The 114,605-nt window shown below is 71.1% G+C and carries 102 protein-coding genes and 3 rRNA genes (1 of these 105 cut by a window edge); 58 read left to right on the forward strand and 47 right to left on the reverse strand.

What is annotated here, in order from left to right:
• A protein-coding gene (locus OG371_RS28245) for a metallophosphoesterase (protein WP_442875995.1) crosses the window boundary here: on the forward strand, positions 1–561 show its 3' portion. 216 nt of this gene lie to the left of the window's left edge; 561 of the gene's 777 nt are visible here — the last part of the coding sequence; its start codon lies off the left edge, out of view; it ends in the stop codon at positions 559–561.
• On the opposite strand, the gene OG371_RS28250 is transcribed toward OG371_RS28245, so the two are convergent.
• The 4 genes from OG371_RS28250 to OG371_RS28265 form a co-directional block, all read right to left on the reverse strand.
• Complete coding sequence (locus OG371_RS28250) at positions 551–2,176, reverse strand: CocE/NonD family hydrolase (RefSeq protein ID WP_329058253.1); 1,626 nt, start codon at positions 2,174–2,176, stop codon at positions 551–553. The genes OG371_RS28245 and OG371_RS28250 overlap by 11 nt on opposite strands.
• A gap of 85 nt (positions 2,177–2,261) precedes the next feature.
• Entirely contained in the window at positions 2,262–3,194 is a 933-nt protein-coding gene (locus OG371_RS28255) for an asparaginase (RefSeq protein ID WP_329058254.1), read from the reverse strand.
• Positions 3,191–4,627 carry an amino acid permease gene (locus tag OG371_RS28260; protein ID WP_329058255.1) on the reverse strand — a complete coding sequence of 479 codons (1,437 nt, stop codon included), beginning with the start codon at positions 4,625–4,627 and terminating at the stop codon, positions 3,191–3,193. The genes OG371_RS28255 and OG371_RS28260 overlap by 4 nt, the downstream gene beginning before the upstream one ends.
• A 4-nt stretch (positions 4,628–4,631) precedes the next feature.
• The gene (locus OG371_RS28265; RefSeq protein WP_329058257.1) at positions 4,632–5,303 is read right to left on the reverse strand and encodes a FadR/GntR family transcriptional regulator; all 672 of its coding nucleotides are present in this window, start codon (positions 5,301–5,303) and stop codon (positions 4,632–4,634) included.
• A gap of 449 nt (positions 5,304–5,752) precedes the next feature.
• Here OG371_RS28265 and OG371_RS28270 point away from each other — a divergent pair, with 449 nt between their 5' ends.
• The 5 genes from OG371_RS28270 (at position 5,753) to rrf (ending at position 14,530) form a co-directional block, all read left to right on the forward strand.
• Entirely contained in the window at positions 5,753–7,228 is a 1,476-nt protein-coding gene (locus OG371_RS28270) for an MFS transporter (RefSeq protein WP_329058258.1), read from the forward strand.
• A gap of 535 nt (positions 7,229–7,763) precedes the next feature.
• Positions 7,764–8,954 carry a low temperature requirement protein A gene (locus OG371_RS28275; protein WP_329058260.1) on the forward strand — a complete coding sequence of 397 codons (1,191 nt, stop codon included), beginning with the start codon at positions 7,764–7,766 and terminating at the stop codon, positions 8,952–8,954.
• A gap of 426 nt (positions 8,955–9,380) precedes the next feature.
• Positions 9,381–10,899, forward strand: a 16S ribosomal RNA gene (locus OG371_RS28280).
• 304 nt (positions 10,900–11,203) lie between these two features.
• Positions 11,204–14,327, forward strand: a 23S ribosomal RNA gene (locus OG371_RS28285).
• An 86-nt stretch (positions 14,328–14,413) separates the two neighbouring features.
• Positions 14,414–14,530: ribosomal RNA gene (rrf, locus tag OG371_RS28290) — 5S ribosomal RNA — on the forward strand.
• Together the 16S, 23S and 5S rRNA genes form the textbook arrangement of a ribosomal RNA operon.
• Before the next feature lie 1,137 nt (positions 14,531–15,667).
• On the opposite strand, the gene OG371_RS28295 is transcribed toward rrf, so the two are convergent.
• The 6 genes from OG371_RS28295 to OG371_RS28320 all read right to left on the reverse strand — a co-directional run bounded on the left by OG371_RS28295 (position 15,668) and on the right by OG371_RS28320 (position 21,237).
• Entirely contained in the window at positions 15,668–16,720 is a 1,053-nt protein-coding gene (locus tag OG371_RS28295; protein WP_442875996.1) for a L,D-transpeptidase, read from the reverse strand.
• A gap of 261 nt (positions 16,721–16,981) precedes the next feature.
• Positions 16,982–17,851: a patatin-like phospholipase family protein gene (locus OG371_RS28300; RefSeq protein WP_329058263.1), complete on the reverse strand. Its 870-nt coding sequence runs from the start codon at positions 17,849–17,851 to the stop codon at positions 16,982–16,984.
• Between the two features lie 53 nt (positions 17,852–17,904).
• Positions 17,905–18,549, reverse strand: a complete 645-nt coding sequence (locus OG371_RS28305) for a DedA family protein (protein WP_329058264.1) — start codon at positions 18,547–18,549, stop codon at positions 17,905–17,907.
• A gap of 148 nt (positions 18,550–18,697) precedes the next feature.
• Positions 18,698–19,699 carry a lipoyl synthase gene (gene lipA / locus OG371_RS28310; protein WP_329058266.1) on the reverse strand — a complete coding sequence of 334 codons (1,002 nt, stop codon included), beginning with the start codon at positions 19,697–19,699 and terminating at the stop codon, positions 18,698–18,700.
• 37 nt (positions 19,700–19,736) lie between these two features.
• Entirely contained in the window at positions 19,737–20,687 is a 951-nt protein-coding gene (locus tag OG371_RS28315; RefSeq protein WP_329058267.1) for an oxidoreductase, read from the reverse strand.
• 19 nt (positions 20,688–20,706) lie between these two features.
• Positions 20,707–21,237 carry a hypothetical protein gene (locus OG371_RS28320; protein ID WP_329058268.1) on the reverse strand — a complete coding sequence of 177 codons (531 nt, stop codon included), beginning with the start codon at positions 21,235–21,237 and terminating at the stop codon, positions 20,707–20,709.
• A 131-nt stretch (positions 21,238–21,368) separates the two neighbouring features.
• Between OG371_RS28320 and OG371_RS28325 the strand changes: the two genes are divergently transcribed.
• Both OG371_RS28325 and OG371_RS28330 read left to right on the forward strand, forming a co-directional pair.
• Positions 21,369–21,989 carry a TetR/AcrR family transcriptional regulator gene (locus tag OG371_RS28325; RefSeq protein ID WP_329058269.1) on the forward strand — a complete coding sequence of 207 codons (621 nt, stop codon included), beginning with the start codon at positions 21,369–21,371 and terminating at the stop codon, positions 21,987–21,989.
• A gap of 14 nt (positions 21,990–22,003) precedes the next feature.
• Positions 22,004–22,936 carry an LLM class F420-dependent oxidoreductase gene (locus tag OG371_RS28330; RefSeq protein WP_329058270.1) on the forward strand — a complete coding sequence of 311 codons (933 nt, stop codon included), beginning with the start codon at positions 22,004–22,006 and terminating at the stop codon, positions 22,934–22,936.
• Positions 22,937–22,985: 49 nt separating this feature from the next.
• Here OG371_RS28330 and lipB read toward each other — a convergent pair whose 3' ends face one another.
• The 7 genes from lipB to lpdA form a co-directional block, all read right to left on the reverse strand.
• Positions 22,986–23,729: a lipoyl(octanoyl) transferase LipB gene (gene lipB / locus OG371_RS28335; RefSeq protein ID WP_329058271.1), complete on the reverse strand. Its 744-nt coding sequence runs from the start codon at positions 23,727–23,729 to the stop codon at positions 22,986–22,988.
• Positions 23,726–24,355, reverse strand: a complete 630-nt coding sequence (locus OG371_RS28340) for a phosphatase PAP2 family protein (protein WP_329058272.1) — start codon at positions 24,353–24,355, stop codon at positions 23,726–23,728. The genes lipB and OG371_RS28340 overlap by 4 nt, the downstream gene beginning before the upstream one ends.
• Before the next feature lie 355 nt (positions 24,356–24,710).
• Positions 24,711–25,595 (reverse strand): TIGR01777 family oxidoreductase, encoded by an 885-nt coding sequence (locus tag OG371_RS28345; RefSeq protein ID WP_329058273.1) that lies wholly within the window; start codon positions 25,593–25,595, stop codon positions 24,711–24,713.
• 15 nt (positions 25,596–25,610) lie between these two features.
• On the reverse strand, positions 25,611–26,105 hold the full coding sequence (locus OG371_RS28350; RefSeq protein WP_329058274.1) for an ArsR/SmtB family transcription factor: 495 nt from the start codon (positions 26,103–26,105) through the stop codon (positions 25,611–25,613).
• Positions 26,102–27,214 carry a serine hydrolase gene (locus OG371_RS28355; protein WP_329058275.1) on the reverse strand — a complete coding sequence of 371 codons (1,113 nt, stop codon included), beginning with the start codon at positions 27,212–27,214 and terminating at the stop codon, positions 26,102–26,104. Before OG371_RS28355 ends, OG371_RS28350 begins: the two co-directional genes overlap by 4 nt.
• 113 nt (positions 27,215–27,327) lie before the next feature.
• Positions 27,328–29,106 carry a 2-oxoglutarate dehydrogenase, E2 component, dihydrolipoamide succinyltransferase gene (sucB, locus tag OG371_RS28360; protein WP_329058276.1) on the reverse strand — a complete coding sequence of 593 codons (1,779 nt, stop codon included), beginning with the start codon at positions 29,104–29,106 and terminating at the stop codon, positions 27,328–27,330.
• 55 nt (positions 29,107–29,161) lie between these two features.
• Positions 29,162–30,535 carry a dihydrolipoyl dehydrogenase gene (gene lpdA, locus OG371_RS28365; protein WP_329058277.1) on the reverse strand — a complete coding sequence of 458 codons (1,374 nt, stop codon included), beginning with the start codon at positions 30,533–30,535 and terminating at the stop codon, positions 29,162–29,164.
• Positions 30,536–30,727: 192 nt separating this feature from the next.
• Here lpdA and OG371_RS28370 point away from each other — a divergent pair, with 192 nt between their 5' ends.
• Complete coding sequence (locus tag OG371_RS28370) at positions 30,728–31,075, forward strand: oxidoreductase (protein WP_091629370.1); 348 nt, start codon at positions 30,728–30,730, stop codon at positions 31,073–31,075.
• A 25-nt stretch (positions 31,076–31,100) separates the two neighbouring features.
• On the opposite strand, the gene OG371_RS28375 is transcribed toward OG371_RS28370, so the two are convergent.
• Together OG371_RS28375 and OG371_RS28380 are read right to left on the reverse strand one after the other, a co-directional pair.
• A complete protein-coding gene (locus OG371_RS28375; protein WP_329058279.1) occupies positions 31,101–32,084 on the reverse strand; it encodes an SMI1/KNR4 family protein in 984 nt (327 codons plus the stop codon).
• 91 nt (positions 32,085–32,175) lie between these two features.
• A complete protein-coding gene (locus OG371_RS28380; protein ID WP_329058280.1) occupies positions 32,176–33,678 on the reverse strand; it encodes a leucyl aminopeptidase in 1,503 nt (500 codons plus the stop codon).
• Between the two features lie 102 nt (positions 33,679–33,780).
• On the opposite strand from OG371_RS28380, the gene OG371_RS28385 reads away from it, so the two are divergent.
• Together OG371_RS28385 and OG371_RS28390 are read left to right on the forward strand one after the other, a co-directional pair.
• Positions 33,781–34,638: a sulfatase gene (locus OG371_RS28385; RefSeq protein WP_329058281.1), complete on the forward strand. Its 858-nt coding sequence runs from the start codon at positions 33,781–33,783 to the stop codon at positions 34,636–34,638.
• On the forward strand, positions 34,631–35,257 hold the full coding sequence (locus OG371_RS28390) for a DUF402 domain-containing protein (protein ID WP_329058282.1): 627 nt from the start codon (positions 34,631–34,633) through the stop codon (positions 35,255–35,257). Before OG371_RS28385 ends, OG371_RS28390 begins: the two co-directional genes overlap by 8 nt.
• Positions 35,258–35,278: 21 nt before the next feature.
• Here OG371_RS28390 and OG371_RS28395 read toward each other — a convergent pair whose 3' ends face one another.
• On the reverse strand, positions 35,279–35,572 hold the full coding sequence (locus OG371_RS28395; protein WP_329058283.1) for a hypothetical protein: 294 nt from the start codon (positions 35,570–35,572) through the stop codon (positions 35,279–35,281).
• A gap of 114 nt (positions 35,573–35,686) precedes the next feature.
• On the opposite strand from OG371_RS28395, the gene OG371_RS28400 reads away from it, so the two are divergent.
• Positions 35,687–36,790 (forward strand): branched-chain amino acid aminotransferase, encoded by a 1,104-nt coding sequence (locus OG371_RS28400; RefSeq protein ID WP_329058284.1) that lies wholly within the window; start codon positions 35,687–35,689, stop codon positions 36,788–36,790.
• Positions 36,791–36,969: 179 nt separating this feature from the next.
• On the opposite strand, the gene cobT is transcribed toward OG371_RS28400, so the two are convergent.
• Positions 36,970–38,049, reverse strand: coding sequence for a nicotinate-nucleotide--dimethylbenzimidazole phosphoribosyltransferase (gene cobT / locus OG371_RS28405; protein WP_329058285.1), 1,080 nt, complete (start codon positions 38,047–38,049; stop codon positions 36,970–36,972).
• Positions 38,050–38,210: 161 nt separating this feature from the next.
• Here cobT and OG371_RS28410 point away from each other — a divergent pair, with 161 nt between their 5' ends.
• Entirely contained in the window at positions 38,211–38,879 is a 669-nt protein-coding gene (locus tag OG371_RS28410) for an IspD/TarI family cytidylyltransferase (protein WP_329073284.1), read from the forward strand.
• Here OG371_RS28410 and OG371_RS28415 read toward each other — a convergent pair whose 3' ends face one another.
• Positions 38,880–39,869: an aldo/keto reductase family protein gene (locus OG371_RS28415; protein ID WP_091629381.1), complete on the reverse strand. Its 990-nt coding sequence runs from the start codon at positions 39,867–39,869 to the stop codon at positions 38,880–38,882.
• A 54-nt stretch (positions 39,870–39,923) separates the two neighbouring features.
• The gene (locus OG371_RS28420; protein WP_329058287.1) at positions 39,924–40,577 is read right to left on the reverse strand and encodes a DUF3043 domain-containing protein; all 654 of its coding nucleotides are present in this window, start codon (positions 40,575–40,577) and stop codon (positions 39,924–39,926) included.
• Positions 40,578–40,722: 145 nt separating this feature from the next.
• Between OG371_RS28420 and OG371_RS28425 the strand changes: the two genes are divergently transcribed.
• The gene (locus tag OG371_RS28425; protein WP_091629386.1) at positions 40,723–41,100 is read left to right on the forward strand and encodes a HesB/IscA family protein; all 378 of its coding nucleotides are present in this window, start codon (positions 40,723–40,725) and stop codon (positions 41,098–41,100) included.
• 103 nt (positions 41,101–41,203) lie between these two features.
• Here OG371_RS28425 and OG371_RS28430 read toward each other — a convergent pair whose 3' ends face one another.
• A complete protein-coding gene (locus tag OG371_RS28430; RefSeq protein WP_329058288.1) occupies positions 41,204–41,389 on the reverse strand; it encodes a hypothetical protein in 186 nt (61 codons plus the stop codon).
• Positions 41,390–41,554: 165 nt separating this feature from the next.
• Here OG371_RS28430 and OG371_RS28435 point away from each other — a divergent pair, with 165 nt between their 5' ends.
• Positions 41,555–42,544 carry a carbohydrate kinase family protein gene (locus OG371_RS28435; protein WP_329058289.1) on the forward strand — a complete coding sequence of 330 codons (990 nt, stop codon included), beginning with the start codon at positions 41,555–41,557 and terminating at the stop codon, positions 42,542–42,544.
• Between the two features lie 85 nt (positions 42,545–42,629).
• Here OG371_RS28435 and asnB read toward each other — a convergent pair whose 3' ends face one another.
• A complete protein-coding gene (asnB, locus tag OG371_RS28440) occupies positions 42,630–44,564 on the reverse strand; it encodes an asparagine synthase (glutamine-hydrolyzing) (RefSeq protein WP_329058290.1) in 1,935 nt (644 codons plus the stop codon).
• A gap of 194 nt (positions 44,565–44,758) precedes the next feature.
• On the opposite strand from asnB, the gene ctaC reads away from it, so the two are divergent.
• Together ctaC and OG371_RS28450 are read left to right on the forward strand one after the other, a co-directional pair.
• Complete coding sequence (gene ctaC, locus OG371_RS28445) at positions 44,759–45,706, forward strand: aa3-type cytochrome oxidase subunit II (RefSeq protein WP_329058292.1); 948 nt, start codon at positions 44,759–44,761, stop codon at positions 45,704–45,706.
• A gap of 39 nt (positions 45,707–45,745) precedes the next feature.
• A complete protein-coding gene (locus OG371_RS28450; RefSeq protein WP_329058293.1) occupies positions 45,746–46,168 on the forward strand; it encodes a cytochrome c oxidase subunit 4 in 423 nt (140 codons plus the stop codon).
• Here the strand turns inward: OG371_RS28450 and OG371_RS28455 are convergent.
• Entirely contained in the window at positions 46,116–47,051 is a 936-nt protein-coding gene (locus OG371_RS28455) for a DMT family transporter (RefSeq protein ID WP_329058294.1), read from the reverse strand. The two genes, OG371_RS28450 and OG371_RS28455, sit on opposite strands and share 53 nt — an antisense overlap.
• 83 nt (positions 47,052–47,134) lie before the next feature.
• Here OG371_RS28455 and OG371_RS28460 point away from each other — a divergent pair, with 83 nt between their 5' ends.
• Entirely contained in the window at positions 47,135–48,097 is a 963-nt protein-coding gene (locus OG371_RS28460; protein WP_329058295.1) for a GlxA family transcriptional regulator, read from the forward strand.
• Between the two features lie 152 nt (positions 48,098–48,249).
• Here OG371_RS28460 and trpD read toward each other — a convergent pair whose 3' ends face one another.
• From trpD to OG371_RS28475, 3 genes are all read right to left on the reverse strand, one after another.
• Positions 48,250–49,293 (reverse strand): anthranilate phosphoribosyltransferase, encoded by a 1,044-nt coding sequence (gene trpD, locus OG371_RS28465; RefSeq protein ID WP_329058296.1) that lies wholly within the window; start codon positions 49,291–49,293, stop codon positions 48,250–48,252.
• Positions 49,294–49,300: 7 nt separating this feature from the next.
• Complete coding sequence (locus OG371_RS28470; RefSeq protein WP_091629400.1) at positions 49,301–49,711, reverse strand: hypothetical protein; 411 nt, start codon at positions 49,709–49,711, stop codon at positions 49,301–49,303.
• Between the two features lie 61 nt (positions 49,712–49,772).
• Positions 49,773–50,198, reverse strand: coding sequence for a hypothetical protein (locus OG371_RS28475; RefSeq protein WP_329058297.1), 426 nt, complete (start codon positions 50,196–50,198; stop codon positions 49,773–49,775).
• Between the two features lie 95 nt (positions 50,199–50,293).
• On the opposite strand from OG371_RS28475, the gene ctaE reads away from it, so the two are divergent.
• From ctaE to qcrB, 4 genes are read left to right on the forward strand one after another with little or no spacing between them, the layout of a single operon-like run.
• On the forward strand, positions 50,294–50,920 hold the full coding sequence (gene ctaE / locus OG371_RS28480) for an aa3-type cytochrome oxidase subunit III (RefSeq protein ID WP_091629404.1): 627 nt from the start codon (positions 50,294–50,296) through the stop codon (positions 50,918–50,920).
• A gap of 57 nt (positions 50,921–50,977) precedes the next feature.
• Positions 50,978–51,796, forward strand: a complete 819-nt coding sequence (qcrC, locus tag OG371_RS28485) for a cytochrome bc1 complex diheme cytochrome c subunit (protein WP_329058299.1) — start codon at positions 50,978–50,980, stop codon at positions 51,794–51,796.
• Positions 51,793–52,944, forward strand: a complete 1,152-nt coding sequence (gene qcrA, locus OG371_RS28490) for a cytochrome bc1 complex Rieske iron-sulfur subunit (RefSeq protein ID WP_329058300.1) — start codon at positions 51,793–51,795, stop codon at positions 52,942–52,944. The genes qcrC and qcrA overlap by 4 nt, the downstream gene beginning before the upstream one ends.
• Positions 52,941–54,635 carry a cytochrome bc1 complex cytochrome b subunit gene (gene qcrB, locus OG371_RS28495; RefSeq protein WP_329058302.1) on the forward strand — a complete coding sequence of 565 codons (1,695 nt, stop codon included), beginning with the start codon at positions 52,941–52,943 and terminating at the stop codon, positions 54,633–54,635. The genes qcrA and qcrB overlap by 4 nt, the downstream gene beginning before the upstream one ends.
• Before the next feature lie 80 nt (positions 54,636–54,715).
• Here qcrB and OG371_RS28500 read toward each other — a convergent pair whose 3' ends face one another.
• Complete coding sequence (locus OG371_RS28500; RefSeq protein WP_329058303.1) at positions 54,716–55,000, reverse strand: Lrp/AsnC family transcriptional regulator; 285 nt, start codon at positions 54,998–55,000, stop codon at positions 54,716–54,718.
• Between the two features lie 50 nt (positions 55,001–55,050).
• Entirely contained in the window at positions 55,051–56,769 is a 1,719-nt protein-coding gene (locus tag OG371_RS28505) for a DEDD exonuclease domain-containing protein (protein ID WP_329058305.1), read from the reverse strand.
• A gap of 96 nt (positions 56,770–56,865) precedes the next feature.
• Between OG371_RS28505 and OG371_RS28510 the strand changes: the two genes are divergently transcribed.
• From OG371_RS28510 to OG371_RS28525, 4 genes are all read left to right on the forward strand, one after another.
• Positions 56,866–58,311: an NYN domain-containing protein gene (locus OG371_RS28510; protein ID WP_329058306.1), complete on the forward strand. Its 1,446-nt coding sequence runs from the start codon at positions 56,866–56,868 to the stop codon at positions 58,309–58,311.
• An 87-nt stretch (positions 58,312–58,398) separates the two neighbouring features.
• The gene (locus OG371_RS28515) at positions 58,399–58,656 is read left to right on the forward strand and encodes a hypothetical protein (RefSeq protein WP_329058308.1); all 258 of its coding nucleotides are present in this window, start codon (positions 58,399–58,401) and stop codon (positions 58,654–58,656) included.
• A 423-nt stretch (positions 58,657–59,079) separates the two neighbouring features.
• Positions 59,080–60,144, forward strand: coding sequence for a C40 family peptidase (locus OG371_RS28520; RefSeq protein WP_329058310.1), 1,065 nt, complete (start codon positions 59,080–59,082; stop codon positions 60,142–60,144).
• Positions 60,145–60,225: 81 nt separating this feature from the next.
• A complete protein-coding gene (locus OG371_RS28525) occupies positions 60,226–61,383 on the forward strand; it encodes a glycosyltransferase family 4 protein (RefSeq protein WP_329058312.1) in 1,158 nt (385 codons plus the stop codon).
• Positions 61,384–61,514: 131 nt separating this feature from the next.
• Here the strand turns inward: OG371_RS28525 and OG371_RS28530 are convergent, their stop codons facing one another.
• Positions 61,515–62,150 carry a uridine kinase gene (locus tag OG371_RS28530; RefSeq protein ID WP_329058314.1) on the reverse strand — a complete coding sequence of 212 codons (636 nt, stop codon included), beginning with the start codon at positions 62,148–62,150 and terminating at the stop codon, positions 61,515–61,517.
• Between the two features lie 64 nt (positions 62,151–62,214).
• Here OG371_RS28530 and OG371_RS28535 point away from each other — a divergent pair, with 64 nt between their 5' ends.
• From OG371_RS28535 to OG371_RS28575, 9 genes are all read left to right on the forward strand, one after another.
• A complete protein-coding gene (locus tag OG371_RS28535) occupies positions 62,215–62,628 on the forward strand; it encodes an SRPBCC domain-containing protein (protein ID WP_329058315.1) in 414 nt (137 codons plus the stop codon).
• A gap of 43 nt (positions 62,629–62,671) precedes the next feature.
• A complete protein-coding gene (locus OG371_RS28540) occupies positions 62,672–63,874 on the forward strand; it encodes a cytochrome P450 family protein (protein WP_442875997.1) in 1,203 nt (400 codons plus the stop codon).
• A 25-nt stretch (positions 63,875–63,899) separates the two neighbouring features.
• Positions 63,900–65,186, forward strand: a complete 1,287-nt coding sequence (locus OG371_RS28545; RefSeq protein ID WP_329058317.1) for an adenosylmethionine--8-amino-7-oxononanoate transaminase — start codon at positions 63,900–63,902, stop codon at positions 65,184–65,186.
• Positions 65,187–65,415: 229 nt separating this feature from the next.
• A complete protein-coding gene (locus OG371_RS28550) occupies positions 65,416–67,662 on the forward strand; it encodes a bifunctional SulP family inorganic anion transporter/carbonic anhydrase (RefSeq protein ID WP_329058319.1) in 2,247 nt (748 codons plus the stop codon).
• A 295-nt stretch (positions 67,663–67,957) separates the two neighbouring features.
• Positions 67,958–70,144, forward strand: coding sequence for a bifunctional SulP family inorganic anion transporter/carbonic anhydrase (locus OG371_RS28555; RefSeq protein ID WP_329058321.1), 2,187 nt, complete (start codon positions 67,958–67,960; stop codon positions 70,142–70,144).
• A 92-nt stretch (positions 70,145–70,236) separates the two neighbouring features.
• Positions 70,237–70,956 (forward strand): dethiobiotin synthase, encoded by a 720-nt coding sequence (gene bioD, locus OG371_RS28560; RefSeq protein WP_329073286.1) that lies wholly within the window; start codon positions 70,237–70,239, stop codon positions 70,954–70,956.
• Positions 70,957–71,031: 75 nt separating this feature from the next.
• Positions 71,032–72,057, forward strand: a complete 1,026-nt coding sequence (gene bioB / locus OG371_RS28565; RefSeq protein ID WP_329058323.1) for a biotin synthase BioB — start codon at positions 71,032–71,034, stop codon at positions 72,055–72,057.
• The gene (bsaP, locus tag OG371_RS28570; protein ID WP_329058325.1) at positions 72,044–72,250 is read left to right on the forward strand and encodes a biotin synthase auxiliary protein BsaP; all 207 of its coding nucleotides are present in this window, start codon (positions 72,044–72,046) and stop codon (positions 72,248–72,250) included. The genes bioB and bsaP overlap by 14 nt, the downstream gene beginning before the upstream one ends.
• A 69-nt stretch (positions 72,251–72,319) precedes the next feature.
• A complete protein-coding gene (locus tag OG371_RS28575) occupies positions 72,320–72,925 on the forward strand; it encodes a DUF2567 domain-containing protein (RefSeq protein WP_329058327.1) in 606 nt (201 codons plus the stop codon).
• Positions 72,926–72,985: 60 nt separating this feature from the next.
• Here OG371_RS28575 and OG371_RS28580 read toward each other — a convergent pair whose 3' ends face one another.
• Together OG371_RS28580 and OG371_RS28585 are read right to left on the reverse strand one after the other, a co-directional pair.
• Positions 72,986–73,702 (reverse strand): LON peptidase substrate-binding domain-containing protein, encoded by a 717-nt coding sequence (locus OG371_RS28580; protein ID WP_329058328.1) that lies wholly within the window; start codon positions 73,700–73,702, stop codon positions 72,986–72,988.
• A 39-nt stretch (positions 73,703–73,741) separates the two neighbouring features.
• Positions 73,742–74,377 (reverse strand): NUDIX hydrolase, encoded by a 636-nt coding sequence (locus OG371_RS28585; protein ID WP_329058330.1) that lies wholly within the window; start codon positions 74,375–74,377, stop codon positions 73,742–73,744.
• Between the two features lie 115 nt (positions 74,378–74,492).
• On the opposite strand from OG371_RS28585, the gene nadA reads away from it, so the two are divergent.
• The 5 genes from nadA (at position 74,493) to OG371_RS28610 (ending at position 79,716) form a co-directional block, all read left to right on the forward strand.
• Positions 74,493–75,503, forward strand: coding sequence for a quinolinate synthase NadA (nadA, locus tag OG371_RS28590; protein ID WP_329058331.1), 1,011 nt, complete (start codon positions 74,493–74,495; stop codon positions 75,501–75,503).
• Positions 75,500–77,143, forward strand: a complete 1,644-nt coding sequence (locus OG371_RS28595; RefSeq protein ID WP_329058332.1) for an L-aspartate oxidase — start codon at positions 75,500–75,502, stop codon at positions 77,141–77,143. The genes nadA and OG371_RS28595 overlap by 4 nt, the downstream gene beginning before the upstream one ends.
• Positions 77,140–78,039, forward strand: coding sequence for a carboxylating nicotinate-nucleotide diphosphorylase (nadC, locus tag OG371_RS28600; protein ID WP_329058334.1), 900 nt, complete (start codon positions 77,140–77,142; stop codon positions 78,037–78,039). Before OG371_RS28595 ends, nadC begins: the two co-directional genes overlap by 4 nt.
• A 74-nt stretch (positions 78,040–78,113) precedes the next feature.
• On the forward strand, positions 78,114–79,289 hold the full coding sequence (locus tag OG371_RS28605) for a S8 family serine peptidase (RefSeq protein WP_329058336.1): 1,176 nt from the start codon (positions 78,114–78,116) through the stop codon (positions 79,287–79,289).
• A gap of 64 nt (positions 79,290–79,353) precedes the next feature.
• Positions 79,354–79,716: a hypothetical protein gene (locus OG371_RS28610; RefSeq protein ID WP_329058337.1), complete on the forward strand. Its 363-nt coding sequence runs from the start codon at positions 79,354–79,356 to the stop codon at positions 79,714–79,716.
• 13 nt (positions 79,717–79,729) lie between these two features.
• On the opposite strand, the gene OG371_RS28615 is transcribed toward OG371_RS28610, so the two are convergent.
• From OG371_RS28615 to OG371_RS28640, 6 genes are all read right to left on the reverse strand, one after another.
• On the reverse strand, positions 79,730–80,101 hold the full coding sequence (locus OG371_RS28615) for a hypothetical protein (RefSeq protein ID WP_329058339.1): 372 nt from the start codon (positions 80,099–80,101) through the stop codon (positions 79,730–79,732).
• The gene (locus OG371_RS28620) at positions 80,098–81,420 is read right to left on the reverse strand and encodes an alpha/beta hydrolase (RefSeq protein ID WP_329058340.1); all 1,323 of its coding nucleotides are present in this window, start codon (positions 81,418–81,420) and stop codon (positions 80,098–80,100) included. The genes OG371_RS28615 and OG371_RS28620 overlap by 4 nt, the downstream gene beginning before the upstream one ends.
• 16 nt (positions 81,421–81,436) lie before the next feature.
• Positions 81,437–82,738: a WXG100 family type VII secretion target gene (locus OG371_RS28625; protein ID WP_329058341.1), complete on the reverse strand. Its 1,302-nt coding sequence runs from the start codon at positions 82,736–82,738 to the stop codon at positions 81,437–81,439.
• The gene (locus OG371_RS28630; RefSeq protein WP_329058342.1) at positions 82,735–83,133 is read right to left on the reverse strand and encodes a hypothetical protein; all 399 of its coding nucleotides are present in this window, start codon (positions 83,131–83,133) and stop codon (positions 82,735–82,737) included. Before OG371_RS28630 ends, OG371_RS28625 begins: the two co-directional genes overlap by 4 nt.
• 112 nt (positions 83,134–83,245) lie before the next feature.
• Positions 83,246–83,548: a hypothetical protein gene (locus OG371_RS28635; RefSeq protein ID WP_091617569.1), complete on the reverse strand. Its 303-nt coding sequence runs from the start codon at positions 83,546–83,548 to the stop codon at positions 83,246–83,248.
• A gap of 19 nt (positions 83,549–83,567) precedes the next feature.
• Complete coding sequence (locus OG371_RS28640) at positions 83,568–83,909, reverse strand: WXG100 family type VII secretion target (protein WP_329058343.1); 342 nt, start codon at positions 83,907–83,909, stop codon at positions 83,568–83,570.
• A 232-nt stretch (positions 83,910–84,141) separates the two neighbouring features.
• On the opposite strand from OG371_RS28640, the gene OG371_RS28645 reads away from it, so the two are divergent.
• Together OG371_RS28645 and OG371_RS28650 are read left to right on the forward strand one after the other, a co-directional pair.
• Positions 84,142–85,110 carry a hypothetical protein gene (locus OG371_RS28645; RefSeq protein WP_329058345.1) on the forward strand — a complete coding sequence of 323 codons (969 nt, stop codon included), beginning with the start codon at positions 84,142–84,144 and terminating at the stop codon, positions 85,108–85,110.
• 24 nt (positions 85,111–85,134) lie between these two features.
• Positions 85,135–86,568 (forward strand): class I adenylate-forming enzyme family protein, encoded by a 1,434-nt coding sequence (locus OG371_RS28650; RefSeq protein WP_329058347.1) that lies wholly within the window; start codon positions 85,135–85,137, stop codon positions 86,566–86,568.
• A gap of 1 nt (position 86,569) precedes the next feature.
• On the opposite strand, the gene OG371_RS28655 is transcribed toward OG371_RS28650, so the two are convergent.
• Both OG371_RS28655 and OG371_RS28660 read right to left on the reverse strand, forming a co-directional pair.
• Entirely contained in the window at positions 86,570–87,061 is a 492-nt protein-coding gene (locus OG371_RS28655) for a nucleotidyltransferase domain-containing protein (protein WP_329058349.1), read from the reverse strand.
• 62 nt (positions 87,062–87,123) lie between these two features.
• The gene (locus OG371_RS28660; protein ID WP_329058351.1) at positions 87,124–87,837 is read right to left on the reverse strand and encodes a S1 family peptidase; all 714 of its coding nucleotides are present in this window, start codon (positions 87,835–87,837) and stop codon (positions 87,124–87,126) included.
• Between the two features lie 232 nt (positions 87,838–88,069).
• Here OG371_RS28660 and OG371_RS28665 point away from each other — a divergent pair, with 232 nt between their 5' ends.
• Positions 88,070–88,795 carry a polysaccharide lyase family 7 protein gene (locus tag OG371_RS28665; protein WP_329058353.1) on the forward strand — a complete coding sequence of 242 codons (726 nt, stop codon included), beginning with the start codon at positions 88,070–88,072 and terminating at the stop codon, positions 88,793–88,795.
• A gap of 68 nt (positions 88,796–88,863) precedes the next feature.
• A complete protein-coding gene (locus tag OG371_RS28670; RefSeq protein ID WP_329058355.1) occupies positions 88,864–89,220 on the forward strand; it encodes a hypothetical protein in 357 nt (118 codons plus the stop codon).
• 10 nt (positions 89,221–89,230) lie between these two features.
• On the opposite strand, the gene eccCa is transcribed toward OG371_RS28670, so the two are convergent.
• Complete coding sequence (gene eccCa, locus OG371_RS28675; protein WP_329058356.1) at positions 89,231–93,178, reverse strand: type VII secretion protein EccCa; 3,948 nt, start codon at positions 93,176–93,178, stop codon at positions 89,231–89,233.
• 133 nt (positions 93,179–93,311) lie between these two features.
• Here eccCa and OG371_RS28680 point away from each other — a divergent pair, with 133 nt between their 5' ends.
• The 8 genes from OG371_RS28680 (at position 93,312) to OG371_RS28715 (ending at position 104,310) form a co-directional block, all read left to right on the forward strand.
• Entirely contained in the window at positions 93,312–94,100 is a 789-nt protein-coding gene (locus OG371_RS28680; protein ID WP_329058358.1) for a WXG100 family type VII secretion target, read from the forward strand.
• Positions 94,101–94,129: 29 nt separating this feature from the next.
• On the forward strand, positions 94,130–95,209 hold the full coding sequence (locus OG371_RS28685) for a WXG100 family type VII secretion target (RefSeq protein WP_329058360.1): 1,080 nt from the start codon (positions 94,130–94,132) through the stop codon (positions 95,207–95,209).
• Between the two features lie 3 nt (positions 95,210–95,212).
• Positions 95,213–96,568 (forward strand): WXG100 family type VII secretion target, encoded by a 1,356-nt coding sequence (locus tag OG371_RS28690; protein ID WP_329058362.1) that lies wholly within the window; start codon positions 95,213–95,215, stop codon positions 96,566–96,568.
• Positions 96,569–96,573: 5 nt separating this feature from the next.
• Positions 96,574–97,083, forward strand: a complete 510-nt coding sequence (locus OG371_RS28695) for a hypothetical protein (RefSeq protein ID WP_329058364.1) — start codon at positions 96,574–96,576, stop codon at positions 97,081–97,083.
• A complete protein-coding gene (locus OG371_RS28700) occupies positions 97,080–97,403 on the forward strand; it encodes a YbaB/EbfC family nucleoid-associated protein (protein ID WP_329058365.1) in 324 nt (107 codons plus the stop codon). The genes OG371_RS28695 and OG371_RS28700 overlap by 4 nt, the downstream gene beginning before the upstream one ends.
• Positions 97,400–98,782, forward strand: a complete 1,383-nt coding sequence (gene eccD, locus OG371_RS28705) for a type VII secretion integral membrane protein EccD (protein WP_329058368.1) — start codon at positions 97,400–97,402, stop codon at positions 98,780–98,782. The genes OG371_RS28700 and eccD overlap by 4 nt, the downstream gene beginning before the upstream one ends.
• A 159-nt stretch (positions 98,783–98,941) precedes the next feature.
• On the forward strand, positions 98,942–103,726 hold the full coding sequence (locus tag OG371_RS28710) for an RHS repeat-associated core domain-containing protein (RefSeq protein WP_329058370.1): 4,785 nt from the start codon (positions 98,942–98,944) through the stop codon (positions 103,724–103,726).
• Positions 103,727–103,758: 32 nt separating this feature from the next.
• Entirely contained in the window at positions 103,759–104,310 is a 552-nt protein-coding gene (locus OG371_RS28715) for a type VII secretion system-associated protein (RefSeq protein WP_329058372.1), read from the forward strand.
• A gap of 4 nt (positions 104,311–104,314) precedes the next feature.
• On the opposite strand, the gene OG371_RS28720 is transcribed toward OG371_RS28715, so the two are convergent.
• Together OG371_RS28720 and OG371_RS28725 are read right to left on the reverse strand one after the other, a co-directional pair.
• Positions 104,315–105,046, reverse strand: a complete 732-nt coding sequence (locus tag OG371_RS28720; RefSeq protein ID WP_329058373.1) for a GNAT family N-acetyltransferase — start codon at positions 105,044–105,046, stop codon at positions 104,315–104,317.
• A gap of 78 nt (positions 105,047–105,124) precedes the next feature.
• The gene (locus tag OG371_RS28725; RefSeq protein ID WP_442875998.1) at positions 105,125–106,207 is read right to left on the reverse strand and encodes a type VII secretion protein EccE; all 1,083 of its coding nucleotides are present in this window, start codon (positions 106,205–106,207) and stop codon (positions 105,125–105,127) included.
• A gap of 261 nt (positions 106,208–106,468) precedes the next feature.
• Between OG371_RS28725 and eccB the strand changes: the two genes are divergently transcribed.
• The 3 genes from eccB to OG371_RS28740 are packed head-to-tail and all read left to right on the forward strand — an operon-like array spanning position 106,469 to position 109,243.
• Positions 106,469–107,890: a type VII secretion protein EccB gene (gene eccB, locus OG371_RS28730; RefSeq protein ID WP_329058378.1), complete on the forward strand. Its 1,422-nt coding sequence runs from the start codon at positions 106,469–106,471 to the stop codon at positions 107,888–107,890.
• 14 nt (positions 107,891–107,904) lie between these two features.
• Positions 107,905–108,588, forward strand: a complete 684-nt coding sequence (locus tag OG371_RS28735) for a response regulator transcription factor (protein ID WP_329058380.1) — start codon at positions 107,905–107,907, stop codon at positions 108,586–108,588.
• Between the two features lies 1 nt (position 108,589).
• Positions 108,590–109,243, forward strand: a complete 654-nt coding sequence (locus tag OG371_RS28740; protein ID WP_329058383.1) for a response regulator transcription factor — start codon at positions 108,590–108,592, stop codon at positions 109,241–109,243.
• A gap of 42 nt (positions 109,244–109,285) precedes the next feature.
• On the opposite strand, the gene OG371_RS28745 is transcribed toward OG371_RS28740, so the two are convergent.
• A complete protein-coding gene (locus OG371_RS28745) occupies positions 109,286–110,272 on the reverse strand; it encodes a helix-turn-helix transcriptional regulator (protein WP_329058384.1) in 987 nt (328 codons plus the stop codon).
• Positions 110,273–110,334: 62 nt separating this feature from the next.
• Between OG371_RS28745 and OG371_RS28750 the strand changes: the two genes are divergently transcribed.
• The gene (locus OG371_RS28750) at positions 110,335–111,099 is read left to right on the forward strand and encodes an SDR family NAD(P)-dependent oxidoreductase (protein WP_329058386.1); all 765 of its coding nucleotides are present in this window, start codon (positions 110,335–110,337) and stop codon (positions 111,097–111,099) included.
• Positions 111,100–111,239: 140 nt separating this feature from the next.
• Here the strand turns inward: OG371_RS28750 and OG371_RS28755 are convergent, their stop codons facing one another.
• The gene (locus OG371_RS28755; protein WP_329058389.1) at positions 111,240–112,034 is read right to left on the reverse strand and encodes a carbon-nitrogen hydrolase family protein; all 795 of its coding nucleotides are present in this window, start codon (positions 112,032–112,034) and stop codon (positions 111,240–111,242) included.
• Between the two features lie 85 nt (positions 112,035–112,119).
• Here OG371_RS28755 and hisD point away from each other — a divergent pair, with 85 nt between their 5' ends.
• Together hisD and OG371_RS28765 are read left to right on the forward strand one after the other, a co-directional pair.
• Complete coding sequence (hisD, locus tag OG371_RS28760; protein WP_329058391.1) at positions 112,120–113,445, forward strand: histidinol dehydrogenase; 1,326 nt, start codon at positions 112,120–112,122, stop codon at positions 113,443–113,445.
• Positions 113,442–114,578, forward strand: a complete 1,137-nt coding sequence (locus OG371_RS28765) for a histidinol-phosphate transaminase (RefSeq protein ID WP_329058393.1) — start codon at positions 113,442–113,444, stop codon at positions 114,576–114,578. The genes hisD and OG371_RS28765 overlap by 4 nt, the downstream gene beginning before the upstream one ends.
• The last annotated feature ends 27 nt before the right edge of the window (positions 114,579–114,605 follow it).

A 114,605-nucleotide genomic window follows, 5' to 3' on the forward strand; every position in this document is an offset into this window, starting at 1 on the left:
TGCCCGGGTAACCACGACGTCCGCGCGCCGTTCCGCGAGATCCTGCTGGAGCTGCCGCCGGGCGACGGGCCGGTGAACGTGGCCGCGGACGTCGGGGGAGTCCTGGTCGCGATGTGCGACTCGACTATCCCCGGCCGGGGCGCCGGCTACCTCGCCGACGAGACGCTGGCCTGGCTCGACGAGGTGCTCACCGGCCACAATGGACCGTCGCTGGTCGCGTTCCACCACCCGCCGGTGGAGGTCGGCGTCCCGCTCGTGGACGCCATCCGCCAGACCGGCGAGGACCGGCTGGCCGAGGTCGTCCGGCGGCACCCGGGCATCGCCGGGCTGCTCTGCGGCCACGTCCACACCGGCGCGGGCACGACGTTCGCGGGACTGCCCGTGCGGATCGCGCCCGGTGTCGTGTCCGGCTCGCTGCTGCCGGTCGAGCCCGGCGCCGACCGCGGCTGGGACGAGGGCGGCCCGCTTGAATTCGAGCGGCCGCCGTCACTGCTGCTGCACGTGCTGCACGACGACGGCCGGCTCACCAGTCACCAGCGGGTGGTGCCGTTCACGGGGTGAACACGGGCAGCGTGATCCGCGACGGGTGCGCCGCGTCGTGGAACACCTCGAACCGGTTCGGCTTGCCGCCGACGGCGGCGGCCACCGGTTCGCCGGTGCCGTGGTTGCGGGCGAAGCGCGGGAACGCGCCGCCCGCGACCTGCACGCGCAGCCGGTGCCCGCGGCGGAAGCGGTAGGCCGTCGGGTCCAGCGGGACCTCGGCCGTCACCACGCCGTCGGCGTCGGCTTCCGGCTGGCCTGGCCGAAGCCGCAGGATGCCTTCGGTGACGTTGCGGGACAGCCCGCCCTGGTCGACGTCGCAGACCCGCACGTACACGTCCGCGTGGCCGAGCTCGGTGCGCACGAACACGGTGGCGCTCACGTCGCCGATCACGTCGAGGTCGTGCACCAGCGGCTCACCGGTGAACACCAGCACGTCGTCGCGCGCCTCGACGTCCTTGTTGTCCTGCTGCTTGTTGTCGCCGGAGAGCAGCGGGCCGCCGACGGCGGGCGTCGGGTCCGCCGGGTCGTAGGTGAACGGCGTCGGCCGGGCTTCGCCGTCGAAGGCCTCGCCCAGCCCGCCGACCGGGCGCAGGTGCGAGGGCGTGGCCGTCGACGCGGGCGGCCACTGCTCGAAGTCGAGCCAGGTCGAGGCCTGCTGCAGGTAGATCCGCACGGGGGAGCGCTGCAGCTGGGTGCGGTCGTCGGCCAGGTGCGCGCGCAGGAAGCCGAGCTGGTCCTGGATCATCACGCGCAGGCTGGCCGGCTCGCCGTGCGACCACGGGCCGATGGTGATCCGCGGCGCGCGCCCGGCCTCCTGCAGCGTGACGAAGTCCTGCAACTGCGCGCGGACGAACAGGTCGTACCAGCCGCTCACCATGGTCACCGGCACCGTCAGGCCCGCGACCTCTGCGCTGTGGTCGGACATGGCCCAGTAACCGTCGCCGGGCTCAGCGTGCTCGGTGACGTCCTTGAGGAACAGCACCGGCTTGCCGATGGCGGCGACGTCGGCCGCGCTCACCGGCAGGTGCGCCATGGCCGCGCGCGTCTTGCGCGTCTGGAACGGGTTCGGCAGCGCGGCGAACCGCTGCTCCTGCCGCCCGATCATCGAGGACCACGACACCATGTCGTCCGCCGCGAGCACCCCGCCCGGGTAGAAGTTGGTGATGAACTGCGAGGCCGTGATGCCGAGGCACATCGCCTCGAGCGGCGGGTCGAGGTACGGCCCGACCGCCCACTGCGTGTGCCCGAGGTAGCTCGCGCCCGCCATGGCCAGCCGCCCGTCGCACCACGGCTGCGCGCGCAGCCACTCGGCGGTCGCAATGCCGTCCTCGCGTTCGAGGTGGAACGGCCGGAACTCGCCCTCCGAGCCGAAGCTGCCGCGGGTGCTCTGGATGACCGTCTGCAGCCCGTGGCGCGCGAACGTGTCGCCGAACAGCTTCGACAGCATGCCGCTGCGGCCGTATGGGGTGCGGATCAGCACCACCGGCGCGGAGTGCGTGCCGGCCGGGGCGTAGCGGTCGGTCAGCAGGTGGACGCCGTCGGACATCGGCACCCGCAGGTCCTTCGTGACCACCGGCGCCGGGCCCTCGGCCTTCGGCAGGCCCAGCAGCCGGTCGACGAGACGGTTCAGCACAGAGGTCCCCTTTCACGCGGCGTGGCTCAACTGCGAAGCTACCCGGTTCCGGGCGATCCGGAGCGGTCGTTCACGTCCGGGGGAATCAGGCCGCGCGCAGGTGTTCGGTGACTCGCAGGACGTCGCTGGTGAGCGGTTGGAGCAGCTCCGCGTCCACCCCGCACCGCGCGAGCGCGGCGGCGAGCACCGGCGGCCGGGCGCGATCCCCGCCGTCGGCGATCTTCAGCGCGACGGCCGTACCGTCCGGCAGCGCGGCCAGCTGCACCGCCTCGAAGCCGTCCTTCGCGATCAGACCCGGCACGGCGCGCATCAGCGCCGTGACGTCACGACGGGAACCGGCCACGAGGTCGGGGTGCTGCCGGATTCCTTGGGCAACAAGGAAGTCTGGCGTTCCCGGGGTGGCGGTCGCGATCTGCGACGCGGCCTTCGCGAGGCCTCGCAGCGAGAGCGCGAACAGTGGCGCGCCGCAACCGTCGACGGCTACACGCGACACCGGCTGTCCGGTCAATTCCTCGATCGTCGCGCGGATCGCCTGCTGCAGGGGGTGGCCCGGGCCGAGGTACCCGTCGGCGGGCCAGCCGTTCTCCCGGCAGGTGGCCAGCATCGCGGCGTGCTTGCCGGAGCAGTTGTGCGCCAGCCGGCTCGGCTTGCGGCCGTCGGCGACCCAGGCGTCACGCTCGACGGGGTCGAACGGGTAGTCCTCGGGGTTGCGCAGCTCGTCCGGCGAGATGCCGTGCCCGGCCAGCACGGCGGCCGCGGCCTGCAGGTGCCGGGCCTCGCCGGAGTGGCTGGCCGAGGCGATCGCGAAACCGGCCGCGTCGAGCCGCAGCCCGAGCCGTGCCATCGCGACGGCCTGCAGCGGTTTCGCGGTGGAGCGCGGGTACATCGGGGAATCCGGGTCGCCCGCCTCGAACAACGTCGAGCCATCCGGCGCGAGCGCCACCACGGAGCCGTGGTGGACGCCCTCGACCATGCCGTCGCGCAGCAGGTGGACCAGCGGCACGTGCGCGGGCGTCACGACTCGGCCTTTTCGAACGCGCTCATGTCGATCCGCTTGCGCACGCAGAACCAGCCGGCGACCAGCGCGGCGGCGATCACCGGCAGCGCCAGCAGCGTGATCCGCCCGGTGTGGTCGAAGCCCATCAGCACCACCACGACCACCAGGAACAGCAGCGTCACGATCTCGGTGTACGGCGAGAAGGGCAGCCGGTACGACGGCCGCGTCACCTCGCCGCGCTTGGCCTTCCGGACGAACAGCAGGTGGCTGAGCACGATGATGGCCCAGGTGCCGAGGATGCCGATCGCGGCGAAGTTCAGCACGATCTCGAACGCGTCCTTCGGCACCAGGTAGTTCAGCGCCACGCCGAGCACGCAGACCGACGCGGTGAGCAGGATGCCGCCGTAGGGCACCTGGTTGCGGTTCATCACGCCGGTGAACTTCGGTGCCGAGCCGGCCATCGACATCGAGCGCAGGATGCGGCCGGTCGAGTACAGCCCGGAGTTCAGGCTCGACATCGCCGCGGTCAGCACCACCAGGTTCATCACGCTGTCCGCCGCCGGCACGCCGAGGTGCGAGAGCACCGTGACGAACGGGCTCTGATCGGCGGAGTAGGAGCTCCACGGCATCAGCATCGCCAGCAGCACCACCGAGCCGACGTAGAACACCAGGATCCGCCACATGATCGAGTTGATCGCCTTGGGCATGATCTTCCGCGGGTTCTCCGTCTCGCCCGCCGCGACGCCGACCAGCTCGACCGAGGCGTACGCGAACACCACGCCCTGCACGATCAGGACCATCGGCAGCACGCCGGCCGGGAAGATCCCGCCGTGGGAGGCGATCAGCTGGGGGCCGGGCGCGAGGCCGTCGACCGGGTGCTGGGTCACCAGTAGCACGATGCCGATGACCATGAAGAGCACCAGCGCGGCCACCTTGACGATGGCGAACCAGAACTCCATCTCGCCGAACAGCCTCACCGAGACCAGGTTCAGCGTCAGCACCACGGCGAGCGCGATCAGCGCCAGCACCCACTGCGGCACGGGCGTGAAAAACGACCAGAAGTGCGCGTACAGCGCGATTGCGGTGATGTCCGCGATGCCGGTGGTCGACCAGTTCAGGAAGTGCATCCAGCCGGCGACGTACGCGCCCTTTTCGCCCATGAACTCCCGCGCGTACGAGACGAACGCGCCCGAGGAGGGCCGGTGCAGGATCAGCTCGCCGAGCGCGCGCACCACGAAAAACGCGAACAGCCCGCACACGGCGTAGACGATGGCCAGCGCCGGGCCGGCCTGCGCCAGCCGCCCGCCCGCGCCGAGGAACAGGCCGGTCCCGATCGCGCCGCCGATGGCGATCATGTTGATGTGCCGGGACTTCAGGGCCTTGTTGTAGCCCGCGTCGCCCGCGTCTCGGTGCCCGCTTCCGCCCTCGGTGGGCTGCAGGGTCTGTTCGCTCACGGTGTCAGTCGTTCCCGTTCTGCTCCGGCGCGCGGACCGGCCGCACGATGGTGGTCAAGGTCTTCTCGACGTGCTCGAGGTGCGCGGTCATCGCGGCCACGGCGTCGGTTTCGGAGCCCTCGGCGATCGCCGTGACGATCCGCCGGTGCTCGACGTTGGACTCGGCCCGCCGGTCGCCGAGCTGGTTGAGGAACGCCGACTGGCGGGCCAGCGCGTCGCGGATCTCCTCGATCACCTTGGCGAACACGGGGTTGTCCGAGGCCTGGGCGATGCTGATGTGGAAGAGCGAGTCGAGCGCGACCCAGGCCGTGTTGTCGGTCTCGGCGTCCATGCGCTCGACCAGGTGCCCGAGCAGGTCGAGGTGGTCGGGCGTGCGCCGGAGCGCGGCATACCCGGCGACGGGGATCTCGACGTGGCGGCGCACCTCGAACAGGTCGCGCGCGGAGTAGTTGCCGAAGGTCGGGTTCTCGGCCGGCCCGGTGGCCGTGACGAACGTGCCCTTGCCGGTGCGGGAGACGGTGAGCCCGAGCGCCTGCAACCCGCGCAGCGCCTCGCGAATCACCGACCGGCTGACCTCGAACTCCCGGCTGAGCGCCGCTTCGGACGGCAGCTTGTCGCCGACCGCGTAGTCCCCACGCTCGATCGCGCGCCGCAGGTAGGCCAGCACGGCCTCCATGGCACTGACGCGACGGGGGCCTTGTCCGGCTGTCTGGTTGTCGGACAGGTTCATGGAACGAGATCGTGAAGATCGGCCGAACTGATGTCAAGTGATGGCGGATGTGGGCCGGGTCGGTGGCACGCGGACCACAGGTGGACTGGGGAAATCACCGGATGTTGTGGCCGGTTTCACGCCCTGAGCTGCCACTTGCGTTGGGTCAAAGTCCGTCAAGGCCTCCTTGCCTGCGTCGGACGCGGGTAAGGAGGCCTTGACGGACGCCGCGGAGATCGCCACCGAGCCTCGAAGAGCAGGGCGGGCTAGGCTGAAGATCCAGGGCCGCGCCGTTGCCGGGACCGGGAAGCCGTCTGCTTCAGGGGAGGTTTTTCGCTGGTGTCAAACGATTCCATCGCCAACCTGCCCGTCCCTGCCGAGCACCGTGGCCGTCACGGAATCCCCTTCGGCGCCTGATGTCCGACTACCAGCCCGATCCGAAGCGCTGGCGCGCCCTCGCCGTCACGCTGACGGCCGGGTTCATGAGCCTGCTCGACGTCAGCATCGTCAACACCGCGCTGCCGTCGATCGAGCGGGACCTGAACACCGGCAGCGGCGTGATCCAGTGGGTGGTCTCGGGGTACGCGCTGTCGTTCGGCCTGGTGCTGGTGGCCGGCGGGCGGCTCGGCGACGCGCTGGGCCGCAGGCGGATGTTCCTCATCGTGCTGGCCGCGTTCGTCGCCACCAGCGCGCTGGCCGGCGCGGCCCAGGACCCGACCACGCTGGTGATCGCGCGGCTCGCGCAGGGCGTCGCGGCGGGCATGCTGACACCGCAGAACAGCGGGCTGATCCAGGACCTGTTCCGCGGCGCCGAGCGCGGCCGCGCGTTCGGCATGTTCGGCGCGGTGGTCGGCATCTCGACGGCTGTGGGCCCGGTGCTCGGCGGCGTCATCCTGGCCGTGTTCGGCGATCCGAACGGCTGGCGGTGGGTGTTCTACGTGAACGTGCCCATCGGCGTCGTCGCGTTCGCGCTGGCGCTGCGGCTGGTGCCGAAGTCGGAACCGCGGGCGGTGCGGCTGCGCACGGAAATCGACTTCGTCGGCATGCTGCTGCTCGCGGCCGCGGTGCTCGGGGTCCTGCTGCCGCTCGTCGAATCGGAGCAGGGCGGGCTCGAAAAGCTCTGGTGGTTGTTCCCGGTCGCGGTGGTGTTCGGCGCGGCGTTCGTCCGCTGGGAGCACCGGCGGGCGCGCAACGGCCGGTCGCCGCTGCTGGACACCCGCCTGTTCACCACCACCCCTGGTTACGCGAGCGGCGCCGCCGTCGGGGCGCTCTACTTCTGCGGGTTCGCCGGGATCTGGCTGGTTTTCGCGCTGTTCTTCCAGCAGGGGCTGGGCTACACGCCGCTGCAGTCCGGGCTGTCGGTCACGCCGTTCGCGCTCGGCTCGGCGGTGGCCGCGGCGGTCGCGGGCCGGCTCGTGCCGCGCTGGGGACGGCGGCTCACCGTCACCGGGCTCAGCCTGGTCGCGTTCGGGCTGCTGACGGTCGCGCTCGTGGTGGAGCTGGTGCCGCCGTCCGCGGCCGGCCTCGCTGTGGCCGTGCCGCTGCTGGTCGGCGGGGTGGGCGGCGGCATGGTGATCTCCCCGAACACCACGCTGACCCTGGAGTGCGTGCCCACGACCATGGCCGGCGTCGCCGGGGGAGCGCTGCAGACCGGCCAGCGGATCGGGACCGCGATCGGCACGGCGGTGCTCGCGTCGGTGTTCCAGTCGGTGGTGGTGGCCTCGGGCGGGCACTACCCGGTGGCCTTGTCCGTCGCGATGTGCTGCGCGGCGGCGCTGACCTGCGTCGCCCTGGTGGTCGCGATCCTCGAGCTGCGCGCGCGGCGGGTCCGGTCCGGGCTCACCGAGGCTCAGCGCGCGGCCCAAGCGGCGGCTGACGTGCAGCGTGGGTGAACCGGCGCCGTGAACTGATCACGATCACAAATCACCACCGGTGAACTACTGTCCGCCGATCCTTGCTGCTCCATCCGAGTGATGGGCCACTTCCGGCCCTGGTGCTACTCAGAGCAACCGGGTAGACCTTATGGAGCCTTCAGCTCGCTACTTTGGCTACCTACAGTGGCAATTCGTTCGGTCGACCGGGGATGGGTCGACCGGCCGGGCGGCCGGGAGTCCGACGTTCCTGTGGAACGGACACTCCAGGTCACCTCCCAGGCAATGGATCGTCGGCGTCCGCGGGGGACCGTACGGCGACCGCCGGGAGCACTGCCCTGGGTGGCCACGAGTGCGGCGAAGGCATTTGGGCGGGCCCGGGGGAGGGGGATCCGGGCCCGCCCGTCTTCCGTTTTCGGCCGGGCCACTCGCTTTTCGTGCCGTCACCGACTCCGTTTCCGATGGATCTCACCCGGTTGAGAGCGTCGCGCTCGCCTGCCGACCTCGATCATGCTGGGATGACGGCGTTGCGTGCAGGTGAGTGCGGGGAGCGTTGATGACCCAGGAATCGTTGCCGGGCAACCGGATCCGGGTGTGGCACCGGCCGATGCGGCCGCGGGACAGCGCGGAGCGCCACCGCGTGGCCACCCCGCTCGAACTGCTCTTCGACCTGTGTTTCGTGGTCGCCGTCGGCCAGGCCGCGGCGAACCTGCACCACGATCTGGCCGAGGGCCACGTCGGCCACGGTGTGGCCGGTTTCGCGCTGGTCTTCTTCGCGGTCTGGTGGGGCTGGTTGAACTTCAGCTGGTTCGCCTCGGCCTTCGACACCGACGACGTGCCGTACCGGCTGGCCACCCTGGTGCAGATCGCCGGCGGCCTGACCGTCGCCGCGGGGGTGACCAAGGCGTTCGACGGGGACTTTCGCGTCATGGTGATCGGCTACGTGCTGATGCGCCTGGCGATGGTCACCCAGTGGCTGCGCGCCGCGCGGTCCGTGCCCGAATGCCGGCCGACGGCGCTGCGGTACGCCGCGGGCATCACGATCTGCCAGGTCCTGTGGATCGCATGGCTCACGCTGTCGGGAACGTCGGAGTACGTGGTCTTCGGTGTGCTTGCGGTCTGCGAGCTGGCCGTCCCGCTGGTGGCCGAGTACCGGTCCGGGACCCCGTGGCACCCGCACCACATCGCCGAGCGGTACGGCCTGTTCACCCTGATCGTGCTCGGCGAGACGGTGCTCAGCGCGACGACCGCGGTGCAGGAGAGCGTGACCGAGGGCGAGCACATCGGCGAACTCGTGGGCCTCGCCGCGGCGGGCCTGGTGCTGGTGTTCGCCATGTGGTGGCTGTACTTCGACCAGCCGGGCCACGCGCGGCTGGTGGGCCGCCCGTCCCAGTTCACCACGATGAGCTGGGGTTACGGGCACTACCTGATCTTCGCCTCGGCCGCGGCGGTCGGCGCCGGCCTCGAGCTGGCGGTCGACTTCGACACGCACCACAGCGCGCTGAGCGGCACGGTCACGGCCCTGTTCGTGACGGTCCCCGTCGCGCTGTTCCTGCTGAGCGTCTGGCTGCTGCACATCGGGCCGACCAACGAGTGCCGGCCGATCGCCATCGGCTTCCCGGCCGCGGCGGTGCTCGTGCTCGCCGCGTCGTTCGGCCCCGCACCCATCCACGTGACGGCGGTGCTCGCCGCCGCGCTCGTGGCCGTCACGGTGATCGCGACGCACGGCGAGCCCCGTCCCGCCTGAGCCGCGCTATCGACGCAGGTCAGGACCCTGGCGCGATCAATGGGCACCCCCCTGTTCGGGGCCGGATCGGGGCATGTAAAGTTCTCCAAGTCGCCAGGGAAACCGGGCGGCCACCGGGACCACGAACCAAGCTCCCACCTCAGGTGGTAGAGTGGGTGGTTCCAAAGCAGGAGATCAAGCCGGACCCCCCGCTGAAGCGCAAGTTTCACAGGGTGTATGGTGTGTCTTCTGAATACAGTGTCTTCGGACAAAAAAGGCTTGAAACAATGCCTCGGAAAAGGCCGCGTGAAGCGGTTTTCTCCGATGTGTGTTGCTTGAGAACTCAACAGTGTGCTAGTGAACTAAGCCAGTAGAGCTTATATGAAACCCCCTCGTCGGGGTTTCCTTTGAGAATGATTGAGAAAATGGTCTCGATCGAACTGTTCATTGTTGGAGAGTTTGATCCTGGCTCAGGACGAACGCTGGCGGCGTGCTTAACACATGCAAGTCGAACGCTGATCCGGTTTCGGCCGGGGATGAGTGGCGAACGGGTGAGTAACACGTGGGTAATCTGCCCTGTACTCTGGGATAAGCCTTGGAAACGGGGTCTAATACCGGATATCACATCTCCTCGCATGGGGGGTTGTTGAAAGTTCTGGCGGTACAGGATGAACCCGCGGCCTATCAGCTTGTTGGTGGGGTAATGGCCTACCAAGGCGACGACGGGTAGCCGGCCTGAGAGGGTGACCGGCCACACTGGGACTGAGACACGGCCCAGACTCCTACGGGAGGCAGCAGTGGGGAATATTGCACAATGGGCGAAAGCCTGATGCAGCGACGCCGCGTGAGGGATGACGGCCTTCGGGTTGTAAACCTCTTTCGCCAGGGACGAAGCGCAAGTGACGGTACCTGGATAAGAAGCACCGGCTAACTACGTGCCAGCAGCCGCGGTAATACGTAGGGTGCAAGCGTTGTCCGGAATTATTGGGCGTAAAGAGCTCGTAGGCGGTTTGTCGCGTCGGCTGTGAAATCTGGAGGCTTAACCTTCAGCGTGCAGTCGATACGGGCAGACTTGAGTTCGGTAGGGGAGACTGGAATTCCTGGTGTAGCGGTGAAATGCGCAGATATCAGGAGGAACACCGGTGGCGAAGGCGGGTCTCTGGGCCGATACTGACGCTGAGGAGCGAAAGCGTGGGGAGCGAACAGGATTAGATACCCTGGTAGTCCACGCTGTAAACGTTGGGCGCTAGGTGTGGGCGACATCCACGTTGTCCGTGCCGTAGCTAACGCATTAAGCGCCCCGCCTGGGGAGTACGGCCGCAAGGCTAAAACTCACAGGAATTGACGGGGGCCCGCACAAGCGGCGGAGCATGTGGATTAATTCGATGCAACGCGAAGAACCTTACCTGGGCTTGACATGCGCCAGACATCCCCAGAGATGGGGCTTCCCTTGTGGTTGGTGTACAGGTGGTGCATGGCTGTCGTCAGCTCGTGTCGTGAGATGTTGGGTTAAGTCCCGCAACGAGCGCAACCCTTATCCTACGTTGCCAGCGCGTTATGGCGGGGACTCGTGGGAGACTGCCGGGGTCAACTCGGAGGAAGGTGGGGATGACGTCAAGTCATCATGCCCCTTATGTCCAGGGCTTCACACATGCTACAATGGCTGGTACAGAGGGCTGCGATACCGCGAGGTGGAGCGAATCCCTTAAAGCCGGTCTCAGTTCGGATCGCAGTCTGCAACTCGACTGCGTGAAGTCGGAGTCGCTAGTAATCGCAGATCAGCAACGCTGCGGTGAATACGTTCCCGGGCCTTGTACACACCGCCCGTCACGTCATGAAAGTCGGTAACACCCGAAGCCCATGGCCCAACCCGTAAGGGAGGGAGTGGTCGAAGGTGGGACTGGCGATTGGGACGAAGTCGTAACAAGGTAGCCGTACCGGAAGGTGCGGCTGGATCACCTCCTTTCTAAGGAGCACAACACATCCACACTCCCGGGATACCCGGAACCGAGTGTGGAGTGGGCACGGTTTAACACCCGCCTGTGGTGTTGCCGAGCTTGCTCAAGGAATTGTGGAACTACTGGTTATCGCCGGCGATGGTGAGTGAGGTTCAAGCAAGTACTGCAGCATCTTCGGGTGTCGCGTGGAAAGTTTGTTTCGTTAGCTCGGGTTGTCGGGTGTTCATTGGCACGCTGTTGGGTCCTGAGGCAACACACTGTTGTTTCTGGTGTGGTGTTTGAGAACTGTAGAGTGGATGCGAGCATCTTTGTGGTCAAGTTGTTAAGGGCACATGGTGGATGTCTTGGCTTCAGGAGCCGATGAAGGACGTAGGAGGCTGCGATAAGCCTCGGGGAGCTGTCAACCGAGCTGTGATCCGAGGATTTCCGAATGGGGAAACCCAGCACCAGTGATGTGGTGTTACCCGCCGGTGAATATATAGCCGGTGTGGAGGGAACGCGGGGAAGTGAAACATCTCAGTACCCGTAGGAAGAGAAAACAACCGTGATTCCGTGAGTAGTGGCGAGCGAAAGCGGAAGAGGCTAAACCGATTGCATGTGATACCTGTCAGGGGTTGTGTAGTCGGTGTTGTGGGACCCACCTTGAAGAAACTGACATTTTTTCGAAGTCACGCATGAGTTAGTGGAACCGCTTGGGATGGCGGGCCGGAGTGGGTGAGAGCCCCGTACGCGAAAGCTTGTGTTGTGGTTTTTGGTGGTGTTCCCGAGTAGCAGCGAGCTCGTGGAATTTGCTGTGAATCTGCCGGGACCACCCGGTAAGCCTAAATACTTCCTGAAGACCGATAGCGGACTAGTACCGTGAGGGAAAGATGAAAAGTACCCCGGGAGGGGAGTGAAAGAGTACCTGAAACCGTGTGCCTACAAGCCGTCAGAGCCGTAATAAGGTGATGGCGTGCCTTTTGAAGAATGAGCCTGCGAGTTAGTGCTGCGTGGCGAGGTTAACCCGTGTGGGGTAGCCGTAGCGAAAGCGAGTCTGAATAGGGCGAAATATAGTCGCGTGGTCTAGACCCGAAGCGGAGTGATCTACCCATGGCCAGGGTGAGGCGACGGTAAGACGTCGTGGAGGCCCGAACCCACTTAGGTTGAAAACTGAGGGGATGAGCTGTGGGTAGGGGTGAAAGGCCAATCAAACTCCGTGATAGCTGGTTCTCCCCGAAATGCATTTAGGTGCAGCGTCACATGTTTCACCGCGGGGGTAGAGCTACTGGATGGTCTAGGGGCCTTACCGGGTTACCGAAATCAACCAAACTCCGAATACCGTGGTGTGAGAGTGTGGCAGTGAGACGGCGGGGGATAAGCTTCGTCGTCGAGAGGGAAACAGCCCAGAACACCAGCTAAGGCCCCTAAGTGTGTGCTCAGTGGGAAAGGATGTGGGATTGCCCAGACAACCAGGAGGTTGGCTTAGAAGCAGCCACCCTTGAAAGAGTGCGTAATAGCTCACTGGTCAAGTGGTCCTGCGCCGACAATGTAGCGGGGCTTAAGCACACCGCCGAAGCTGTGTCATTGACACAATAGATCCGCTTGGACTCTTGAAGTCCTTGTGTAGTCGTGTTGATGGGTAGGGGAGCGTCCTGCATCCAGGGAAGCGGCCGTGTGAACGAGTCGTGGAGGGTGTGGGAGTGAGAATGCAGGCATGAGTAGCGAATGCAGAGTGAGAAACTCTGCCGCCGGATGACCAAGGGTTCCTGGGCCAGGCTAATCCGCCCAGGGTAAGTCGGGACCTAAGGCGAGGCCGACAGGCGTAGTCGATGGACAACGGGTTGATATTCCCGTACCCGAGCATGTGCGCCCATGACGAGGCGTTTGATACTAACCACCCAAAGCCGCTCAGCGAAGCCTTCGGGCTTAGGTGGGTGTGTGGAGCGTGGGACCTGATTTCGTAGTAGTCAAGCGATGGGGTGACGCAGGAAGGTAGCTCCGCCAGGCGATGGTTGTCCTGGTGTAAGCGTGTAGGCCGGAACATAGGCAAATCCGTGTTCCATGAGGCTGAGACGTGATGCGTAGCCGTTTGAGGCGAAGTAGAGTGATCCTATGCTGCCGAGAAAAGCCTCTAGTGAGTGCATGCACGGCCCGTACCCCAAACCAACACAGGTGGTCAGGTAGAGAATACTAAGGCGATCGGGTGAACTGTGGTTAAGGAACTCGGCAAAATGCCCCCGTAACTTCGGGAGAAGGGGGGCCAAACATCCTGAAGCTTTTTACAGGCTAGGGGTGGGTGGCCGCAGAGACCAGCGGAAAGCGACTGTTTACTAAAAACACAGGTCCATGCGAAGTCGCAAGACGATGTATATGGACTGACGCCTGCCCGGTGCTGGAACGTTAAGAGGACCGGTTAATCCCTTCGGGGGTGAAGCTGAGAATTTAAGCGCCAGTAAACGGCGGTGGTAACTATAACCATCCTAAGGTAGCGAAATTCCTTGTCGGGTAAGTTCCGACCTGCACGAATGGCGTAACGACTTTCCGGCTGTCTCAACCACAGGCCCGGCGAAATTGCACTACGAGTAAAGATGCTCGTTACGCGCGGCAGGACGGAAAGACCCCGGGACCTTTACTATAGTTTGGTATTGGTTTTCGGTTCGGCTTGTGTAGGATAGGTGGGAGACTGTGAAGCGGTGACGCTAGTTACTGTGGAGTCGTTGTTGAAATACCACTCTGGTCGAATTGGGAATCTCAACCTCGGACCATGATCTGGTTCAGGGACAGTGCCTGATGGGTAGTTTAACTGGGGCGGTTGCCTCCTAAAGAGTAACGGAGGCGCCCAAAGGTTCCCTCAGCCTGGTTGGCAATCAGGTGTTGAGTGCAAGTGCACAAGGGAGCTTGACTGTGAGACAGACATGTCGAGCAGGGACGAAAGTCGGGACTAGTGATCCGGCACCACCTGGTGGAAGGGGTGTCGCTCAACGGATAAAAGGTACCCCGGGGATAACAGGCTGATCTTGCCCAAGAGTCCATATCGACGGCATGGTTTGGCACCTCGATGTCGGCTCGTCGCATCCTGGGGCCGGAGTAGGTCCCAAGGGTTGGGCTGTTCGCCCATTAAAGCGGCACGCGAGCTGGGTTTAGAACGTCGTGAGACAGTTCGGTCCCTATCCGCCGCGCGCGTAGGATACTTGAGGAAGGCTGTCCCTAGTACGAGAGGACCGGGACGGACGAACCTCTGGTGTGCCAGTTGTCCCGCCAGGGGCATGGCTGGTTGGCCACGTTCGGAAGGGATAACCGCTGAAGGCATCTAAGCGGGAAGCCTGTTCCAAGATGAGGTATCCCACCCCATGTGGGTTAAGGCCCCCAAGAGACCATTGGGTTGATAGGCCAGAAATGGAAGCACAGTAATGTGTTGTCGAGTTGACTGGTACTAATAGGCCGAGGACTTGCCCACGAAGATGTTACGCATCCACTCTACAGCTCTGAAACACCACACCGACACCCTGAAGTATGGGGTGGGTGTGTGTTGTTTCGTAGTGTTTCGGTGGTTATAGCGCCAGGGAAACGCCCGGTCCCATTCCGAACCCGGAAGCTAAGCCTGGTAGCGCCGATGGTACTGCAACCGAAGGGTTGTGGGAGAGTAGGACGCCGCCGAACTCAACGTGAAACAGTAGGGCCCCGGTCGAGAACCTCCAACGATTCTCCCGGGGCCCTACTGCTATTTCAGCACCTTTTTCCCGGAATAGGCCCGTGGCAAAAAGCGGGCCTCCCCAAAAAGGACTAGAGGTCGAAGGCAAGATCAGGCGGACCGCTCGAAGGCCGGTCTGCGGCCGCCTCAGAGGAATGGATGGCCGGCGGACGGCAAGATCAATGGATGGCCGGCGGCAAGATCTCGGGCCGGCCGCCGGGGGGATGGTCTGTGGCCGCTCTGGACTGGCCCGCGTCCGCTCATCTGTAGCCGCTTGGGTTGGCCCCGCTCTGGGCTGGCTCGCGGCCGCTCAGTGACGGGGATGCCGCCGCTCGGCGGCACGGGCTGTGGCCGGTCCGGGGCCGCTCGGGGTCCGTTCGCAGCTGCTCTCGGGGGTTGGTTCGCAGGAGGCTGCTCGCTTGAATGTGGCTGTGGCTTGTCTCTGGACCCCAGTTGCCGACGGCGCGCTGAAGGCAGGTGTGCCGGCTTGCACTGCTAGGAGCCAATAGGGCAGAGCAGGGATGGTGCGCCGGCCAACAACAGGACTGTGACAGCCCGGCCGCAGCCGTGGAGCGGGTCCTGCTGCCGCTTGCGGTTGGGCCGTGCTGCCGCTTGCGGTGTCGGGTGGGCTTGGGGAGGCGCCTTGAGGAAAACAAGGCTGCGCGAGGCAAGAAGACAGCGCAAGGCAACAGGGCGGCGCAAGCAAGAAGACGGCGCAAGCAGCAGGGCGGCGCAGGCAAAGAGGGCGGCTCGAGGAAACAGGACGGCGCAAGGCGACAGGGCGGCGCCAGGGCAACGAGGCGGTGCCAGGCAACAGGGCGGCTCGAGGAACAAAGTCGGCGCCAGGGCAACAAGGCGGCTCGAGGCAAGAGGGCGACGCAAAGCAACAAGGCCTTGCAGGCCAAGAAGGCGGCGCCAGGTAACAGGGCGGCGTGAGGCGACTTCTCGACTCGTGAGCGGTGCCGTCACACGGGGGTCTTCTGGCCAGGGGTCAGGGGTAGCGGCAGCAAGAGCGGCAGGGGCTCGAGCGGGCGAGCACATGAGAAAGGCGCCGGAGCCAACTCGCTCCGGCGCCTTTCTCGTGGCCTGCCCCAAAAAAGAGAGTCTTACAGGGCGGAGCCCTTCTGCCAGTCGGTCCAGGACTTGGACCAGTCGCCGTACAGGTCCCAGACCGGGAGCTGCGGGCCGCCCGAGTTGGTCACCTCCACGACGTCGCCGAGGCCGAAGTTCTGGAAGAACCATTCGGCGTTGGCGGCGTTCAGGTTGATGCAGCCGTGCGAGACGTTGGAGCTGCCCTGCTGGCCGACGCTGTTCGGGTTCTCGTGGACGAACTCACCGTCGTTGGAGATGCGCTGCGAGAACTTTTCGTTGGAGCGGTACGCCTTCGGGTCCGGCGGGCAGACGCCGTACGTGCACGAGTCCATCGTGTAGTTCGCCTGCTTGTCGGAGATGACGTGCGCGCCCAGGTGCGTCGGGGTGGCGTCCTTGCCCATGGAGATCGGCATGGACTTCACCATGCTGCCGTTGTGGAAGATCTGCATCTGCTCGGTGTTGCCGTCGGCCTTGGCGATCCAGGAATCGTGCACCTTGTACGTTTCGGTGCGGTCCTCCGCGCCGAAAACACCGTTTCCGAAATCGACGCCGTAGATCTTGGCCGTGACCGTCAGCGTGGTGCCCGGCTGCCAGTACACCTTGGGCCGGTAGTGGACGTTCTTGTCGTCCATCCAGTACCAGCTGCCGTCCTGCTTCGGCGAGGACTCGACGTTCAGCGCCTTCTCGACGGCGGCCTTGTCCTTCACCGCCACGCCGAAGCTGAAGACGATCGGCTGGCCGACGCCGACACCGCTGCTCTTCACCGCGGACGGCGCGGGGATCAGGTTCGCGTTCGCCTGCTTGGTCGGCGAAAGCGTGGTGACCTGGCCGTCCTTCTCGATGGATTTGCCGTCGGTGCCCTGGGCGTGGGCGACGATCTTGTACGTGCCGCCGTAACCGAGGACGTCGGTGTTGGTCCAGCTGAGGCCGTCCGTCGCGACCTTGCCGGCGACGGCCTTGCCCTTGGCGCTGGTCACGGTCACGTCGAGCAGCTTGCCGTTGGCAGCCTTGACGACGATGGGGGTGGTGGGGCTGATGTTGTCGGCGTTCGCCGGTTCGATCGACACCGTGGCCGGTGGCGCGGACTGGTTGGAGCCGGCACCGGGAGCCCCCGGAGTGGTGGCTGTCCCCGCGGTGTCCCCACCGGAGGAGCAGGCCGAGACCAGCAGGGTCGCCGCGAGGACTCCGGCAACCGAAAGTAAAGTCTTCTTCGGGAACATATTGTCTCTTTTGTGGGGGATCGCGGACCAGCAGGCTTCTTCTTTTCCAAAACTACGCGATTGACAAGACGCTCCATGCAGCGGATAGGTGCATCGCAGTGTCGTGGATCACGTTGTGACAAGACCGGGCGCGCCGTAAAGCCCGGGCCCGTCCACCTGGAGTTTTTTCAGGTATCCGGCCGCGGCGCCGTAGGCCTGCTCCGCGAGTTCCTCCGTACGGGTGAAGTCCAACGGACTGACCCGCACGGGGGCCGGACCGGGCAGATAGACCACGGGCGCCCGTTTCGCGGCGATCGGGGCCTCCAGCACCGCCTGGTTCCGCATGCTGATCATCGCGGTGAACATCATCACCTCGGCGAACGTCCTTGGTGCGCCGGGCATCTTGCCGGGGAACGCGCAGTCCAGGACCACCAGCGACTTCGCGCCCATGGCCAGTGCCTGCCGCATCGGCACGTTGGCGACGAGGCCGCCGTCGTAGAGCAGCCGGCCCTCGTGCTCGACCGGCGGGTAGATGCCGGGGATCGCGCAGCTCGCCAGCAGCGGCGCGCGCAGCGGCCCGGACCGGATCAGCACCGGCTCGGCGGTGTCGACGTCCGTGGTCACCACGCCGAGCGGCAGCGCGAGGTCCTCGAAGCGACGGCCGGCGCCCAGGTGGCCGTCGACGATCTTCTCCAGCCCGGTGTTGGGGAACAGGTGCGTTTTGCTGTGCCGCAACGTGCGCACCTGGCTGAGCACCCCGCCGGGGAAAGCCTCGTGCTTGGTCATGTGCGTCCAGATCCCGCGCAGGCGCTCCAGCCGGTCTTCGCCGGGCAGGGCGAGCACGGCCGCGTTCAGCGAGCCCACGGACGTGCCGACGACGAGGTCGGGCAGCACGCCGGCTTCCTCGAGCGCGCGCAGCATCCCGACCTGCAGCGCGCCGAGGCTGCCGCCCCCGCCGAGGACGAACGCGATCGGCCTGGGGAGATCGAGTGGCGTCATACCGCCGAATGTAACCAGCGGGAGCGGGCCCGCGGGTGTGACTCCGGCCAAGGTCAGCCGGTCGTGCGAGCGGGCTCTTCGGTGGCGAGGGCCTTGCGTTTCTTGAACCGCAGCAGGAAGAACAACAGGACGCCGATCACCACGACGGCCATGATCAGGAAACCGGTGCTGAGCGCGCCTTCGACCTGTTTGGCGGCTTCGCCGAGCGCGGCGCCGATGCTGATGTGCACCAGCGACCAGCAGAACGCGCCCGCCGCCGTCGCGGGCAGGAACTTGCGGAACGCCAGCCCGGATGCGCCCGCGGCAGCCGGCGTCAGCGTCCGCAGCACGGGCAGGAAGCGCGCGAAGAACACCGCCCAGGCACCGCGCCGCTCGAGTACGGAGGCGGCCTTGTCCCACGCGTCCAGGCCGTACTTGCGGATCAGTTTGGTCTCGCGCAGCCGCGGCCCGAAACGACGGCCGAGCGCGTAGCCGACCGAGTCGCCGAGCGCCGCGCACACCGTGACGACGGCCCACAAAGTGAGGAATCGCGACACCGTGGTGGCGGTCGTCGCCGCGATCAGCAGCCCCGACTCGCCGGGCGCGATGAAGCCGAGCCCGATGGTGCACTCGGCGAACACCAGCCCGCCGGCCGCCGCGACAAGGCCCGGTTCCGGGAGTCCTTGCAGCCAGTTCAGGAGATCCGTTACCAAAGCCATGGGGATCACTTTACTGACTCTTTGGAATTGGCAGGTGGGTCGACGGGAGGATGGGTGACTTATAGGGGACGGGCCCGTAAGGGTGCGGTCTGGGACACGAAGGAGGCCCGCTCGGAGTTCGAGCGGGCCTCCTTCGTCGAGATGGTGATCAGCGGGCGAGCAGCGAGGCGGCTTCCTGCGCGGCCGGGCCCTCGGTGGCGAGGTGGGAGAGGTTGTCCGGGAGGGTTTCGCCGCGGTGGGCCTTGGTCTGTGCGTACAGCCGCCCCGCACGGTAGGACGAGCGGACCAACGGTCCCGCCATCACACCGGCGAAGCCGAGCGACTCGGCGGTCTTGGAGTGCTCCACGAACTCCTCCGGCTTCACCCACCGATCCACCGGGTGATGCCGCGGAGACGGCCGCAAGTACTGCGTGATCGTCAGAATCTCGCACCCGGCGTCGACCAGATCCCGCATCGCCTCGGTGACCTCGTCGGGGGTTTCGCCCATGCCGAGGATCAGGTTCGACTTCGTCACCAAACCCGCCTCACGAGCCCGGGTGATGACCTCCAACGACCGCGCATACCGGAAACCGGGACGGATCCGCTTGAAGATCCGCGGCACCGTCTCCACATTGTGCGCCAACACCTCCGGACGCGACCCGAACACCTCCGCCAGCTGCGCCGGGTCAGCGTTGAAGTCCGGAATCAGCAACTCCACACCCGTACCCGGGTTCAGCTCGTGAATCTGACGGACCGTCTCCGCATACAGCCACGCACCACCGTCATCGAGGTCATCACGAGCGACACCGGTGACCGTCGAGTACCGCAACCCCATCGCCTGCACCGACTCCGCGACCTTACGAGGCTCGGAGCGATCCAACGCCGACGGCTTACCCGTGTCGATCTGACAGAAATCACACCGACGGGTGCACTGGTCACCACCGATCAGGAACGTCGCCTCACGGTCCTCCCAGCACTCGTAAATGTTGGGACAACCCGCCTCCTCACACACCGTGTGCAGACCCTCGCGACGGACCAGGCCCTTCAACTCCGTGAACTCAGGGCCCATCCGCACCCGAGTCTTGATCCACGACGGCTTCTTCTCAATCGGCGTCTCACTGTTACGGACCTCCAGCCGCAACAACTTCCGCCCTTCAGGTGCTGCAGTCACGGCCTCCACAGTACGCCCGGGCGGCCCCGGTGATCGCCTAGCGCGGGTCGGGGGTGACGCCGGTCAAGCCGGCCGTCAGGTCCCACAGGGCGGGGCCGGTGACGGGGTTGCCGGCGGCCCGCACCGGGCGCACCTTCGTGGGGTAGCCGTGGACGCCGCCGAGGCCGCGGGGGCCGACGTAGTCGCCGCCCTGGATGTCGGGGGCGGTGGCGGCGTACAGCTCCGGCAGGGCGCCGAGGCCGACGTTCTGGGACAGCAGGAACTCGCCCGCGTGGTGGATGGCCAGGATGGCCGAGCGGACCGCCCGGTTGCCGTACGTGCGGGCCATGCCGACGCTCAGCCCGGTCGCGGTGTAGCCGGGGTGTGCGAGGACGCTCAGCACCTTCGAGCCCTCGGCGCGCAGCCGCCGGTCCAGCTCCAGCGCGAAGACCTGGTTGGCGAGCTTGGCCTGCCGGTACGCCGTGGCCGGGTTGTAGTGGCGGTGCTCGAAATTCGGGTCGTCCAGGCGGATCTGCGCGCCGATCGCGGCGATGCTCGAGAGCGTGACCACGCGGGCGCCGACGCCGCCGCGCAGGGCGGGCATCAGCAGCCAGGTCAGCGCCGCGTGGCCGAGGTGGTTGGTGCCGAGCTGCAGTTCGAAGCCGTCGGCGGTCTTGCCGCGGGCGGTCGCCACCACGCCGGCGTTGTTGATCAGCACGTCGAGGGCGTCGCCGGTCAGCTGGCGCACGGCCGCGGCCGCCGCGTGCACCGAGGCCAGGTCGGCCAGGTCCAGCGTCACCAGCTCCGGCGCGGCTCCGGACGCGACCGAGCGCACCCGTTCCAGCGCGGTCGCGCCCCGCTCGGCCGAGCGGCACGCGAGCAGCACCCGCGCGCCGCGGCCGGCGAGCACTTCGGCGGTGCGCAGGCCGAGGCCCGAGTTGGCGCCGGTGACCACCACCGTCCGTCCGGCCTGGTCGGGGATGTCGGCCTCGGTCCAGCGCGGGTCCATGGGTCTACCTAACTACACCTCACGCACTGGGGGCGAGCAGGCGCATCAGGTGGCCCATCGGGCTGCGCCGGCGGACCGGGCAAGCGTCGCCGGCGCGCACCAGCGCGTCCAGGGTGTGCCCGACCTTGGTGATCTCTTCGGACGGCTCCCCGGCCTCGGCGAGACCGGAGGTGATGGCCAGCATCCGCAGCTCACCCTCGTGCAGCTGGGCGAGCGAGGGGTACCGCGTCTGCGCGCCGTCGAGGACCGCGCGCAGGGTTTCGTTCTCGGACTGCGCCCGGCGCCACGCCCGCGAAACGGCGTCGACCTGGTCGCTGTCGACGGTTTCGGCCGCGGCATCGGCCGGGTCGGCGAACTCGGCGCGCAGGTGCCCGCCGAGCAGTTGGCTCCACTTGTAGTGCATGGCCAGCAGCAGGTTCTCTTGACTGCCGAAGGCGTCGGCTGCGCCGGGGATCTCCTCCAGCGTCAGCGGTTCGCCGGGTGCGCGCCCCGCGTGGCGGATGGCGGCTTCGAGGATTTCCCGGCGTCGGTAGAAGTCGGTCCAGCTCATGTGTTGGCTTCCCTTCCGTGACCCTGGCCATACCGCAGGTTTGCGGCATACTCCCGGTACGGACCTGACAGCAGGAACATACCATGGGTATGGAGAGACACCCCCGGCGTAAGGTTGTGAGCGTGCCGACAATGAGGTCCCGACGTCTCGACTACTCGGAGTCGACCCGCTCCGCGCTGGTCGAGTCCGCCGTCGAGCTGTTCACCAAGCGCGGCTACGCGGGGACCTCGCTCGACGAGGTCGCCAAGCGCGCCCGCGTCACCAAAGGCGCGCTGTACCACCATTTCAGCGGGAAGCAGGCATTGTTCGAAGCCGCTTTCGAATCGGTGGAAAGCCTGGTCTACGACCGGCTCGAGAAGATCATGACCGGCCCCGGCACGCCGTGGGAACGGGCGCTCGGCGGGCTGAACGCGTTCATCCGGAGCTGCCTCGACCCGGCGTACCAGCGGATCGCCATCCACGAGGCGCCGGTGGTGATGGGCTGGGAGCGCTGGCGCGAGGCCGAGGAGCAGTGCAGCTTCGGCCTGGTCCGCTCGGGCCTGCAGTCCCTTGTGGACGCCGGCGAGGTCGAGCCGGTGCCGGTGGACGTCACCGCGCGGCTGCTGTTCGGCGCGCTTTCCAGCGCGGCCACGGAAATCGCCAGCGCGGCCGACCCGAAGAAGGTCAGCGGCCAGATCGAAGACGTCATCGTGCGCATGCTGCTGCGGATCCGGCAGCCCGGAGACACCAGCGAGCAGCCCGCCGCGAGCTGATTAGGCTGGCGGCCATGGACTTGAGGATCTTCACCGAGCCCCAGCAGGGCGCTTCCTACGACGATCTGCTGCGCGTGGCCAAGACGACCGAAGCCGCCGGCTACGACGCCTTCTTCCGCAGCGACCACTACCTGGCGATGGGCGGCGGCGACGGGCTGCCCGGCCCCACCGACGCGTGGATCACCCTGGCCGGGCTGGCCCGCGAGACCAGCCGGGTGCGGCTGGGCACACTGGTCACCGCCGCCACGTTCCGGCACCCGGGCCCGCTCGCGATCGCCATCGCGCAGGTGGACCAGATGTCCGGCGGCCGGATCGAGTTCGGCCTCGGCTCGGGCTGGTTCGACGCCGAGCACACCGCGTACGGCCTGACGCTGCCGCCGCTCAAGGAGCGCTTCGACCTCTACGCCGAGCAGCTGGAGATCATCACCGGGCTGTGGAAGACGCCGGTGGGGGAGAAGTACTCGTTCTCCGGCAAGAACTACACCCTCGTCGACTCGCCCGCGCTGCCGAAGCCCGCGCAGTCGCCCGCGCCGCCGGTCATCATCGGTGGCGGCGGCAAGAAGCGGACGCCGGAGCTGGCGGCCCGCTTCGCCGACGAGTTCAACCTGCCGTTCGCCGACCAGGAGACGGTGTCCGCGCAGTTCGCCCGCGTGGACGCCGCGGCCGAGGCGATCGGGCGCGACCCCAAGGAGATCCTGCGGTCGGTCGCGCTGACCGTGGCGATCGGGCGTGACGACGCCGAGGTGGCCCGCCGGGCCGAGGCGATCGGCCGGGACCTCGGCCAGCTGCGCGCCGACGGACTGGCCGGGACCGCCGCCGAGGTCGTCGACCGGATCGGGCAGTGGCGGGAGAAGACCGGCATCACCCGGCTCTACCTGCAGGTGCTGGACCTCGCGGACCTCGACCACATCGAGTTCATCGCGGCCGAGGTCGCGTCCCAGCTGTAAAAGCTCGTGAGTGGCTATGACGGTTCTAACCGTCGTAGCCACTCACGAGTCAGTTCTGCAGGGCGAAGGTGACGCCGGGGGCCTTCGGCGCCTCCGGGCGCGGCAGCCAGCGGTCCTCGTTCACCGGCAGCTCGCCCTCGAGCGCGGCCAGCACGGCTTCGCGCGCCATCGGCAGCACCTCTTCGACGGTGACGTCGCGGTCCAGCTCGGCCGAAAGCGACGTGACGCCGGCGTCGCGGATGCCGCACGGCACGATCGCGTCGAAGGCCGACAGGTCGGCGTTGCAGTTCAGCTCGAAGCCGTGCATGGTGACGCCGCGCTCGATGCGGATGCCGATGGCGGCGATCTTGCGCTCGATCCCGCGGTCGTCGGCCGGCAGCCACACGCCGCTGCGGCCCTCGACGCGGCCGGTGCGCACCCCGAGCCGCTCGCACACGACGATCAGGGCCTCTTCCAGGCGCTGCACGTAGTGCATGACGTCGATCGGGTCGTCGAGCTTGAGGATCGGGTAGCCGACCAGCTGGCCCGGCCCGTGCCAGGTGATCTTGCCGCCGCGGTCGACGTCGATCACCGGGGTGCCGTCGGCGGGCCGGTCGGCGGGCTCGGTGCGCTTGCCGGCGGTGTACACCGAGGGGTGTTCCAGCAGCAGCAACGTGTCCGGGCCGGTGTCGTCGGCGCGCGCGGCGAGGACCTCGCGCTGCAGGTCCCAGGCCTCGGTGTACGCGATCGTGCCGAGTTCCCGGACGTCGACGGGTTCGCTGGCGGCACGGCAGGAAGGGCTCGAAGAACTCACCCGTCGAGGCTACGCCCGTCCCGCCCGGAAACGGGCAGGAGCCGGAGTGCGCTCGCTGACACCAGCCCGACGCCGAGCACCGCCAGCACCGCGCCGACGGTGTCGGTCACCCAGTGCACCCCCAGCACGACCCGGCAGGCGGCCGCGAGCACCGTGATCACGGCTCCGACCACGGCAGCTTTCCTGGCCAGCCGCGGCGCGAGCCAGGCCGCGAGCAGCACGACCACCAGCGCGGCCGAGGCGACCGACACGACGTGGCCGCTCGGGTAGCTGAGGTCCGGGTATTCGCGTGGCCGCTGCCGCAGGAAAACGGGCTTGAACACGACGCTGGTCAGCCGGCAGAGCACGAGGACGGCCGCGAGCTTCAGACACAGCGGCAGGTGCGCGCGGTTGCGCAGTACGAGCGCGATCAGGGCGACGCCGACCACGATGGGGAGGACTGGGCCGAGGACGTTCGTGACCACTCCGGCGACCTGGCCGGCGGGCTGGGAATCCTGGCCGCGCAAGGCATCCGCGACGGCTTGGTCCAGCGCCAGGGGGGTTCGGTCGACCAGGAGGCCGAGGACGAGGAAGGCGGCCAGGAGGACGATGCCGGTTGCCAGCCAGCGGATTCTGGGGATGATCATGACGCCACCTGGTGGGGTGGCTGATTGACCGGGGATGTGGTGGCGCGCGGCGATGGTTGTGGTTGGCGTGCCAGTGAGCCGGGCAGACCGGGCTGGGGTTGGCATGCCGGTGCGCAGTGTGGCCACGCCCGGGAATCGGTTGGCGGAGGCTGGGGCGTGTGAGCCTGCGGGCCGGTCCAGAGCGCGGGTGCCAGTGCGCGGTGTGGCTGCGCCTGGGGATCGGGTGGCGGCTGCGGCGGGCGCGTACGCGAGTCGAGTTGGCGTGCCGGTGCGGGGTTCGGCGACATCCGGGTCTTGCGCATCGAGGGCCGGGCGCGCAGCCGGGCGCAAGTCCCGGAGCGGCAGCGGAATCTGGTCACGTCGCCGAGGCCAGGGCGCTTTCGAGGGTTTCGTGGCGGAAGACGTAACCCACGCGTTCCAGTTCACGCGGGACGGCGCGCTGGCCGAACAGCGCCATCTCCTCCGCGGCCTGCCCGAGGGCCAGCTTCAGGGCGAACCCGGGTGCCCGCCACGGCGCCGGGCGGTGGACGGCGCGGCCCAGGGCCCGGGTGAACTCCGTGTTGCTCACCGGGGCCGGGCCGGTGAGGTTGACCGGGCCGGCGAGGTCGTCGCGGGTGAGGGCGTGGATCAGGGCGCCGACCTGGTCGTCGAGGGAGATCCAGGACATGAACTGGTGGCCGTCGCCGAGGCGGGCGCCCAGGGCGAGCTTGAAGAGCGGGCGCAGCAACGCCATCAGGCCGCCGTGGCGGGACAGCACCAGGCCCGTCCGGACCGACACCACGCGGGTGCCGGCCGCGGTGGCCGGGGCGGTCGCCGCCTCCCAGGCCGTGCACAGTTCGGCAAGGAAGCCTTGGCCTGCCGGGGAAGTCTCGTCGAGGACGGTCGAACCGCTGTTGCCGTAGTAGCCGACAGCGGAGCCGTTCACCAGCACCCCGACGCCGTGCTCGGCGACGGCTTCGGCCAGTACCTCGGTGGGCTCCACGCGGCTGTCGAGCAGCACCTGCTTGCGCATCGCGCTCCAGCGGCCCGGAAGCAGCGGCGCGCCGCACAGGTTGACGACCGCGTCGACGCCGGTGAACGCGCCCTCGTCGATCCGGGCGGACGGCGGGTCCCAGCCGCGTTCGTCGGCGGCCCGCGCGTCGCGGCGCACCAGACGGAGGACGTCGTGGCCGGACGTCCGGAGCCGGACTGCCAGCGCCGTGCCGATGAGCCCGCCGGAGCCCGCGATGAGTACCCGCATGCCTGAGATCGTGTCCTATCCGTTCTGGTTCCGCACGCCCGGTCCCAGTTGGCCGGCGATGTCCGCCGCCGCGGTCAGCAGGACCAGCGCGGGGATGGTGGCGGCCGGGCGCAGCCGGTAGCTGCCACGGCGGTCCTGCTCCACCAGCCGGGCGCCGGTGAGGGCCTTGAGATGGTGGTACAGCTGGCCGGGCGAGCCCAGCTCGGCCGCCTCCTGCAGGGCCGCGCCGGTCTGCGCGCCGTCCTGCGCGAGTGCGCGCACGAGCGCGATCCGGACCGGGTTGGCCAGCGCGGCCAGCACCTCGACCCGCGGGCCGTCGGGCAGCGCCAGCACGGCGGGGGCCGCCAGCCGGATGGCCCAGCGCAGCTCGCCCGGCTCGGTCAGCTCGCCCTGGTAGCCGACGGCGCCCCCGGGAGTGTCCGGAATGGACTCCTCCGGCCGGCCCTCGAGCGCGGCCACCCGCCGTTCCAGCGCCGCGAGGCGCTCGGCCAGGTCGGGATCGTCGGTCATGGACTCAGTGTCCCAGCGCGCGCCAACCCGGTGAAGCCGCCCGGCGTGGCGAGGCTGCCGATCGCGGCCTCGATCAGCGGGACGGAGTTGGCGAAGTCCACATCGGACACATTCGAGAGCATCAGCACCCCGGTGCCGGCACGTCCGGGTGCGAGCAGGTCCAGGCCGATGGTGAGCACCCCCGGCAGGCTGCCGCCCTTGAACAGCACCGAGTCCGCGCCCGGCGGCACCTGGTCCGCCAGGCCGAGCGCGAGGACGTCACGGGCGAGCGCGGCGGCCTTCCCGCCACCGGTGGCGAGCGCGCGGTGCAGCGCGAACAGGCCGGTCGCCGGGCCGCGGCCGGTCCGGGCGACCCACGCGAGCGTCGACTCCGTGGTCGGCGGGTGCGAGAACGCTTGGGGCAGCACGAGTTTCCGGAACCCGGGGTCACGCGCGAACCGGTCCGACAACGCGTCGCCGACGGCCCGGCGCACCAGCACCGGTGTGCCCGCCGGCGGCGCGTACTCGGGGAAGAGCCACAGCAGCGTCTCGCCGCCGAACATGCGCAGGTCCGGGTTCGGCCAGCCGCCCTTCGCCGCGGCCGCGCGCAGGGCCGGGTCGCCGAGGCGGGCGCGCAGGTAGTCGGCCGCGGCGTTGTCGCTGAACAGGATCATCGCCTCGGCCAGCTTCTGCAGCGGCACCCGCTGTTCCGGGTCCTTCGCGACGCCGTACTCGTCACACGGGACGCCCAGCCAGGTCAGCGCGCTGTGGTGCGAGCCCGAGCCGATCAGGCCGTCGCCGAGGTAGGGATGACGGGCGTCCCACTCGCCCAGCCGGATCGGCTCATCCGGGTTGATCCGGCCCGCGGCGACGGCGGCGGCGTAGGCGGCCAGGTGCACGACCTTGATCGCGGACGCCAGCACGCGCGACTCGTCAGGACGGTGCCGGAGCCGGTGGCCGGTGCCGTAATCCGCGACCGCGGACACGTCGGCGCGGTGGGCGGCGAACCACTCGAGCCAGCCCTCCGGCGTCGAGGTGTCCGGTGGCGCGGCGTTCGCGGTCGCGGGCAGCAGGAGGGCGGCCGAGCCGGCGGCGGCCACGGCGGTCAGCAGGCTTCGTCGGGTGAGCATGGCCCTACGGTACTCTGAAACTCCGTAATTCCGGAATAACGGAGTCCGCGGAAACGGCGAAGGCCGCCGCACCCGTGGGGGAGTGCGGCGGCCTTCGCTGCGGGAACGGAGCCTTACAGACCCAGCTCGTCCTCGAAGTTGCCCTCTTCCAGACGCTGCTTGATCGTGGTCAGGAAGCGGCCGGCGTCCGCGCCGTCGACCAGGCGGTGGTCGTAGGTCAGCGGCAGGAACACCATCGAGCGGACGGCGATCGTGTCGTTGCCCTCGGCGTCGGCCACCACGACCGGGCGCTTCACGACGGCGCCGGTCCCGAGCATGCCGGACTGCGGCTGCACGATGATCGGCGTGTCGAACAGGGCGCCGTTGCTGCCGATGTTCGTGACGGTGAAGGTGCCGCCCGACAGCTCGTCCGGCTTGATCTGCCCGGCCCGCGCCCGGCCCGCCAGGTCGGCGATGCGGTGCGCGAGACCGGCCAGGCTCAGCTCGCCGGCGTCGTGGATGACGACGGAGAGCAGGCCTTTGTCGGTGTCCACCGCGATGCCCAGGTGCACGGCGCCGTGGTAGGTGATCTCCTTCGTGTCCTCGTTGTAGGACGCGTTGACGTTCGGGTGCTGCTTGAGCGCCTCGACCGTCGCCTTGGCGAAGAACGGCAGGAACGTGAGGTTGACGCCCTCGCGCTCCTTGAACGCCGCCTTCGCGCGCTGGCGCAGCTTGGCGATCTTGGTGACGTCGACCTCGTGCACCTGCGTGAGCTGCGCGGAGACCTGCAGCGACTCGCGGGTCTTCGACGCCGTGATCTGCCGGATCCGGCTCGCCTTCTGGACCGTGCCGCGCAGGGCGGCGATGTCCGGCGAGACGGCGGCCGCACGCGGCTTGGCCGCCGCGGCCGGGGCGGGCGCCGACGCGGCCTGCGGGGCGGCAGCGGCGGGCGCCGGGGCGGCCGCCTTCTGCTTGGCCTCGGCCGCGGCGAGCACGTCCTGCTTGCGGATCCGGCCGCCGACCCCGGTGCCGGTCAGGGCAGTGAGGTCGATGTCGTGCTCCGTGGCGAGCTTGCGCACCAGCGGGGTCACGTACGGGCCGTCCGCCGAGCCGTTGTCCGAAGTGGACGCAGCGGACGGAGCGGGCGCGGCGGCCGGGGCGGGCTTGGCAGGCGCCGCGGGTGCGGCGGGCTGCGGCGTCGGCTCCGGCTTGGCCTGCTGGACCGGCTCGGGCGCGGGCGTCGGTGCCGGCGTGGGAGCAGGCGCCGGGGCGGCCGGGGGCTTCGGGGCCGCACCGGCGGCACCGATCACCGCGAGCACGCCACCGACCTCGACGGTCTCGTCCTCACCCGCGCGGATCTCCAGCACCGTGCCGGCGACCGGCGAGGGGACCTCGGTGTCGACCTTGTCCGTGGAGATCTCCAGCAGCGGCTCGTCGACCTCGACCGCGTCGCCGACCTGCTTCAGCCAGCGGGTGACGGTGCCCTCGGTGACGCTCTCGCCCAGCTCGGGCAGCTTCACCTCGGTGCCTTCGCCGCCGGCCGCGGGCGCGGTGTCCGGCTGGGACGGGGCCTCGGCCTGGGCCGGCTCGGGAGCCGGCTCCGGCTGCTTCTCTTCGGCGGGCGCGGCCGCTTCGGCCGGCGCCGCGGGAGCCGAGGACTCGGGCACGCCGCCGGTGCCGTCGTCGATCACGGCGAGCTCGCCGCCGACCTCGACGGTCTCGTCCTCCTGGGCGCTGATCTTCACAACCGTGCCGGCGACCGGCGACGGGACCTCGGTGTCGACCTTGTCCGTGGAGATCTCCAGCAACGGCTCGTCGACCTCGACGGTGTCGCCCTCCTGCTTCAACCACCGGGTGACGGTGCCTTCGGTGACGCTCTCACCGAGCTCCGGCAACGTGACGGAGTAGGCCATCGTTCGCTGACTCCCTTGATCTGTGAAACGTGGTGTGGATTCTGCCGGTGAGACGTCAGCTGTGCACGTGCAGCGGCTTGCCGGCGAGGGCAAGGAACGCTTCACCGAGGGCCTCGGTCTGGGTGGGGTGCGCGTGGATCAGCGGGGCGACGTCCTCCGGGAACGCCTCCCAGCTGTAGATCAGCTGCGCTTCGCCGATCAGCTCGCCGACGCGGTCGCCGACCATGTGCACGCCGACGACGGGGCCGTCGGGGGCCTTCACCAGCTTGACCCCACCGGAGGTCTTGAGGATCTGGCTCTTGCCGTTGCCGCCGAGGTCGTAGGTGAACGTGGTGACGTCCGCCCCGTACTTCTCCTTGGCCTGCGATTCGGTGAGGCCGACGGAGGCGACCTCGGGGTGGGAGTAGGTGACGCGCGGGATGCCGCTCTCGTCGATCGCGCGCGGGGCCAGCCCGGCGATCTCCTCGGCGACGAAGATGCCCTGCTGGAAGCCGCGGTGCGCGAGCTGCAGGCCGGGCACGATGTCGCCGACGGCGTAGACGCTCGGCAGGTTGGTGCGCAGGCGGTCGTCGGTGAGCACGAAGCCGCGCTCGATCTTGACGCCGGCCTCCTCGTAGCCGTGCCCGGCCGAGTTCGGGCCGCGGCCGACGGCGACCAGCAGCAGGTCCGCCTCGATGGTCTCGCCGGACTCCAGCGAAACGCTCACGCCGTTGTCGTCCTGCTTGGCACCGGTGAACCGCACGCCGGTCTTGAAGGCGATCTTGCGGCGGCGGAACGCGCGCTCGAGCTGCTTGGAGGCGAACTCGTCCTCGTTCGGCACGAGCCGCGGGAGCGCCTCGACCACGGTGACGTCGACGCCGAAGGAGGCCCACACGCTGGCGAACTCGACGCCGATCACGCCGCCGCCGAGCACCACGACCTTCTTGGGCACGTAGTCGAGCGAAAGGGCCTGCTCGCTGGCGATGATCCGGCCGCCGAGCTCGAGGCCGGGCAGGGTGCGGGAGTAGGAGCCGGTGGCGAGGATGACGTTCTTGCCCGTGTGCCGGGTGCCGTCCACCTCGACCGTGGTGCCGCCGACGAACGTGCCGGAGCCCTCGACCAGGTTGACCTTGTGGGCCTTGGCCAGGCCCTGCAGCCCCTTGTACAGCCGGGAGACGATGCCGTCCTTGTACTTGTTGACACCGGCGATGTCGATGCCTTCGAAGACGGCCTTGACGCCGACGGAATCGGCCTCGCGGGTCTCGTCGGCGACCTCGGCGGCGTGGAGCAGGGCCTTGGTCGGGATGCAGCCCCGGTGGAGGCAGGTCCCGCCCAGCTTGTCCTTCTCGATCAGCGTGACGGAAAGGCCCAGCTCGGCCGCGCGGAAGGCCGCGGCGTAGCCGCCCGATCCGCCTCCCAGGATCACAAGGTCGGCGGAGGTGTCGGTCACTTCAATAACTCCTCGGCAGCGTTAGGGGTGAAGCTCTGTTGCCGCCCGGCGCGGTATAAACGCGCGCGCGACAACGCCATCTTGTCACTACGCTGATTCGGCTTGCGACCTAGCCGGGCGAAGGCGGCTTCCGCGACACCGACCACACCCGGGCCCGGGAATAATGGAAGTCGGACACGAGCAGGAAGAGAGGTGGTCGGAGTGGGGATCTTCGACTCGCTGCGCCGGCGGGGCCGCGGTGGCCGCCCGGGCACGACGCGCAAGGCCAGCTCCGAGGACACCCGGCACCTGGAGGAATGGGCCGCGGCCCGGCGCGGGGTGGAGGCCTACGTGGAGCCGAAGACGAACGTCACGGAGGCCACCGTGGTCCTCGTCGCGCACGACGGCGAGTGGACCCGGCGGCGCATCGGCGGCCTCGAGTCCGCCCAGCAGTTCGGGCACCGGCGGTCTATCCCGGTGTACGAGGTGGCCCGGGTCGGTTACCCCAAGCGCATGCGTGAGTACACCGAGCGAAAGAAGCGCGGTCAGGCGCCTGGGTGAGGTTCCTCACCCCGCGCCGGGCGGGTCAGCCGGCGGCCTCCAGCAGCCGCAGGTGGTGCTCCAGCAACGCGCGGAAACTCGGGTGCGCCGTGCTGCCGAACACGACGTCGACCTCGACCGTGTGCCACTGGCCGCCGGTCGCGGTGAGCAGCACCACGGCGGGCTCGGAGACGATCACCACCGGGCCGTCCGCGCGGAGTTCGCGCGCGGGGAGCAGCCGGGGGAAGACGACGTCCGCGGGCAGCCCGTCGGCCGTCCGCAGGAATTCCCGGTAGTCGGCGGGCAGGGTTGTGCCCAGTCGCGTTTCGGCTGCGGTGACGTCGCTTTCGGACGCCGGGGCGGGAGCTTGCTGACCGCGTAGCCGCACGATCGCGGCGACCAGTTCGGGCCAGCTGCCGGCATCGGCGGGATAGCGCTCGCGCAGGGCGGCGACGAGCGCGGCGGCGCACTGCTCCGGCCATTCGGGACCGAGTCCGAGCGGGTCGGCGCCGGCCACGAGCCGCGCGGCGAGCGGGCGGGTCGCCCCGAGCGTGGCGACGTCCGGACTGGCGTGGCCGGCGACGAGCGCGGCCCACCCTTCGAGGTCGCCCTCGGCGAGCGCGGTGCGAACCGGGTCGGGCCGTCCCGGCGCGAGCCCGGAGACGACGCCCGCGATGGGCGAGCCGTCGAAGACGCCCTCCAGCTCGGACACCCGGCGGGTCAGGAGCGCTTGGTGGGCTTGCTCTTCCGCATCGAGGTCCAAAGGGGACAGTGCGTCTGCCCATTGTGGACGGACGCCGCGCGCCTCCGCCAGCATCGCCCAGGCCCGCGCCCGCACGGCGTCGTCCGCCAGCCGCGTGACGGGCCGCTCGGTCACCTGCCGCCACTGCGTGACGAGCCGGTCGGCTGACTCGGGCGCACCCGCGGTGGCGAGCAGGAGCGCGGCGTGGCCGACCCGCCGGTCGACGGTCGCCTCGTCGCCGGTGAGGACGTCGCGGACCGCTGCTTCGAGGTACTCGTCACGCTCCATGGGCGCGAGGGTGCCACAAAGCCGTGAAGGCCTCCTTACCCGCGTGCGACGCGGGCAAGGAGGCCTTCACGGACCTGTCGGAAAAGCGGGGTCAGCCCTGCTCGGCGATGTCCGCCAGCACCGCGGCGATCGTGCGGACCGGGACGCCGGTGCCGCCCTTTCCGGTGTAACCCCACGGGCTGCCGGTGTGGTACGCCGGGCCCGCGACGTCGATGTGGGCCCACGGCAGGCCCTCGGCCACGAACTCGCGCAGGAAGATGCCGGCTGCGAGCATGCCGCCCCAGCGGTGGCCGGTGACGTTGGCCAGGTCGGCCAGGCGGGAGTCGAGGTCGGCGCGCAGCTCCTCGGGCAGCGGCATCGCCCAGCCGCCTTCGCCGGTGGCCTGCATGATGCCCGCGACGCGGTCGCGGAACTCGTCCGAGCCCATCACGCCCGCCGTGCGGTTGCCGAGCGCGACGACCTGGGCGCCGGTGAGCGTGGCGGTCTCGATCAGGTAATCCGGGTTCTCCTCGGCGGCGCGCACGATCGCGTCGGCCAGCACCAGGCGGCCCTCGGCGTCGGTGTTGAGCACCTCGACGGTCTTGCCGCCGTACATGGTCAGCACGTCGCCCGGCCGGTACGAGGTGCCCGAGGGCAGGTTCTCCGCCAGCGGGATGTGCGCGGTCACCTCGACCGGGTACTTGAGCTTCGCGGCCAGCACCACCGAGGCCAGCACGGCGGCGGCACCGGACATGTCGGAGGTCATGTTGTCCATGCCCGCGGCGGGCTTGATCGAGATGCCGCCCGAGTCGAACGTGATGCCCTTGCCGACCAGCGCGACCTTCTTGACCGCCTTCGCCGGCTTGTAGCCCACGCGCAGCAGGCGCGGCGGGCGCGAGGAGCCGACGCCGACGCCGAGGATGCCGCCGAAGCCCTGGCGCTTGAGCGCCTTTTCGTCCAGCACCTCGAAGTCGAGGCCGCCGGCCTCGGCGAGCTTCTTCGCGCGGTCGGCGAAGGAGGCCGGGAACAGGTCGTTCGGCGGGGTGTTGATCAGGTCGCGGGCGATGATCACGGACTCGGCGATGGCGGTCGCGGCCTTCAGCGTCGCCTTGTGCTCACGCGGCGCGCCGTCCGCCGGGCTGACGAAGTCGGCCTTGGCCAGCGGGGCGTCGCCCTTCTCGGAGCGGTACTCGGTGAAGGTGTACGCGCCGAGCACGAGCCCCTCGACGGCGGCCTGCAGGTCGAGCGCGGACAGCGTGACGAACGCGCGCTCGGTCCCGGCCAGCGCGCGGCCGGCGGCACCGGCGGCGCGGCGGACCTGCTCGGCGGTGACGGTGCCGTCAGCCTGCTTTCCCAGGCCCACGGCCAGCACCACGGAAGCCGGGAGCTTGCCCAGCGTCGGCACCTTGACGACCTCTTCGGCCTTGCCGCTCGCGCCGAGCGTGGCGAGCACGCCGGCCAGCTTGCCGTCGAACGCGGCGTCGGCGAGGGCGGCGCCGTCGGCCAGCGTCGGGCCGTTCTCCCCCTGCAGGGTGCCGATCACCACCACGTCGGCGCGGGTCTTGGCCAGTGCCGCCTCGCTGTTGTCGGAGAGGGTTAGCTTCGGCACGGTCACTTCTGGCTCCTCGCGCGTTCACGGTGGTACCGGGCGGCGCGCCCGGACGGATCGTGAGCCATGCTAATGACACGCGTGGCCGGACGTCGGAAGGGGACCATCGTGCGCCTGGGGGGAGGGCTCCTCGTCGTGCTCGCGGTGGGGGCCGCCGGCGCCGGTTACTGGGTGCTCGCGGGGGTGGTGCTGGCCGCGGTCGCCGCCGTTTCCGCCACCCGGCTGCCCGCGCCCGGCGACACCCGGGCCGACCGGTATGCCGGCGGTTTCGCCCGGCTCGCGCTGGTCGTGGTGTACGCGATCGTGTTCGGCGACTACGTGGTTCCCGGCGCCCCGGCGCCAGCAGCGGCGGGGCTCGTGCTGGTGGTCGCGGCCGCCGACCTGGCCGGGCTCCGGCTGCCGGCGGCGCTGCGCCGTTGGCTGACCGTGGCGTTGCTGGTCGCCGCCGCGGTGCTGGTGGTCCTGTGCTCGGTGATCGCGCCGGTGCCGGCCGGCGGCGGGATCGGGGCGCCGGACATCGCCGGGATCGTGGTGGCGGCGCTGGTCGTGCTGCCGTTCCTGCTGCCGGCCGAGGGGGACCGCGCACTGGGCCGGACCGTCACGCTCGGCGGGGTCGCGGTGCTGGTGACGCTGGTCGCGCTGGTGCAGCTCGGCCCGATCCGGCTGGGCCTGTCCGCGACGTCGTTCCGCGACTTGCTCTACGCCGCGGACGCCGGCCAGTTGCAGCCGTTGCTCACCGTGGCCGTGGTGCTCGCGACGGTCCCCGCCGCGCTGACCACGTTCACCGACGCGCGTTCACGGTTCGCGCCGGAAGGCGGCCTACTCGGGGCGGCCGGCGGGATCGTCGGCGCGGTCGCGGCACTGCTTCTGACGCCGTACGCGGCGCTGCTCGCGGCCGGCTTCGGCACGGTCGCCGAGCTGGTGCTGCGGGCCCGCGGGCGCCGCTACCGTGACGTGCATGAGTGATTACCGCTGGGAGCCGGGGCAGACCGTGGTCGAGCGGTTCGTCCGGCCCGACGGCAGCATCGGCCAGCACCACCCGTTGCGCGTGGTCTCCGACGACGGCCGCGTGCTGTTCGGCTGGCTCCCGATGGGCACGCCGATCGTCGGCAGCCGGCTCGCCGACGGCCGCAGGATGCACGAAGCCCCGCTCGAGGAGCGCTTCCGCATCCCGCGCGTGCCGGTGCCCGACATCTGGCACGGCACGTCCACGTTGCGGATGATCACCGAGGACGAGTGGTCGTCGGTCTGGTGGTTCTTCGGGCCGGACGGCGCTTTCCTGGAGTGGTACGTCAACCTCGAGCTGCCGAGGGGCCGCACCGCCGCCGGGCCGGACCGGATCGACGGCGTGCTGGACGTCGTGGTCACCCCGGACGGCGGCTGGCGCTGGGAGGACGAGGACGAGGCCGCGGAGGCCGTCCTCGCCGGACGGCTCACCGCCGCACAGCTGGACCGGCTGCGCGCGGAGGGGGAGCGGCTCGGCGCGCTGGCCGAGCGGCGGGCGTTCCCGTTCGACGGCACGCACACGGACTTCCGGCCGGACCCGGCCTGGCCCGCGCCGGAGCTGCCCGGCGGGCTGGGCTGACTCGGGCTGTGCTGACTCGCCTCAGCCGGCGGTGAGCAGCAGGATCCCGGCCAGCACGACGTTGACCACCAGCAGGATGATCACCGAGCGGGTGGGCAGGTCCGCCGCGAACACCTTGCCGTGCAGGCTGCGCCACCAGTAGATGCCGAAGCCGGCCGCGACGAGGCCGAGGAAGAAGCCGAAGCCGCTGCTGAGCAGGGCCCAGCCGACCATGCCGAGCAGGCCGGCGCCGAAGGTCAGCAGGACCGCCGTGCCGAAGGTCTTCAGGTCGGTGCCGAACCCGGGCTTGGCCGGAAGTGCGGGTTGTGAGGTCACGCCGCCATCCTAGTGGCGCCGCGCCGGGTCACGCTGCGGGCGCGGGAGTACGCGGCGTGTGAAATAGGCGGTCTTCCGACTAACGCGCCTCCGACCAAGCGCTATCGTCTAACCATGACGACAGCGACGCAGTTCACCCATGTCCCGAACTCGAGCCCCGCGAGCCCGGAACGCGTCGCCGAGGTACTCGCCCAGCCCGGGTTCGGCACCTTCTTCACCGACCACATGGTGACGGTGAAGTGGAACGCGGCCGAAGGCTGGCACGACGCGACGGTGGGGCCGTACGCGCCGTTTTCCCTCGACCCGGCCACGTCCGTGCTGCACTACGGGCAGGCGATCTTCGAGGGGCTCAAGGCCTACCGCCAGCCGGACGGCTCCATCGCCGCCTTCCGGCCCGACGCGAACGCCGAGCGCTTCCAGCACTCCGCCGAGCGGCTCGCGATGCCGGAGCTGCCGGTGGAGATCTTCCTCGACTCGCTGCGCGAACTGGTCGCGGTGGACGAGCGCTGGGTGCCGACGAAACAGGGCGAATCCCTTTACCTGCGCCCGTTCATGATCTCCACCGAGACCGGCCTCGGTGTCAACCGGCCGGCCGGCGAGTACGTGTACGCGGTGATCGCCTCGCCCGCCGGGCCGTACTTCAGCGGTGGCGTGAAGCCGGTGAGCGTGTGGCTGTCCACGGAGTACGTGCGGGCGGCGCCCGGCGGCACCGGGTTCGCCAAGTGCGCCGGCAACTACGCGGCGTCGTTCGTGGCGCAGGCGCAGGCCGTGGAGAAGGGCTGTGACCAGGTGGTGTGGCTCGACGCCGTCGAGCGCCGCTGGGTCGAGGAAATGGGCGGGATGAACCTGTTCTTCGTCTTCGGCTCGGGCGACGACGCCCGCGTGGTGACGCCGGAGCTGACCGGCTCGCTGCTGCCGGGCGTTACGCGCAAGTCGCTGCTGCAGCTCGCGCAGGGCATGGGCCACACCGTCGAGGAGCGCCGGATTTCCACCGAGGAGTGGGAGAAGACGGCCGCTTCGGGCGAGCTGACCGAGGTCTTCGCCTGCGGCACGGCGGCGGTCATCACGCCGGTCGGGCACGTCAAGCACGCGGGCGGCGAGTTCTCCGTCTCGGGCGGCGAGCCGGGCACGCTGACGATGAAGCTGCGTGAGGAACTGGTCGGCATCCAGGAGGGCACCCGCCCGGCCCCCGAGGGCTGGATGCTGCCGCTGCGCTGACCGGCGCCGCCTGCTCCGAAACGCCCCAATGTGGCGTTGGGTGCGTTGAACGCACCCAACGCCACATTGGTTGCTCCAGCCTTGCCCCACCGCCACCCTCAACCGAGGCGCTCCGCGCCCAGCCCTCATTCCACGCACCGAACGCCACATTGGGGCGCATCGGACGCGAGCCGGCCGGTTCAGGAAGCCTCGACCGGGACGAGCGGCCCGGAGACGCCGGACTGCTCGTGGGTGGTCATCTCGGCGAGCACCCGGGCCGCCATCATCAGCAGCGGCAGGGCGGTGACGGCGCCGGTCCCCTCGCCGAGGCGGACGTCGAGGTCCAGCAGGCCGCCGAGGTCGAGGTGCTCCAGGGCCAGCGCGTGCGCGGGCTCGCCGGTCAGCTGGCCGGACATCCACCAGCGGCGCGCGCCGGGCGCCAGCTCCTCGGCCACCAGCGCGGCGGCGCAGACCACGAGGCCGTCGAGCACCACGGGCGTGCGGCGGACCGCGGCCTGGGCCAGGAACCCGGCCATCGCGGCGATGTCGGCGCCCGAGGAGGTGCGCAGCAGCGCCAGCGGGTCGGCCAGGACCGCGCGGGCGCGGCGGAGCGCGTCGCGGACCGCGGCGGCCTTGCGCATCCACGCGTTGTCGTCGATGCCGGAGCCGCGGCCGACCACGGCCACCGGCTCGCTGCCGGTCAGCGCGGCGACCAGCACGGACGCCGGGGTGCTGTTGCCGATCCCCAGGTCGCCCGCGATGAGCAGGTCGGCGCCGCCGTCCACCTCGCTGTCGGCGATGGCGATGCCGGCGCGCACGGCGGCGCGGACCTCGTCGTCGGTGAGGGCGTCCTCGACGTCGATCGAGCCCGAGCCGCGGCGGACCTTGAACTCGCCGATCGACCGCATGGCCGACTCCCCGGTGTCCACGGCCATGTCGACCACGCGCACGCTCGCGCCGGCCGCGGCCGCGAGCACGTTGATCGCCGCGCCGCCGGTGAGCATGGTGCCGACGAGCTGCGAGGTCACCTCGGCGGGATAGGCCGAGACGCCGTTGCGCGCGATCCCGTGGTCACCCGCGAACACGACCACCCGGGGCCGGGTGAACGGCCGCGGCGGCGCCTGGCCCTGGCAGGCGGCGATCCACACGCCCAGCTCCTCCAGGCGGCCGAGCGAGCCGGCCGGCTTCACGAGCTTGCCGTGCAACGCGATGGCCGCCGACCGGGCCTGGTCGCTGGGCGGCTCGATCTCGCCGAACTCGATGCTGGTGTCCGCGTCCACGCCAGGCCTTTCTCTCGCCGGGGTACCCGGTGGCAAACCTACCGGCCGCCGCGGGAAAACCTCCGGCGCCCACCGCGGATCGCGCCCGGCGCGCTCGGCTGCACGCCGGGGCGCGCGGCCCAGTAGGGTCGCGCGACGTGCGGGAAACGACTGCGGCCGGGGTGGTGCTGGCCAGTGGCGCCGGCACCCGCGTCGGCGCCGAGCTGAACAAGGTGTACCTGCCCGTCGCGGGCCGGCGGGTGGTGGCGTGGTCGCTGGCGGCGTTCGCCGCGGTGGCCGAAGTGGGCGTGCTGGTGCTGGTCATCCGGCCGCAGGACGCGGAGCTGGCCGACGAGGTGCTGGCCGCGCACCCCGGCCCGGTCGAGATCGTGCCGGGCGGGGCGACGCGCCAGGCTTCGGAGCTGAATGCGTTGCGCCACTTGGCCTCGCGGATCGCGGACGGCAGCGTGGACGCCGTGCTGCTGCACGACGCAGCCCGGCCGCTGGCCTCACCGGAGCTGATCGCCGACGTGCTCGCGCGGACGCGGGAGCACGGGGGAGCGGTGCCGGGCCTGGCCGCCGACGACGTGGTCGCGGTGACCGGCGGCGAGACGGTTTCGGCGCGGGTCCCGGGCGCCATCCGCGTCCAGACGCCGCAAGGCTTCCGCGCCCAGCCGCTGCTCGCGGCGTACGAGCAGGCCGACGCCGAGGGCTTCCTCGGCACGGACACGGCCTCGTGCATGGAGCGGTTCTCCGCGCTGCCGGTGCGCTGGGTGCCCGGCGGCGCGGAGAACCTGAAAATCACCTACCCGCACGACCTGCTGGTGGCCGAACGGCTGCTGCGCCGCTGATCAGGGGCTGCGGGTCAGCGAGGCGTCGCGCTCGACGACGTCCTCCAGGGCCTCGTCGATCGCGGTGAGCAGCTCCGGCTCGAGCTTCACCCCGGCCGCCTTCACGTTCTCGTGCACCTGCTCGGGGCGGGACGCGCCGATGATCGCCGAGGCGACGTTCGGGTTCTGCAGCACCCACGCCACGGCCAGCTGCGCCATGCTCAGCCCGGCCTCGGCCGCCAGCGGCTCCAGCTTGGCGACGGCGGTGAGCGTCTTGTCGTTCAGGAAGCCCTTGACCGTGTTCGCGCCGCCGTTCTCGTCGGTCGCGCGCGAACCCGCGGGCAGCGGCTGACCGGCCTTGTACTTGCCGGTGAGCACCCCCTGCGCGATCGGCGACCAGACGATCTGGCTCAGCCCCTCGCGCTCGGACGCCGGCACCACCTGCGACTCGATCACGCGCCACAGCATCGAGTACTGCGGCTGGTTCGAGACGAACGGGACCTTCAGCTCCCGGGCCAGCTCCGCACCGCGGGTGATCTGCTCCGCGGTCCACTCCGAGACCCCGACGTAGAGCACCTTGCCCTGGCGCACCAGGTCGGCGAAGGCGAGCATCGTCTCTTCCAGCGGCACGCTCCGGTCGAACCGGTGCGCCTGGTAGAGGTCCAGGTAGTCGGTGCCGAGCCGCTGGAGCGACGCGTTCGCCGACTCCAGGATGTGCTTGCGGGAGAGGCCCTTGTCGTTCGGCCCCTTCGGCCCGGTGGGCCAGAAGACCTTGGTGAAGATCTCCAGGCTCTCCCGGCGCTGCCCCTTCAGGCCGCGGCCCAGCACGGATTCCGCGGCGGTGTTGGCGTAGACGTCGGCGGTGTCGAACGTGGTGATGCCCGCCTCGAGCGCCGCCTTGATGCAGGCCTGGGCCTGCTCCTCCTCGACCTGGGAACCGTGCGTGAGCCAGTTGCCGTAGGAGATCTCACTGATGTTGAGGCCGCTGCGGCCAAGTCGTCGAAACTCCATGGCGCACAGCCTAGGCGAAGTTGTTCGCCTCGCTAACGAACCCCGTCCCGGCGGTCAGCTCGGGATCGGCTCGCCCGGCTTGAGGCGGGGCTTCGGCACGCGCAGCTTGCGGATCTGGCTCGCCCGGACGAAGGCGTACCAGCCGAGGCCGCGCACGCCCACCGCCTCCTTCGGGAAGCGCTCGCGCGCCAGCCGGCCGATGCGGCGGCCGTTCACCACGCCTTCGACGGCCATCACCAGCAGCATCGCCATGCAGACCAGGGTGATGTACTGCTGCGCCGCCGGGACCGGGATCAGCAGCGCCACGAAGACCAGGATGGCCAGCGGCATGAACAGGCCCAGGATGTTGCGCCGGGAGTCGACCAGGTCGCGCACGTACGCCTTGACCGGGCCGCGGTCGCGGTTGGGCAGGTACTTCTCGTCACCGGCCATCATCCGGGCGCGGGACTCGCGCGCGGCGCTGCGGCGCTCCTCCTTGAGCTGCGGGTTCGCCTTCCGCAGCTCCTTGTTGCGCTTCATCGCCTCACGCATGCTGGTGGGCGGCGGCGCGACGGGTCCCCGCTTCTTCGCCTCGGCTTCCCGCCGCTTCGGCGTCGCCCGGCCTTTGCCAGGCGTGTACGAGGCCTTGCCGGTGGCGGCATCGACCTCGATGGCGTCGCCTTGGTCTTCGGCGGCGGTGTCTGTGGTGCTTCGGCGCAGGAACCTCACCTCACCAGGGTATTGCAGGCGTCACGGCGTTGTTCACCAGGTGCGTTGGATGTGCGACGATGGCGGGGGAACAGATCGGGCGCGGCTCGCGTTGGAAATTGCGCACGAGTAGTACCCGCACCGAGTTCGACCAAGAGGGAGTGCCATGACGACCGCTGAGCAGACCGGCGCGACGCAGGCCGAGGCCGCCGAGGAAACCCACGGCGTCACGTTGACCGACACCGCGGCAGCCAAGGCGAAGGCCCTGCTCGAGCAGGAGGGCCGCGATGACATGCACCTGCGCATCGCCGTCCAGCCCGGCGGCTGCGCGGGCCTGCGCTACCAGCTGTTCTTCGACGAGCGCACGCTCGACGGCGACCTGTTCCGCGACTTCGGCGGCCTGCAGGTGGCGGTCGACCGGATGAGCGCGCCGTACGTGACGGACGCGGTGATCGACTTCGTCGACACCATCGAGAAGCAGGGCTTCACCATCGACAACCCGAACGCCACCGGGTCCTGCGCCTGCGGCGACAGCTTCCACTGAGCCCCGGCTTCGCAGAACGCGGAACGTGAAGAGGGCCCCGGCCGGTGACGGCGGGGGCCCTCTCTTCGTGTGCTGTGGCCTTCGTGTGCTCTGGCGCGGCCGGTCAGACGTAGGCGTCCAGGTCCGCGACCTGGGCGTGGCAGGCGTCGTCGACGCTCCACGGTGCCGCCGCCTCCCGGGGGCGCGGCAGGCTCTCGGCGCCGGGCTTTTTGACCTGCAGCGCGGACGGGATGTGGGCGCAGTCGGCGATCAGCTCGCCGAGCGTTTCCGGTTCGGTGGTGACGTTCACGTCGCCGACGCTATTGACCCTGATTCGAGGGGGAAAGCGGTACCAGCCGGTAGTGTCGGACGAGGCGCGGGAACTACCCGTACGGGGCATGACCAGCGGGTAACTTCGCGTGAGTTCCAGCACACGAGAGCCATGACAGCCATGACCGAGCTTTGAGGAGAACCGGTGGCAGACAAGGCCAGGATCGCGGTGTCCGGCAGCATCGCAACCGACCACCTGATGCACTTCCCCGGCAGGTTCGCGGAGCAGCTCGTCGCGGAGCAGCTGCACCGGGTGTCCCTGAGCTTCCTGGCCGACGACCTGGTGGTCCGGCGGGGCGGGATCGGCGCGAACATCGCGTTCGGGCTGGGTGTGCTGGGCGTGCGCCCGGTGCTGGTCGGCGCGGTGGGGGCGGACTGGGCCGACTACGCGTCCTGGCTGGAGCGGCACGGGGTCGACACCTCGGGGGTGCTGGTCTCCGAGGTCGCGCACACCGCGCGGTTCGTCTGCACCACCGACACCGACCTGTGCCAGATCGCCACGTTCTACGCGGGCGCGATGTCGGAGTCGCGCAACATCGAGCTCAAGCCCATCGCCGACCGCGCGGGTGCGCTGAGCCTGGTGCTGATCAGCCCGGACGACCCGGACGGCATGGTCCGCCATGCCGAGGAGTGCCGTCAGCGCGGCTACACCTTCGCCGTCGACCCGTCGCAGCAGCTGGCCCGCATGGACGGGGCGCAGGTGCGCGCGTTCATCGAGGGCGCCAAGTACCTGTTCAGCAACGACTACGAGTGGGAGCTGCTGCTGCAGAAGTCGGGCTGGACCGAGGCGGACGTGCTCGAACGCGTCGGCATGCGCGTCACCACGCTCGGCGAGAAGGGCGTGGAGATCGTCGGCAAGGACGGCGTGAACCTGCAGATCGGTGCGGTCCCGGAGCGCGGCAAGGCCGACCCGACGGGCGTCGGCGACGGCTTCCGCGCCGGCTTCCTCGCCGCCCTCGACGGCGGCCTCGGCCTGGAGCGCGCCGCGCAGCTCGGCTCGCTGGTCGCGGTGCTGGTGCTGGAGACCGTCGGCACCCAGGAGTGGGCCTTCGACCGCGCCGACGCGCTGGCCCGGCTCAGCGAGGCCTTCGGCCCGGAGTCCGCGGACGAGATCGCCGCGGTCCTGCCCGGCTGATCCCGGCCCGGGTCTTCGGACTCGTGAGTGTTTGTGACGGTTCTAACCGTCGTAAACACTCACGAGTCCTGACCTGGGACGGAGTTCAGAGCTTGACCGGGTAGACCGGCTCCGGGATCTCCGGCTTGATCCGGTGCTCCACGAAGATCCCGTGCCACAGCATGAACACCAGCAGGGCCCAGATCTGCCGGCTGCGGTCGAGCTGGCCGGCCTTGTGCTCTTCCAGCAGCCGGAGCACGGCGGCCTTGTCGAGCAGCTCGTCGGTCTTCGAGTCGTTGATGATGCCGCGGGCCCAGTCGTACATCTCGTTGCGCAGCCACAGCCGGATCGGCACCGGGAAGCCCAGCTTGCGGCGGTTGAGCACGTGCGGCGGGATGATCTTGGCCAGCGCCTGGCGCAGCGCGTACTTCGTGGTGCCGTGGGCCAGTTTCTGGTCCAGCGGAATCGAAGCGGCGACCTTGAACACCTCGGCGTCGAGGAACGGCACGCGCAGCTCCAGCGAGTTGGCCATGGTGACCTTGTCGGCCTTCACCAGGATGTCGCCGCGCAGCCAGGTGTAGAGGTCCACGTGCTGCATCCGCGCCACCGGGTCCCAGCCGCGCGAGACGTCGTACCAGGGCGCGGTGACGTCCTTGAAGCCCACGCCTTCGGTGTAGGTCCGCAGCACCGCGCGCAGCTGGTCGTCGCGGAAGTTGCGGGCGTTGCCGTAGTAGCGGTCCTCCAGCGGCAGCGCGCCGCGGCGCAGCAGGTCCTTGCCGCGGGTGCCCTCGGGGATCTTGGTGGACACCTTGCCGATGAGCTTGCGCACACTGCCGGGCACCTTTTCGAACGGTGCCAGCGAGATCGGCTCGTTGTAGATCGTGTAACCGCCGAACAGCTCGTCCGCGCCTTCGCCGGACAGCACCGCCTTGACGTGCTTGCGCGCTTCGCGGGCGATGAACCACAGCGGTACCAGCGCCGGATCGGCCACCGGGTCGTCGAGGTACCAGACGATGAGCGGCAGGGCCTCCATCATCTCGTCGGCCGAGACGGTGCGGACCACGTGCTTCACGCCGATCGCGGCGGCCGACTCGGCGGCCACGTCCACCTCGGAGTAGCCCTCGCGCTCGAACCCGGTGGTGAACGCGATCAGGTTCGGGTTGTGCTCCTTGGCCAGCGTCGCGGTGGCGGTGGAGTCGATGCCGCCGGACAGGAACGCGCCGACCGTCACGTCCGGGTCGGAGATCATGTGCTTGCCGACCGAGTCGCGCATCACATCGGCGATGCGCTGGTACAGCTCGTCGGCCTCGTCGGCGCCGTTGACCGGCTTGGTCGCGAACTGCGGGTGGAAGTAGCGGGTGAACTCGACCTGCCCGCCCGGGACCACGCGGAACGAGGTGCCGGACTCGACCCGGCGCACGCCGGTGTGCAGCGATTCGGGCTCCGGCACGTACTGGAGAACGAGGTAGTGCTGCAGCGCCGTGCGGTCCAGCTCCTGCGCCACGCCGAGCGTGTCCGACAGCTCCAGCAGGCTCTTCTTCTCGCTGGAGAACGCCACGCCGTGGGGGCCGGCGCTGTAGAACAGCGGCTTGATGCCGAACGGGTCGCGCGCGCCGAAAACGACCTTCTCCTGGGCGTCCCAGATCATGAAGGCGAACATCCCGCGCAGCTTTTTCACCGCGTCGGCGCCGAGGTAGTGGTACGCCGCGACGACCGCTTCGCCGTCGCCCTCGGTCTCGAACTTCGCGCCGAACTCGGCCGCCAGCTCGTCGCGCAGCTCGCGGTAGTTGTAGACCTCGCCGTTGAAGTTCAGCGTGTACCGGCCGGGCGCCTCCGGCGGGCCCCAGTGCAGCGGCTGGTGGGAGTGCTCGACGTCGATGAAGGCGAGCCGGTTGAAGCCGTAGACGACCTCGGCGTCGGCCCAGGTGTCCTGCTCGTCGGGGCCGCGGTGGCGCTGGCACCGCATTGCGGCGCCGACGGCTTCACGCGCGTTCGCCGCGTCGGTCTCGGTCGCGCAAATCAGTCCAAGCAGGCCGCACACGTGTACTCACACACCTCTGGGTCGGGCCGGTCCGGGGAAGGGCCCAGTATGCCGCGAGCGGGGCCCGCCCGGCCCCGCCGGGTTACCCGCGCGTCTTGGGGTTACCCCTTGGTCAGCGGGAAGCGCCAACTCGGCTAGGCTCCGCCTGTCACGAAGATCGGTCGAGGAGGCTCTGGGTGAAAGGGCGAGGCGCAGTGGGAAAACCAGAGCGCACCCCGGTGGGTAAGCGGGCCGGTCGCGTCGCCGCGCTGGCCGTGCTGGTCGCGCTGACCGCGACGGGCTGCTCCGGGGACGAGATCCTCCGATTCGGCTGGCCGGTCGGGGTCACCCCGCAGGCCAACGAGATGCGGAACCTCTGGACCTGGACGGTCATCGCCGCCCTGGTCGTCGGCGTCATCGTGTGGGCCCTGATCTTCTGGACCGCCACGTTCCACCGCAAGAAGAAGAACGCCGCGGTCGAGGGTCCGGACGACCTCCCGCGGCAGTTCCAGTACAACATCCCGCTGGAGATCTTCACGGTCGTCGTGCCGACGATCATGGTCTGCGTGCTGTTCTTCTTCACCGCCACGGCCGAGAACGACGTGCTGGCGAAGAAGCCGAACCCCGACGTCGTGGTCGACGTGGTGGCGTTCCAGTGGAACTGGGAGTTCCAGTACGACGACGCGAACGCCAAGCTCGCGGACGGCACCAAGGTGAGCACCGTCGGCTCGTCCGGCGAGATCCCGCTGCTGGTGCTGCCGACGAACAAGACGATCGAGTACCGGCTGCGGTCCACCGACGTCATCCACTCGTTCTGGGTCCCGGAGTTCCACTTCAAGCGCGACGTGTTCCCGGACCCGGAGAAGAACAACCAGGACAGCTCGTTCCAGAACTCCATCGACCGCGAGGGCTCCTTCGTCGGCCGGTGCGCGGAGCTGTGCGGCACCTACCACTCGGTGATGAACTTCGAGGTCCGCGCGCTGTCCCCGGACAAGTACGACCAGTACATCAAGCTGCGCACCGAGACGAACCCGAAGACGGGCAAGCCGAACACGGCTTCCGAGGCGCTGACGGCGATGAACTGCGGCGAGCTGTGCACCCCGCACGCGGTGACCACGCAGCCGTTCAACACCGACCGCACCGCGCGCACCGCGTCCAACTGACCGGTTCCGGCGAACCAGAGGAGTAGGGGAGAAAGTCCCATGAAGGTCGAAGCCCGGGTTTTCTACCTGGTGGCGGGGTTCGCGGTCGTCATGGCCGCCATCTACTGGGTGATGACTGCCCTCTACGCCACCGGCCAGAAGGCCGAGCCGGTCGGCATCGTCGCGCTCCTGCTGACCGGCGGCCTCGCGTTCCTCGCGGGCAGCTACCTGCAGTTCGTGTCCCGCCGGATCGAACCGCGCCCGGAGGACCGCGAGGACGCCGAGATCAGCGACGGCGCGGGCGAGCTGGGCTTCTTCAGCCCGGGCAGCTACTGGCCGATCGGCCTGGCCGCCTCGGCCGCCCTGTGCGGCGTGGCGCTCGCGTTCTTCCACATCTGGCTGCTCGTGCTGGCCCTGGTGGCCCTGCTCATCACCGTGGGCGGACTGGTGTTCGAGTACCACACGGGTCCGAACCACGAGTGACGACGGGCGGCTTCCGGGCCGCCCGGCCGCCGCGCTGGGGAGCCAGCGCGGCGGCGAGCACCGCCAGCATCCCCAGGCCCTCGGGCCAGCTCAGTCGGTGGCCGAACACCGCCATGTCGACGATCACGGCGACCACCGGGTACAGGTAGGACAGCAGCGCCACCGTGGTGGTGGGCAGCTTGCCGATGCTCGCGTACATCAGCACGTACATCACCGCCGTGTGCACGGTGCCCAGCAGCACCAGCCAGAGCAGCCCCGAAGTGCTGTGCGGCAGCGGCGTGAAGGCCAGCGCCGGCGCGAGCAGCACGGCGCCCACCGCGCACTGCACCGCCGCCAGCAGGTGCGGCCGGATGTGCTTCAGCTGCTTGGCCACGAACGACGCGCCGGCGTAGAGCACCGCCGCGCCCAGCGCGAGCGCGATCCCGGCCAGCCGCACGGGTTTGCCGTCGTCGCCGTCCGCTGACAGCGAGATCACGATCACCCCGGCGAACGCGATCCCGCCGCGCGCGAGGTGTGACTTCGAGACCTTCTCGCCGAGGAACGCCGCCGCCAGACCGACCAGGATGAGCGGCTGCGTGTGGTAGACGACCGTGCTGACGCCGATCGACGACAGCGCGTATGAGGCGAACAGCAGCACCCAGTTGCCGACCAGCAGCACCCCGCCGAGCGCGGCGAGCAGCAGGTCGCGGCGCGTCGGTCGCCAGGTCTGCAGCCAGCCGCGGGCCAGGCACCAGAGCACGAGCAGGAGCCCGCCGACGACGCAGCGGGCGAAGGCGACCGCGGGGGCGGCGGCGCCGCTCTCCAGGACGACCGCGCCGATCGTGCCGGACAGCGCCATCGCGGCGGACCACTGCAGGAGCGGGCGGGATTCGGGATTCTTCATGCGCCCCAGCGTGTTCTCGCCGGCGGCCGCCGACCAGTGTCAGAGATGACAACGGCCGCAAAACTTGTGACATCCTGGTCGGCATGGACGTGCAGCGGGTCGCGGTGGTGCTGGCCGATCGGGTGTCGCCGTTCGAGCTCGGGGTGGCGTGCGAGGTGTTCGGCACCGACCGCAGCGCCGACGGCATCGAGGGCTGGGAGTTCGGCGTCTGCTCGCCGGACGGCGCGAATGTGCCCAGCTGGTCCGGTTTCGGCCTCGACGGTCTGTCCGGTTTGGACTTCGCCGCGGCCGCGGACCTGCTGATCGTGCCGACCTGCGCGCCGCGGACCGCCCCGCCGCCGGAGCCGGTGCTCGAGGTGCTGCGTGACGCTCGTGCGCGCGGTGCCTGGGTGGCGGGCTTCTGCGCGGGCGTCTTCTCGCTCGGCTACGCGGGCCTGCTCGACGACCGCCGCTGCACCGTGCACTGGGTGTACGAGCCGGAGTTCCGCAGCCGCTTCCCGTCCGCCGTCGTCGATCCGCAGGCCCTCTACGCCGAGGACGACGGGATTTTCACCAGTGCCGGCACGGTGGCCGCGGTGGACCTGTGCCTGCACCTGGTGCGGCGGCTGCGCGGCGTCACGGCGGCCACCACGCTGGCCCGGCGCATGGTCGCGGCGCCGCACCGCGCGGGCGGCCAGGCGCAGTTCGTCCAGGCCCCGGTGCCGGCCACCGCCGCCCCGGACGACGCCGTGGTCGCCGAGGCCCTGGAGTGGGTCGAGCGGCGGCTGGACCGGCCGTTCACCGTCGCCGAGCTGGCCCGGCGCAGTGGCTTGGGGGAGCGCACGTTCCTGCGCCGGTTCTCCGCCGCCACCGGCACGACTCCGCACCGCTGGCTGACCGAACGCCGCCTCGACCGCGCGCAGGCCCTGCTGGAAGAGGGCCGGCTTTCGGTGGAGGACATCGCGAGCGCCTGCGGTTACGCCTCAGCCGCCGCGCTGCGGCACCAGTTCACCCGGCTGCGGGCGACCACGCCGAGCGCTTACCGGGCCGCCTTCCGGCCGTCCTGATGCGCCCCAATGTGGCGTTCGGTGCTCCAGCCCTGCCCCACCGCCACCCTCGACGGAGGCGCTGCGCGCCCAGCCCTGATTCCACGCACCGAACGCCACATTGGGTGCGTTCAACGCAACCAACGCCACATTGGGGCGCTTCGGGCCGGGGATCAGTTCGGGGCCGAGGAGAAGGCGATCCAGCGCTCCAGCAGCTTCGCCGCGGCGCCGGAGTCGATGGCCTGGGCGGCGCGGTCCAGCCCGGCGGCCAGGTCGTCTTCCAGGGAGCCGGAAAAGCCGGTGAACGCGGCCAGCGCGGCGGCGGCGTTCAGCACCACCGCGTCGCGCACCGGGCCCGCCTTGCCGGCGACCAGCTCGCGCACGACCTCGGCGTTCGCGGCCGCGTCCCCACCGCGCAGATCCTCGGCCGTGGCCCGCGGAACGCCGAGCACGGCGGGGTCGAAGCTCTGCTCGGTCACCGTGCCCCCGGAGACCACCCACACCGAAGTGGTCGTGGTGGTGGTGATCTCGTCCAGCCCGTCGTCGCCGCGGACCACCAGCACCGACATCCCGCGCTGAGCGAAGACCTCGGCCAGCACCCGCGTCTTGTCCGCGTACGCGCAGCCGATCAGCGCGCTGCGCGGCTGGGCCGGGTTGGTCAGCGGGCCGAGCAGGTTGAACGTCGTGGGCACGCCCAGCTCGCGCCGCGGCGGGCCGGTGTGCCGGAACGCCGGGTGGAACGCCGGCGCGTAGCAGAACCCGATGCCGATCTCGTCCAGCGAGCGGCGCACCGCCTCGGGCGGCAGGTCGATCTTGACGCCGAGGGCCTCCAGCACGTCCGCGGCACCCGACTTCGACGACGCGCTCCGGTTGCCGTGCTTGGCCACCGGAGCGCCCGCGGCGGCCGTGACGATCGTGGCCATGGTGGAGATGTTGACCGAGTTGGACCGGTCGCCGCCGGTGCCGACGATGTCGACCGACGGAGCGGCCAGCTCGATCCGGCGCGCGTGCGCCAGCATCGCGTCGGCCATGCCGGAGATCTCCTCCGGCGTTTCGCCCTTGGCGCGCAACGCGATCGCGAACCCGCCGATCTGCGCCGGCGTGGCCTCCCCGGACATGATCTGGTCCATCGCCCAGCGGGTGAGGTCGGCCGAGAGGTCCTCGCGCCCGATCAGCCGGGTCAGCAGGGCCGGCCAGGTGCGGGGGTCGGCGCTCATCGCGGGCTCAGCCGTTGACGACGGGCACACGCCCGGCGCGCAGCACACCGGCGACGGTCTCGGCCGCGGTCAGCGGGTCGAGCGGGTGCACCAGCACCGCGTCGGCCTGCGACCAGGTGGCCAGCCAGCGGTCGTCCTGGCGCCGCACGGCGACCACGATCGGCGGGCAGTCGGTGATCTCGTTCTTCAGCTGCCGGGTCAGCCCGATGCCGCCGGTGGGCTGCGCCTCGCCGTCGAGGATCGCGAGGTCGACGGTGCCCGCGTCCATTTCGCTCAGCACGTCGGCGATCCCGGCGGCCTCGACGTACTCCACGCGGCCCAGGTCGGCGGCCGGCCGGCGGCCGACGGCGTTCACGATCGCGTCGCGCACCTCGGCCTTGTGGCTGAACACCAGGATCCGCTTCGCCTGCTCGCCCATCAAGCACGCCTCCGTCTCGTCAGGGGTGGAACTGCCGCGATGGTATCTGCCGAGACGCTCGTCACGCTGGCGCGGTCGGCGACTCACCCGGTTGCCGGGCGTCCCAGCCGAGCGCGTCGCCGCCGAGGCGCTGCGCGAGCCCGGCCATCCGGGACCGCTCCTGCGCGCAGTGCAACGCGTCGAGCACCTGAACTCGCACGGCGTGCACGAGGACGCGTTCGCCGTCCGGCCCCTGTTCCCGCAGCTCCCAGCCGTCCTGCGCGAGGATTCCGGCCGCCTCGGCCACGCGGTCCGGCGGAAGACTCAAGTGGTGCACCAGAACGGCGGGCGCGGCCGTGACCCAGGCGGGTGAACTCGCCAGCACCGCGGAGTCCGCGACGGCCGGGTCGAAGGCCTCCGCGACGATCTCCAAACCGGGCGTGTCGGGCGTCAGACCGGGTGTTTCCCGCTTTCCGGCCAGGTCACGAAGCCGATCCAGTAAACCCATGAGTAGCTCTCACGTCCGCCGGTTGAGGGTGTGACGCGAAGCTCCCACGACCCGCCGTGGACCCGAACGGCGGGGTGCCCGCGCGGGAGGACATAATGCGATCCGTGACAACGGCAGCTCCCACCATCAGTCAGCGGGTCCACTCGCTGAACCGGCCGAACATGGTCAGCGTCGGCACCATCGTGTGGCTGTCCAGCGAACTGATGTTCTTCGCCGGACTCTTCGCCATGTTCTTCACCGTCAAGGCGCAGAACCCGGCCGGCGCGCCGTGGCCGCCGCCGTTGCACGGCGAGGAGTTCCACCTCAACGTCGCGTACGCGATCCCGTTCACCGTGGTACTGGTGCTGTCTTCGCTGACGTGCCAGTTCGGCGTGTTCGCGGCCGAACGCGGCGACGTCTACGGCCTCCGGCGCTGGTACATCATCACGCTGATCATGGGCGCGGTGTTCGTGTTCGGTCAGGCGAACGAGTACCACAACCTGGTCAACGAAGGCCTCACGATCCCGTCCGGCCCGTTCGGCACGGTCTTCTACCTGGCCACCGGATTCCACGGCCTGCACGTGATCGGCGGGCTGATCGCGTTCGTGTACCTGCTGATCCGCACCAAGCTCAGCAAGTTCACGCCCGCGCAGGCCACCTCGGCGATCGTGGTGTCGTACTACTGGCACTTCGTCGACATCGTGTGGGTGGGCCTCTTCGCGGTCATCTACATCCTGCCCTGATCCGCGCCCGCCACCACAGCCCCATCGGCCCGAACTGACAGCAAGGGTTGCCGAAAGATGACCACCAGCAATAAGTCCCCGGAGCGCCGGTTCCGCGCGCGCTCGAAGCTGCGCAGGCGTTTCGCCGGCCTGCTCGCACTCGGTGTCGCGTTGGTGGGAGCCGGCGCGCTGTACGCCGTGTTCGCGCCCGAGCCGCAGACCGCGCAGGCCCAGGGCGACCCGGCGCTGCTGCGCCAGGGGGAGCAGGTTTACAACAACACCTGCATCGAGTGCCACGGCGCGAACCTCGAGGGCGTCAAGGACCGCGGCCCGAGCCTGATCGGCATCGGCGACGCGGCCGTCTACTTCCAGACCTCGTCCGGCCGGATGCCCGCCGCCCGCCAGGAAGCGCAGGCCGAGCGCAAGCCGCCGAAGCTGACCCCGAGCGAGATCGACGCAGTCGGCGCGTACGTGCAGGCGCACGGCGGGGGCGTCCAGCGGCCGGCCGAAACCGGCGCGGCGCTGCGCGGCAGCGACCCGGCTCGCGGCGGCGAGCTGTTCCGGCTCAACTGCGCGTCCTGCCACAACTTCACCGGCCGTGGCGGCGCGCTCTCGGCGGGCAAGTACGCGCCGAACCTGGACCCGGCCACCGAAGAGCAGATCTACGACGCGATGCTCACCGGCCCGCAGAACATGCCCAAATTCTCCGACCGGCAGCTCAACCCGGAGGAGAAGAAGGACATCGTGGCGTACGTGAAGTCGGTGTCCGACGGCAACAACGACCCCGGCGGCAACGGCCTCGGCGGGGTCGGCCCCGCCTCGGAGGGCCTGATCGCTTTCGTAGTCGGAATCGGCGCGCTCATCGGCGTGACACTGTGGATTGGATCGAAGGCATGAGTGCCGAAGGGCCCCAGCCGCCCTCGGAGGCGGAGCTGGCTGAGATGGACCGCGACCAGCTGCTGAAGCTGGGCGGTGAGCTCGACGGCGTCGAGATCGTGGACTACCCGGAACCCTGGCCGGTCAAGAACACCCGCGCCGAGCGGCGCGCGGAGCGGCTGGTCGCGTTCTGGTTCGTGCTCTCGGCGCTCGCCGGACTGGCCTTTGTGGTCGTGCTCGCGTGGCCGAAGTGGTGGGAATACAAGGCGCCGAGCGACCCGACCGGGCACGAGACGTACAGCCTGTACACCCCGGCGCTGGGCGTCACGCTCGGTGTCGCGGTGCTGGCGCTGGGCATCGGCGTGATCCTCTACACGAAGAAGTTCGTGCCGGCCGAGACCTCCGTGCAGCAGCGCGGCGACGGTCCGTCCAAAGAGGTCGACCGCGCGACGATCCTGGCGCAGCTGGCCGACGCCGGGAACCGCAGCACCATCGCGCGCCGGTCGCTGATCAAGCGCACCGCGATCGGCGGGGCCGGCGTGCTCGGCCTCGCGGCCGCGGCCCTGCCGGTGGCGTCCTTCATCAAGGACCCCTGGAAGGACACGAACAACGAGGACTCGCTCTGGCACACCGGCTGGCAGCCGAAGTTCCAGGGCGAGAAGGTCTACCTGCGGCGCAACACCGGCAGCCTGGACGAGGACGTCGAGAAGGGCGTCACCCGGGTGCGGGTCGAGGACCTCGACGCGGGCGCCATGGAGACCGTGTTCCCGTACCGCGACTCGGAAAAGGGCGACCGCGAAGCGCTGGCCGCCGCGCTGACCCGGGTGGACAACCCGGTCATGCTCATCCGCCTGCGCACCACGGACGCCGCGCGCGTGGTGAAGCGCAAGGGCCAAGAGGACTTCAACTTCGGCGACTACTACGCGTACACGAAGATCTGCAGCCACGTCGGCTGCCCGACCTCCCTGTACGAGCAGCGCACGAACCGCATCCTCTGTCCGTGCCACCAGTCGCAGTTCGACGCACTGCACTACGCCAAGCCCATCTTCGGCCCGGCCACCCGGCCGCTGGCCCAGCTGCCGATCACGGTTGACGAAGAGGGATACTTGGTCGCGCGGAGCGACTTCATCGAGGCCATTGGTCCGGCCTTTTGGGAGCGTAAGTCATGAGTTCACTCACCACGCCCACGAAGGGCACGAGCGCGCTCGAGAAGCAGCTGGCCGCGGCTGCCGAGGGTGCGGACCAGCGCTACCACATGGCCAAGGGCCTGCGGCACCAGTTCAACAAGGTCTTCCCGACGCACTGGTCGTTCCTGCTCGGCGAGATCGCGCTCTACAGCTTCATCATCCTGCTGCTCTCGGGTGTGTACCTGACGCTGTTCTTCGACCCCTCCATGGAGGAGGTCGTCTACCACGGCAGCTTCCAGAACATGCAGGGCCTGGAGATGTCCAAGGCGTTCGCGAGCACGCTGGACCTCTCGTTCGACGTGCGCGGCGGCCTGTTCGTGCGCCAGCTGCACCACTGGGCGGCGCTGATCTTCGTCGCCTCGATGATGGTCCACATGCTCCGGATCTTCTTCACCGGCGCGTTCCGGCGCCCGCGTGAGGCGAACTGGGTGATCGGCAGCCTGCTGCTGGTGCTGGGCATGTTCGAGGGCTTCTTCGGCTACTCGCTCCCGGACGACCTGCTGTCGGGTACCGGTATCCGCGCGACCCTGTCGGGCATCGTGCTCTCGGTGCCGGTGATCGGCACTTGGATCCACTGGGCGCTGTTCGGCGGCGAGTTCCCGGGCAAAGAGATCATCCCGCGGCTCTACACGATCCACATCCTGCTGGTGCCGGGCATCATGCTGGCCCTGATCGGCGCGCACCTGGCGCTGGTCTGGTACCAGAAGCACACGCAGTTCCCGGGCGTGCGGCGCAAGGAGACGAACGTCGTCGGCATCCGCATCATGCCGGTGTTCGCGCTCAAGGGCGGGGCCTTCTTCACCCTGGTGATCGGCGTGCTGGCGCTGATGTCGGGCCTGTTCCAGATCAACCCGGTGTGGAACTTCGGCCCGTACAACCCGGCGCAGGTCTCGGCGGGCTCGCAGCCCGACTTCTACATGGCCTGGGCCGACGGCATGCTGCGGATCTGGCCGGCCTGGGAGGTCTACCTCGGGAACTACACGATCCCGGCGGTGTTCTTCCCCGGTGCGGTGGGCATGCCGGTGCTGATCGGGTTGCTGCTGGCGTATCCGTTCCTGGAACGGAAGCTGTCCAAGGACACCGCGCACCACAACCTGCTGCAGCGGCCGCGCGACGCACCGGTCCGCACCGCGCTGGGTGCGATGGCGCTCGGGTTCTTCCTGGTCATCGAGCTGTCGGGCTTCAACGACATCATCGCCGACCAGTTCGACATCTCGCTGAACGCCACCACCTGGGCCGGGCGCATCGGCGTGCTGCTGGTGCCGCCGGTCGCGTACTACCTGACCTACCGGCTCTGCCTCGGCCTGCAGCGGGCCGACCGCGAGGTGCTGGAGCACGGGGTCGAGACCGGCATCATCAAGCGCCTGCCGCACGGTGAGTTCATCGAGATCCACCAGCCGCTGGGCGGGACGGACAGCCACGGCCACGCCATCCCGCTGGAGTACCAGGGCGCGACGGTGCCGAAGAAGATGAACAAGCTCGGCACCGCCGGGCACGCCGTTCCCGGGTCGCTCCTGCGGCCGGACCCGCCGGAGGAGTCGGCCGCGCTGGAGCGCGCCGGGCAGCACGGGCACAACGGCAGCAGCAACGGCAACGGCAGCAGCAACGGGCACGCGGCCGGTTCGGACGACGAGGCAGCGGCGGAGCCGCACCAGATCGGCTCCGGGCACTAGATTCCTTCAGTGACGGCGAAAGCCCCTTCACCCAGGCGGGTGGAGGGGCTTTCGCCGTTGTGTCGCTGTGCGGCCCGCGTTCAGACGCCTTCGACGCCGATCTCGAACGCCGAGTCGGTGTCCGCGCGCGAGTAGGAGCGGAACGCGATGTGCGTGACGGTGTCCAGCACCCCACCGACCTTGCCGATGCGGCCGGGGACCAGGTCGGCCAGGTCCTCGTGGGCCTTGACCCGCACGGTGGCGATCAGGTCGACGTCGCCGGCGCAGGAGTAGACCTCGGTGACCCCGTCCAGGTCCGCGATCGCCTGCGCGGCCTCCGGGATCGAGTCGGCCTCTAGATTGATCAGCACGATCGCCGTGATCACAGCGTTCCTCCACTCCCTGGCGGTAACCGACGAGCGCGATCGTAGCCGGGTCACCCCGCCACCCGCTCCAGCGTCCGGGCGCCCGCCGCGAGGTCGAGCCAGCCGCGCCAGCCCGCGACGGCCGTGGGCTCGGCCCAGGGCCGGGTGGTGCGGACCAAGCGGACGCCGGGCCGTGCCAGCCAGCGCAACAGGACGCCGACCTCCTCGCCGGACGCGCCGTGCAGCGGCCCTTCGCCGGGCAGCACCGTCTCGGCGGCCGCGACCAGTTGCTCCACGACCGGCATCGGCGGCACGCCCCGGCGCGCGACCCCGGCGGACGCGAGCTTGCCGAACCGGATCACCGACAGCTCCCAGCCGCCGTTCCCGTCCGGGTTGGCGGCGATCAGCTCGGCGATCGACGCCAGCGCGGCCAGCCGATGGGCCCGGCCGACGGCGCGGACCAGGTCCGCCAGCTCGTCGCGGTGGCGCGCGGCCTGCTCGTAGTGCTGCCCGCCGGAGAGCCGTTCCAGCTGCGCGGCGGCGGTGTGCAGCGGGCTGCCGTCGCGGCCTTCGATCAGCTCGCGGGCCGCCGCGACGCCGGGGGAGTACTCCTCGACGGTCTGGCGTCCCGCGCACGGCGCCCCGCACCGTCCCAGCTCGAACAGCACACATGGGGTGCCCGAGGCCGACTTCGCCGAGATGCGCTGGGTGCACGTGCGCAGCCCGGCCGCGCCCGCGAGCGTGTCCGCCGCCGTGCGCGCGTCGGACTGGCTGCGGAACGGCCCGAGCGTGCCCGCGCGCGGCAGGCGCACCACGGACAGCCGCGGGAAGGCCTCGTCGGTCAGGCCGATCCACCAGGCGTGGTGCGGGTTCTTCGAGCGGCGGTTGTACATCGGCCGGTGCGCCGCGATCAGCCGCAGCTCGCGGATCTCGGCCTCCAGCGAGTGGGCGCACTCGATCGCCTCGACGCGCTCGGCCAGCGCGACCATTTCGCGGATCCGGCCGCGGCTCTCCGACCCGGTGAAGTACTGCCGCACGCGCCTTCGCAGGTCACGCGCGGTGCCGACGTACAGCACCTCGGCCCGCGGCCCGCGGAACAGGTAGACGCCCGGGCGCGCGGGCAGATCGGCGGCCAGGTGCCGTTTGCGGCGCTGCGCGGCGGTGACCTCCGGCAGGTAGTCCACAAGTTCTTCGAGGGTGTGGACACCGACGTTGCCGACCCGCTCCAGCAGCGCGTGCAGCACGTCGACAGTGGCCCTGGCGTCGTCGAGCGCGCGGTGCGTGGGCCGGGTGCGCGCGCCGAGCAGCATCGCCAGCGACGAGAGCCGGTAGCTGTGCGCCTCCTCGCGCGGGATCACGCGCCGGGCGAGCTTCACCGTGCAGACCACGGTCGCGCGCGGCCAGACGTAACCGTGACCCTCGCAGGCGGCCCGCATGAAGCTGGTGTCGAAGCCCGAGTTGTGCGCGACCAGCACGGCGCCGGCGATGAACTCGAGGAACGCGGGCAGCACGCGCTCGATCCGCGGCGCGTCGTAGACCATCGCCTGGGTGATCCCGGTCAGCTCCACGATCTGCGGCGGGATCGGCGCGCCCGGGTTGACCAGCGTGGCGAACTCGCCCAGCACCTGGCCGGCGCGCACCTTGACCGCGCCGATCTCGGTGATCCCGTCCGGCCCCGGCTTGGTCCCGGTGGTCTCCAGGTCGAACACGACGAACGTGGTGTCCCGCAACGGGGTGCCGAGCTCGTCGAAGGCCAGCTGCGCCTGGCCGGGCCGCGGTCCGGTGTCCATGATCGCGCACCCTAGGACGGCCCACCGACAATCCCGGGACGTGAGCAGCGGGTGGCGCACGGCGCGCGATCCGACGGCGGGGCCTACCCTGGACCAATGCAGCCACAGCCCGTGGAACCGGACGAAACCGGGGATGCCGTCGGCCCCTCGGCCGTCCCGGCGCGGGCCGGCGAGGCCACTGTTGGCACTGTGGGCACGGTAAACACGGCCGACGCCGCAGGCGCGGCGGACACTGTGGACGCGGCCGGCGCGCCCGAGCCCGCCACCTGGTCCGCGCTGCCGGACGCGGTGCGCGAGCGGATCGCCGAGCTGGCGGCCGCCGCCGTGGCCAAGCTGCCGGTGGCGGACGTGCCGCGGCAGCTCCGGCCGGTGGCGAAGTTCGCCCCCGCCAAGCGCGCGAAGCTGGGCGGCACGGCGCTGCTGGCGGCGCTGGGCGACTCGGCGCAGTTCCGCACCGCGGTGATCGAATGGCTGCGGGAGCACCGCACCGACGTGCTCGACCCGAACGCCGCCGAATCCGTCTCCGCCGCGGCGGCCGCGGTGCTGCTCGGCGAGTCCGGCGCGGCCGGGCGGGTCCGGCTGGTCGCCAAGAACGCCGAGGAGACCGCGCTGCGCGCCGAGCGTGACGCCGCGCTGGCCCGGAACCAGCGGCTGGAGGCCGAGCTGGCCGAGCTGCGGCTGGAGCTCGAACAGGCGCGCGGGGCCGCGGAGAACGTCCGTGGGGAGCGCGAGGCCGAGGTCGAGAAGCTGTTGCGCCGGCTGCGCGAACAAGGGGTGCAGCTGCGCCAGGCCAAGGACGCGGCCGAGGCGGCGCGGGACGAGGCCGACCGCGGGGGAGCGGCGCGGGCCGTGGAACTCGAGGCGCTGAACGCCCAGCTGGGCCGTGAGCGGCAGCGGGTGGCCACCGAGCGGGCCCGGGCCGAACGCGCGTCCGCGGACGCCGAGATCGCCCGTCAGTCCGCGCGCGAGGCCCGTGAGGCCGACGAGGTGCGGCTGGCGCTGCTGATCGACACGATCGACGGGGCGGTCAGCGGCCTGCGCCGGGAACTCGCCCTCGGCGACCGCGGCGCGCGGCCCGCGGACATGGTGCGCGGCGTGACCTCCGGGCTCGGGCCCGGCGGCCGGATCCAGGACGTCCCGGCGCTGGACCGGCACCTGGCGCTGCCGAACGTCCACTTGATCGTGGACGGCTACAACGTCACCAAGACCGGTTATCCCGAGCTGGCCCTGGCCGACCAGCGCGACCGGCTGATCCACCAGCTCTCCGCCCTCGCCGCCCGGACCGCGGCCGAGGTCACCGTGGTCTTCGACGGGGCGGGCGTGCTGTCCGTGCCCGCCGCCGTGCCCCGTGGCGTGCGGGTGCTGTTCTCCGACCGCGGCGTGCTGGCCGACGACGTGATCCGCGCGCTGGTCGCGGCGGAGCCGAAGGGCCGCCCGATGGTGGTGGCGACGTCCGACCGGGCGGTCGCCGACTCCGTGCGCGCGGCCGGGGCGCACCCGGCGCCGTCGGCCGTGCTGGTCAGCCGGCTCGGCCGGGTCTGACACCCGCGTCTGCTCCCGCCGCGCCGGAATTGTCGGTGGTGGCTCCTACCGTGTGTTCAGGAAGCACGGCTGGGTGAGGAGACCCACATGGACGAGAGCCCGTTGCGCCGCCCGCCCGGCGCGCTGGACATCGGTTTGGCGGACATCGGCGACCTGGTGGTCGACTGCGACCGCTGCGCGGTGCGTGGCGACGCGTGCGGCGACTGCGTGGTGAGCGCGTTGCTCGGCCCACCCGTCGCGCTCGCTTGGGACGCGGACGAACGGCGGGCGGTCGACGCGCTCGCCGAAGCGGGGATGGTGCCGCGGCTGCGCCTGGTGACCGGGCCGGAACGGAGGTCCGCCTGACCCGGCCGGGGGAGGCCGCCGCGCCGAGTGGTCGATCTGATCGGGTGAACGGTACGTAGCTGATTAGTGCCGGAATGACACCGTGCAGTATGACCGCCGTCACATATTTCCTCCCCTGCTGGTCCGATGGTGTTTCGCCGAACTACGGAGAGTTTTTACGGGGGGCCTAGTGGACGTGGTCGCGGTCTTTTCGTAACCTGTCCGAGATCTCGTGGCCAGCAGCCGTCGGCAAGACGGCGACACGGGATCGCCGCCGGACCGGCTTTGTCGGGGAGCAGGTACCGGGACCACACCGCGTGCGTGAGGCTGATGCGCTGAAGCACGGCCGGAACGCGGGCGGTGGGCGTGCGGAAGAGGGCCCCCGACCTCTTCGGCGCCGAGGCTCCGGACGGCGGCCCGACAGCAAAGGAGACACGCGCGACCGTGCAGTCGCATCCAGTCAAGCGCGTGGTGTCAGGTGCCCTCGCGGCGGCCTCGGTGTTCGCTATCGTCGCCGTGGCCCAGCCGGCCGCCACAGCCAACGCAGCTCCCTCCCCCTCCCTCCAGGCCCCTCCCGACTCAGGCTCGAGCTCGGACGCCCTCGCCAAGTACCGCGACCTCGCGGCGCAGGCCGAGAAGGCGAACGAGGACCTCCTCAAGGCCCAGGACGACCTGACCGCCAGGCAGGCCGACCTGGACAAGGCCAACGCCGGGGTCAACGCCGCCAAGGACCAGGCGGCCCAGGCCGCGGGCAACGAGAAGAAGTACCGGGTCGACGTCGACAAGTTCGCCGGCGCCTCGTTCCTCTCCGGTGTCCAGATGAACAAGCTTTCGGCGCTGCTCGCCGGGACCTCCACGCAGGAGTTCCTCGAGCGCTCCTCGGCCCTGGACCAGATCGCCGCCGAGAAAGACGCCGCGCTCAGCGGGCTGTCCGACGCGGTGCAGAAGGCGGCGGCCGCCGAGAAGCTCGCGACCGACTCCGCCAAGAAGGCCACGGACGCCCGTGACGCCGCGGCGAAGCTGACCGAGGACATCAAGGCCAAGCAGCAGTCGCTGAAGGACCAGACCGACGCGCTGACGAAGCAGTACAGCTTCCTGAGCAAGTCGGACAAGGCCTCGCAGAGCGACACCGGCGGTGCCGCGCCGAACGTCCCGGCTCCCGGGCCGCAGGCGCAGCAGGCGATCAACGCGGCGCTGAGCAAGCTCGGCAGCGCGTACGTCTGGGGCGCGACCGGCCCGTCGACGTTCGACTGCTCGGGCTTGATGCAGTGGGCCTACAAGCAGGCCGGCATCACGCTGCCGCGCTCGAGCCGGGAGCAGTCGACCTTCGGCACCGCGGTCTCGCGCAGCCAGCTGCAGCCGGGTGACCTGGTGTTCTACTACACGCCCGTGTCGCACGTCGGCATGTACCTGGGCGACGGCAAGATGGTGCACGCGCCGACCTCCGGTGACGTCGTCAAGATCTCGCCGCTGCAGAGCCAGTACGTCGGCGCCCGCCGCGTGAGCTGAGCAGGACCCTTCGAACGGGGCGGTACCGCGACTGCGGTGCCGCCCCGTTTCGCGTCCGCGCGCCTCAGTAGCCTTCCGGGTGTGCTGAGGACCCTGCTCGTGACCAACGACTTCCCGCCGCGCCCCGGGGGGATCCAGAACTACCTCAACTCGCTGGCCACCCGGCTGCCCGGGGACGACCTGGTCGTCTACGCGCCGTCGTGGGAGGGGAAGTCCGGTTCGCACGTCGAGTTCGACGCCGCCGCGCCGTTCGAGGTGGTCCGGCACCCGACGTCGCTGATGCTGCCGACGCCCGACGTGCTGCGCCGCGCGAAGCAGATCATGCGCGCGAGGGACTGCGAAGCCGTGTGGTTCGGCGCCGCGGCGCCGCTCGCGCTGCTGGGGCAGCCGCTGCGCCAGGCCGGCGCGCGCCGGGTGGTCGCGTCCACGCACGGGCACGAGGTCGGCTGGTCGATGCTGCCGGGCTCGCGGCAGGCCCTGCGCCGGATCGGCGACACGGTGGACGTGCTCACGTACGTCAGCAAGTACACGCGAAGGCGCTTCGCTGCGGCCTTCGGGCCGTTGGCGGGGCTGGAGCTGCTGCCGTCAGGAGTGGACACCACACTGTTCGCCCCGGACGCCGGCGCGCGAGAGGAGATCCGCGCGCGCCACGGCCTCGGCGACCGCCCGACGGTGGTGTGCGTCTCGCGGCTGGTGCCGCGCAAGGGCCAGGACATGCTGATCCGCGCGCTGCCCGGGCTGCGCGAGCGCGTGCCGGGCGCGGCGCTGCTGATCGTCGGCGGCGGCCCGTACCGCAAGCACCTGACGCAGCTGGCCGGCGAACTCGGCGTGAGCGAGCATGTGGTGATCACCGGCTCCGTGCCGTGGTCCGAGCTGCCGGCGCACTACAACGCGGGCGACGTGTTCGCGATGCCCGCGCGCACCCGCGGCAAGGGCCTCGACGTGGAGGGGCTCGGGATCGTCTACCTGGAGGCGTCGGCGACCGGGCTGCCGGTCGTCGCGGGCACCTCCGGCGGCGCGCCCGAGGCGGTGCTGGACGAGGTGACCGGCCACGTCGTCGACGGGCGGGACGTCGGCCAGCTGCGCGAGACGCTGGCCGCCCTGCTGGCCGACCCCGTGCACGCCCGCCGGATGGGCGAGGCGGGCCGCGCCTGGGTCAAGGAGAACTGGCGTTGGGACACCATGGCGGCGCGGCTCTCCGGCCTGCTCGACGGCGATCCGGTTTCCTCGGTCCGGTGAAGCGCCCCAATGCGGCGTTGGTTGCGTGGAATCAAGGCTGGGCGTGGAGCGCCTCCGTTGAGGGTGGTGGTGGGGCAGGGCCGGAGCACCGAACGCCACATTGGGGCGCATCGGCGGGGCTCAGGCGGGGGTCAGGACTCGGGTTCGTAAACGGCTGGGTGGCGCGGGTCGTCCACGCGCACCACGACGTCCGCCAGCGTGCTCGGGTCGACCTCTTCCTCGTAACGCTCGTACGCGGGCAGCGCCCACTGGGCGTCCTCAGGCACGCGTCGGCGCAGCGCGGCCGGTGACAGCCACAGGTGCACGACCAGGTCGAAGCTGAGGCCGGCGCCCAGCAGGAACTCCCCGTCCACCAGCACCACGCCGCGCTCGGGCACGGGGACGCGGGGGAGCCGGGTGGCGCGGTCGCGCTCGGGGTCCCACAGCGCGGGCAGGACCTCGCCCGTGCCGTCTTCGGCGAGCGGGTCGAGCACCTCGCGGCGCAGGCCGCCCAGGTCGAGCCAGTCGGTGTAGCGCGCGTCCGGGTTGCGCTTGCCGTGCTCGAACCGGAGCGACGCGGGGCGCAGGAACCCGCGGGCCGGCACCCGCACGGCCGGGCGGCCCAGCAGGCGCAGGGGATCGGCCAGGGCGTCGGCCAGCTCGGCGGTCGCGGTCGCGCCGTCGGCGCCGTCCACCGCCACCGCCAGGCGCCCGCGCTGGGTGAGCGAGTCGATGCGGGCGGTCAGCTCGGCGGCCAGCGCGGCGGGGGAAATGGGTCGGTAGCGCACAGCAGAAGATCCTGCACCCCGGCCGCCGGCGGGTTTTGTCGGTGCCGGATGCCATGATGGGGGCATGAGTGAAGAGGTGGGGAAAACCGCGCAAAGTGGTTGGGAGATAGGGGTTTCCCGCACGCTGCCGTATTCCGGCGCGCGGCTGTGGGAGTTCCTGCTGGGCCGCGAGGGCGTGGAGGTCTGGCTCGGCGCCGGGGTGGAGCTGCCGCGCGGGCGCGGCGAGGGGTACGAGACGGCGAACGGCATCACCGGGGAGATCCGCAGCTTCCACGAGGGCACCCGGGTGCGGCTGACCTGGCGCCCGAAGGACTGGGACCACGACTCCACGCTGCAGCTGACGGTGGTGGACCAGGGGCGGCGAAGCACGCTCAAGTTCCACCAGGAATGGCTCGCCGACGCCGCGGAGCGCGCCGAGCAGCGGGCATACTGGAAGGACGTGACCGAGCGCGTCGCGGCGGCGCTGGCCGAGCGCTGAGGCCGGGAGCACCGGCCGGACACACCGACTCCGGGGGAATCGCGTGACTGTGGAAGAAGTGCCCGCGATGGGCGAAGAATTCATGCAGCACACCCATTCGACGCTGGCGCGGCTGCGCGACGAGGGCCCGGTGCGCCCGATCGCCATGCCGCGCGGCACGCCGTCGTACCTGGTGACCGGCTACGAGGACGCCCGCGCGCTGCTGAACGACCCGCGCATCAGCAAGGACAGCGCCGGCGCGCACCAGCTGATCGCGGCGAAGATCGGCCCGGAGAACGCCGTCTTCAGCGAGGCGCTCGCCGCGCACATGCTGAATGCCGACCCGCCGCAGCACACGCGGCTGCGCAAGCTGATCAACAAGGCGTTCACCGCCCGCACGGTCGCCCGGCTCCGCCCGCGGATCGAAGAGATCACCGCGGCGCTGCTCGACGAGATGGCGGGCCGCGACCAGGTCGACCTGATGCCGGCGTACGCCGGACCGGTGCCGATCACGGTGATCTGCGAGCTGCTCGGGATCCGCGAGGAGGACCGCGGCGAGTTCACCGGCTGGTCCAACATCCTGCTCTCGTCCGCCGAGGCCGAGCAGATGCAGTCGGCCGGGCACTCGATGCACGAATACCTGACCGCGCTGGTCGGGCAGAAGCGCGCCGAGCCGGGGCCGGACCTGCTGTCCGACCTCGTGCTGACCACCGACGAGGGTGACTCGCTGGACGAAGAAGAGCTGGTCTCCATGGCCTTCCTGCTGCTGGTCGCGGGCCACGAGACCACGGTGAACCTGATCGCGAACGCGACGCTGGCGCTGCTGCGCGCGCCCGAGCAGCTGGCGAAGCTGAGGGCCGACCCGAGCCTGCTGCCCGGCGCGGTCGAGGAGTTCCTGCGCTTCGACGGCCCGATCAACATCGCCACCATCCGGTTCACCAAGGAGCCGATCGAGGTCGGTGGCACGACGATCCCGGAGGGCGAGTTCGTCCAGGTGTCGCTGCTGGCCGCGAACCGCGACGCGGAGCGCTTCCCCGATCCGGACGAGCTGGACGTCACGCGGCCCGCGGGCGGGCACGTGGCGTTCGGGCACGGCATCCACTACTGCGTCGGCGCTCCGCTGGCCCGGCTGGAGGCCGAGATCGCGCTGGGCGGGCTGCTCGCGCGGTTCCCGGACCTGCGCCTGGCCGTCGAGCCGGACCAGCTGCGCTACCGCAACAGCACCCTCGTGCACGGCCTGCAGGAGCTGCCCGTGCTGCTGCGCTGAGCCGGGGGCGACGTAGGGTCGGCGGGTGGAAACCAGCGCCGCCGACCTGCTCGCCCTCGACGCCGCCCATGTCTGGCACCCGTATGCGCCGATGCCGGGCCGGGTGCCGCCGCTGCTGGTCACCGAGGCCGGCGGGGTGCGGCTCCGCCTGGCCGACGGCCGGGAGCTGATCGACGGCATGTCGTCCTGGTGGGCGGCGATCCACGGCTACCGGCACCCGGTGCTCGACGCCGCGCTGATGAGGCAGGCCGGCCGGATGAGCCACGTGATGTTCGGCGGGCTCACCCACGAGCCCGCGATCACGCTGGCGAAAACGCTGGTCGACCTGACGCCCGAGGGCCTCGAGCACGTGTTCCTGTGCGATTCCGGCTCGGTCTCGATCGAGGTCGCGGTCAAGATGTGCCTGCAGTACCAGCGTTCGCGCGGCCGGACGGCGAAACGGCGGCTGCTGACCTGGCGCGGCGGCTACCACGGTGACACGTTCACGCCGATGAGCGTGTGCGATCCGGACGGCGGCATGCACTCGCTGTGGCGGGGGGTGCTGCCGGAGCAGGTGTTCGTGCCCGAGCCGCCCGCGGGCTTCGCCGCCCCGCCGGAACAGTCCTATGTGGACATGCTGGACGCGGCGCTGGCCGAGCACGCCGGTGAACTGGCCGCGGTGATCGTCGAACCCGTGGTGCAGGGCGCCGGCGGCATGCGCTTCCACCACCCCGGTTACCTGCGCGCGCTGCGGGAGCTCACGCGAAAGCACGACGTGCTGCTGGTGTTCGACGAGATCGCCACCGGTTTCGGCCGCACGGGCCGGATGTTCGCGGCGGAGCACGCCGGCGTGACGCCCGACGTGCTGTGCCTCGGCAAGGCGCTGACCGGGGGCTACCTCACGATGGCCGCCGCGCTGTGCACGCCCGAGATCGCCGAGGCCATCGCCCGTGGCGAGCTGCCGGTGCTGGCGCACGGGCCGACGTTCATGGGCAACCCGCTCGCCTCGGCCGTCGCGAACGCGTCGCTGGGGCTGCTCGCCGACGGCGCCTGGGAGGGCGACGTCGCCCGCATCGAGACGGGCCTGCGGCGGGGCCTGGAGCCGGCGCGCGACCTGCCGGGCGTGCGGGACGTGCGCGTGCTCGGCGCCATCGGCGTGCTGCAGCTGGACCACGAGGTGGACCTGGGCCTCGCGACCGACATCGTGACGGCGAACGGCGCGTGGCTGCGGCCGTTCCGCGACCTGATCTACGCGATGCCGCCGTACGTGACGGGTGACGAGGACCTGGCCGTGATCACCGGCGCGATGCTCGCCGCAGCCGAAAAAGCCTGAATTCACCCCAACGGGTGTGACCTGGCTCATCCATCACGGTGTGTTGACGGCGGGCCACGCGGACTCGTCGAAAATCTGGGGTTTCCACGCGATCAGGTGTGCCGTGCTTCGTCATGCTCTAACTGGTTGGCGAGGAAGATCCTTTACGTCCTAGTTACCGCATTCACAAGCGAACCTGAAGCCCGTTCGCGTAGCGGACTTTTCGCCGGTTTTCCGCTTTCCTACCGGCATGATCGAGATCGTTCGCGGAGAACACGACACCGGACCCCCGCCCCGGCGCGACCACCCCGTGCTGACCCTCCTGCGCCACGACCTGCCGGCCTCACTGGTCGTTTTCCTCGTGGCCGTACCCCTTTCCCTCGGCATCGCGCTCGCCGCCGGGGCCCCGCTGCTCGCGGGCCTGATCTCCGCCGTCGTCGGCGGACTGGTCGCGAGCCTGCTCGGCGGCTCGGCACTCCAGGTCAGCGGCCCGTCCGCGGCACTGACCGTGGTGCTCGCCGACACCATCTCCACCTACGGCTGGGCCGTCACCTGCGCCATCACCGTCGGCGTCGGCCTGCTCCAGATCCTCTTCGGACTCACTCGCGTGGCGCGCGCCGCGCTGGCCATCTCGCCGGCGATCGTGCACGGCCTGCTCGCGGGCATCGGCGTGACGATCGTGCTCGGCCAGCTGCACGTGGTGCTCGGCGGCCGCGCGCAGGGCTCCGCGGTGGCGAACCTGCTCGCCCTGCCCGGCCAGATCGTCGGGCACCACGACCAGGCCGTGCTGATCGGCGTGCTCACCGTCGCGATCCTGGTGGTGTGGCCCAAAATGCCCGCCGCGGTACGGAAGGTGCCCGGCCCGCTCGCCGCGATCACCGTCGCCACCGGGCTTTCGGTGGTCACCGGCATGACGCTGCCGCGGATCGACCTGCCGGGCTCGCCGCCGTCGCTGAGCCTCGTGCCGCGCCTGCCGGACGGCGGCTGGGCGGGCGTGGGCGTCGCGGTGGTCACCGTCGCGCTGATCGCCAGCCTCGAGAGCCTGCTTTCCGCGGTGTCCGTGGACAAACTGCGCGGCGGCAAGCGCACCGACCTCGACCGGGAGCTGATCGGGCAAGGCGCGGCGAACGTCGCCGCCGGCGCGCTCGGCGGGCTGCCCGTGACGGGCGTGATCGTGCGCAGCATGACCAATTACGAGGCGGGCGCCCGGACCCGCGCGTCGGCGATCCTGCACTGCTGCTGGATCCTCGCGTTCTGCCTCCTGCTCACCGGTGTGCTGCGGTACATCCCGCTCGCGGCGCTGGCCGGCCTGCTCGTGTACGTCGGGGCGAAGCTGGTGAACGTCCCGGCGCTCAAGGAAGTCCTGCGTCACGGCGACATCGCGGTGTACGCGGTGACGGTCGCCGGTGCAGTCGCGGTGAACCTGCTGACCGGGGTGGCTGCCGGGGTCCTGCTCGCGCTCGTGTTCATGCTGCGGCGGATGGTCTACTCCGGCGTGCACGTCGAGTCCGCCGACGGCCGGGCGCGGGTGGTGATCGAGGGCGCGCTGACGTTCCTTTCCGTGCCCCGCTTGACCAAAGTGCTCACGGAGGTGCCCGCGCGCGCCGACGTCACCCTCGAACTTCTGGTGGACTACCTCGACCACGCCGCGTTCGACTGCCTGCGCGACTGGCAGCACTCGTACGCCAGGGCGGGCGGCACGGTGACCGTCGACGAGATCGGGCACCCGTGGTTCCAGCGCGGCAGCTCGGGGGAGCCGACGGTACGGCGCAGCGTCGCCGCGCGCGTGGTGCCGCGGTGGCTCGCGCCGTGGTCGCAGTGGCAGGCCGAGCACGCCGTCGTGCCCGGGCAGCGGACGGATTCCCCGCTGGGCCGCGGCGCTTCGGAGTTCCAGCGCCGCACCGCGCCGCTGCTGCGCGACACCCTCAGCGGGCTGGCGCACGGCCAGCAGCCGCACACGCTGTTCCTCACCTGCGGCGACGCGCGGATCGTGCCGAACCTGATCACCACGTCCGGGCCGGGTGACCTGTTCACGGTCCGGAACATCGGCAACCTGGTGCCCACCGCGTCGGACGCTTCGGACTCCTCCGTCGGCGCTGCGATCGAGTACGCAGTGGGCGTGCTGAAGGTGCCGGAAATCGTGGTGTGCGGGCATTCCTCGTGCGGCGCGATGAAGGCGCTGCTCGGGCAGGCGCCCGAGGGGATGGCCCAGCTGGGCAGCTGGCTGCGCCACGGCGAGGCGTCGTTGCGCCGCCGGGCGGGCGAGGCCCCGCTGCTGCTGGACGGACGCCGTCCGGACGCCGAAGCCGACCAGCTGGCGTTGCACAACGTCGTGCAGCAGCTGGATCACCTGCGCCGGTACCCGGTCGTCGGGGCGGCGCTGTCCCGCGGCGAACTGACGCTGACGGGCATGTACTTCGACGTCGGCGGCGCCCAGGTGTCGCTCCTCGACGCGGCCGGACGCGACTTCGTCCCGGCCGGTGCCGCGACGCACTGACGCACTGACGCACTGACGCATTGACGCATTGACGCATTAGGGCTCGTGAGTGGCTATGCCGGTTAGAACCGTCATAGCCACTCACGAGCAGTTCAGGCGCAGGTCCGGGCCACTTTCGGCGCAGCTGCCGACGGGGCCCGTTGGGACACTTGACCAAGGCCTGTCACAACAGGTGGGACGCTTTTCCCATCCCTTGATCCACAGCGCAACCCGAAAGTGGGGTGTGCGATATAAATTCACTCCATCAGGCGAGACATAGCGGACATTTCACACGATCACCGGTTTCCTGGTGATCATGAGACCTCTTGCCGTGCTTCGTCACGACGTACCCGCCTCCCTGGTGGTGTTCCTGGTCGCTGTCCCGCTGTCCCTCGGCATCGCGCTGGCCTCCGGTGCCCCGATCGTCGCGGGGCTGATCGCGGCGATCGTCGGCGGTGTGGTCGCCGGGGCGCTCGGCGGGTCGCCGCTGCAGGTCAGCGGGCCCGCCGCCGGGCTGACCGTGATCATGGCCGAGACGATCAACACCTTCGGCTGGGCGGTGACCTGCCTGATCACGGTCGCCGCCGGGGCGTTGCAGGTGCTGCTCGGGCTCAGCCGGATCGCCAGGGCCGCGCTCGCCATCTCGCCCGCGATCGTGCACGGCATGCTGGCCGGCATCGGCGTGACGATCGTGCTGGGCCAGCTCCACGTGATCCTCGGCGGGAAGGCGCAGAGCTCCGCGATCGAGAACATCGCCGAGCTGCCCGCGCAGATCGTCGCCCATCACGACGCCGCGACCATGATCGGCCTGCTCACCATCGTCATCCTGGTGCTCTGGCCGCGGCTGCCGGCCGCGGTGCGGAAGGTGCCGGGCCCGCTCGCGGCCATCGCCGTGGCCACCGTCGCGTCCGTGGTCGCCGGGATGACGCTGCCGCGCGTCGAGCTGCCCGGTGACCTGCTGCAGATCCGGTTCGCGCCCGAGCTGCCCGGGGGCGGCTGGGCGGACGTCGCCGTCGCCGCCGTGTCGATCGCGCTGATCGCGAGCGTCGAGAGCCTGCTGTCCGCGGTCGCCGTGGACAAGCTGCACAACGGCGCCCGCTCCAACCTCGACCGCGAGCTGGTCGGCCAGGGCGCCGCCAACATGGTCTCCGGCGCCCTCGGCGGGCTGCCCGTGACCGGCGTGATCGTGCGCAGCTCGACCAACGTGTCCGCAGGTGCCAAGACCCGCGCGTCCGCGATCCTGCACGGGGTGTGGGTGCTGGTGTTCGTGGTCGTGCTCGCCGGGCTGATCCAGAACATCCCGCTGGCCGCGCTGGCCGGCCTGCTGGTGCACGTCGGCGCCAAGCTGGTGAACCCCGGGCACCTCAAGCAGGTGCTGCGCCACGGCGATCTCGCGCTGTACCTCGTCACGCTGGCCGGTGTGGTGGTGTTCGACCTGCTCACCGGCGTGATCGCCGGGATCGTGCTGGCCCTGCTGCTGATGCTGCGCCGCACCGTGTGGTCCGGCATCCATGTCGAGCGCGACGGCGAGCGCTGGCGCGTGGTGGTGGAGGGCGTGCTCACGTTCCTTTCCGTGCCGCGGCTGACGAAGGTGCTCGGCACCGTCCCGGAAGGCGCGACGGTGACCCTCGAGCTGGTGGTCGACTACCTCGACCACGCCTCGTTCGAGAGCCTGATCAGCTGGCAGCAGGCGCACGAACGGGCCGGTGGCACCGTGACCGTCGACGAGGTCGGCCACCCGTGGCTGGCCAACGGCCGGGACGGGAAGCCGACCGTGCGGCGCACCGGCGCGGCCGGGGCGGTGCCGCGCTGGCTCGCGCCGTGGTCGGACTGGCAGGCGGCCGACGTCCACGTGCCCGGCCAGCGCGCGCACCCGACGCGCCGCGGCGCCACCGAGTTCCAGCGCCGGGCCGCGCCGCTGCTGCGGGAGACGCTCAGCGGCCTCGCCGACGGCCAGCGGCCGCACACCATGTTCATCACCTGCGGCGACTCCCGGATCGTGCCGAACCTGATCACCACCAGCGGCCCGGGCGACCTGTTCACCTTGCGGAACATCGGCAACCTGGTGCCGCCCGGGCAGGCGGACCCGTCGATGAACGCCGCGGTGGAGTACGCGGTCGGGGTGCTGGGCGTGCGCGAGATCGTGGTCTGCGGTCACTCCGGCTGCGGGGCGATGGGCGCGCTGGCCGACGGCCCGCCGCCGGGGACCGCGCTCGAGGCGTGGCTGCGGCACGCCGAGCCGAGCCGCAACCGCCGCGGCCCGGTGACGCTGGACGGCGAGCGGCCGGCGCGGGAGCCGGACCGGCTGGCCCTGCACAACGTGCTCCAGCAGCTCGAGCACCTGCGCGAGTACCCGATGGTCGCCGAGGCCGAGCGGCGCGGTGACCTCGTGCTGACCGGGCTGTACTTCGACGTCGGCGAGGCGCTGGTGTCCCTGTCCGACCCGGTGACCGGGGCGTTTGTCGCCGCGGGCACGCCCGCCGTCACCGGCAACGGCGGGTGAGCCCGGGCGCCGCGAACCGCGGGATTCATCCGATGGAAGCCCGGGCCGTGGTGTGGCCGCGGGGCGGGCGACTAAGTTGATGGCCCGTGACCATGCTGGTGATGACGGGTACCGGGACCGGCGTCGGGAAGACGATCACCACGGCGGCGATCGCGGCCCTCGCGCTCGAACAGGGGCGGCGGGTGGCCGTGCTCAAGCCGGCGCAGACCGGGGTGGCCCCGGACGAGCCGGGTGACCTCGACGAGGTCGTGCGGCTGGCCGGTCCGGGGCTGACCACCCTCGAGCTGCGGCGCTACCCGGACCCGCTGTCCCCGGAGGCGGCCGCCCGCCGCAGCGGGCTGCCGCCGCTGGGGCCGGGCGAGATCGCGGCCGCGGCCGGCGGGCTGGACGCCGACCACGACCTGACCCTGGTGGAGGGCGCGGGCGGCCTGCTCGTCCGGTTCGACCCGCAGGGCAGCGGGCTGGCGGACGTGGCGTGGGCGCTCGGCGCGCCCGTGGTCATCGTCGCCGAGGCCGGCCTCGGCACGCTCAACGCCACCGCGCTGACCGCGGAGGTCGCGACGCGGCGCGGGCTGAACGTGGCCGGCGTCGTGATCGGGTCCTGGCCCGCCGTCCCGGATCTGGCGGCCGTCGAAAACCTGCGCGACCTGCCGGAAGCCGCGGGCGCGCCGTTGCTGGGGGTGCTGTCCGAGGGGCTGGGCGAGGCGAACCGCGATACCTTCGCCGAGCGGGTGCGCCACGAGCTGTCGCCGTGGTTCGGCGGCGAGTTCGACCCCGAGACGTTCGCGGGGAGCGTGTCCGCGCAGAAGTGACGGGTGTCGCAGCCTCGCCGCCGGGCGCTCAGGCACGATGACGGGTGAGAAGACCACCACGGACGAGGAGAAATCGTGACCGTTGCCCCCGGGAAGACCGACATCGGTGACGTGCTCGCCGTCGCGCGCGAGCAGGTCCTCGAGCGGGGCGTGGGGCTGTCGGAGGAGCAGGTGCTGGCCGTGCTGCGGCTGCCCGACGAGCGGCTCACCGACGCGCTGCAGCTCGCCCACGAGGTCCGCGTGCGCTGGTGCGGGCCCGAGGTGGAGGTCGAAGGCATCGTCAGCCTGAAGACCGGCGGCTGCCCCGAGGACTGCCACTTCTGCTCCCAGTCCGGGCGCTTCCCGTCGCCGGTGCGCTCGGCCTGGCTGGACGTGCCGGGCCTGGTCAAGGCCGCGCGCCAGACCCGCGAGACGGGCGCGACCGAGTTCTGCATCGTCGCCGCCGTGCGCGGCCCGGACCAGCGGCTGCTCTCGCAGGTCCGCGAGGGCGTGCAGGCAATCCGCGCGGACGGCAACGACATCCAGATCGCCTGCTCGCTCGGCATGCTCACCCAGGAGCAGGTCGACGAGCTGGTCGAGATGGGCGTGCACCGCTACAACCACAACCTCGAGACGGCGCGCTCGCACTTCCCGGACGTGGTCACCACGCACTCGTGGGAGGAGCGTTGGGACACCCTGCGGATGGTCGCCGAGGCGGGCATGGAGGTCTGCTGCGGCGGCATCATCGGCATGGGCGAGACGGTCGAGCAGCGGGCGGAGTTCGCCGTGCAGCTGGCGCAGCTGAGCCCGCACGAGGTGCCGATGAACTTCCTGATCCCGCAGCCCGGCACGCCGTACGAGCATTACGAGATCGTCGAGGGCAAGGACGCGCTGCGCACCGTCGCGGCGTTCCGGCTCGCGATGCCGCGCACGATGCTGCGCTTCGCCGGCGGCCGTGAGCTCACGCTCGGCGACCTCGGCGCGGAACAGGGCATGCTCGGCGGGGTCAACGCGATCATCGTCGGCAACTACCTGACCAACCTGGGCCGTCCGGCGAGCGCCGACCTGAAGATGCTCGACGAGCTGAAGATGCCGGTGAAGGCGCTCAGTGACAGCCTCTGACCAACCCGGCTACTGCGTCCACTGTGGACAGCCGTCGGCCGGGGGCCGTGACCACGAGGCCTGCCACAACCCGCGTACGGAGCTGGAGCCGCCGCGCTTCTGCGTGTTCTGCGCGCGGCGGCTGGTGGTGCAGGTGACCCCGGTGGGCTGGACGGCGAGGTGCAGCCGGCACGGCGAAACCGCCGGCGGCTGACCGCGGGTGACCTCCGGGCGGCGACCGGTTACGCTCGGTTCCGCACACGCGCAGGGGAGGGAGTCCGGGGTGGTTGATTCCGCGGGCAAGGCAGCACACCGGTCGTCCGCCGTGGCCGAGGCCTGGTCGGTTCCGGTGCTCTTCCCGCCGGACCGCCGGCGGCCCAGGGTCGTGGTGAAGGCGGACCTGCTGCCCGCCGTGAGCGTGCTTTCGACCGCCGGCCTGCTGGGCATCCCCCTCGGCTGGCTGTGGTCGCTGATGGCGCCACCGCAACGGGTGCGCGTGGTCACCGGCGACGGCCAGCTCGCCCCGCTGGAGCTGGAGAGCTGGCACCGCTTCGACGATCTGGCGATCTACGGCTTCCTTGCGCTCGCCACCGGGCTGTTGATCGGCATCGTCGCGTGGCTGATGCGTGAGCGCCGCGGCCCGGTGGTCTTCCTGGCCGCGGCCGGCGGGGCCACCCTCGCTGCCTGGCTGGGCACGCAGCTCGGGGCCGCGTTCGTGAACTCGAAGTACGCGGTGGACGCTGCCCCCGCGCTGGGCGCCGTGGTCGCGCAGGCGCCCCGGCTGGAGTCCGGCTGGGTGCTGGTGGTCGCGCCACTGATGACCTCGCTGGTGTACGCGATGCTGACCGCCTGGAACGGCCGGGAAGACCTGGGCCGCCGGCTCGGCTGAGAAGGGCTCGTGAGTGTTTATGACGGTGAGAACCGGCATGAACACTCACGAGCGGTTTGGTCAGTTCAGGTTGGCGGGCTTGGTGAAGTCGGCCAGCTCCGTGGGCGGCAGGGGCACCGCGCTGAGCGTGGACAGGAAGCCGGTCTCGCGGGTGAGCAGGCGGCAGACGATCCGCAGCCGGCGCAGCGGATGCGCCTCCTCCAGCAGCAGCTGGCGGTCCTCGACGGGCAGCAGGCAGTCCGCCGCCAGCTGGTAGGCCAGCTCGGCGATGTCGGCGTCGTCGGCGGGGGAGTGCCAGTCCTCGGCGTGCCAGGCCGCCTCGCAGTAACGCTGGTGCGCCGCGCGCGCGACCTCGCCGAGCCGGGCCGCGGTGTCGTTCGCGGCCGCCGGCACCACCTCGTCGGGCAGCCAGTCGACCTCGCCGATCAGGTACGGCGCCGAGGTGCCGTCGATCTCCCGCAGCCGGAAGCGCCGGCTGGCCGTGCTGACCACTTCGTACCGGCCGTCGGGCAGGCGCTTGGCTTCGCGCAGCACTGTGGCGCAGCCGATGCCGTACACGTGGTCCAGACCGGTGACCTCACGCACCAAGGGGGCACGCAGCGCGATCACGCCGAATTCGCGGTCGGGCACGGTCCCGCCGACCAGATCCGACACCAGCTGCCGGTAGCGCGGCTCGAAGATGTGCAGCGGCAGATGGGTGCCGGGGAGCAGCACGGTCTGCAACGGGAACAACGGCAGGGTCGCCGTCCCGCTGGGGTCCTGCTCCGGCTCGGTCACGCGTCCACCGTACGGGTACCCGGGCACGCTCGCAGTCCGTCACCGTTCGGACGGCGGCTTCAGCACTGCGAACGGGTCAGTCACCTGCATCCCTTTGCCAGCGAAGGAGAACTGCGCGGCGGGACGGCCACCGGCCCGTCCGGGTGAGGTCGTGTTCCCGGTCGGCACGAGCAGCCCGCGGCGGGAGAGCACGCGCTGCAGGTTCGTCGCGGAAACCTTGTAACCCAGGGCCGCGGAGTACAGCCCGCGCAGCTCGGAGACGGTGAATTCCTCGGGCGCCAGCGCGAAGCCGAGGTTGGTGTAGCTCAGCTTCGAGCGCAGCCGGTCCCGCGCGCGCAGCACGATCGCCTCGTGGTCGAAAGCGGTGCGCGGCAAGGCGTCCACGTCGTGCCACTCGGTGTCCTCGGGCACCGCGGGGTCGACGCCGGAGGGGACCAGGCCGAGGAACGCCGTCGCGACGACGCGCGGCCCCGGCACGCGGTCCGGCGCGCTGAACACCGAAAGCTGCTCCACGTGCTTGAGCTGGCGCACGTCGACCTTCTCCGCGAGCTGGCGCCGGATGGAGGTCTCCACGTCCTCGTCCGGGCGCAGCCGGCCGCCCGGCAGGGACCAGCGGCCGAGGTGCGGGTCGAGCGCCCGGCGCCAGAGCAGCACCCGCAGTGTGTCCGAGCGCACTTGAAGGACCGCGCCCAGAACCTCGTGGGCGAGGGGGGTCCGGGTGTTAATATGACTTCGCACGGTTTTCGATTATAAGGCGAAAACCCGCCATCGGTCCACAGGAGGGCCAGACATGAGTATTACGGTTGAAGCAGACCTCACGCCTTACGGCGGGGTCGAGGCGAACGCCGAGTGGGCCGAGGAGGTGCGCGCGCTCGCCCGCAAACGCGACGCGGTGCTGCTGGCGCACAACTACCAGGTTCCGGAGATCCAGGACATCGCGGACTTCACCGGCGACTCCCTGGCGCTGAGCCGCATCGCGGCGAGCAGCGACGCCGCCACGATCGTCTTCTGCGGCGTGCATTTCATGGCCGAGACGGCGAAGATCCTGGCCCCGGGCAAGACGGTGCTGATCCCCGACGCGCGGGCCGGCTGCTCGCTCGCGGACTCCATCACCGGCGCGCAGCTGCGCGAGTGGAAGGCCGAGCACCCGGGCGCGGTGGTCGTCTCGTACGTGAACACCACGGCCGAGGTCAAGGCCGAGACCGACATCTGCTGCACGTCCTCGAACGCGGTCGACGTGGTCGCCTCCATCCCGGCTGACCAGGAGGTTCTCTTCCTGCCGGACCAGTTCCTCGGCGCGCACGTCAAGCGCGTGACCGGCCGGGAGAACATGCGCATCTGGGCCGGGGAGTGCCACGTGCACGCCGGGATCAACGGCGCCGAGCTGGCCGAGCGGGCCGCGGAGAACCCGGACGCCGACCTGTTCATCCACCCCGAATGCGGCTGCGCGACCTCGGCGCTCTACCTCGCCGGGGAGGGCGCGGTGGCGCCGGAGCGGGTGAAGATCCTCTCCACCGGCGACATGGTGCACGCCGCGCGCGACACCAAGGCCAAGTCGGTCCTGGTGGCCACCGAGATCGGCATGATCCACCAGCTGCGCAAGGCCGCGCCGGAGATCGATTTCCGCGCGGTGAACGAGCGGGCCTCGTGCCGGTACATGAAGATGATCACCCCCGCGGCGCTGCTGCGGAGCCTGCGGGACGGCGCGGACGAGGTGCACGTGGACCTCGAAACGGCGGCGAAGGCGCGCGCCTCGGTGCAGCGGATGATCGAAATCGGCAAGCCCGGCGGCGGCGAATGACCACGCCGGTTAATGCTTCGCAGACGAAAACCCCCGTCTGGGAGGCTCGCGCGGACCTGGTCGTGGTCGGCAGCGGGGTGGCCGGGCTGACCGCCGCGCTGCGGGCTCGCGAGCTCGGGCTGCACGTCCTCGTGGTCACCAAGGCCGCGGTCGCGGACGGCAACACGCGCTGGGCGCAGGGCGGCGTCGCGGTGGTCCTGGAGGGCGAGCACGACCTGGGCGACTCCGTCGCGAAGCACGCCGAGGACACCTTCACCGCGGGCGCGGGCCTGTGCGACGAGGACGCCGTGCGCGCGATCCTCGACGGTGGCCCGGCCGCGGTCGCGCGGCTGCGCCGTGGTGGCGCGACGTTCGACGCCGGCACCGAGGGCCTGGCGCGGGCCCGAGAGGGCGGGCACAGCGCGTTCCGCGTGATCCACGCGGGCGGCGACGCCACCGGCGCGGAGGTCGAGCGCACGCTCGTCGCGCAGGCGGGCACCCAGCGCGTGCCGGTGCTGGAGCACTTCATCGCGGTCGACGCGCTGCGCACCCCGGCGGGCGAGGTGGCCGGGGTGACGGTGCTGGACCGCGACGGCGTGCCCGGCGTGGTGCGGGCGTCCGCCGTGCTGCTGGCCAGCGGCGGGTTCGGGCAGCTGTACCAAGCGACGTCGAACCCGGAGATCGCGACCGCGGACGGGCTGGCGCTCGCGCTGCGGGCCGGCGCGACCGTGGCCGACGTCGAGTTCGTGCAGTTCCACCCGACGGTGCTCTACACCCCGGGCGCGCGCGGCCGGTGCCCGCTGGTCACCGAGGCCGTCCGTGGTGAGGGCGCGACCCTGGTCGACGGCGCGGGCGCGTCGGTGATGCACGGCGTGCACCCGCTGGGCGACCTGGCCCCGCGTGACGTCGTCTCGGCGGCGATCACCCGGCGGATGCTGCTCGCGCCGGGTGGGGTCGACGACCACGTTTTCCTTGATGCCACTGGCGTTCCCGGCTTCGCGAAGCGGTTCCCGACCGTCTTCGGGGCGTGCGCGGCGCTCGGCATCGACCCGGCCGTGGACGCGATCCCGGTGACCCCCGCGGCGCACTTCTCGTGCGGCGGCGTGGTGACCACTGTGGACGGACGGTCCACCGTGCGCGGCCTGTACGCCGCGGGCGAGGTGGCCCGCACTGGCCTGCACGGCGCGAACCGCCTGGCGTCCAACAGCCTGCTCGAAGGGCTGGTCGTCGGGCACCGGGTGGCCGAGGCCGTGGCCGCGGACCTCGCGGCCGGCCTGCTGCCCGACCCGAGCCGCGGGCGGCTGCCCGAACGCGTGGTCGCGCCGGCCGCGGACCGTGACGCGCTGCAGCGCGTGATGAGCCGGTACGCCGCCATCGGCCGGGACGCCGACGGACTGGCCGCCGCCGGGTCGGTACTGGACCTGTCTACGACGGACAGTCCGCTGTGGACGCACACGGCGGTCGAGGACGCCGCGCTCACCTTGGCGGCGCAGGCTTTGCTCACCGCGGCGGCCCGCCGCACCGAGTCGCGCGGCTGTCACGTGCGAACCGATTTCCCCGAGCGGGACGAGCGGAGCTGGCGGCGCAGCCAACGGCTCCGGCTCAGCCTGTCCGGCCAGCCGGTGCTGGCCGAGAAGATCTCCCTGGAAGGTGTGGCATGAGCGAGCTTTCCGAATTCTCGCCGGCGACCGAGCGCGCGCTGGCCGAAGCCGGGCTGGAGCAGGCCGACGTCCGTCGCGTCGTCACCACGGCGCTGGGCGAGGACCTGCGGTACGGCCCGGACGCGACCACGGCGGCCACAGTGCCGGCCGACACGCGGGCGCTGGCCGAGCTGACCCCGCGGGTCCCGGGCGTGGTCGCCGGGATTCCCGTGGTGCTGGCCGTTTTCGACGCCGTGCTGGGCGAGGACTACGAGGTGGTTTCGCACCGGGCGGGCGGCGAGCGGCTGGCTGCGGGGGAGCCCGCGCTGGTCGTCCGCGGCCCGGTGCGCGGGCTGCTCACGGCGGAGCGCACGGCTCTGAACCTGCTGTGCCACCTGTCTGGTGTCGCCACGGCGACCGCCGCGTGGGTGTCCGAAGTGGACGGAACCGGCGCGGCGATCCGCGACTCCCGCAAGACTCTGCCGGGGCTGCGGCTGCTGCAGAAGTACGCGGTCCGCTGCGGCGGCGGGGTCAACCACCGGCTCGGGCTGGGTGACGCGGTGCTGATCAAGGACAACCACGTCGTCGCGGCCGGTTCCGTCACCGCCGCGCTGGCGCTCGCCCGGGAGCACGCGCCGGAGCTGGCGTGCGAGGTCGAGGTCGACGACCTGGCGCAGCTGGACGAGGCCCTCGCCGCGCACGCGGACGAGGTGCTGCTGGACAACTTCACCCCGGACGAGTGCGCGAAAGCGGTTGAGCGACGGGACCAGGTTTCGCCGAAGACGCGGCTGGAATCCTCTGGTGGCTTGACCCTCGACCGTGGTAGGGCCTACGCCGAGTCCGGTGTGGACTACCTGTCGGTGGGCGGTTTGACGCACTCGTCGCCCGCGCTGGACCTCGGGATGGACCTGCGCTGACGCCTGTTCCCGCGGCGCCCTCTCCACTAGAATCTCGTTGTCGGACATCGAGATCTCCGGGGGAGGGTGCCGCGGTGAGGGTGCCAGCTGTTGTCGCCGTGGGCGGCCTCGTGGCGCTGGGCCTGCCGGTCGTCGCGGCCGGGCCCGCGGATGCCCTGGCGCAGTGCGCCAACCCGTCCGGCACGTACACCGGCGCGGTGCCCTGGGGCCAGCGACTGGTCGACCCGCAGCGGCTCTGGCCGCTCTCGCGCGGAGACGGTCAGCTGGTCGCGGTGATCGGCACCGGCGTCGACGGGCAGAACGCGCAATTCGCGCCCGGGCAGGTGCTGGGCGGTTCGGGGGCGGCGCCGTCGGACTGCGACGGCCGCGGCACGATCGCCGCCGGGATCGTCGGCGCGCAGCCGGACGACGCGACGACGTTCACCGGCGTCGCGCCCGGCGCGAAGATACTTCCCTTGCGCTACACCGAAAGCAACGGCTCGTCGGCCGAAGGCGGTGGCGACCCGGGCGCGCTGGCCGGCGCCATCGGCACGGCCCTGGACCGCGGCGCGACGGTGCTGCTGATCGCCGTCCCGGCCGGCTCCGACAGCCCGGCCCTCGACGCGGCGGTGGACCGCGCACGGGCCGGCGGCGCGGTGGTCGTCTCCCCGGCGGCCGCCACACAGCAGGGCGCGCACTCGTATCCGACAGCGTCTTCCGGGGTGCTCGCGGTCGGCTCGACCAACCAGGCGGGCCAGCCGGTGCAGACCGAATCCGGGGACTACCTGGGCATCGCCGCGCCGGGCGCGAACCTGGTGAGCACGTCGGCGGGCGGGGGCGGCGCGGTCGCGCATCGCTGGCCCGTCACGGATCCCGGCCTGGCCGCGGCGTACGTGGCCGGGGTCGCGGCGCTGGTGCGCGCGGCCCACCCGAACCTCACCGGCGACCAGGTCGTCACCCGGCTGACGCTGACCGCGTCCCGCCCGCCGTCCGGCGCGCACGATCCGCACCGCGGCTGGGGTGTGGTGGACGCGTACGCGGCGGTTTCGTCCACGCTGCCCGCCGATGTGCTGGGGCCTGGCGTTCAGGTCCGCCCGGCGTCGATGCCCGCGGTGGTCCCGGCCGCCGCGGCCGCTCGTCCGGCCACCGACTTGGCCGCGGGGGTGATCGCGCTGGGCGGAGTCGTGGCCGCCGCCGCGGCGGGCCTCGCGGTCGCCGCGATCCGGCGGGGGAAACGGCGCTCCTGGCGCCCGTCTCGTAAATACTCGTGAGTGTTCATGCCGGTTAGAACCGTCATGAACACTCACGAGGGGTTACCCGGCTGAGGGAGACGGCATGGCACGGCAGGGACGAGTACTGGTGATCGGGCTCGACCCGGCCCGGCTGGAGGAGTGGGATCCCGCGCCGGTGCAGGCGGCGATCGTGCGGGGCAACGCCCGGTTCGAGGCGTACGGCATCCAGGCCGACGTCTGCCTGGTGGTCCTCGACGAGGATCCCGAAGCGACGATCGAAGCGGCGCTGGACGGCGGCGACTACGCCTGCGTGGTGATCGGCGGCGGCATCCGGGGCTACGAGCCGTTGCTGGAACTGTTCGAGAAGGTGGTCAACCTGGTCCGGCAGCACGCGCCGAACGCGGCCATCGCCTTCAACACCAGCCCCGAAGACAGCGCCGACGCCGCGTTGCGCTGGCTGCGCTAGCCGATCTCGATACTCAGCCGATCTCGATACAGCGGGTGGAGCCGACGATCGCGACTCCCTCGCCGCTGCGCGCCACGTGCACGGTGAAGTCCGCGCCGTCGCGGCTGAACCGGGCGATCAGCTCCAGTGCGTTGCTGCGGTCGTGGGCCGACCAGCCCGCGGCCTCCAGCATCGGCAGCACGGCCTCGGCCAGCCGCCGTTCGCCGGAGGCGCACTGCTCGAGGCGCACGCCGTACTGCCAGCACACGAGGTGGCCGGGCTCGGCCGGGTCGCAGTCCAGTTCGCCCTCGACGGTGCGGACGGCACCCTCGCCGAACGCGCGGGCGACGCTGTTGATCACGGCCGTCAGGTCGACGGCCAGGTCGTCCAGTCCCTGGGTGATCACGGCAGGACTCCCTCCGGCGCCGGGGCCACGGGCGCGGGCGTGAGGTGCCCGCCCGTGAGCACCCCGTAGATGTTCTCCCACGAGTCCGAACCCGGCTTGAGCACGCCGCTGTGCGCCGACAGGCCCCACTGCGTGTCACCCGCCGCGTCCTGCCCGGTGGCGAGATCGGTGACACCCGGGAAGGTGTCCGGGTCGGCGCCGTGGCCGATGCCCGTCCACTCCGCGCCCCACGCGTTGCCCTGCGCGATCACGATCGGGTCGAGCGGCGCGGTCATCGAGTAGCGCTGCACGCCGGCCTGGCTGGCCGGCAGGTCGGCCGGGCTCCACACGCCGTGGCCCATGCCCGCCGACTCCACGTGCAGCACCCGGTCGACGGCGAGGCCCTGCTGGTCGGCGAGCCCGACGGTGGCGCCGCCGTAGCTGTGGCCGATCGCGGTGATGGTCGCGTCGCCGCCGGTCTGGGCGTTGACCTGGCCGCGCAGCTCGTCGCCGAACGACTTGAGGCCGGGCGCCATGGTCTGCGCGTAACTCGCGTCCGGGCCTTGGGTGACGGCGTTCTGCGGGAACACGCCGTCGGCCCAGACGACCATCGCCGTCCGGCCGGACGGGTCGGCGGCGACCAGGCTCTGGCCGAGGTCGGCGTAACTCTGGAAGTTGTCCATCCGCGTGTTCACGCCGGGCACGAACAGCCCGACGTTGCGGGTGCCCGGCTCGATGTTCCCGACCAGCTCGGCGATCCGCCCGTTCCCGGCCGGGTCGAACCGCAGGATCTGCCGGTTGTTGGCCAGGATGTCCTGGTACAGCGCGATCTTGCGCTGCGAGGCGGAGATGGCGCCGGCGTCCGTGCCGGCGGCCTGGAGCTGCTTGAGATGGTCCTGCTCGGCGGTGAGCGCGTCGGACACCTTGGTGCGGTTGGCGGCGATCTCGTTCGCCCACGTGCCGCTCGCGGCAGCCCCGGCGGGCGTGGTGCCCGCCTTCGGCAGCGGGTCCTCCGGCATCAGCGCGCGGTACATCGCGGCCACCTGCTCGTCGGCCCGGCGGTAGCCCGCGGCGGCCGCGGTCAGTCCATTTTGGAGCGTCTGGGCGCGCTTGACTTGTTCGTCGAGCTTCTGGCCCAGCTCGCTCATCGTCTTCGTGAACGTCGTCGCCGCGGCGGCCGAGGCGGAAACCTGACCGAACGCGGTGGCGGTCACCTTCTCGCCCGCCACGGCTTTCTGCGCCGTGGCGATCGCGCCCGCGCGAGTGCCGAGTTCGGCCGCCGCCGCGTCGAGTTTTGCCGGGGCGACCCGGTAACCCCCGGCCGTGCCAACAGAAGTCACCGAGCCGTCCTCCCCATCAGTACGCTTCCGGCTCTTCGCCGATCACCGACGGAGCCACCGGGGCCTGCTGGCCCCAGACGTTCTCCGTCTCCACCAGCCAGGCCGGGATCCGCCGGCCGGAGCCGAGGTCCCCGCCCGCGCCCATGCCGCCCATCGGCATCATGGGCATCATCGGCATCGCGCTCTTGGCCGCCGCGCCCGCGGCCCCGGCCGCGCCGCCCGCGAGTCCACTGAGGACGTTCGACGAGCCGCCGTCGCCGGCCAGCCCGGAGTGCGCCGCGGGGGCGTCGCCGGGACCGGTGAGACCGCCGCCGGTGGGCACGCCGCCGCCGAGGGAAGGGGCGTCGCCTCCGCCGACCGGGACCCCGCCCCCGGTGCCGCCCGCGGTGCCCGCGCCGCCGCCGAGCTTGGTGCCGGGCGGCTCTTCCTTCTTGTCGTCCGGGCTCTTGCCGTTCGCCCAGCCCGGGACCTTCGGCATGATCGAGCCGAACCGGCCGAACGCGGCGGCCGAGGCCGCGGCGAGGCCGGCGGTGAACATGTCGCCGAACAGCGGGCTGCCCGAAGCGGCCGGCGGTGTGGTGCCGGGCGCGACCGGCGGCGTGGTGCCGTCGACCGGCAGCGGGTGCGTGCCGACCGGGGTGCCGACGACCGGGGCCGTCCCGGTCAGGGTGTTGCCGGCGACGCCACCGCCCGAGGCCCCGCCACCCGCGGCGGGCGGCTGCGGCGGGGTGGCCGCGTTCGGCGACACGGGGATCGAGTCCTCGGCGGCCGTGTAGTTCGTGGCCAGCTGGCTCATCACGACGATCGCCTTGGCGTGCGCGGAGCCCGCGGCGTTCGCGGCCTGCTGCTGCGCCTCGACGTTCGAGATGGCCTGCTGCCGCTGCTGGGCCGCGGCGATCATGGTGGCCTGCGAGGAGTCCGGCGGCAGCAGCGGCGGGTTCACCGCGAGCGCGACGTCGGTGGGCGAGACGTCCGGCACCGAGACCGGCGGCGGCATCTCCGTCTTGGCCTTGACGAGTGCTTCCGACGCGTCTTCGAGCATGTGCTGCATGCCCTGCGCGGTCTGCGCCACCTTCCGGATGCCGCCGACCAGGTCGGTGATCATCGTCTGGTACTTCTCCGCCGCGCCGCCGGTCCACGAGCCGGAGAAGTCCGACAGCTCCTTGGACAGGTTCTCGGCCTGCTCGTGCAGCCCGATCGCGGTGGAGTTCCACTGGTCGGCGGCGGCCTGGGCGCTGCTCGGGTCGCCGGCCTGGAGCATCGCGTACAGCTGCTGGTGCGTGTACGCGGCGAAGTCGGTGTGGGCGGTGTCCGTCATCCCTTAGTCCCCCCGGGGTTCGCGTTGCCGCCACCGCCGAGGCCCAGCAGCGACAGCAGCGGATCCAGCAGCCCGGTCTCCTGGCCCGACTGGCCCAGGTCGCCGGCCACGTTCTGGTCGGCCTGCTCGTATCCGTCGGCGACGGTGGTGGTCACGTCCTGCGCGAAGGTGATCGCGCCGCGGACCTGGTCCAGGAGCCCCTGCATCTCGGCGACGGCCGCGTGGTGCGCCTCGACCAGCGAAGCGGCCTCGCCGAACTCCCCGAACAGCAGCGGGTGGTCGCCGAGGGTGAGCAGGAAGTCGTTCGGCTTGGACATCGCGTGGATCTGGGTCTCCAGCTCCCGCACGAAGTCCTTCAGTGATTGCAGATGCACGTAGTACGACTGGTCGGGCATCGTTCTCCAGACCCTCTCGTGGGGGTGCGGGCGGTGGTAGAGACCGGAAAAGCCGGCCGGCCGGTGCGAGCGGGGGGTTTCTCGCACCGGCCGGCCGACGTGGGGAGCGCCCTCAGCCCGCGAACAGGCCCTGGTTGCGGTTCTCCAGCTGGGACTGGAGGTCGTGGGCGTCGCCCACCTTCCCGCCGAACTGCGCGATGATCGCGACGATGTCGGCGGTGGCCTGCCGCAGCCGGGTCTCCGACTGGCGGGCGGCCTCACCGGCGGAGCTGCCGGAGGCGTACCAGGTCGAGGTGATCGGCTGCAGGTTCTGGTGCAGCTGCTCGAGCTGTGAGGTCAGTGCCTTGGCCTTGGCGGCCAGCGACGCCGAGCTGTACTGCAGCGCGGCGAAGTTGATTTCGACGACGTCAGCCATCTTCTCGTGTCCTCTCGGCTCAAAGGTTGAGTCGAGGGATGACATTGCCCTCGACGCTGTGGCTGACGCTCTGGAAGCTCTGGTGCACGTCCGAGTCGCCGCTGTTGTAGTTCGTGTGGCTCGTGTGGACCAGCTGGGACATGGTGTCCAGCTCACGGACCGCGGAGGTCATCTTCTCCTGGAGCCGGCGCTGCAGGTCCCAGAACGCGACGGCCTGGTCACCCTTGTAGTTGCGCAGCGTTTCGGTCAGCTCCGACTCCAAGCTGGCCATGGTGGTCTTGGCGTTGGACGCCGTCTCCTCGAAGCCCTGGACGGCGCGCGTCATGGCAGCTGAATCTGCCTGGAATCCCGGACTGGACATCGGCGGGCCACCTCCTTCCCTCTCGCGGAAAAATCCCGGTGCGCGGCAGGTTTTCCTCCCCGCGCGTTGTGAATGTCACGCTAGAAAACGAGGGGTCGCGGTCAAACGGCACAACTGCCGGTCGCGTTGACGGCACTATTACCCACAAGGGCCCGGAGTAGGGCTGTCCCCACCGCGGGGCCGGGGGCGTTCTCCAGTGCCCCGCGGCGCGTTCGGCGGGACGCTCGAACCCATGACTTCCTGGGGAAACACGCTTGACCGGGCGCGTGCGCTGCACCGTCCGCTGATGGTGCTGGCGGGTGCGATGGCGGTGCTGCTCGTCGCCTCGGCGTTCGGGCTGCTGGTCGATGATCGCACGCTCGTCAACGCGCCGATTTGGGCGAAACCGTTCAAGTTCGCGGTTTCGGTGGGGCTGTACGCGGTGACGCTGGCGTGGCTGCTGTCGCTGCTGAACCGCGGGCGGCGGGTGGGCTGGTGGCTGGGCACGGTGTTCGCCGTCGGCATCGGCGCCGACATGACCATGCTGGTGTGGCAGGTGGTCTTCCGCGGCCGCACGCTGCACTTCAACCAGGCGACGGCGGCGGACCGGGCGATCAACAACTACGTGGCGACCGGCGCGTTCACCGCCTGGGGCATGACCGCGGCGGTGGTGGTGCTGCTGATGTTCCAGAAGCTGCCGGACCGCGCGCTGGCGTCGTCGCTGCGCTGGGGGACGGCGCTGGCGACCGTCGGGCTCGGGCTGGCCCTGCTGATGTTCTCGCCCACTCCCGCGCAGCAGGCGGTGTGGGCGGCGGGCGGCAAGCCGGCGACGGTCGGGGGCCACACGGTGGGGCTGGCCGACGGCGGGCCGGGGCTGCCGTTGCTGGGCTGGAGCACGGTCGGGGGCGACCTGCGCATCCCGCATTTCGTGGGCATCCACGCGATCCAGGCGCTGCCGTTGCTCGCGCTCGGGCTGGCGGCGCTGGCCCGGCGGTACCCGGTGCTGTCGTCCGATGTGGTGCGCCGCCGGCTCGTGTGGACGGGAGCGGCCGGGTACGCCGGGCTGATCGCGCTGGTGACCTGGCAGGCGTTGCGCGGCCAGTCGATCGTCCGGCCCGATTTCTGGACGCTGGCCGCCGCCGCGGGGCTGATCGCGGTGGTCGGGGCGGGCGTCGTGCTGTCCCTGCGGTCACGAAAGGTGTTCGCTCTGACGGAATTCTGAGAAAACTCGGCTAGGCATGCGGCCATGGTGTATCCGCAAGGACTGCTGGACGCGCTCGCCCGGGAACCGGGGAAGCCCGCCTTCGAACACGGGCCGCGGGTGGTCACCCGGGGCGAGACGCTGGAGCTGATCGGCCGCTTAACCGTGGCGTTGCGCGGGGCGGGGCTGGGGCCGGGCGACGGCGTCGGCATCGCGACCGGCGTGACCCCCGAGGGGTGGGCCGCGCAGGTCGCGGCCCAGGTGCTCGGCTGCCGCGCGGTCGGGGTCCGCCCGGGATTGCCGGCGGCGCACCTACGGGCGGTCGTCGCGGATCTGGCCGCGGTGGTCGTCGACGAGCAGGGCGAGACGCCGGAACTGCGCGCGGCCGCGACGGGCGCCAAGATCTTGCCGATCGGCCCGTCGCTGCCGGCGTACGAGGACCCGGTGCCGCAGGGTCGGCCCGAGGACATCGGCTGGGTCGTGTTCACCAGTGGCAGCACGGGTGTGCCGAAGGGCGTGGCGTTCAGCTTCGCGGCGTTGGGGGCGCGCGGGCCGGAGTACCGCGGCCCGGCGGACTGGAGCGCCGGCGACGCGTACCGGCGGTTCCTGCTGTTCGGCACGCTGACCAGCGCGGTGATGGTGATGCACCTGGAGGCCTGCCTGCTCGCCGGCGGCACGGCCGTGATCCCGGTGGCGCTGCCGGACTTCCCGTGGGTGCTGCCGCGGCTCGACATCACGGCCGCGCTGATGACCGTGCCCCGGCTGTACCAGGTGCTCGACGTGCTGCGCGGCGAGGACGTCGACCTGTCCGCGCTGCGGGCGCTGACCGTCGCGGGCTCGCCGGTGACGCCGGGGCTGATGGCGGAGGCGTTCGAGCGGATCGGCCCTGGCCTGCAGCAGGGGTACGGGCAGACGGAGACCGGGAAGCTGACGATCCTGACCGCCGAGGACATCGCGCGGCACCCGTCGGCGCTGGGCTCGGTGGGACGGCCGCTGGGGCTGGTTTCCGTTGAGGTACGGGAGGATTCCGAGGTTTACGTGCGGACGCCGACCGCGTTCGCGGGCTACTGGAACAACCCGGACCTGACGGCTACGGTGCTGCGCGACGGCTGGGTCCGCACCCAGGACGTCGGCCGCCTGGACGCCGACGGCTTCCTGCACCTGACCGGGCGGGCGCGCGACGTGGTGATCGTCAACGCGATCATCCATTACGTGGGGCCGATCGAGCGCGCGCTCGCTTCCGGTGCGGGCGTGGACCAGGCGTACGTGGTGGGGGCGCCGGACGAGCGGACGGGGGAGGCGATGCACGCGTTTGTGGTCGCGTCGCCGGGTGGTTCGCCGGACTTCGGGGAGTTGCGGGCGTTGGTCGCGGCGGAGCTAGGGGAGGCGGCGGTGCCTTCGACGTTCCGGGTGATCGATTCGGTGCCGGTTGCGGCTTCGGGGAAGCCGGACAAGGCGGCGTTGCTTCTGTTGCTGTGATTCAGAATTCTGTGTTTATTCGGTACTGTGCGCGCAGCTCGCGCATGTCGGCGATGTCGTGGGGCCGGGGTTCGTAGCCGCGGTGGAAGTAGAGCTGCTGGGCGACGGAGATGCAGGGCACGGGCGTGCCCGCGATCGTGCCGGTGACAAAACAGGCGGCGGGGTAAGCGAAAGTCCCGCCGTGGTCGTCGGCGGCTTGGGTGGCGGAGCCGTCGGGGGCGAAGTGGAGTGGGTGCAGGTCCAGCTCGGCGCCGTCCTCGCGGGTGAGGACGAAGCGCACGGGGCGGGCGTTCTCGGTCTCGCGGAAGTCGTGGAGTGCTTGGAGCACCTGGGTTTCCTGCCCGGCGCGGTGCAGCAGGTCGAGGTCGCGGTGCTCGCGGGTCTGGCGGCCCAGCAGGGCGTCGATGCCCCAGCCGCCGGCGAGGCAGACGTCGAGATCTTGCGTGCGCAGGCGGTCGAGGATCTCCAGCACGGTGGCGGCGGGCATCGGCATGGTGTCAAGTAAACCGCCCGCCGCACGGGAAGGCGTGCGGCGGGCGGTTTGCCTGTGTCCGGTCAGACCCCGGCGGTGGAGGAGATCCAGTCGCGGCTGGCGGCGACGCTGGCGTAGTTCTGCGTGCCGTTCTTGTCGCTGCCGGAGTTCTCGCCCGTGGAGCAGACGCCGACCTGCACGCCGTTGTCCAGCTGGGGCCCGCCCGAGTCGCCGTGCCACGACGAGCCGCTGACGCCCTTGCTGGCGATCGCGGTGCCGTTGAAGGCGTCGGTGCCGCTGCCGGTGACCTGGACGTCGGCGGTCTTCAGCGTGTCCGAGGGCGGGCTGTTGCCCTCGGTGCGGCCCCAGCCGTAGATCTGGTTGGTGGCGCCCGTTTGCGGGTCGCCGGTGCCCAGCTTCATGAACGTGGTGTCCACAGAGGACGCCAGGTGCAGCAGCGCGATGTCCCCATTGGGCGAGGCCTTCTGCTGGTCCACGGCGACCTCGGTGCCCTTGCCGAGCGCGACGTCGCCCACCTTGACGTGCATGCCCGGCTGGTTCAGGCAGTGCTGCGCGGTGAGCACCCACTGCGGCGCGATGATCGTGCCGGAGCACTCGAACCCGCCGAAGTCGGTGGAGTCGTTCCAGAAGATCTGCGCACCCCACGGCGCGGAGCTGACGGTCGTGCCGCCGATGATGTTCGTCCCGGCGGTCCCGGCACTCGCCGTCCCCGCCGACACGATGCTCAGCGCCGCGGCCGCCCCCGCCGCAACCGCTACCGCCTTCGACAAACGCATGAAATCCCCTTGGCTCAACGGAAATCGTCCCGGTCGAAACGATTTCACCAACGTAGGAGAGGGGATGGTGATTTTGTAACCTACCGAAGTCGGGTCTGGGGGCGAAGTCCGTTGTAGGCCATTTGGAGTAAGGACTCGTGAGTGGCTATGACGGTTCTAACCGTTATGAACACTCACGAGTCCTGCGTGGCGCGGGGAGGGGTCCCGGGGAGGCCGGGTTAGTGTCCGGGCCATGCTGCGATCCTCGGTTTTCCTCGGCTGCGCCCTGCTTCTCGCCTCCGGCGGCATCGCGGCGGCGAGCCCGGCCGCCCCTCCCTCACTCGACGGCTGGCGGCTGACCCTCCCAGTGGGGTCGGACGGCGCCGAAGTCCTCAACCCAGCCGAACTCGACCCGCCCTACCTCACCCGCGCCGCCGACGGCAGCCTCGCCTTCTGGGCCCCGACGTCCGGTGCGACGACCAGCCACTCGGGCAGCCCGCGTACGGAGCTGATCGACAACGCCGGCTTTGCTTCCGGCACGGGCGGTGTGCACACCCTGGCCGCCACCGTGACCGTCGAGCAGGTGCCGAAGACCAGTAAAACCATTATCCTGGGCCAGATCCACGGCGATCAGGACCGCAACTCCGACCCGTACACGATGCTGTACTACTCCGACGGCACTGTGCATGTGAAGGTGAACCAGCAGCTCTCCGCGGGTAGCAACTATCTCGACTACCCGTTGCTCACGGATGTCGGCTTGGGGGAGGTGTTCAGCTACACGATCACTGATCGGGGCGACGGCCGCCTGCGTTTTACCGCCACTCGGGACGGGTCCACTGAGGAGAAGACCGCGCCTGTTCCTTCGGCTTGGTCTGGCGAAGACGTTCGTTTCCAGACCGGTGACTATGAGCAGCTCAAGGGGGATCCGGAAGACGGGGATGGGGGACGGGTCAGCTTCTCGGCTCTGACGGCTTCCTGAGGAACGTTCCGGTTGAGCCGTAGTCTTGTGGCATGTTCTTCAGACGGCGTCGCACAGAGCCTCGATCGGTGGAAGAGGTGCCGCGCAGCGGGCGGTCGATCAGGGTCATGGTGGACTGGAGTTCCCACCCGTTGTGGATCTTCGACCCTTACTCGGAACTGACGGATTACAACTACGATCCCGCTTCGCCGGAGTTGGGGCTGAGTGCGGACCTGGCCCGTGACCTCACGGCGTGGCAGAACGAGTGGGACGCCACCCGGAACTACGACGACCCGCCCTCGTCCGCGTTCCCTTCGGACGAGGCCGAACGCCGCTTCGACGAGCGAGGCTGGGAACTGGCCCGGCGCGTCCGGCAGGAAGTCAACGATGAGTGGGACGTGACCTACTTCGGCTACCTCTCCCACACCGAGGTCGAGGTCACCTGAACACCCCCGCTCAGTCCTCCGGTTTGGTCCAAGCCACCTGAACCAGCCCAGTCCCACCCCGACGTGACACCAACGTCCCCCGCCCAGGCGGCTGGGGCGAAGGCTTCACCTCACCCATCAAAGCCCCTTCCTCCTTGGCCCCCGACATCACCAGCCCCGGCGACCCCAGCTCACGGATCCGTTGCAGCACCGGCTCGAACAACGCCCGCCCCGCACCGCCGGACGACCGGGCGATCACCAGGTGCAGACCGATGTCCCGGGCCTGCGGCAGGAACTCCAGCAACGGCAGCAAGGGATTCCGCCCCACCGCCGCCACCAGCTCGTAGTCATCGACCAGCACGTACAGATCCGGCCCACGCCACCAAGAACGGCTCCGCAGCTGCTCAGGCGTCACCGAAGGACCAGGCAGACGGTTACGCATCGCCGTCGCGCATTGGTCCACCAGATCCGTCAGCTGGTTCTCCGCGCCCGCGTAGCCCAGCAGGTGCGGTTCGTCCACCACACCAAGCAAAGCGCGGCGATAATCCGCTACCAGGATCAGGGCTTCCTCGGGTGTAAAAGCACCGGAGATGCCCGTCGCGATTGCGCGTAGCAAGGAGCTCTTGCCCGATTCGACGTCGCCGAAGGCCACGAAGTGGGGATCTGTAGCGAAGTCCAGGTGGACCGGGCGCAGGTTCGACTCCGCGATGCCCAGCGTGATCTGACGGCCAGGCGCAGCCGGCAACGCGTCCAGCGCCACTTCCGAAGGCAGCAGCCGCACCTGGGGAGCGCGGGCGCCAGGCCAGGCAGCAGTTACGCGGCGGACCAGGTCCAACCCGCCGGCGCCGATGGTGTCCGGGCGCTGATCGCCGTCGACGCGGGGGAGGGCGGCCAGGAAGTGCAGCTTGTCCGCCGTCAGGCCGCGGCCGGGGCGGTCCGCGGGCACGTTCTGGGCCACCTTGCGGTCGATCGACGAGTCCGCGGGGTCGCCCAGACGCAGTTCGAAGCGGGTGCCGATCGCGTCGCGCAGTTGGGCTCGGGCGCCGATCCACTGGTTCAGCGTGATGAGCACGTGGATGCCGAAACCCAGCCCGCGCGTGGCCAAGCCGGTGATCTGCTCCTCCAGCTGCTCGTACTCCTGCCGGATCGTGGTCCAGTTGTCCACGAACAGGAACACGTCGCCGAACTCGCGGCCCTCGGTGCTTTCGGTGAACTCCGCGCGCCGCTGGCGAAACGTGGCCATCGACTCGATTCCGTTGGCCGCGAAGAACTCCTCGCGCTGTTCCAGCAACGTCGTCAGCTCCGCCACCACGCGACGGCAGCGTTGCGCGTCACGGCGGGTCGCGTAACCCGAGACGTGCGGCAGGCCCGCGATCGGGGCCAGCGCGCCACCGCCCATGTCCAGCACGAACAGCTGCACCTCGGCCGGCGTGTGCGTGAGCGCCAGCATCGCCGCGATGTCCTTCAGCAGTGTCGACTTGCCGCTTTGCGGTGCGCCGACGATCACCGCGTGCCCGGCCCCACCGGCGAAATCGGCCCACAGCATGTCGCGGCGCTGCTCGAACGGCTTGTCCACCAGCGCCACCGGGATCATCAGCTTCCCGTTGCCGCCCCAGCCGAGCGGGCACAGGCCGCGCTCCGGATCGTCGCCCAGCGGCGGCAGCAGCTGGTCCAAGGTGGGTGGCTCGGACAATGGCGGCAGCCAGATCTGGTGCGCCTCCGGACCGCGGCCCTCCAGCCGCGACAGCATCGCGCCGATGATCGTCTCGCCGGTGCCCGCCTCCGGAGCCGCGACCGCCGGCTGCGCCGAGACCGGAACCTCCACCGGCGTAAGCAGAAACGGCAGCACCCCCAGCTGCTGACCGTCCTCGCGCACGATCCGGCTGCGCGGCGGCAGCTCGCCCGAGACGTACGCGGCCTTGAGCCGGATCAGCGTGTCGTTGTCGGACTTCAGGTACGCCGAGCCCGGCACCGGCGGCAGGTGGTAGGCGTCGGCGACCCCGAGCACCGCCCGGCTCTCCGACGCGGAGAACGTCCGCAGCCCGATCCGGTACGACAGGTGCGAGTCGAGCCCGCGCAGCCGCCCCTCCTCCAGCCGTTGCGAAGCCAGCAGCAGGTGGATGCCCAGCGAACGCCCGAGCCGCCCGATCGCGACGAACAGGTCGATGAACTCCGGCCGCGACGAGAGCAGCTCGGAGAACTCGTCGATGATCACCAGCAGCGAGGGCAGCGGCCGCAGCGCCACGCCGTCCGCGCGCGCCTTCTCGTAGTCGCGCACCGACGCGTAGTTCCCCGCCGAGTGCAGGAGTTCCTGACGCCGCAGCAGTTCGCCGTTCAGCGCGTCCGCCATGCGGTCGACCAGCGCGAGGTCGTCGGACAGGTTCGTGATCACCGCGCAGGTGTGCGGCAGGCCGGTCATGCCGGCGAACGTCGCGCCGCCCTTGAAGTCGATCAGCGCCAGGTTCAGCTTCTCCGACGAGTGCGTGACCGCGAGCGCCGTGACGAGGGTGCGCAGCAGCTCGCTCTTGCCCGAGCCGGTCGCGCCGATGACCAGCCCGTGCGGGCCCATGCCGCCCTCGGCCGACTCCTTGAGGTCCAGGTCCACCGGCCGCCCCTCGGGGTTCACGCCCAGCGGGATCCGCAGCCGGTCGCGGGCCGCGCGCGGCGCCCACGTGACGGTGGTGTCGGTGTCTCGCGGGTCGCCGATGCCGAGCAGCCCGGCCAGCCCGAACGTCGCCGACATCGGCGTCTCGCTGACCACGGTCGCCCCTTGGTACAGCGGGGTCAGCATCCGGGAGAGCGCTTCGGCCGCGCCGCGGTCGAGCTGGTCCGGCGTGCCGAGGAAGCCCAGCCGCGCCTCGGTGCCGCCGTCGAGCACGACCATGCCCAGCTGGTCCGCCCCGACGTGCAGGCTCAGCAGGTGGTCGTTCGACGCGGCCCGCGGCTGCTCGCCGCCGACCTCCAGCACGGTGATCCCCAGCCGGCCCTCCTCGGCCAGCAGCCGCGGCTCGCCGTAGGTGCCGCCGCCGTCGACCACGAGCACGATGTGCGGCAGCTCGGGAGTGGTGCCCGGACGGCGGGTGAACGCGGGACGGTCGCCCAGGTCCGGCCCCAGCAGCCCGGCCAGCTCAGCGGCCTCCGAGGCGACGAGCCGGCGCGGCCCGGTCGCGTCGGCCTGCGCGGGGGCGGTGGCGTGCGGCAGCCACTTCGCCCAGTCCCAGTCGTGGGTCCGCTCCGGGTGCACGCAGAACGCGACGCGCAGGTCGGCGGGGGAGTGGAAGGTCACCAGCTGCGCCAGCAGCGCGCGCACCTGGCCGAGCACGTCCGGGCGCCGCCCGGAAAGCGTGGCCGCCGCGTACGACCGCAGCTGCAGCGAGACCGGCAGGCCCTCCACAGTGGAGTAGGTCCGGATGAAGTGCTTGAGGTTGGTCGACGAGACCGGGTCCAGGTCCTCCAGCGGCACGGTCTGGGGCGCGCGCAGCGGCGCCGCCAGCGGTTGCGGCCCGGTGGCCGCGCGCACCAGCGCGAAATGCCGGTCGCTGCGGCGGCGGTCCCAGTGCTGCCCGGTCTCCACGTACGCCCACAGGTCCGCCGGGTCCGGCTGCTGCGCGATCAGCGTCGCGCGCTGCATGTCGGCGATCGTGCGCACCCGGGTGCGCAGGCCGGCGAGGTAACGCTGGTAGTCGCGGCGCTCCTCGTTGATCTGCGCCTTCTTCGCCATCCCGCCGCGGCCCAGCGACATGACCACCATGCCGCCCATCGCGGTGATGAACAGCGCGCCGAAGATCCAGGTCATCACCCCGCCGTCGCGTCCGATGTAGACGAACGACATCGCGCCCATGCCGAGCATCATCGGCAGGAACATCATGAGCTGCATCAACCCGCCCGAGCCGCTCTTGGGCAGCATCGGCGGGGACTGCAGCATGATCTCCCCGGGCTGCTCGCCGAGCAGGTCGAGGCGGTCACGGGTCGGGCTCATGCCCCGTATTTTGGCCACCATTCACGGCCTCGCGGTGGGTACTTTTGCCGTCCGCTCGCCCCCGCACGCGAACTTACCCTCGTCCGAGTCGCCCTCACGGGGGATGCACCACAACGCGTCAGGAAGGAGAGCCGTGGTCACGACCGGCGAGTACCGGGCTGAGCCCGAGGCCATGCGCTCGACCGTCGGCAACGTCGGCGGCATCATCGCCCACGGCATCAACGCGGTCTCCGACCTGGAGAAGCTGGTCGTGCAGCCGGCCTCGTTCGCCACCTTCGGCAGCGCGGTCGCCGCGGCCAGCTCGGCACTGCACTCCAGCCAGGTCACGGCCGTGCGCAACCTGCTGCAGCTGCTCCAGCAGATCAACGGACTGGTCAAGAGCAGCGCCGACGCCTACCAGGCGGCGGACCAGGCCGTGGCCGGCGGGTACGGCGGCCACGACGGGAACGCCGCGAGCCCGGCCCCCGCCACGTCGTCGATCTGGGGCACCCCGCACGCCGGGGAGCTGGCCACACTCGCGATCAACGACAGTGCCGGCGCGCACGGCGAGCCCGGCTCGGTCGGCAATGTGCTGCGCTACCTCGGCGACGCCAACCTCGGCCGGCTCGGCGACCACCCGATCACCGGCACCCGCTTCCAGGGTGTCTCCGACTTCAACGACTGGCTCGCCGGCGACGCCGGCAACCAGGCGCGCGTGGGCCTCATCGAGGTCTACGCCGGCACCGCCCGCACCTTCGGCGACGTGCCCGGCGGCGTCCACTCGGGCGACGTCGTGGTGGTGGAGCCGCTGCGCCCGGCCGGCTCGGGCCCGGTGATCGGCGTGGCCGGCGACGGCGGCGCCCTCTACAACCACGGCCTCGTCGACCCCGGTCTGCAGGGCCTGGCCAAGGTCAGCGTGTACCGGCCCGCGGCCGTCGTCTGACCCCCCGATTCCCCACCAAGGTAGGTGCGATGCTGACTTTCCCGAACTCCAGCGCGATGGACGCCACCGCGTCCTCGGGCGGCCCGATCACCGTGCTGCCGCAGATCGTCACCGGCCAGCCGGAGCAGATCGCGAAGCACGTGCTGGACCTGCTGCACAAGGCGACCGAGTTCACCTCCCTCTACACGGAGCTGACCAAGGCCGCGGACGCGCTCGGCAAGACCTGGTCCGGCGCCGCCTCGGAATCGGCGCTGAAGAAGATCACCGACTCGCTCTCACAGCTGACCAAGATCATCGGCGTGGTGCAGAAGGGCGCCGAGCTGCTGGGCGTGTCCGGCACGCTGATCAAGACCGCGCAGGAGGCTTACCGCGCGGTGGTTTCGGCGGTGAACCCGACCGTCGCCTCGCTGATGTCGAACTGGTGGACGTACGGCGCCGCGGTGGCGCTGTCCACCGCGACGAGCGCTTCGCTGCGCGCGTTCATCACCTCGGTCGGCGCGCTGCTGAAGGCGCTCGGCGCGGTCGACCTGGCCAACCAGATCACGCAGGTGGCGCAGATCATCGGCGAGATCGAGAAGCTGTTCCACGGCGGGGACGCGGGCGCCGCGACCGCCGCCGGGGCCGCGGGCAACTCGACGGTTTCCGGCACCCCGGTGACCGCGCCGATCACGCCCCCGCCGGTGGCCAGCGCGTCCGGGCAGCAGGCGGTCAGCGGCGCGACCGCGGGCGGCACCGGCGGTGGCGCGACCGCAGGCGGCACGGGTGTCACCGCGGGCGGAACCGGTGGTGGCAACGGGGTTCCGGCCGGGCAGCCGTCGTTCACGAACTACACGCCGCCCGCGCTCGGCACCGCGAACGGCACCCCGCTGGACCCGTCCAACAGCTGGATCGCCGTCGACCCGTCCACGACTGCGCCGACCGCGCCCGCCGCGCCGACGGCCCCGGTCGCGCCCGCGGGGGCGAACGAGGTGGTCATCCACACCGACCTGTCCACCGGCCAGTCGACCGTCGAGGCGCCCTCGGGCCAGGACCTCGACATCAACCTGGACCTCACCTACAACGGCCAGCACTTCCAGCAGCACGTGGACATCGACGCGAAGGGCGCCTAGGCCATGGCCGCCGTCGACGCCTCCGGCGTGGTCAGCTCGGTGCTGTCGAGCTACCGGCAGGTGCTGGTGGAGTACCAGCGCCGGGTCACGGGCGACCCGGCGGCGCTGAACGCCGCGTCGCAACGGTGCAGCACCCAGGCGTCGACGGTGACCGGCAAGGCGACCGAGATTTCCCAGTCGGCCAAGGACCTTCACACCGATTGGGACGGAGACGCCTACACCGCGTACGCCACCGCGGCGGAAAAACTGGCCGAAGACCTGAACGAGCACGCCACGAAACTGGCCGACCAGGGCAAAAGGCTGGCCACGGCCGCGCAGTACCTGCAATCGGCGCGCGCGGCCGTGGACTCCGTGCTCGCGCAGTTCGACCAGTACGGCGCCCAGCTGACCAGCCAGGCCAAGTCGGCCGACTCGAACGCGGTCGGCGCGTTCATCTCCGCCGCCCGTCAGCTCGGCGAACAGGCGGTGGCCGCGGCAAAGCAGGTGTCCGACGAGCTGTCCGACGCGCTCGCCCAGCTGTTCCCGGCCGAGGGCGTCGGACGGCTGGAGCACGAGCTGGGCAAGTGGGGCACGGGCGCGTTGCACTGGCTCAACGGCGAGCCGCTCGACGGCCGCAAGCGCCCGCGCACCGTGCCGTCCTGGTTCGGCAACTCCGGCTGGAAGAAGCTCACCGCGGACGGCCTCGAAGGCACGCGCGCGCCGAAGAAGGCGAACACGCCCTTCGGCCAGCCCGAGCCCGAGGGGCTGAAGGACAAGCTCGCCAAGAGCACCGAGATCACCTACGCGAAGACGCAGCACGAGCAGGACGGCCTCGACCCGGAGTACGACGGGAAGATCACTTCCCAAGGCTGGGATGCGAAGGCGTCCGGGCACGCGGAACTCGCGGCGCTGCACGGTGAGCTCCAAGGAAAGCAGGAGTGGGGCGTCGCGGAGGCCAGCGCGAAGGGCACGGCGTTCGCGGGCGGTGAGGTGTCCGGCTCGGCGCAGCTCGGGGCGCATGGGCTCGGCGTGCACGGTGACGTGTTCGTCGGCGGAAAGGTCGAGGGTGAGGTGGCGGCCGACGTCGCCGGTGTCGGCGTCGGGGCGAACGGCACGCTGCAGTACGGCCTCGGCGCGCAGCTCGACGGGCAGGCGGTGTACGACGCCGGGCACATCAAGGTGAACTTCAAGGCTGGGGTCGCGCTCGGCCTCGGTGCGGGCGTCGGCGCGAAGATCGACATCGACCTGCCGAAGCTGGGCCACACCATCACCGAGTACGGCGGCGCGGCCGTCGACGCGGTCGGCTCCACCGCGAGCCAGGCGGCCGACGCCGTCGGCCACGCGTGGAACGACGCCGCCAACTACGTGGGCTCGTGGTGAGCGGCATGGCCCCGGACACGGTTTCGCTCCCGCTGGGCTTCGACGTCCCCGAGGGGTGGACGCCGCTCGAACCGGCGGAGGCGGGCGCGCCGGGGGTGGTGTTCGTCGCCGTGCACCGCGAGCCGGGCGCGGACTTCACCCCGAACATCACACTCGGCGTGCGGCAGCGGCCCGATCCGGCCTCCATGGCCGAAATCGCCGAAGAGGCGGTCGAACGGCTGGGCCGGACCATGGCGCTGCTCGACGTGGCCGGCCGCCAGGAGATCGGCGACGCCACCGCGCCCGGCGTCACGCAGGTGCTGCGGATGCGCACCGGCGAGGGCCAGGACCTGGTGCAGACGCAGGTCCACCTGAGCGTGCCCGGTCCCGACGGGCCGGTGGACCGCGTGGTGCTGGAACTCGTCTTCACCGCCGCGCCCGAGGCCGCGCAGCGGCTCACCCCCGACTTCCGGCAGTTCGTCGCCAGCGTGCGCTTGCGCCGGAAAAACCCCGCAGGAGAAGGAGAACCGTCGTGACCGACCCCTATGCCGTGCCGGACATGGACGAGCTGCTGGCGCAGGTCCGCCGGCAGACCGACGAGGTCCAGCGCATCCAGCGCTCGGTGGAGGCGATGGAGGTCAAAGCGGCCTCGCGGCAGAACGAGGTCAGCGTGGTGCTGCGCGGCGACGGCCGGTTCACCTCGATCGACATCGACCCGCGCGCGATCCGGGAGTACGACGCCCGCAACCTCTCGGAGATCGTGCTGGAGGCCGTGAACGCGGGCCTGCAGAAGCTGGCCGAGGCGAGCAGCGCGAAGTTCGCCCCGGTGATCGAGGCGTCCAGGTCCGTGCAGTGAGCGCGCCCGCCGCGCTGGCCGGCTCGACCCGGCGCGTGACGATCGTGACCCCGCGGGCCCGGGTGGACGTCGCGCTGCCGCAGCAGAGCACGTTCGCGGAGCTGGTGCCGCAGCTGGTGCGGCTGGCCGGCGCGTCCGGCCAGGCCGCGGCCGAGCACCCGGGCTGGGTGCTCTCCCGGCTCGGCGGCGCGCCGCTCGCGCTCGGCCTGACCGTGGCCGCCGCGCAGGTGCGCGACGGCGAAGTGCTGCACCTGACCCCGCGGGAGCGCCCGCGGGGTCCGCTGCTGTTCGACGACGTGGTGGACTCGATCGCCAGCGTCGGGGAGTCCGCTTCGAACGCGTGGGGCCCGAAGATCGCGCGCCGTTCCGGCATCGCCGCGGCCGTGGTGCTGCTGCTCGGCGGCGGGCTGCTGGTGCAGGCCGCCACCTCGGGCAGCGCGCTCGCGCCGATCAGCACCGGGCTGCTCGCGGTGGTACTGCTGCTCGGCGGTGGCGCGCTGAGCCGGGCGTACGGCGACTCGGGCGCGGGCTCGGCCGGCGCGCTGGCCGGCGTCGGCGTGGCGCTGCTCGCCGGGATGTCGATCCTGCCGCCGCACCCGCTGTTCTCGCTCTCGGCCGGCCCCCTGGCCGCGGGGCTGGCCGCGGTGACCGTTTACGGCGTGCTGGCCGCGGTGTCGGTCGCCGACCGGCTGCCGTGGTTCGTCGCGGTGACGGTCTCGGCGGGGTTCGGTGCGATCACCACGGGCGTGGTGCTGCTGGCCGGGGTGAAGCCGGTCGCGGCGGCCGCGGTCGCCGCCGTGGTGGCGACCGCGCTGGCCGCGGTCGCGCCGATGCTCGCGCTGCGCCTCGGCCGGCTGCCGCTGCCCCGGGTGCCGGACGACATGGAGTCGTTCCGCGCCAACGAACAACCGTCGTTCGGCGAGGACATGGTCGGCCGGACCACGCACGCGCAGGCGTTGCTGACCGGGCTGCTGGTGGCGCTCGGCCTGGTGGTGCTGGCGTCGGCGATCACGCTCGCGGCGGCGGGCGGGCCGTGGGAGGCCGGGCTCACCGGGCTGCTGGGCATCGGCTGGGGCCAGCGTTCGCGCTCGTACGCCGGGCGCACGCAACGCCTCGTGCTGGCGGGCTTCGGCGTTGTGATCCTGCTTACGGCCGGCGGCTGGCTGCTCGCGGACGGCAACCGCATGGCCATTTTCGTGGCCGGCCTGGTGTTCGTGCTCGCGGCGATCGTCTGCCTGACCTACGCGACGCGGGTGGCGCGCGGGGTGCGTTCGCCGTACTGGTCCCGGCTCCTGGACGTCTCGGAGTTCTTGGTGCTGCTGTCCTTGGTGCCGTTCGTGGCGATGATCGCCGGGGTGTACCAGGCCGTGCGAGGCTGAGGCGTCCGATTTCGACAGTTCCGGGCAAAGCCGTGGTGTGCTCGCGCAAGATCCACAGCACAAACGGTCGCGATCGGACTGCGCTCCGGGCTGACCGGAACGCTGGTCTGGTAATTTCCGCGACTGGTACTGGATCAGGCAGATGGGCAGGTCGCGCGCGTGAGTAACCCGTTAGTTGCGCCGACGGAGGATTCGACCAAGGCGTATTCGGGCATTTCCCTGGCCGAATCGGCTGCCGGGTTGTCGGATGCGATCAAGTCGGGTGACTGGGCGTCGGTGGCGATGGGTGCGGTCGGCACCGCGCTGGACGCGCTGTCCATGGCGATGGATCCCTTCGGGGCGATCCTCGCGGCGGGCGTGAGCTGGCTGATGGAGCACGTCGGCCCGCTGAAGGAAGCACTGAACGGCCTCACCGGAAACGCGGACGAGATCGCCGCGCAGTCGCAGACCTGGGCGAACGTCGCCAAAGAGCTGGAAAGCGTCGGCCAGGACCTGGACGCCATGGTCAAGGCCGACCTCCAGTCCTGGACCGGCCCCGCGGGCGACGCGTACCGGCAGCGCACGCAGGACACCGTGGCGTTGCTCCAGTCCGCGCAGAAGGGCTGCGAAGGTGCGTCTTCCGGGGTGAAAACCGCCGGCGAGGTCGTCGGCGCCGTCCGCACCCTGGTCCGCGACATCATCTCCGAGCTGGTCGGCCACATGATCAGCTGGGCGTTGCAGGTGCTGTTCACCCTCGGCATCGGCATGGTCTGGGTGGTCCCCCAGGTGGTCGCGGCCGTCGCGAAGACCGCGTCGTCGATCGCGAGCGTGACGACGAAGCTGGTCAAGGCGCTCAAGGCGCTGATCCCGCTGCTGAAGAAGGCCGGGACCCTGTTCGAGGACGCCGGCAAGGCGTTGAAGGGCCTCAAGGGCGGCAAGATCGACGCGCCGCCGAAGGTATCGAAGATCGACAGCACGCCGAAAGCCCCGGAGATCAAGGGCGGCGGTGGCACGCCCAAGAGCGGTGACGAGTCCGTCACCACGTCCGGCGATCATTCCGGGACCGGCGGCGACTCGACCACGACGTCGGGTGATCACCCGGTCCCGAAGCCGAACGAGTCCCACGGCTCCGGCGGGGAAAACCCGCCGGTGCAGCCGAAACCCGAGCCGGGGCCCAGTGAACTGCCGGGTGATAAGCCCAATGGCGCCACCGGGAGCACAACGCCGCCGGGCGACAACCCTCGCGGCACCGCCGTCGGCAAGAACGGCCGCGTCTGCGAAACCGACCCGGTCGACGTCGCCACCGGCGAGATGGTGCTCGACCAGACCGACCTGGTGCTGCCGCTGCGGCTCGAGCTGGCGCTGGAGCGCATGCACGTGTCGTCCTACCGCGCGGGCCGCTGGTTCGGCGCGTCCTGGGCGTCCACAGTGGACCAGCGGCTCGAGGTCGGCCGCGAGGGCATCCGCTACTTCTCGCCCGACGGCATGATCCTGGTGTTTCCGCTGCCCGCGCCCGGCACCTCGGTGCTGCCGGTGGAGGGGCCGCGGCTGTCGCTCACGCGCCGGCTCGACGGCGGCTACGGCCTCGAAGGCCCGGTGCACGGCACCCAGCTGCGGTTCGACCCGGTGCCCGGCGAGCGCGCCGGCGTGCTCCCGCTCGCCACGGTCACCGGGGCCGGGCAGAGCTACCGCATCGAGTACGGCCCCGACGCGAGCCCGTCGCGGATCCGGCACTCCGACGGCTACCAGGTCGAGTTCACCACCGCCCGCGGCCGGATCACCGCGATCTCCGTGGTGGACCCCGACGCGGACGTGCGCGCGGCGGCCACCCGCTACGGCTACGACGCCGACGGCCGGCTCACCCAGGTGGTCAACTCCTCGGGCCGGCCGATGCTGTTCGACTACGACACCCACGGCCGGATCACCGGCTGGCAGGACCGCAACGGCACCTGGTACCGGTATGTCTACGACGCCGCCGGCCGATGCGTGAAGACGGTGGGGGACAAGGGTTTCCGCGACGGCAGCTTCGCCTACGACCGCGAGCGGCTGGTCACCACGTACACCGACTCGCTCGGGCACCGCACCGAGTACCACCTCAACGAGGCCAACCAGGTCGTGCGCGAGGTGGACGCGGCGGGCCACACCCGGGAGTCCGCTTGGGACCGGTACGACCGGCTCCTGGCCCGCACCGACCAGCTCGGGCGCGTCACTTCGTATGAGTACGACGGCGACGGCGCGCTGAGCCGGGTCGTCCGGCCGGACGGCAGCGTCGTGCACGTCCACCTGCGCGAGGGCGCCGTCGCCGCGATCAGCGTGCGCGACGCCGAGCGCACCTGGACGCGGGTGTACGACGAGGCACCGGACCCGTTCAACGGGCAGCTCGGCGTCGCGGCCGGATTCCGGCACCAGGGCGTCGGCAGTAACGCGCCGGCGCCGGACGCGGTCGAAGAAGCGGCGCAGCCGTCGGAGGGCTACGTCCCGGACATGTTCGGCCGTCCCGCGCTGGTTTCGGCGCCCGGTGGGCAGGTTCGCCTGGACTGGACCGTCGAAGGACTGCGCGCGGCCCGCGTCGGCCCGGGCGGCGGCCGTGCACAGTGGACGTACGACGCCGAGGGCAACGACGTCGCACACATGGACGAAACCGGTGCGGTCACCCGGCGCGAGTACGGGCCGTTCGACGTCGTAGTGGCCACTGTGGACGCTGCCGGGGCGCGCACTACTTACACGTACGACACCGAGCTGCGGCTCGCGTCGGTGACCAACCCGGTCGGGCTGACCTGGTACTACCTGCGCGACCACGAGGGCCGCATCACCGAGGAACGCGACTTCGACGGGCGCACGCTGCGTTTCGAGTACGACGCCATGGGCCGGCTTTCCCGTTCGCTGAACGGGCTCGGCGAACTGGTCGAGTACACCTACGACACGCTGGGCAACGTGGTCGGGCGGCGCACCTCGTCCGGGCTCACCACCTACTCGTACGACCCGGTCGGCCGGCTCGTCCGCGCGGCCAACGCCGACGCGGTGATCGAGTACGAGCGCGACGAGCGCGGCCGGGTGATCGCGCAGACCACCAACGGCCGCACCACCACGTTCGCCTACGAGGACGGCCGGGTCCACCGCCGCACTCCGTCCGGTGTGGACAGTGTGTGGTCCTTCGGCGACAAGGGAATCCCCGTCGGGCTCTCCGGCGGCGGCCACGAGGTGCGGTTCGGCCGCGACGCCGGCGGCAACGAGACCGGCCGGACGGTGGACGGGCGGGTGCTGCTCACCCAGGCGTTCGACGCCGAGCAGCGGCTCACCGCGCAGGACACCCCGGTCCGCCAGCGCCGTTACGACTACCGGCCGGACGGGAACCTCGTGCGCACCGCGGACAGCGTCGCCGGCGCGGTGCAGTTCCAGCTCGACGTCACGGGCCGCGTGGTCGACGCGGTCGCGCCCGACCGGCGCGAGGGCTACCGCTACGACGCGGCGGGCAACATCGTCGCCACCGCCGCGGCCGGCGCCAGTGCCGGCTCGCCCGAGACCGGCCCGCGCGGTTACGCGGGCAACACCCTCACCGGCGCGGGCGCCGTCGCGTACCGGCACGACGCCCAGGGCCGGGTCGTCCAGCGGCTGGCCGGCGAGCTGGTCTGGAGCTACCACTGGGACGCCCAGGACCGCATGACCGGCGTGAGGACCCCGGACGGCACGCGCTGGAACTACCGCTACGACCCGATCGGCAGGCGGATCGCCAAGCAGCGCCTCGGCCCCGGCGGCGAGGTCGCCGAGCAGGTCGATTTCGTGTGGGACGGCGGAAAGCTCGTCGAGGAGGCCCATCGCGGGCCCGACGGGACGACCCGCGTGCGCACCTGGGACTACGACCCGGACACCAGCGCGCCGGTGGCACAGCACGAGAACACCGGCGGGATCCGGCTATTCCACACCATCGTCACCGACCCCGTCGGACGGCCGGCCGAACTGCTCGACCCGGCCGGCGGCCTCGGCTGGCAGGGCCGGTCCACGGTGTGGGGCCGCGACCTGCCGGGCAGCGGCGGCGCGACCAGCACCCCGCTGCGCTTCCCCGGCCAGTACCTCGACGCCGAGACCGGTCTGCACTACAACGTCTACCGCTACTACGACCCGGCCACCGGCCGGTACGTGAGCCAGGACCCGCTCGGCCTCGCGCCCGCGCCCAACCCGGTCGCGTACGTGGACAACCCGCTGCGGGTGGCCGACCCGCTGGGCCTGGCCCCGACGAGCTGCTCCGAGGTCGACCTCGGGGACGGCACCCGGCCGGGCGGCTCGCACGACCCGGCCCACGTCGACGACACGGGCAGCACCTCGAACCCGTCGCGCCACGACCCCGGGTCCGATTCGGAGGACATCACCGACCAGGCCGCGCCGCCGCCCGCGCACCAGCCCGCGCAGCCGGACTTCTCGCACAACCCGCCGCACGCGCCCGACTACGTCTACCACGGTTCGGGCGCGCCGCCGGAGGTCGTGTTCAACCAGGGCCTGACCTCCGACGCGATCCGCAACAACCGGCCGCCGATCTACGACATCGACACGCACCAGCACCGGTCGTACGGCTCGGGCAGTGGTTACGTGTCCACCTCGGGCAACTACAACACCGGGGTGCAGTTCGTGCCGATCAAGCCGGGGGCGCAGGTCACCGAGGGCGCCGACTTCTGGGGCAAGGGCGGCACCCAGTACCACGGCCACGACGGCTACGTGTACACGATCAAGGGCGACTCGGGCAGCATGGTCCACCTGCCCTCGCACCCGGGCCGGGTGCAGAACTTCGACGGCCAGGACGAATGGGCCGCGGTCGACCACATCCCGGGCTCGCAGATCGTCGGGGCGAACAAGATCACCGGCAACTACAACGTGCAGCCGTTCGGCGCGCCGGGCGCCCCGCCGACGATCATCCCGGGCAAGAGCGGCATCCAGAGCACCTGGATCCCCAACCCGGGCTTCCAGCCGTGACCGCGGCGAACCAACCCGAAGGATCGGAGACCGTGGTGGAGGGCCCCCAGGACCCGCCGGTGACCCCGGAGATGCGCGAGCGCGCGCGGCAGTCGCCGGACAGCTGGCTGTACGTGGTGGATCCGGCGTACGCCGACACCGGCGACGTCCCGGGCTCGGCGATCGCCGGCGGCTACCGGGTCGACGAGCGCGGCGAGATCGCGGGCGCCTTCGTCCGTAACCCGGACTACCGGCCCAGCCCGCTGGCGTGGGGTTTTCCGGCTCCGGGCAACGAGTTGGAGGCCGCGCTGCAGGCCGCCGTCACCGGCCGCGGGGACGACGCCGCGGTCCGGTCCGCCCTGCTGGCCGCGACGGTCTACACCCCGTCGGCCCCGGACCGCGCCGTCATCCCGGTGCGGCACGACGACGTCGAGGCCGTGCCCGTGTACACCTCGGAGAGCTACCTGCCGGAGCCGCCGCCCGGCCAGTCCTTCCGCCCGGTGCCGGTGCGTGAGCTCGGGGCTTCGCTGGAGGGTCGCTACCTCCTGCTCAACCCGGGCAGCGCCCTGGAAGTGCTGGTGCCGGGCGACAATCTGGCCGGGTAAGGACTCAGGTCCACCAGGTCGCGGGTGCCAGGGTGCTGAAGCCGAGCGAGTCGTACAGCGGCTTGCCCGCCTTCGAGGCGGTCAGCGTGACCGGGAGACCGTCCAAACGGGACAGCATGGCGTTCATCAACGAGCGCCCGACGCCGCGGGAGCGCTGTGACGGCAGCGTGGTCACCCAGTAGACGCCGCCGGCCGTGCCGTCCAGGACGACGAAGCAGGCGCCGGCCGGCTCGCCGTCCCGCTCGGTGAGGTACAGCTCCACGTCGTCCCGCTCCAGCAACGCGGGCGGGAAGACCTCGCCGCGCCGGTACGGCTGGTGCCGTTCCAGCGGAAAGCCGTGCACGACAACGTTTTCCACGGTCGCGAGCAGGTCCGGTGTATCGGCTCGGACCACGTCCTGTGTGTCTACTGTGGACGATGTCGCGGTGCGCGCCATCACCGGCAGCTCCCGCGGCTTGAGGCCAATCGGGGCCAGATCGACGGTGCCGTACGCGTCTTCGACGACGACCTTCGCCGCGTTCTCCGCCAGCTTGGTCAGCTCGGCGACGTCCTCGGCGTCGGGCGTGCCGGTGCGCAGCACGATCCGCATGCCGCTGCGCTCGCTGCCGTGCACGCAGACGAAACCGGGCCGGGTGGTCAGCCGGTGCCCGCGGGTCTGGGCGAGCAGGGTCCAGAACGCGGCCGCGTTGGCCACGGCCACGTCGAGCGGCGGTGCTTGATCGGGAGAGCTGGTCATGGGCTTGACCCTAAGCGGCGGGTGGCTCGCCCAGAAGTGCCAATTCACGCGGTTTCCGGTGGGCCGATCCGGCCGGGCTCAGGTCAACGCGAGCGGCAGCGTCCGGCGCACCGCCGCGCCGTGCGCCCCGTGCAGCGGAACCGCCGAAACCCCTTGCGGCGCGGGCACTTCCTCGCCCGGTCGGGCGCCGACGCGGATGGTCACGTCGGTGCGCTCGCGGCCGCCGGGCGTGCGGCGGAGGGTGGCCGAAGTCGCGGTGAACGCGGCGCCGGGCACCGCCAGCCCGAGCGTCCGGGCGAGGTCGCGGTCCGAGCGGGGCGCGTAACAGGCTTGCGTGACCCCGCCCCAGGACCAGGACTTCCAGCCGTCGCCGTCGCTCTCCTGCGGCTGCTGCGCGGCCTGGACGCCGAGCGCCACCCGCAGCTCCGTGGTCAGCTCGGCGGCTTCGAGCACAGTGGACGGGTAGCCCGCCTCGGCCAGGGCGACCATCAGGCTGAGCGCGGCGCTCGCGGTGCTGCGCAACGCGCCCAGCTGCCCGCCGCCGCGGGCGAGCGCGGCGATCGGCGCGTCCTGCGGGCGGTAGCGCACGGCGAGCCAGCGCACCCGGTAGACCTGGGGACCGCGTGGGACCGTCCAGGTCAGCAGCTGCACGGCGGCGAGCGGGATGTCCGTGCCGTGGAAGGCGGTCCGCAGGATCCGGACCAGCGCCTCGACCGACGGTTCGGCCGCGCCGGGGGTGAGGCGGACGATCGCGCACCAGTCGCCGTCCAGCTCGGCGACGCCGAAGCGGTTGCCGGCGCGGTCCACGTGCTGGCGGACCTGGACGGGCCCGGCGACGCGGTGCAGCGGGTCGGGGCTGTCGCGGCGGCTGTCGTGGCGCCGCAGGCGGTAACCGAGCCAGGTCCAGGCCCACGCGCCGGAGTGGCGGCCGGCGAACCGGATCGACGTCGCCAGCAGCAGCGCCCCGGCCACCGCGGCGACGGTGATCCGGACGGGCTGCGCGACCTCGGACTGGGTGAAGACCAGCAGCACGGCGATCGCCAGGATCTCCCACAGCGCGGCCTGCAACGGGCGGATCGGGAGCAGCCAGGGCAGTGCCGCCGAGCCGGAAGCGTGGGACGGCACAGGATTGGCCGGGGCCGGCGGCCCGGCGCGGTGCATCCCACCGGCGGGCGTGGCCGGACTGGGCCCGGTCGAACCAGGACCGGCTGAACCTGGCCCAGCTGAACCGGGACCGGCTGAGCCAGGCAATGCTGAGACGGACACGGGCTCCCCTTCCCCGGGCACCCACCCTGGCCCGGCCCCGTGACGCTAGCGCTCTGCACACCCGCGTGTGGGCGTAAAAATTACCCTCGTCGCCGGGCCCGCCGGCTCCTAGCCTTCCGCCTGGACCAGGGCGCGCGAACAGGGGGCCGGAACAGCGTGTGGACGCAGCGGGACCAGATCCAGGCGTACCAGTTCCTGCGCCGCAGGCTCGTTTCCGCGCTGGTCGCGGCCGACGCCAACCACCCCACCTCGCCCAGCCGGCGGCTGGTGCTCGGCACCGTGCTGGGGCTGGCCGTGGCGATCCTGGTGACCGCGGTGTTCGGCGTGATCGGGCTGCTCAACCCCTCCGGCGGCAAGGACTGGCTCGCGGGCGGGCAGGTGATCGTCGAGGACGGCACGGGCGCGCGGTTCGTGCTCGGCGCGGACGGCGCCGTGCACCCGGTGCTCAACTACGCCTCCGCCCGGCTGCTCGCGGGCGGCAAGGGCGACGCGACCGTCTCGGTGTCTTCGGCGAACCTCGGCACCGCGCCGCGCGGCACGCAGATCGGCATCCCCGGCGCCCCCGACTCGCTGCCCGCGGCGGCCGCGCTCACCACCGCGCCGTGGAGCAGCTGCAGCCGCACCACGCAGGACGCGCCCGCTTCGGCCGAGCCACTGGTGGCCGTGCTCGTCGGAGCTCCGCAGAACGGCGTCGAGCTGCCGCGTGACTCCGGCGTGATCGTCCGGCTGCCCCGAGGCGACCGCTACCTGGTGGCGGACGGGCGGCGGTACAAGCTCAGCGACGAGGCCGCGGCCGCGCTGCAGTTCGACAGCTACCCCACGATCGCCGTCTCGTCCCGGTGGATCGACACCGTGCCGGCGGGCCGCGACCTCGGCGCGATCCCGGTGCCGGGCGCCGGTGACCCCGGCCCGCGGGTCGGCACCACGGCCACGCGCGTCGGCGAAGTCCTCGCGGTCGTCGACGCGATGGCCGGGCCGGGCGAGGCGAACTCGTACTACCTGGTGCAGAAGAACGGGCTCCAGCCGATCGGCCAGACCGAGGCGAGCCTGCTGGTGACCACTTCCGCCAACGACGCCGCGTACGACGGCCGTCCCGCCCCGGTTCCGACCCGGGCCGCGGACGTCGCCGCGGTCGCGAAGGTGGCCGAGCCGCGCGCAGGGGGCGCGGACCCGGCCGCCTATCCCGACCGGATCCCCGGCAAGGCGCCGATCACCGGCAACTCCGTGGCCCTGTGCGCGCAGGGCGGGCGGGTCTTCGTCTCCGCGGACCTCCCGCTGCCCGCCGGCGGCCGCGCGCTGCCGGTGACCAGCCGCGGTGACGCCCGGGTCGCCGACCAGGTGTTCGTGCCGCCGTCCGGGGGCGCCGTGGTCACCGACGCGGGTTCCGGCACGACCTACCTGGTTACCGACATGGGACGGAAATATCCGGTCGCGAGCGCCCCGGCGCTGGCTTCGCTCGGCTACGGTTCCGTGGCCGGGCAACCGCTTCCGAGCGGGCTACTGGCACTGGTGCCGACGGGCCCCGCACTGGACCCGGCCGCGGCCGGGCAGCCGGTCCCGTCGGGTGGAACGGGGTGAGCGGGTCGGTGCGGATGACTGAAGAACTACCGGGTGAAGCGGGGCCCGGCACGGGCCGGGTCCGGGTGGCCGTCATCGAGGACCACCCGCTGTACCGCCGGTCGGTGGAGCGGGTCCTGGAGGAGTCGCCGGACGTCGAGCTGGGCGCGGTGGTCGACTCGGTCGCCCGCTTCCACGTGCAGAAGCAGCCGGCGGGCAGCGTCGTGCTGCTGGACCTGGGGCTGCCCGGGGTCGCGGGTGCGGCGGCGGTGCTGGAGGTGTGCGAGCTCGGGCACCACGTGCTCGTGGTGTCCGCGCAGGCCGAGTCGGACCAGGTGCTGAGCGCGATCGCGGCCGGGGCCAAGGGTTTCCTGTCCAAGGACGTGGACGTCGACGAGCTGCTGATCGCCATCCGCGCGGTGGCCGAGGGCGGCGCGTACGTCTCCGCCGTGGTCGCCGGGATGATCATCAAGGACAACACCGAGCGCCCGGTGCAGCGGCCGGAAATGGAGCTCTCGCCGCGCGAGGAGCAGGTGCTGCGGCTGGTCGCGGCCGGCGAGCGCGACATCGACATCGCCCGGATCCTCGGCATCGGCGTGCGCACCGTGCGCGGCTACCTCGACCGGATCCGGGACAAGACGGGGGAGCGGCGCCGTCCGGGGCTGGTGAAGGAGGCCATCCGCCGTGGCCTCGTGGGCAGCCCGGGAAGGAAGCCGTGACGTGACGGTCGAAGACGGCCAGGAGCAGCCGCCGCGGATCAACGTCGGCGTGATCGAGGACCACCCGCTCTACCGCGACGCGGTGGCGCGGGTGCTGAACGAGGCGCCGGACATCGAGCTGGGCGCGGTGGCCGACTCCGTCGCGCGCTTCGCGGTGCAGGCGCAGCCGCCCGGCAGCGTCGTGGTGCTGGACCTCAAGCTGCGCGGGGTGCAGGACGCGGCGGCGGTGCTGGAAGTCGGGCAGATGGGGCACAAGGTGCTCGTGGTGTCCGCGCACGCGGAACAGCCGGAGGTGCTCGGCGCGATGCAGGCCGGCGCCAAGGGCTTCCTGTCCAAGGACGTCGACGGCGACGAGCTGCTGCGCGCGATCCGCACCATCGCCGAGGACAACGCGTACGTCTCGCCCACGCTGGCCGGGATGATCATCCAGGACAGCGAAGACCGGCACGCGGGCCCGAAGATCGAGCTGTCCGAACGCGAGCGCCAGGTGCTGCGCCTGGTCGCCTCCGGCGAGCGCGACGTCGACGTGGCCGAGATCCTGAACATCAGCGTCCGCACGGTCCGCTCGTACCTGGACCGCATCCGCGACAAGACGGGGGAGCGGCGCCGCGCGGGGTTCGTCCGGGTGGCCATCCGCGAAGGGCTGCTGCGCTAAAAGCTCGTGAGTGTTTATGCCGGTTCTAACCGTCATAAACACTCACGAGTCCTGACCAGGGGCTGGGCGCGCGTCGGCGCTTTCGGTGAGCCGTCGGGCCAGGGCGTGCACCTGGTCACGCAGGGCTTCCGGCTGCTCGATGACAAACGCGTGGTCCAGCCGCGCGAGCACGCCGGGGATCCAGTCCAATCGTTCGGCCCGCAGCCGGACCCGTACCCAGCCGTCGTCCGGAAGTCCTTGCACCGTGGCGATTCCGGCGGGAAACCGGGCCGAGACTTCCTCCGCTGTTCCTTGGACGCGCAGCGAAACCTCGTGCCGGTAGGGCACCTCGGCGAGCCCGGTCAGCACCCGCTCGCCCGGGTCGAATCCGGTGGGGACCTCGAATTCGCCGGGCAGCACGGTCGCGTTCTCGATCCGGTCCAGCCGGAAAGTGCGCACCTCGCCGCTGTCCGAGTCCGCGCCCGTGACATACCAGCGGCCGGAGTGGGCGACGATCCCGTACGGGTGCAGGGTCCGCTCGCTCCGCCGTCCACCCCAAGCGGTGTAAGCGAAAGCGACGGGACGGCGTGACCGTGCCGCCTCCGCGAGCGTGAGCAGCACGTCCGTCCCGGGGCTGTTCGCGGCGCGGGCCGGGCGGGTGAATTCGGCGGTGGCGAGCAGCGCGTCCAACCGCTGTCCGATCGCCTGGGGCAGCACCCGCCGCACCTTCGCGGTGGCGCTCTCCACTGCGGTCAAGGACGCGGGCACCAGCCCGTCCCGTCGCGCGACGACGAGCCCGAGCAGCACGGCCAGCGCCTCGTCGTCGGTGAGCATCAGCGGCGGCATCCGGAAGCCGGGCGCGAGCCGGTAGCCGCCGTACCGGCCGCGCACCGAGCGGACCGGCACGTCCAGGTCGATCAGGTGCCCGGCGTAGCGCCGGACGGTGCGCTCGTCCACGCCGAGCCGCCCGGCCAGCTCGGCGACGGTGCGCGTGCCGCCGGACTGGAGGATCTCCAGCAACGCCAGCACGCGGGCGGTCGGTCGGGTCATGGCGAAAGTGTGGCACGGATACCGGGCGGATCCTGTCCGGTATCGGTCCTAGCGTGGTCGGCATGACCCAGATTGCGAAATTGACCGGCTTCACCGGTGCCACCGCGCTCGTCACCGGCGCCACGAGCGGCATCGGCCGGGCGGTGGCCGTGGCGCTGGCGACCCGCGGTGCCCAGGTGATCGTCACCGGCCGGGACGCGGCGCGCGGCGAAGCGGTCGTCACCGAGATCCGCGTGTCCGGCGGCAAGGCCGACTTCCTCGCGGGCGACCTCGCGGACGCGGGCGCCGTGCGGGCATTGGCGCGCCAGGCCGCCGAACTCGGGGGCGGGCACGTCGACGTGCTGGTCAACAACGCCGGCGTGTTCGGCGGAGGCCCCACCGCGGACATCACCGCCGAAGAGATCGACGCCGTGTACGCGGTCAACGTCCGGGCGCCGTTCCTCCTGGTCGCCGAACTGGCCCCGGCGATGGCCGCGCGCGGCCGGGGCTCGATCGTCAACGTGCTGACCATGGCCGCCCGGTTCGGGATCGCCGGAATGGCGCTCAACGGCTCGGGCAAGGCGGCGCTGGAACTGCTGACCAAGTCGTGGGCGGCGGAATTCGGTCCCAGCGGCGTCCGCGTCAACGCGGTCAGCCCCGGCCCCACCCGTACTGAGGGCACCGCGCTGTTCGGCGAGGGCCTGGACCAGCTTGCCGCCCTCGCCCCCGCCGGCCGGACGGCGGCACCCGAGGAGATCGCCGCCGCCGTCGCCTACCTCGCGAGCTCGGAGGCGTCCTTCGTGCACGGCGCCATCCTCGACGTCGACGGCGGCCGCAACGCCACGTGAGACCGGTCGTCCCCCTTATCAAAGCCGCCGCCCCGCGGCCGGTCTAAGCAGATTGCGGGTGCAGCGGATGACGCTTTCCCTGCACTGAATGCGGCGGAAGCGTCATCCGCTGCAACCGCAAAGCCGGCCCCGCGCGGCCGCTAGAGCCGCCGGTTCGCCAGCGCGCCCGTGGCCGACCGGGCCTTCACCGCGACGGCCGGGTCGAGGTCGAGCACCACGCTCTCCGGTGCCGCCCCCAGCTGGGCGACCACGCGGCCGAAGCCGTCGGCCACCGTCGACCAGCCGATGCCGGTGGGGGCCTTCGGGTTGACCTCGGTCCCGGTGGCCGCCGGGTCGGCCTGGCCGCAGGCCGCGACCCAGCAGCCGGAGTCGAGCGCGCGGGCGCGGACGAGCACCTCCCACTGGTCGCGCTTGCCCTCGCCCGCGCCCCAGGACGCCGGGACCAGCACCAGGTCCGCGCCGTCGTCCGCGAGCCAGCGGAACAGCTCCGGGAAGCGCAGGTCGTAACAGGTCGCGACGCCGAACACGGTGCCGCCGGCCTCGAACGTCAGCGGCGCGGCGCCCGGTGCGACGGTGTCGGACTCGGCGAAGCCGAACGCGTCGTACAGGTGGATCTTGTCGTAGCCGAGGTGGTGCCCGAGGCCGGTGACCAGCAGCGTGTTGCGCACCCGGCCGTCCTCGGCCGGGGTGAACATGCCCGCGATCACCAGCACCTCGTGCTCGGCCGCGATCGCCGCGACGGCCTGCGCCCACGGGCCGTCGAGCGGCTGCGCGACCGGGGCGAGCGGGCGGCCGAACCGTGCCATCGTCGCCTCCGGGAACACCACCGCCTGCGCGCCGTCCGCCGCGGCGGCCTCGACGCCGGAGCGAACCAGTTTCAGGTTGGCCTCCGGATCGTCGCCCGAAGTGAGCTGGCACAACCCGATCCGCGGCACGGCGGCCTCCTCGTCTTCCCCGACAGCTGGTCACCACCGAGTATCCCTGCCGGAACTGTCGGGGCCACCTCGTACCCTGGTGACCATGTTGAACCGCACCGACCTGCGAGGGCAGGTCCCGACCGCCGCCGAACTGCGTGCCGCGCTGCCACGCGCCGAATACGACGTGGACGCGGCGCTGCATCACGTGCGGCCGGTGGTCGAGGCGGTGCGCGACCGCGGGGTGGCGGCCGTCCTCGAGTACACCGAGCAGTTCGACAAGGTCCGGCCGGCCACCGTGCGCGTGCCGGCCGCCGAGCTGGCCAAGGCGCTCGAGGAGCTCGACCCCGAGGTGCGCGCCGCGCTCGAGGAGTCGATCAAGCGCGCCCGCAAGGTGCACTCCGACCAGCGCCGCCACGACGTGACCACGAAGGTCGTCGAGGGCGGCACGGTCACCGAGCGCTGGGTGCCGGTCGACCGCGTCGGGCTGTACGCGCCGGGCGGGCTGGCCGTGTACCCGTCCACAGTGGTGATGAACGTGGTCCCGGCGCAGCTCGCGGGCGTCCGCTCGCTGGTGCTGTGCTCGCCCCCGCAGGCGGCCTTCGGCGGCCTGCCGCACCCGACCATCCTGGCCGCCGCCGCGCTGCTGGGCGTCGACGAGGTGTGGGCCGTGGGCGGCGCGCAGGCCGTCGCGCTGGTCGCGTACGGCGGCACGGACACCGATGGCGCGGAGCTCGCGCCGGTCGACATCGTCACCGGGCCAGGCAACATCTACCTGACCGCGGCGAAGCGCATCGTCCGCGGCGTGATCGGCATCGACTCCGAGGCCGGGCCGACCGAGATCGCCATCCTCGCGGACGAGACGGCCGACCCGGTGCACGTCGCGGCCGACCTGATCAGCCAGGCGGAGCACGACCCGCTGGCGGCCAGCGTGCTCGTCACCACGTCGGAGGAGCTGGCCGACGCCGTCGAAAAGGAGCTGGCCGGCCGCGTCGCCGCCACCAAGCACGCCGAGCGTGTGGGGGAGGCGCTGGGCGGCCGGCAGTCCGGCGTCATCCTGGTGTCCACTGTGGACGACGGGTTGCGGGTGGTCGACGCATACGCGGCCGAGCACCTGGAGATCCAGACGGCGAACGCGCGGGAGGTCGCCGCGCGGGTACGCAATGCCGGAGCGGTGTTCGTCGGGGCGTACGCGCCGGTTTCGCTCGGCGACTACTGCGCCGGCTCCAACCACGTGCTGCCCACCGGCGGGTTCGCCCGGCACTCTTCGGGGCTGTCCGTGCAGAGCTTCCTCAAGGGCATCCACGTCGTGGACTACACGGAGGACGCCCTGCGCGAGGTGGCCGGCCGCGTGGTCGCGCTGGCCAACGCCGAAGACCTGCCCGCGCACGGTGAAGCCGTCACCGCCCGGTTCGAGGGGGAGGCCCGATGACCGACGACACTGACACGACCGACATGACCGAAGCGATCCCGGGGGCCGACGTCACGCTCGACGCCTTGCCGCTGCGGGAAGACTTGCGTGGCAAGAGCCCGTACGGCGCGCCGCAGCTCGATGTGCCCGTCCGGCTCAACACCAACGAAAACCCGTACCCGCCGCCGGACGAGCTGGTGGCCGACGTCGCCGAGGCCGTGCGCGCCGAGGCCGCCTCGCTGCACCGCTACCCGGACCGCGACGCGGTGGCGCTGCGCACGGACCTGGCCGACTACCTCACCGTGTCCACGCGCGTGGTGCTGGGCGAGGCGAACGTCTGGGCGGCCAACGGGTCCAACGAGATCCTGCAGCAGATCCTGCAGGCGTTCGGCGGGCCCGGCCGCAGCGCGCTCGGCTTCGAGCCGTCGTACTCGATGCACCCGATCATCGCGTCGGGCACCCGGACCGAGTGGGTGCCGGTGCCGCGCCGGCCCGATTTCTCGATGGACACGGCGCGGGCGGCCGATCTGGTCCGCGAGCGGCGGCCGGACATCGTGTTCGTGACCAGCCCGAACAACCCGACCGGCGGCTCGATCCCGCTGACCGAGCTGCGCGCGGTGCTGGACGCGGCGCCGGGCATCGTCGTGGTGGACGAGGCGTACGCGGAGTTCTCCTCGCAGCCCAGCGCGGTCGAGCTGATCGCGCAGTACCCGGCGAAGCTGATCGTCTCGCGCACGATGAGCAAGGCCTTCGCCTTCGCCGGCGGCCGCCTCGGCTACCTCGCGGCCGCGCCGGCGATCGTCGACGCGCTGCAGCTCGTACGGCTGCCGTACCACCTGTCGAAGCTCACGCAGGCGGCCGCGCGCGCCGCCCTGCGTCACGCCGATGCCACGCTGGCCACCGTGCACAAACTGGCGGCGGAGCGCGACCGCGTGGTGGAGTCGTTGCTGGGACTCGGTTTCACGCCGGTGCCGAGCGACGCCAACTTCGTCCTCTTCGGGCAGTTCGCGGACGCCCCGGCGAGCTGGCAGTCCTATGTGGACCTCGGCGTGCTGATCCGGGACGTCGGCATCGAAGGCCACCTGCGGGTCACCATCGGCACCCCGGAAGAAAACGACGCCTTCCTCGAGGCCAGTAAGGAAGTACCACGATGAGCGAGCCTGCGAGCGAATCATTCAACA

The sequence above is a fragment of the Amycolatopsis sp. NBC_01480 genome (assembly GCF_036227205.1).
GTDB lineage: Bacteria > Actinomycetota > Actinomycetes > Mycobacteriales > Pseudonocardiaceae > Amycolatopsis.

Bases quoted from the DNA above. Each gene is read 5' to 3' on its own strand.
- OG371_RS28265 (WP_329058257.1), bottom strand. From the start codon at position 5,303: ATGGAGGCCGTGCTGGCCTACCTGCGGCGCGCGATCGAGCGTGGGGAC.
- OG371_RS28270 (WP_329058258.1), top strand. From the start codon at position 5,753: ATGTCCGACTACCAGCCCGATCCGAAGCGCTGGCGCGCCCTCGCCGTC.
- OG371_RS28275 (WP_329058260.1), top strand. From the start codon at position 7,764: ATGACCCAGGAATCGTTGCCGGGCAACCGGATCCGGGTGTGGCACCGG.
- OG371_RS28300 (WP_329058263.1), bottom strand. From the start codon at position 17,851: ATGACGCCACTCGATCTCCCCAGGCCGATCGCGTTCGTCCTCGGCGGG.
- OG371_RS28305 (WP_329058264.1), bottom strand. From the start codon at position 18,549: ATGGCTTTGGTAACGGATCTCCTGAACTGGCTGCAAGGACTCCCGGAA.
- OG371_RS28315 (WP_329058267.1), bottom strand. From the start codon at position 20,687: ATGGACCCGCGCTGGACCGAGGCCGACATCCCCGACCAGGCCGGACGG.
- OG371_RS28320 (WP_329058268.1), bottom strand. From the start codon at position 21,237: ATGAGCTGGACCGACTTCTACCGACGCCGGGAAATCCTCGAAGCCGCC.
- OG371_RS28325 (WP_329058269.1), top strand. From the start codon at position 21,369: ATGAGGTCCCGACGTCTCGACTACTCGGAGTCGACCCGCTCCGCGCTG.
- OG371_RS28330 (WP_329058270.1), top strand. From the start codon at position 22,004: ATGGACTTGAGGATCTTCACCGAGCCCCAGCAGGGCGCTTCCTACGAC.
- OG371_RS28340 (WP_329058272.1), bottom strand. From the start codon at position 24,355: ATGATCATCCCCAGAATCCGCTGGCTGGCAACCGGCATCGTCCTCCTG.
- OG371_RS28345 (WP_329058273.1), bottom strand. From the start codon at position 25,595: ATGCGGGTACTCATCGCGGGCTCCGGCGGGCTCATCGGCACGGCGCTG.
- OG371_RS28350 (WP_329058274.1), bottom strand. From the start codon at position 26,105: ATGACCGACGATCCCGACCTGGCCGAGCGCCTCGCGGCGCTGGAACGG.
- OG371_RS28355 (WP_329058275.1), bottom strand. From the start codon at position 27,214: ATGCTCACCCGACGAAGCCTGCTGACCGCCGTGGCCGCCGCCGGCTCG.
- sucB (WP_329058276.1), bottom strand. From the start codon at position 29,106: ATGGCCTACTCCGTCACGTTGCCGGAGCTCGGTGAGAGCGTCACCGAA.
- OG371_RS28375 (WP_329058279.1), bottom strand. From the start codon at position 32,084: ATGGAGCGTGACGAGTACCTCGAAGCAGCGGTCCGCGACGTCCTCACC.
- OG371_RS28390 (WP_329058282.1), top strand. From the start codon at position 34,631: ATGAGTGATTACCGCTGGGAGCCGGGGCAGACCGTGGTCGAGCGGTTC.
- OG371_RS28400 (WP_329058284.1), top strand. From the start codon at position 35,687: ATGACGACAGCGACGCAGTTCACCCATGTCCCGAACTCGAGCCCCGCG.
- OG371_RS28415 (WP_091629381.1), bottom strand. From the start codon at position 39,869: ATGGAGTTTCGACGACTTGGCCGCAGCGGCCTCAACATCAGTGAGATC.
- OG371_RS28425 (WP_091629386.1), top strand. From the start codon at position 40,723: ATGACGACCGCTGAGCAGACCGGCGCGACGCAGGCCGAGGCCGCCGAG.
- OG371_RS28450 (WP_329058293.1), top strand. From the start codon at position 45,746: ATGAAGGTCGAAGCCCGGGTTTTCTACCTGGTGGCGGGGTTCGCGGTC.
- OG371_RS28455 (WP_329058294.1), bottom strand. From the start codon at position 47,051: ATGAAGAATCCCGAATCCCGCCCGCTCCTGCAGTGGTCCGCCGCGATG.
- OG371_RS28460 (WP_329058295.1), top strand. From the start codon at position 47,135: ATGGACGTGCAGCGGGTCGCGGTGGTGCTGGCCGATCGGGTGTCGCCG.
- trpD (WP_329058296.1), bottom strand. From the start codon at position 49,293: ATGAGCGCCGACCCCCGCACCTGGCCGGCCCTGCTGACCCGGCTGATC.
- OG371_RS28470 (WP_091629400.1), bottom strand. From the start codon at position 49,711: ATGGGCGAGCAGGCGAAGCGGATCCTGGTGTTCAGCCACAAGGCCGAG.
- OG371_RS28475 (WP_329058297.1), bottom strand. From the start codon at position 50,198: ATGGGTTTACTGGATCGGCTTCGTGACCTGGCCGGAAAGCGGGAAACA.
- ctaE (WP_091629404.1), top strand. From the start codon at position 50,294: ATGCGATCCGTGACAACGGCAGCTCCCACCATCAGTCAGCGGGTCCAC.
- qcrC (WP_329058299.1), top strand. From the start codon at position 50,978: ATGACCACCAGCAATAAGTCCCCGGAGCGCCGGTTCCGCGCGCGCTCG.
- qcrA (WP_329058300.1), top strand. From the start codon at position 51,793: ATGAGTGCCGAAGGGCCCCAGCCGCCCTCGGAGGCGGAGCTGGCTGAG.
- qcrB (WP_329058302.1), top strand. From the start codon at position 52,941: ATGAGTTCACTCACCACGCCCACGAAGGGCACGAGCGCGCTCGAGAAG.
- OG371_RS28505 (WP_329058305.1), bottom strand. From the start codon at position 56,769: ATGGACACCGGACCGCGGCCCGGCCAGGCGCAGCTGGCCTTCGACGAG.
- OG371_RS28510 (WP_329058306.1), top strand. From the start codon at position 56,866: ATGCAGCCACAGCCCGTGGAACCGGACGAAACCGGGGATGCCGTCGGC.
- OG371_RS28515 (WP_329058308.1), top strand. From the start codon at position 58,399: ATGGACGAGAGCCCGTTGCGCCGCCCGCCCGGCGCGCTGGACATCGGT.
- OG371_RS28535 (WP_329058315.1), top strand. From the start codon at position 62,215: ATGAGTGAAGAGGTGGGGAAAACCGCGCAAAGTGGTTGGGAGATAGGG.
- OG371_RS28550 (WP_329058319.1), top strand. From the start codon at position 65,416: ATGATCGAGATCGTTCGCGGAGAACACGACACCGGACCCCCGCCCCGG.
- OG371_RS28555 (WP_329058321.1), top strand. From the start codon at position 67,958: ATGAGACCTCTTGCCGTGCTTCGTCACGACGTACCCGCCTCCCTGGTG.
- bioD (WP_329073286.1), top strand. From the start codon at position 70,237: ATGCTGGTGATGACGGGTACCGGGACCGGCGTCGGGAAGACGATCACC.
- nadA (WP_329058331.1), top strand. From the start codon at position 74,493: ATGAGTATTACGGTTGAAGCAGACCTCACGCCTTACGGCGGGGTCGAG.
- OG371_RS28595 (WP_329058332.1), top strand. From the start codon at position 75,500: ATGACCACGCCGGTTAATGCTTCGCAGACGAAAACCCCCGTCTGGGAG.
- nadC (WP_329058334.1), top strand. From the start codon at position 77,140: ATGAGCGAGCTTTCCGAATTCTCGCCGGCGACCGAGCGCGCGCTGGCC.
- OG371_RS28610 (WP_329058337.1), top strand. From the start codon at position 79,354: ATGGCACGGCAGGGACGAGTACTGGTGATCGGGCTCGACCCGGCCCGG.
- OG371_RS28625 (WP_329058341.1), bottom strand. From the start codon at position 82,738: ATGACGGACACCGCCCACACCGACTTCGCCGCGTACACGCACCAGCAG.
- OG371_RS28630 (WP_329058342.1), bottom strand. From the start codon at position 83,133: ATGCCCGACCAGTCGTACTACGTGCATCTGCAATCACTGAAGGACTTC.
- OG371_RS28635 (WP_091617569.1), bottom strand. From the start codon at position 83,548: ATGGCTGACGTCGTCGAAATCAACTTCGCCGCGCTGCAGTACAGCTCG.
- OG371_RS28640 (WP_329058343.1), bottom strand. From the start codon at position 83,909: ATGTCCAGTCCGGGATTCCAGGCAGATTCAGCTGCCATGACGCGCGCC.
- OG371_RS28645 (WP_329058345.1), top strand. From the start codon at position 84,142: ATGACTTCCTGGGGAAACACGCTTGACCGGGCGCGTGCGCTGCACCGT.
- OG371_RS28650 (WP_329058347.1), top strand. From the start codon at position 85,135: ATGGTGTATCCGCAAGGACTGCTGGACGCGCTCGCCCGGGAACCGGGG.
- OG371_RS28655 (WP_329058349.1), bottom strand. From the start codon at position 87,061: ATGCCGATGCCCGCCGCCACCGTGCTGGAGATCCTCGACCGCCTGCGC.
- OG371_RS28660 (WP_329058351.1), bottom strand. From the start codon at position 87,837: ATGCGTTTGTCGAAGGCGGTAGCGGTTGCGGCGGGGGCGGCCGCGGCG.
- OG371_RS28665 (WP_329058353.1), top strand. From the start codon at position 88,070: ATGCTGCGATCCTCGGTTTTCCTCGGCTGCGCCCTGCTTCTCGCCTCC.
- eccCa (WP_329058356.1), bottom strand. From the start codon at position 93,178: ATGAGCCCGACCCGTGACCGCCTCGACCTGCTCGGCGAGCAGCCCGGG.
- OG371_RS28685 (WP_329058360.1), top strand. From the start codon at position 94,130: ATGCTGACTTTCCCGAACTCCAGCGCGATGGACGCCACCGCGTCCTCG.
- OG371_RS28690 (WP_329058362.1), top strand. From the start codon at position 95,213: ATGGCCGCCGTCGACGCCTCCGGCGTGGTCAGCTCGGTGCTGTCGAGC.
- OG371_RS28695 (WP_329058364.1), top strand. From the start codon at position 96,574: ATGGCCCCGGACACGGTTTCGCTCCCGCTGGGCTTCGACGTCCCCGAG.
- OG371_RS28720 (WP_329058373.1), bottom strand. From the start codon at position 105,046: ATGACCAGCTCTCCCGATCAAGCACCGCCGCTCGACGTGGCCGTGGCC.
- OG371_RS28725 (WP_442875998.1), bottom strand. From the start codon at position 106,207: ATGCACCGCGCCGGGCCGCCGGCCCCGGCCAATCCTGTGCCGTCCCAC.
- OG371_RS28735 (WP_329058380.1), top strand. From the start codon at position 107,905: ATGACTGAAGAACTACCGGGTGAAGCGGGGCCCGGCACGGGCCGGGTC.
- OG371_RS28745 (WP_329058384.1), bottom strand. From the start codon at position 110,272: ATGACCCGACCGACCGCCCGCGTGCTGGCGTTGCTGGAGATCCTCCAG.
- OG371_RS28750 (WP_329058386.1), top strand. From the start codon at position 110,335: ATGACCCAGATTGCGAAATTGACCGGCTTCACCGGTGCCACCGCGCTC.
- hisD (WP_329058391.1), top strand. From the start codon at position 112,120: ATGTTGAACCGCACCGACCTGCGAGGGCAGGTCCCGACCGCCGCCGAA.
- OG371_RS28765 (WP_329058393.1), top strand. From the start codon at position 113,442: ATGACCGACGACACTGACACGACCGACATGACCGAAGCGATCCCGGGG.